This window comes from Corynebacterium sp. KPL1814, assembly GCF_000478175.1.
GTDB lineage: Bacteria > Actinomycetota > Actinomycetes > Mycobacteriales > Mycobacteriaceae > Corynebacterium.
Map to the genome: position 1 here is coordinate 143,451 of NZ_KI515776.1, position 113,415 is coordinate 256,865.

General features: G+C 57.9%; 103 protein-coding genes, 3 tRNA genes and 7 pseudogenes (1 of these 113 cut by a window edge). 71 read left to right on the forward strand and 42 right to left on the reverse strand.

Annotated elements, in window-relative coordinates; all coding sequences use genetic code 11:
* Positions 1-192: pseudogene (locus HMPREF1257_RS06795) on the forward strand (IS256 family transposase); the annotation flags it as partial.
* A gap of 99 nt (positions 193-291) precedes the next feature.
* Here the strand turns inward: HMPREF1257_RS06795 and HMPREF1257_RS12635 are convergent.
* From HMPREF1257_RS12635 to HMPREF1257_RS06825, 7 genes and pseudogenes are all read right to left on the reverse strand, one after another.
* Positions 292-414 carry a VOC family protein gene (locus HMPREF1257_RS12635; RefSeq protein ID WP_367317637.1) on the reverse strand — a complete coding sequence of 41 codons (123 nt, stop codon included), beginning with the start codon at positions 412-414 and terminating at the stop codon, positions 292-294.
* A gap of 65 nt (positions 415-479) precedes the next feature.
* Positions 480-1,191, reverse strand: a pseudogene (locus tag HMPREF1257_RS06800) (IS6 family transposase).
* Positions 1,192-1,458: 267 nt separating this feature from the next.
* The gene (locus HMPREF1257_RS06805) at positions 1,459-2,073 is read right to left on the reverse strand and encodes a YdhK family protein (protein ID WP_005276111.1); all 615 of its coding nucleotides are present in this window, start codon (positions 2,071-2,073) and stop codon (positions 1,459-1,461) included.
* A 47-nt stretch (positions 2,074-2,120) separates the two neighbouring features.
* Positions 2,121-4,355, reverse strand: coding sequence for a copper-translocating P-type ATPase (locus HMPREF1257_RS06810; protein ID WP_023024754.1), 2,235 nt, complete (start codon positions 4,353-4,355; stop codon positions 2,121-2,123).
* A gap of 51 nt (positions 4,356-4,406) precedes the next feature.
* Positions 4,407-4,733 carry a heavy-metal-associated domain-containing protein gene (locus tag HMPREF1257_RS06815; protein WP_023024756.1) on the reverse strand — a complete coding sequence of 109 codons (327 nt, stop codon included), beginning with the start codon at positions 4,731-4,733 and terminating at the stop codon, positions 4,407-4,409.
* A 113-nt stretch (positions 4,734-4,846) separates the two neighbouring features.
* The gene (locus HMPREF1257_RS06820; protein ID WP_023024757.1) at positions 4,847-5,974 is read right to left on the reverse strand and encodes a cell wall metabolism sensor histidine kinase WalK; all 1,128 of its coding nucleotides are present in this window, start codon (positions 5,972-5,974) and stop codon (positions 4,847-4,849) included.
* Positions 5,971-6,693 carry a response regulator transcription factor gene (locus tag HMPREF1257_RS06825; RefSeq protein ID WP_003859491.1) on the reverse strand — a complete coding sequence of 241 codons (723 nt, stop codon included), beginning with the start codon at positions 6,691-6,693 and terminating at the stop codon, positions 5,971-5,973. The genes HMPREF1257_RS06820 and HMPREF1257_RS06825 overlap by 4 nt, the downstream gene beginning before the upstream one ends.
* Positions 6,694-7,097: 404 nt before the next feature.
* Here HMPREF1257_RS06825 and HMPREF1257_RS06830 point away from each other — a divergent pair, with 404 nt between their 5' ends.
* The 5 genes and pseudogenes from HMPREF1257_RS06830 (at position 7,098) to HMPREF1257_RS12650 (ending at position 10,582) form a co-directional block, all read left to right on the forward strand.
* The gene (locus HMPREF1257_RS06830; protein ID WP_023024759.1) at positions 7,098-7,673 is read left to right on the forward strand and encodes a CueP family metal-binding protein; all 576 of its coding nucleotides are present in this window, start codon (positions 7,098-7,100) and stop codon (positions 7,671-7,673) included.
* A gap of 71 nt (positions 7,674-7,744) precedes the next feature.
* A complete protein-coding gene (locus HMPREF1257_RS06835) occupies positions 7,745-9,226 on the forward strand; it encodes a multicopper oxidase family protein (RefSeq protein ID WP_023024760.1) in 1,482 nt (493 codons plus the stop codon).
* A 72-nt stretch (positions 9,227-9,298) separates the two neighbouring features.
* Positions 9,299-9,497, forward strand: a pseudogene (locus HMPREF1257_RS12640) (hypothetical protein).
* Between the two features lie 178 nt (positions 9,498-9,675).
* On the forward strand, positions 9,676-10,062 hold the full coding sequence (locus tag HMPREF1257_RS12645; protein WP_369707598.1) for an IS3 family transposase: 387 nt from the start codon (positions 9,676-9,678) through the stop codon (positions 10,060-10,062).
* Positions 10,063-10,087: 25 nt separating this feature from the next.
* Positions 10,088-10,582 (forward strand): IS3 family transposase, encoded by a 495-nt coding sequence (locus tag HMPREF1257_RS12650; protein ID WP_023024762.1) that lies wholly within the window; start codon positions 10,088-10,090, stop codon positions 10,580-10,582.
* Positions 10,583-10,871: 289 nt separating this feature from the next.
* Here the strand turns inward: HMPREF1257_RS12650 and HMPREF1257_RS06845 are convergent, their stop codons facing one another.
* Both HMPREF1257_RS06845 and HMPREF1257_RS06850 read right to left on the reverse strand, forming a co-directional pair.
* On the reverse strand, positions 10,872-11,453 hold the full coding sequence (locus HMPREF1257_RS06845; protein ID WP_034659439.1) for an LURP-one-related/scramblase family protein: 582 nt from the start codon (positions 11,451-11,453) through the stop codon (positions 10,872-10,874).
* A gap of 28 nt (positions 11,454-11,481) precedes the next feature.
* The gene (locus HMPREF1257_RS06850) at positions 11,482-12,678 is read right to left on the reverse strand and encodes an HNH endonuclease signature motif containing protein (RefSeq protein WP_023024767.1); all 1,197 of its coding nucleotides are present in this window, start codon (positions 12,676-12,678) and stop codon (positions 11,482-11,484) included.
* A gap of 166 nt (positions 12,679-12,844) precedes the next feature.
* On the opposite strand from HMPREF1257_RS06850, the gene HMPREF1257_RS06855 reads away from it, so the two are divergent.
* Genes HMPREF1257_RS06855 through HMPREF1257_RS06865 form a run of 3 tightly spaced genes read left to right on the forward strand, consistent with a single transcriptional unit; the run spans position 12,845 to position 14,284 of the window.
* Positions 12,845-13,186, forward strand: coding sequence for a hypothetical protein (locus tag HMPREF1257_RS06855; RefSeq protein ID WP_023024769.1), 342 nt, complete (start codon positions 12,845-12,847; stop codon positions 13,184-13,186).
* Positions 13,186-14,001 carry a hypothetical protein gene (locus tag HMPREF1257_RS06860; protein ID WP_023024771.1) on the forward strand — a complete coding sequence of 272 codons (816 nt, stop codon included), beginning with the start codon at positions 13,186-13,188 and terminating at the stop codon, positions 13,999-14,001. Before HMPREF1257_RS06855 ends, HMPREF1257_RS06860 begins: the two co-directional genes overlap by 1 nt.
* Positions 13,979-14,284, forward strand: coding sequence for a CHY zinc finger protein (locus tag HMPREF1257_RS06865; RefSeq protein WP_023024774.1), 306 nt, complete (start codon positions 13,979-13,981; stop codon positions 14,282-14,284). Before HMPREF1257_RS06860 ends, HMPREF1257_RS06865 begins: the two co-directional genes overlap by 23 nt.
* 13 nt (positions 14,285-14,297) lie before the next feature.
* Here HMPREF1257_RS06865 and HMPREF1257_RS06870 read toward each other — a convergent pair whose 3' ends face one another.
* Positions 14,298-15,605, reverse strand: coding sequence for a M20/M25/M40 family metallo-hydrolase (locus HMPREF1257_RS06870; protein ID WP_023024776.1), 1,308 nt, complete (start codon positions 15,603-15,605; stop codon positions 14,298-14,300).
* A gap of 77 nt (positions 15,606-15,682) precedes the next feature.
* On the opposite strand from HMPREF1257_RS06870, the gene bioB reads away from it, so the two are divergent.
* The 3 genes from bioB (at position 15,683) to HMPREF1257_RS06885 (ending at position 18,033) form a co-directional block, all read left to right on the forward strand.
* On the forward strand, positions 15,683-16,663 hold the full coding sequence (gene bioB, locus HMPREF1257_RS06875) for a biotin synthase BioB (RefSeq protein ID WP_005276160.1): 981 nt from the start codon (positions 15,683-15,685) through the stop codon (positions 16,661-16,663).
* Positions 16,663-16,926, forward strand: a complete 264-nt coding sequence (locus tag HMPREF1257_RS06880) for a hypothetical protein (protein WP_023024778.1) — start codon at positions 16,663-16,665, stop codon at positions 16,924-16,926. Before bioB ends, HMPREF1257_RS06880 begins: the two co-directional genes overlap by 1 nt.
* Positions 16,927-17,109: 183 nt before the next feature.
* Positions 17,110-18,033, forward strand: coding sequence for a Sir2 family NAD-dependent protein deacetylase (locus HMPREF1257_RS06885; protein ID WP_023024780.1), 924 nt, complete (start codon positions 17,110-17,112; stop codon positions 18,031-18,033).
* Here the strand turns inward: HMPREF1257_RS06885 and HMPREF1257_RS06890 are convergent, their stop codons facing one another.
* Positions 18,034-19,047, reverse strand: coding sequence for a triacylglycerol lipase (locus HMPREF1257_RS06890; protein WP_023024782.1), 1,014 nt, complete (start codon positions 19,045-19,047; stop codon positions 18,034-18,036).
* 439 nt (positions 19,048-19,486) lie between these two features.
* On the opposite strand from HMPREF1257_RS06890, the gene amn reads away from it, so the two are divergent.
* The 6 genes from amn (at position 19,487) to HMPREF1257_RS06920 (ending at position 24,789) form a co-directional block, all read left to right on the forward strand.
* On the forward strand, positions 19,487-20,890 hold the full coding sequence (amn, locus tag HMPREF1257_RS06895) for an AMP nucleosidase (protein WP_034659483.1): 1,404 nt from the start codon (positions 19,487-19,489) through the stop codon (positions 20,888-20,890).
* 72 nt (positions 20,891-20,962) lie between these two features.
* The gene (locus tag HMPREF1257_RS06900; RefSeq protein WP_023024789.1) at positions 20,963-21,475 is read left to right on the forward strand and encodes a phosphoribosyltransferase; all 513 of its coding nucleotides are present in this window, start codon (positions 20,963-20,965) and stop codon (positions 21,473-21,475) included.
* A 21-nt stretch (positions 21,476-21,496) separates the two neighbouring features.
* Positions 21,497-22,978 (forward strand): SulP family inorganic anion transporter, encoded by a 1,482-nt coding sequence (locus tag HMPREF1257_RS06905; protein ID WP_023024791.1) that lies wholly within the window; start codon positions 21,497-21,499, stop codon positions 22,976-22,978.
* 285 nt (positions 22,979-23,263) lie between these two features.
* A complete protein-coding gene (locus tag HMPREF1257_RS06910) occupies positions 23,264-23,752 on the forward strand; it encodes a ferritin (RefSeq protein ID WP_023016464.1) in 489 nt (162 codons plus the stop codon).
* 74 nt (positions 23,753-23,826) lie between these two features.
* Positions 23,827-24,180 carry a hypothetical protein gene (locus tag HMPREF1257_RS06915; protein ID WP_023024794.1) on the forward strand — a complete coding sequence of 118 codons (354 nt, stop codon included), beginning with the start codon at positions 23,827-23,829 and terminating at the stop codon, positions 24,178-24,180.
* 12 nt (positions 24,181-24,192) lie between these two features.
* Positions 24,193-24,789 (forward strand): HAD-IA family hydrolase, encoded by a 597-nt coding sequence (locus HMPREF1257_RS06920; RefSeq protein ID WP_023024796.1) that lies wholly within the window; start codon positions 24,193-24,195, stop codon positions 24,787-24,789.
* Here HMPREF1257_RS06920 and HMPREF1257_RS06925 read toward each other — a convergent pair.
* Positions 24,772-25,905 carry an ROK family transcriptional regulator gene (locus HMPREF1257_RS06925; RefSeq protein ID WP_023024799.1) on the reverse strand — a complete coding sequence of 378 codons (1,134 nt, stop codon included), beginning with the start codon at positions 25,903-25,905 and terminating at the stop codon, positions 24,772-24,774. The genes HMPREF1257_RS06920 and HMPREF1257_RS06925 overlap by 18 nt on opposite strands.
* Positions 25,906-26,013: 108 nt before the next feature.
* Between HMPREF1257_RS06925 and HMPREF1257_RS06930 the strand changes: the two genes are divergently transcribed.
* On the forward strand, positions 26,014-26,583 hold the full coding sequence (locus HMPREF1257_RS06930) for a TIGR00730 family Rossman fold protein (RefSeq protein ID WP_034659484.1): 570 nt from the start codon (positions 26,014-26,016) through the stop codon (positions 26,581-26,583).
* A gap of 71 nt (positions 26,584-26,654) precedes the next feature.
* Positions 26,655-28,325 (forward strand): DUF885 domain-containing protein, encoded by a 1,671-nt coding sequence (locus tag HMPREF1257_RS06935; protein WP_023024803.1) that lies wholly within the window; start codon positions 26,655-26,657, stop codon positions 28,323-28,325.
* 22 nt (positions 28,326-28,347) lie between these two features.
* Here the strand turns inward: HMPREF1257_RS06935 and HMPREF1257_RS06940 are convergent, their stop codons facing one another.
* Positions 28,348-29,454 (reverse strand): AbrB family transcriptional regulator, encoded by a 1,107-nt coding sequence (locus tag HMPREF1257_RS06940; protein WP_023024805.1) that lies wholly within the window; start codon positions 29,452-29,454, stop codon positions 28,348-28,350.
* 58 nt (positions 29,455-29,512) lie between these two features.
* On the opposite strand from HMPREF1257_RS06940, the gene HMPREF1257_RS06945 reads away from it, so the two are divergent.
* Positions 29,513-30,283, forward strand: a complete 771-nt coding sequence (locus HMPREF1257_RS06945; protein ID WP_023024807.1) for a TSUP family transporter — start codon at positions 29,513-29,515, stop codon at positions 30,281-30,283.
* A gap of 1 nt (position 30,284) precedes the next feature.
* Here HMPREF1257_RS06945 and hrpB read toward each other — a convergent pair whose 3' ends face one another.
* The gene (gene hrpB, locus HMPREF1257_RS06950; RefSeq protein ID WP_023024809.1) at positions 30,285-32,555 is read right to left on the reverse strand and encodes an ATP-dependent helicase HrpB; all 2,271 of its coding nucleotides are present in this window, start codon (positions 32,553-32,555) and stop codon (positions 30,285-30,287) included.
* On the reverse strand, positions 32,556-33,221 hold the full coding sequence (locus HMPREF1257_RS06955; protein WP_023024811.1) for a sugar O-acetyltransferase: 666 nt from the start codon (positions 33,219-33,221) through the stop codon (positions 32,556-32,558).
* A 597-nt stretch (positions 33,222-33,818) separates the two neighbouring features.
* Between HMPREF1257_RS06955 and HMPREF1257_RS06960 the strand changes: the two genes are divergently transcribed.
* From HMPREF1257_RS06960 to HMPREF1257_RS06965, 3 genes are all read left to right on the forward strand, one after another.
* Positions 33,819-35,360 carry a VaFE repeat-containing surface-anchored protein gene (locus tag HMPREF1257_RS06960; protein WP_023024813.1) on the forward strand — a complete coding sequence of 514 codons (1,542 nt, stop codon included), beginning with the start codon at positions 33,819-33,821 and terminating at the stop codon, positions 35,358-35,360.
* Between the two features lie 46 nt (positions 35,361-35,406).
* Complete coding sequence (locus HMPREF1257_RS12505; protein ID WP_232211479.1) at positions 35,407-35,655, forward strand: hypothetical protein; 249 nt, start codon at positions 35,407-35,409, stop codon at positions 35,653-35,655.
* A gap of 220 nt (positions 35,656-35,875) precedes the next feature.
* A complete protein-coding gene (locus HMPREF1257_RS06965; protein ID WP_023024817.1) occupies positions 35,876-38,323 on the forward strand; it encodes an AAA family ATPase in 2,448 nt (815 codons plus the stop codon).
* Positions 38,324-38,326: 3 nt separating this feature from the next.
* Here the strand turns inward: HMPREF1257_RS06965 and HMPREF1257_RS06970 are convergent.
* Positions 38,327-39,543, reverse strand: a protein-coding gene (locus tag HMPREF1257_RS06970) for an IS3 family transposase (RefSeq protein WP_156904648.1) whose coding sequence is annotated in 2 segments (ribosomal slippage) — positions 38,327-39,282 and positions 39,282-39,543 — 1,218 coding nt in all. Because the reading frame shifts where the segments join, the coding sequence is not laid out codon by codon here.
* Between the two features lie 466 nt (positions 39,544-40,009).
* Here HMPREF1257_RS06970 and HMPREF1257_RS06980 point away from each other — a divergent pair.
* The 5 genes from HMPREF1257_RS06980 to HMPREF1257_RS12655 all read left to right on the forward strand — a co-directional run bounded on the left by HMPREF1257_RS06980 (position 40,010) and on the right by HMPREF1257_RS12655 (position 48,674).
* The gene (locus tag HMPREF1257_RS06980) at positions 40,010-42,907 is read left to right on the forward strand and encodes an SNF2-related protein (RefSeq protein ID WP_034659485.1); all 2,898 of its coding nucleotides are present in this window, start codon (positions 40,010-40,012) and stop codon (positions 42,905-42,907) included.
* 24 nt (positions 42,908-42,931) lie between these two features.
* A complete protein-coding gene (locus tag HMPREF1257_RS06985) occupies positions 42,932-44,845 on the forward strand; it encodes a site-specific DNA-methyltransferase (RefSeq protein ID WP_023024825.1) in 1,914 nt (637 codons plus the stop codon).
* Positions 44,846-44,853: 8 nt separating this feature from the next.
* A complete protein-coding gene (locus tag HMPREF1257_RS06990) occupies positions 44,854-47,790 on the forward strand; it encodes a DEAD/DEAH box helicase family protein (RefSeq protein ID WP_023024827.1) in 2,937 nt (978 codons plus the stop codon).
* A 269-nt stretch (positions 47,791-48,059) separates the two neighbouring features.
* Positions 48,060-48,374 carry a transposase gene (locus HMPREF1257_RS06995; protein WP_034659452.1) on the forward strand — a complete coding sequence of 105 codons (315 nt, stop codon included), beginning with the start codon at positions 48,060-48,062 and terminating at the stop codon, positions 48,372-48,374.
* Between the two features lie 51 nt (positions 48,375-48,425).
* Positions 48,426-48,674, forward strand: a complete 249-nt coding sequence (locus tag HMPREF1257_RS12655) for an IS3 family transposase (RefSeq protein WP_051139585.1) — start codon at positions 48,426-48,428, stop codon at positions 48,672-48,674.
* A gap of 256 nt (positions 48,675-48,930) precedes the next feature.
* On the opposite strand, the gene HMPREF1257_RS07005 is transcribed toward HMPREF1257_RS12655, so the two are convergent.
* Together HMPREF1257_RS07005 and HMPREF1257_RS12235 are read right to left on the reverse strand one after the other, a co-directional pair.
* Positions 48,931-49,698: an ATP-binding protein gene (locus tag HMPREF1257_RS07005; RefSeq protein WP_023024831.1), complete on the reverse strand. Its 768-nt coding sequence runs from the start codon at positions 49,696-49,698 to the stop codon at positions 48,931-48,933.
* On the reverse strand, positions 49,699-49,986 hold the full coding sequence (locus HMPREF1257_RS12235) for a hypothetical protein (protein ID WP_156904649.1): 288 nt from the start codon (positions 49,984-49,986) through the stop codon (positions 49,699-49,701). It abuts the gene before it with no gap.
* 315 nt (positions 49,987-50,301) lie between these two features.
* Here HMPREF1257_RS12235 and HMPREF1257_RS07020 point away from each other — a divergent pair.
* Positions 50,302-51,518 (forward strand): IS3 family transposase gene (locus HMPREF1257_RS07020; protein WP_156904624.1). Its coding sequence is split into 2 segments (ribosomal slippage): positions 50,302-50,563 and positions 50,563-51,518, totalling 1,218 coding nucleotides; the frame shifts between segments, so codons are not numbered across the junction.
* Here the strand turns inward: HMPREF1257_RS07020 and istA are convergent.
* The gene (gene istA, locus HMPREF1257_RS07025; protein ID WP_023024836.1) at positions 51,515-52,600 is read right to left on the reverse strand and encodes an IS21 family transposase; all 1,086 of its coding nucleotides are present in this window, start codon (positions 52,598-52,600) and stop codon (positions 51,515-51,517) included. The genes HMPREF1257_RS07020 and istA overlap by 4 nt on opposite strands.
* A gap of 161 nt (positions 52,601-52,761) precedes the next feature.
* Here istA and HMPREF1257_RS11880 point away from each other — a divergent pair.
* From HMPREF1257_RS11880 to HMPREF1257_RS07050, 6 genes and pseudogenes are all read left to right on the forward strand, one after another.
* Positions 52,762-53,082 (forward strand): annotated as a pseudogene (locus HMPREF1257_RS11880) (transposase); the annotation flags it as partial.
* Positions 53,083-53,086: 4 nt separating this feature from the next.
* Positions 53,087-53,300: pseudogene (locus HMPREF1257_RS12395) on the forward strand (hypothetical protein).
* Between the two features lie 570 nt (positions 53,301-53,870).
* Entirely contained in the window at positions 53,871-54,131 is a 261-nt protein-coding gene (locus HMPREF1257_RS11890; RefSeq protein WP_023024840.1) for an integrase core domain-containing protein, read from the forward strand.
* Positions 54,132-54,593: 462 nt separating this feature from the next.
* Positions 54,594-55,283, forward strand: a complete 690-nt coding sequence (locus HMPREF1257_RS07040; RefSeq protein ID WP_023027947.1) for an alpha-ketoglutarate-dependent dioxygenase AlkB — start codon at positions 54,594-54,596, stop codon at positions 55,281-55,283.
* Positions 55,284-55,322: 39 nt separating this feature from the next.
* Complete coding sequence (locus HMPREF1257_RS07045; protein WP_023024844.1) at positions 55,323-55,862, forward strand: NADPH-dependent FMN reductase; 540 nt, start codon at positions 55,323-55,325, stop codon at positions 55,860-55,862.
* Positions 55,863-55,898: 36 nt separating this feature from the next.
* On the forward strand, positions 55,899-56,618 hold the full coding sequence (locus tag HMPREF1257_RS07050; protein ID WP_023024846.1) for an SDR family oxidoreductase: 720 nt from the start codon (positions 55,899-55,901) through the stop codon (positions 56,616-56,618).
* A 60-nt stretch (positions 56,619-56,678) separates the two neighbouring features.
* On the opposite strand, the gene HMPREF1257_RS07055 is transcribed toward HMPREF1257_RS07050, so the two are convergent.
* Together HMPREF1257_RS07055 and betT are read right to left on the reverse strand one after the other, a co-directional pair.
* Positions 56,679-58,256, reverse strand: a complete 1,578-nt coding sequence (locus HMPREF1257_RS07055) for an aldehyde dehydrogenase family protein (protein ID WP_023024848.1) — start codon at positions 58,254-58,256, stop codon at positions 56,679-56,681.
* 45 nt (positions 58,257-58,301) lie between these two features.
* The gene (betT, locus tag HMPREF1257_RS07060) at positions 58,302-60,542 is read right to left on the reverse strand and encodes a choline BCCT transporter BetT (protein WP_023024850.1); all 2,241 of its coding nucleotides are present in this window, start codon (positions 60,540-60,542) and stop codon (positions 58,302-58,304) included.
* Positions 60,543-60,875: 333 nt separating this feature from the next.
* Here betT and betA point away from each other — a divergent pair, with 333 nt between their 5' ends.
* The 8 genes from betA to HMPREF1257_RS07100 all read left to right on the forward strand — a co-directional run bounded on the left by betA (position 60,876) and on the right by HMPREF1257_RS07100 (position 66,873).
* Complete coding sequence (gene betA, locus HMPREF1257_RS07065) at positions 60,876-62,648, forward strand: choline dehydrogenase (RefSeq protein ID WP_023024852.1); 1,773 nt, start codon at positions 60,876-60,878, stop codon at positions 62,646-62,648.
* 28 nt (positions 62,649-62,676) lie between these two features.
* Positions 62,677-63,360, forward strand: coding sequence for a LysE family translocator (locus tag HMPREF1257_RS07070; RefSeq protein WP_023024855.1), 684 nt, complete (start codon positions 62,677-62,679; stop codon positions 63,358-63,360).
* Between the two features lie 106 nt (positions 63,361-63,466).
* Positions 63,467-64,114 (forward strand): LysE family translocator, encoded by a 648-nt coding sequence (locus HMPREF1257_RS07075; RefSeq protein ID WP_232208541.1) that lies wholly within the window; start codon positions 63,467-63,469, stop codon positions 64,112-64,114.
* A gap of 9 nt (positions 64,115-64,123) precedes the next feature.
* The gene (locus tag HMPREF1257_RS07080) at positions 64,124-64,453 is read left to right on the forward strand and encodes a YbjQ family protein (protein WP_023024859.1); all 330 of its coding nucleotides are present in this window, start codon (positions 64,124-64,126) and stop codon (positions 64,451-64,453) included.
* 57 nt (positions 64,454-64,510) lie between these two features.
* A complete protein-coding gene (locus HMPREF1257_RS07085) occupies positions 64,511-64,795 on the forward strand; it encodes an RNA-binding S4 domain-containing protein (protein WP_005276256.1) in 285 nt (94 codons plus the stop codon).
* The gene (locus tag HMPREF1257_RS07090; protein WP_023024861.1) at positions 64,796-65,623 is read left to right on the forward strand and encodes a VOC family protein; all 828 of its coding nucleotides are present in this window, start codon (positions 64,796-64,798) and stop codon (positions 65,621-65,623) included.
* A 20-nt stretch (positions 65,624-65,643) separates the two neighbouring features.
* Positions 65,644-65,952, forward strand: a complete 309-nt coding sequence (locus HMPREF1257_RS07095) for an MGMT family protein (RefSeq protein ID WP_023024863.1) — start codon at positions 65,644-65,646, stop codon at positions 65,950-65,952.
* Between the two features lie 72 nt (positions 65,953-66,024).
* Positions 66,025-66,873 carry a hypothetical protein gene (locus tag HMPREF1257_RS07100; RefSeq protein ID WP_023024865.1) on the forward strand — a complete coding sequence of 283 codons (849 nt, stop codon included), beginning with the start codon at positions 66,025-66,027 and terminating at the stop codon, positions 66,871-66,873.
* Positions 66,874-66,891: 18 nt separating this feature from the next.
* On the opposite strand, the gene HMPREF1257_RS07105 is transcribed toward HMPREF1257_RS07100, so the two are convergent.
* The 3 genes from HMPREF1257_RS07105 to HMPREF1257_RS07115 all read right to left on the reverse strand — a co-directional run bounded on the left by HMPREF1257_RS07105 (position 66,892) and on the right by HMPREF1257_RS07115 (position 69,809).
* Positions 66,892-68,223: a hypothetical protein gene (locus HMPREF1257_RS07105; RefSeq protein ID WP_023024868.1), complete on the reverse strand. Its 1,332-nt coding sequence runs from the start codon at positions 68,221-68,223 to the stop codon at positions 66,892-66,894.
* Between the two features lie 152 nt (positions 68,224-68,375).
* A complete protein-coding gene (locus HMPREF1257_RS07110) occupies positions 68,376-69,227 on the reverse strand; it encodes a PrsW family intramembrane metalloprotease (RefSeq protein ID WP_023024870.1) in 852 nt (283 codons plus the stop codon).
* The gene (locus HMPREF1257_RS07115) at positions 69,228-69,809 is read right to left on the reverse strand and encodes a hypothetical protein (protein WP_023024872.1); all 582 of its coding nucleotides are present in this window, start codon (positions 69,807-69,809) and stop codon (positions 69,228-69,230) included. It abuts the gene before it with no gap.
* A gap of 42 nt (positions 69,810-69,851) precedes the next feature.
* Here HMPREF1257_RS07115 and HMPREF1257_RS07120 point away from each other — a divergent pair, with 42 nt between their 5' ends.
* Positions 69,852-71,786, forward strand: coding sequence for a M13 family metallopeptidase (locus HMPREF1257_RS07120; RefSeq protein WP_023024874.1), 1,935 nt, complete (start codon positions 69,852-69,854; stop codon positions 71,784-71,786).
* 58 nt (positions 71,787-71,844) lie between these two features.
* The gene (locus HMPREF1257_RS07125; protein ID WP_023024876.1) at positions 71,845-72,723 is read left to right on the forward strand and encodes an alpha/beta hydrolase; all 879 of its coding nucleotides are present in this window, start codon (positions 71,845-71,847) and stop codon (positions 72,721-72,723) included.
* Between the two features lie 39 nt (positions 72,724-72,762).
* Here the strand turns inward: HMPREF1257_RS07125 and HMPREF1257_RS07130 are convergent, their stop codons facing one another.
* From HMPREF1257_RS07130 to HMPREF1257_RS07150, 5 genes are all read right to left on the reverse strand, one after another.
* Entirely contained in the window at positions 72,763-76,209 is a 3,447-nt protein-coding gene (locus HMPREF1257_RS07130; RefSeq protein ID WP_023024878.1) for an arabinosyltransferase domain-containing protein, read from the reverse strand.
* Positions 76,210-76,284: 75 nt separating this feature from the next.
* Positions 76,285-78,261 (reverse strand): galactan 5-O-arabinofuranosyltransferase, encoded by a 1,977-nt coding sequence (locus HMPREF1257_RS07135; RefSeq protein ID WP_034659457.1) that lies wholly within the window; start codon positions 78,259-78,261, stop codon positions 76,285-76,287.
* Between the two features lie 132 nt (positions 78,262-78,393).
* A complete protein-coding gene (locus HMPREF1257_RS07140) occupies positions 78,394-79,152 on the reverse strand; it encodes a decaprenylphospho-beta-D-erythro-pentofuranosid-2-ulose 2-reductase (protein ID WP_023024882.1) in 759 nt (252 codons plus the stop codon).
* Between the two features lie 43 nt (positions 79,153-79,195).
* Positions 79,196-80,611, reverse strand: a complete 1,416-nt coding sequence (locus HMPREF1257_RS07145; RefSeq protein WP_023024884.1) for an FAD-binding oxidoreductase — start codon at positions 80,609-80,611, stop codon at positions 79,196-79,198.
* A gap of 126 nt (positions 80,612-80,737) precedes the next feature.
* Entirely contained in the window at positions 80,738-81,013 is a 276-nt protein-coding gene (locus HMPREF1257_RS07150) for a hypothetical protein (RefSeq protein ID WP_023024886.1), read from the reverse strand.
* A gap of 34 nt (positions 81,014-81,047) precedes the next feature.
* Between HMPREF1257_RS07150 and HMPREF1257_RS07155 the strand changes: the two genes are divergently transcribed.
* The 3 genes from HMPREF1257_RS07155 to HMPREF1257_RS07165 are packed head-to-tail and all read left to right on the forward strand — an operon-like array spanning position 81,048 to position 82,882.
* Positions 81,048-81,512 carry a hypothetical protein gene (locus HMPREF1257_RS07155; RefSeq protein WP_023024888.1) on the forward strand — a complete coding sequence of 155 codons (465 nt, stop codon included), beginning with the start codon at positions 81,048-81,050 and terminating at the stop codon, positions 81,510-81,512.
* Between the two features lie 9 nt (positions 81,513-81,521).
* Complete coding sequence (locus HMPREF1257_RS07160; RefSeq protein WP_084529651.1) at positions 81,522-82,430, forward strand: hypothetical protein; 909 nt, start codon at positions 81,522-81,524, stop codon at positions 82,428-82,430.
* A gap of 11 nt (positions 82,431-82,441) precedes the next feature.
* Positions 82,442-82,882, forward strand: a complete 441-nt coding sequence (locus HMPREF1257_RS07165) for a GtrA family protein (protein ID WP_005280656.1) — start codon at positions 82,442-82,444, stop codon at positions 82,880-82,882.
* A 12-nt stretch (positions 82,883-82,894) separates the two neighbouring features.
* Here the strand turns inward: HMPREF1257_RS07165 and HMPREF1257_RS07170 are convergent, their stop codons facing one another.
* On the reverse strand, positions 82,895-83,821 hold the full coding sequence (locus HMPREF1257_RS07170) for a glycosyltransferase (protein WP_198010505.1): 927 nt from the start codon (positions 83,819-83,821) through the stop codon (positions 82,895-82,897).
* Between the two features lie 62 nt (positions 83,822-83,883).
* Here HMPREF1257_RS07170 and HMPREF1257_RS07175 point away from each other — a divergent pair, with 62 nt between their 5' ends.
* Positions 83,884-84,549, forward strand: a complete 666-nt coding sequence (locus tag HMPREF1257_RS07175; protein WP_023024895.1) for a GNAT family N-acetyltransferase — start codon at positions 83,884-83,886, stop codon at positions 84,547-84,549.
* 3 nt (positions 84,550-84,552) lie between these two features.
* Here HMPREF1257_RS07175 and HMPREF1257_RS07180 read toward each other — a convergent pair whose 3' ends face one another.
* Entirely contained in the window at positions 84,553-85,353 is an 801-nt protein-coding gene (locus HMPREF1257_RS07180; RefSeq protein WP_023024897.1) for an ABC transporter ATP-binding protein, read from the reverse strand.
* Between the two features lie 55 nt (positions 85,354-85,408).
* Complete coding sequence (locus HMPREF1257_RS07185; RefSeq protein WP_051138399.1) at positions 85,409-86,260, reverse strand: ABC transporter permease; 852 nt, start codon at positions 86,258-86,260, stop codon at positions 85,409-85,411.
* Between the two features lie 213 nt (positions 86,261-86,473).
* On the opposite strand from HMPREF1257_RS07185, the gene HMPREF1257_RS07190 reads away from it, so the two are divergent.
* On the forward strand, positions 86,474-87,727 hold the full coding sequence (locus tag HMPREF1257_RS07190) for an aminotransferase class V-fold PLP-dependent enzyme (protein WP_023024901.1): 1,254 nt from the start codon (positions 86,474-86,476) through the stop codon (positions 87,725-87,727).
* A gap of 18 nt (positions 87,728-87,745) precedes the next feature.
* On the opposite strand, the gene HMPREF1257_RS07195 is transcribed toward HMPREF1257_RS07190, so the two are convergent.
* On the reverse strand, positions 87,746-88,702 hold the full coding sequence (locus tag HMPREF1257_RS07195) for an NAD(P)H-quinone oxidoreductase (protein WP_023024903.1): 957 nt from the start codon (positions 88,700-88,702) through the stop codon (positions 87,746-87,748).
* Positions 88,703-88,830: 128 nt separating this feature from the next.
* Between HMPREF1257_RS07195 and HMPREF1257_RS07200 the strand changes: the two genes are divergently transcribed.
* The 4 genes from HMPREF1257_RS07200 (at position 88,831) to HMPREF1257_RS07210 (ending at position 90,824) form a co-directional block, all read left to right on the forward strand.
* Positions 88,831-88,915, forward strand: a tRNA-Ser gene (locus HMPREF1257_RS07200).
* A gap of 317 nt (positions 88,916-89,232) precedes the next feature.
* Positions 89,233-89,391 (forward strand): hypothetical protein, encoded by a 159-nt coding sequence (locus HMPREF1257_RS12240; protein WP_023024906.1) that lies wholly within the window; start codon positions 89,233-89,235, stop codon positions 89,389-89,391.
* A 270-nt stretch (positions 89,392-89,661) separates the two neighbouring features.
* Complete coding sequence (locus tag HMPREF1257_RS07205; RefSeq protein ID WP_023024908.1) at positions 89,662-90,420, forward strand: hypothetical protein; 759 nt, start codon at positions 89,662-89,664, stop codon at positions 90,418-90,420.
* A gap of 149 nt (positions 90,421-90,569) precedes the next feature.
* The gene (locus HMPREF1257_RS07210) at positions 90,570-90,824 is read left to right on the forward strand and encodes a hypothetical protein (RefSeq protein WP_023024910.1); all 255 of its coding nucleotides are present in this window, start codon (positions 90,570-90,572) and stop codon (positions 90,822-90,824) included.
* A 23-nt stretch (positions 90,825-90,847) separates the two neighbouring features.
* On the opposite strand, the gene HMPREF1257_RS07215 is transcribed toward HMPREF1257_RS07210, so the two are convergent.
* Genes HMPREF1257_RS07215 through HMPREF1257_RS07230 form a run of 4 tightly spaced genes read right to left on the reverse strand, consistent with a single transcriptional unit; the run spans position 90,848 to position 93,915 of the window.
* Complete coding sequence (locus tag HMPREF1257_RS07215; protein ID WP_023024912.1) at positions 90,848-91,855, reverse strand: ThiF family adenylyltransferase; 1,008 nt, start codon at positions 91,853-91,855, stop codon at positions 90,848-90,850.
* Positions 91,852-92,313 carry a molybdenum cofactor biosynthesis protein MoaE gene (locus HMPREF1257_RS07220; RefSeq protein WP_023024915.1) on the reverse strand — a complete coding sequence of 154 codons (462 nt, stop codon included), beginning with the start codon at positions 92,311-92,313 and terminating at the stop codon, positions 91,852-91,854. Before HMPREF1257_RS07220 ends, HMPREF1257_RS07215 begins: the two co-directional genes overlap by 4 nt.
* Positions 92,303-92,782, reverse strand: coding sequence for a MogA/MoaB family molybdenum cofactor biosynthesis protein (locus HMPREF1257_RS07225; protein WP_023024918.1), 480 nt, complete (start codon positions 92,780-92,782; stop codon positions 92,303-92,305). The genes HMPREF1257_RS07220 and HMPREF1257_RS07225 overlap by 11 nt, the downstream gene beginning before the upstream one ends.
* Positions 92,779-93,915, reverse strand: a complete 1,137-nt coding sequence (locus HMPREF1257_RS07230) for a molybdopterin molybdotransferase MoeA (protein WP_023024920.1) — start codon at positions 93,913-93,915, stop codon at positions 92,779-92,781. Before HMPREF1257_RS07230 ends, HMPREF1257_RS07225 begins: the two co-directional genes overlap by 4 nt.
* A 58-nt stretch (positions 93,916-93,973) precedes the next feature.
* Here HMPREF1257_RS07230 and HMPREF1257_RS07235 point away from each other — a divergent pair, with 58 nt between their 5' ends.
* Positions 93,974-94,234 (forward strand): MoaD/ThiS family protein, encoded by a 261-nt coding sequence (locus HMPREF1257_RS07235; RefSeq protein WP_023016533.1) that lies wholly within the window; start codon positions 93,974-93,976, stop codon positions 94,232-94,234.
* Between the two features lie 9 nt (positions 94,235-94,243).
* On the opposite strand, the gene HMPREF1257_RS07240 is transcribed toward HMPREF1257_RS07235, so the two are convergent.
* Complete coding sequence (locus HMPREF1257_RS07240; RefSeq protein ID WP_023024924.1) at positions 94,244-94,636, reverse strand: phage holin family protein; 393 nt, start codon at positions 94,634-94,636, stop codon at positions 94,244-94,246.
* Positions 94,637-95,689 (reverse strand): histidinol-phosphate transaminase, encoded by a 1,053-nt coding sequence (gene hisC, locus HMPREF1257_RS07245; RefSeq protein WP_034659490.1) that lies wholly within the window; start codon positions 95,687-95,689, stop codon positions 94,637-94,639.
* Between the two features lie 120 nt (positions 95,690-95,809).
* Between hisC and HMPREF1257_RS07250 the strand changes: the two genes are divergently transcribed.
* The 3 genes from HMPREF1257_RS07250 to HMPREF1257_RS12510 all read left to right on the forward strand — a co-directional run bounded on the left by HMPREF1257_RS07250 (position 95,810) and on the right by HMPREF1257_RS12510 (position 96,647).
* Positions 95,810-95,898: transfer RNA gene (locus tag HMPREF1257_RS07250), tRNA-Ser, on the forward strand.
* 165 nt (positions 95,899-96,063) lie between these two features.
* Positions 96,064-96,378, forward strand: a complete 315-nt coding sequence (locus HMPREF1257_RS11895; protein WP_255342564.1) for an ATP-binding cassette domain-containing protein — start codon at positions 96,064-96,066, stop codon at positions 96,376-96,378.
* Positions 96,379-96,398: 20 nt separating this feature from the next.
* Entirely contained in the window at positions 96,399-96,647 is a 249-nt protein-coding gene (locus HMPREF1257_RS12510) for an AAA family ATPase (protein ID WP_255342565.1), read from the forward strand.
* Positions 96,648-97,930: 1,283 nt separating this feature from the next.
* On the opposite strand, the gene HMPREF1257_RS07255 is transcribed toward HMPREF1257_RS12510, so the two are convergent.
* The gene (locus HMPREF1257_RS07255; protein ID WP_034659491.1) at positions 97,931-98,308 is read right to left on the reverse strand and encodes an NUDIX domain-containing protein; all 378 of its coding nucleotides are present in this window, start codon (positions 98,306-98,308) and stop codon (positions 97,931-97,933) included.
* A gap of 91 nt (positions 98,309-98,399) precedes the next feature.
* On the opposite strand from HMPREF1257_RS07255, the gene HMPREF1257_RS07260 reads away from it, so the two are divergent.
* From HMPREF1257_RS07260 to HMPREF1257_RS07285, 6 genes are all read left to right on the forward strand, one after another.
* Positions 98,400-98,762, forward strand: a complete 363-nt coding sequence (locus tag HMPREF1257_RS07260) for a YidH family protein (protein WP_005276372.1) — start codon at positions 98,400-98,402, stop codon at positions 98,760-98,762.
* Entirely contained in the window at positions 98,755-99,078 is a 324-nt protein-coding gene (locus tag HMPREF1257_RS07265; RefSeq protein WP_023024933.1) for a DUF202 domain-containing protein, read from the forward strand. The genes HMPREF1257_RS07260 and HMPREF1257_RS07265 overlap by 8 nt, the downstream gene beginning before the upstream one ends.
* 125 nt (positions 99,079-99,203) lie before the next feature.
* On the forward strand, positions 99,204-100,568 hold the full coding sequence (gene mgtE / locus HMPREF1257_RS07270) for a magnesium transporter (protein ID WP_034659458.1): 1,365 nt from the start codon (positions 99,204-99,206) through the stop codon (positions 100,566-100,568).
* Between the two features lie 282 nt (positions 100,569-100,850).
* A complete protein-coding gene (locus HMPREF1257_RS07275; RefSeq protein WP_023024937.1) occupies positions 100,851-102,425 on the forward strand; it encodes a DASS family sodium-coupled anion symporter in 1,575 nt (524 codons plus the stop codon).
* A 53-nt stretch (positions 102,426-102,478) separates the two neighbouring features.
* Positions 102,479-103,546 (forward strand): GTP-binding protein, encoded by a 1,068-nt coding sequence (locus tag HMPREF1257_RS07280; RefSeq protein ID WP_005276381.1) that lies wholly within the window; start codon positions 102,479-102,481, stop codon positions 103,544-103,546.
* A gap of 158 nt (positions 103,547-103,704) precedes the next feature.
* Positions 103,705-103,777, forward strand: a tRNA-Arg gene (locus tag HMPREF1257_RS07285).
* A 98-nt stretch (positions 103,778-103,875) separates the two neighbouring features.
* Here HMPREF1257_RS07285 and HMPREF1257_RS07290 read toward each other — a convergent pair.
* Positions 103,876-105,039 (reverse strand): annotated as a pseudogene (locus HMPREF1257_RS07290) (IS481 family transposase); the annotation flags it as partial.
* Positions 105,040-105,140: 101 nt separating this feature from the next.
* On the opposite strand from HMPREF1257_RS07290, the gene HMPREF1257_RS07295 reads away from it, so the two are divergent.
* From HMPREF1257_RS07295 to HMPREF1257_RS07305, 3 genes are all read left to right on the forward strand, one after another.
* Positions 105,141-106,442, forward strand: a complete 1,302-nt coding sequence (locus HMPREF1257_RS07295) for an IS256 family transposase (RefSeq protein WP_051141820.1) — start codon at positions 105,141-105,143, stop codon at positions 106,440-106,442.
* 621 nt (positions 106,443-107,063) lie between these two features.
* Positions 107,064-107,873 carry a class I SAM-dependent methyltransferase gene (locus HMPREF1257_RS07300; protein ID WP_005280722.1) on the forward strand — a complete coding sequence of 270 codons (810 nt, stop codon included), beginning with the start codon at positions 107,064-107,066 and terminating at the stop codon, positions 107,871-107,873.
* A 132-nt stretch (positions 107,874-108,005) separates the two neighbouring features.
* Positions 108,006-108,299 (forward strand): antibiotic biosynthesis monooxygenase, encoded by a 294-nt coding sequence (locus tag HMPREF1257_RS07305; protein ID WP_005276388.1) that lies wholly within the window; start codon positions 108,006-108,008, stop codon positions 108,297-108,299.
* A 352-nt stretch (positions 108,300-108,651) separates the two neighbouring features.
* On the opposite strand, the pseudogene HMPREF1257_RS07310 reads toward HMPREF1257_RS07305, so the two are convergent.
* A pseudogene (locus tag HMPREF1257_RS07310) lies at positions 108,652-108,968 on the reverse strand (transposase); the annotation flags it as partial.
* Positions 108,969-109,087: 119 nt separating this feature from the next.
* Here HMPREF1257_RS07310 and HMPREF1257_RS07315 point away from each other — a divergent pair.
* The 3 genes from HMPREF1257_RS07315 to HMPREF1257_RS07325 form a co-directional block, all read left to right on the forward strand.
* The gene (locus HMPREF1257_RS07315; protein ID WP_369707604.1) at positions 109,088-110,374 is read left to right on the forward strand and encodes an IS256 family transposase; all 1,287 of its coding nucleotides are present in this window, start codon (positions 109,088-109,090) and stop codon (positions 110,372-110,374) included.
* Positions 110,375-111,451: 1,077 nt separating this feature from the next.
* Complete coding sequence (locus HMPREF1257_RS07320; RefSeq protein ID WP_023027952.1) at positions 111,452-112,726, forward strand: MFS transporter; 1,275 nt, start codon at positions 111,452-111,454, stop codon at positions 112,724-112,726.
* Positions 112,727-113,153: 427 nt separating this feature from the next.
* A protein-coding gene (locus HMPREF1257_RS07325) for a DUF418 domain-containing protein (protein WP_023024952.1) crosses the window boundary here: on the forward strand, positions 113,154-113,415 show its beginning. Its footprint extends 668 nt past the window's final position; 262 of the gene's 930 nt are visible here — the first part of the coding sequence; the start codon lies at positions 113,154-113,156; the stop codon falls past the right edge of the window.

A 113,415-nucleotide genomic window follows, 5' to 3' on the forward strand; every position in this document is an offset into this window, starting at 1 on the left:
TCCGCGCTCAAGACGCTGTGGTTGATGATCTGCAACATTGAAGACAAACGAGCCGCAAAGAGAGCGAAACAAGGCAAACGAGCCTCGGCTACCGCCAGCAGGCTCGTGGAAGGAGCCCGAGTTTCCGGCTGGAAACAAGCCATCAACCAAATGGCCGTAGCCTTTCCCGCCCGCTTCGACAAATACCTATAAACCTAGCCCCACACACAAACAACTTGACACGCTCTCCAACTGAGATGTTTTCCTTGGGCTGTTGGAGGATTTCCTAGTTGTTGAATCCCAATTTAAGAATTAAACGACTGGGCTGACGCGGAACAGGTTTCCATCAGGGTCGGCAACTACGAAGGTGCGGCCGAAGACGTCATCGTAGGGTGGCTGCACAATTTGGACTCCTTTTGATTGGTGCTGTTGCAAAGTTGGGCGGAGAGCAGCGAAGACTCAGTTTCTCATTCCCTGATGGCCGCTGCGTGTGGGCGTTGTTAGGCCGTCTCGAAGACCCGGTTGACGATCACCGCGTCCGGGTTCGGTTGCCCGTAGGTAAACATCGTGCCTTGCCCTTTCCGCAATGAGTGCATCGCCTCCATCCCTTTCAACGTCCGATATGCAGATGTCCGGTTCTTAAACGCGCCTTTCGGCCCGAGGATCCGCTTCAGCCGACCATGGTCGCCTTCCAGGATGTTGTTGAGGTATTTCACCTGCCGGTGTTCCACTGTTGGCGGGCAGATTCCCTCTGACTTCAACTCGGCGATTGCCCTGGCTAGGGAGGGTGATTTATCGGTGTTGATCACTCTGGGATACCCGGCTGACGCATTGGATCTGAGGGCCTTGGCCAGGAAACGCTTCGCTGCGGCCACGTTCCGATTCGAAGAGAGGTAAAACTCCAAGGTCTGGTCACCGGCGGTGATCGCCCGATAGAGGTAGCACCACCTGCCGCCGACCCGGATATAGGTCTCATCCACCCGCCAGGAACTAGCTTGCCAGTCAGGTACCTGTCGGTACCACCGTGTTTGCTTGTCCAGCTCAGGCGCGTATTTCTAGACCCAGCGGTAGATCCTGGTGTGATCAACCGGCACACCCCGCTGAAGTCATCATTTCCTCCAGATCGCGGTAGCTCACCCCGTAGCGGCAGTACCACCGCACTGCCCACAGAGTAATGTCACGGGGGAAATGACGACCCGAGAAAATACCCATGGCTGTGATTAGTTCACGTCGCTCTTCCTACTGCCCCAACTTTGCAACAGCACCCAAAGCCCTGGAATGAACTCCTGTCACCAGGGTAATTCCAGGGCATATTTCCCTGACTAAGAGAAGCAGTGACACAGAAGGTCTACCTCAGCGTGGGCCCTGTGGGCGTGCAGGTTCCGTGTGTGGCTGGTGTGCTGCGGCATGGTCGGCAGCGATTGATGACCGACTCTGGAGCGGGTGCCTTGTCTGGTCTCGCGGTTCAGGGTGGGTGGACTATTCGGCGGGTTGGATCTCGCTCTCGGTGACCCACTTGTGGTTGGTCATCGTCATCCCGTCGACGGTGAGATCAACCATGTAGACCGTCTCCTCGGTGGAGTAATCGATGGTGGCTTCAGCACCCTTCATGCCGGACATGTGCTCGGCATCCAGGACAACGCTCGCCCCGTCGGGCAGGGGGGCCTGACCCGGATCGACGAGCTCCTCATGGACGACCCAGCGGTGGTCGGTAACCGGGGCTCCACCCTCGGCGGGGGTGTAGCTGACCGAATAGGTCGTGGTGTCAAACGCCCCGGAAATGGTGGCGGTGGCCCCGTCCATGCCGGGCATGTGGTCAGCGGTGAGGATGACCTCGGTGCCCACAGGGTACGTGGGATCCTCGGCCTCTTCAATGCCTGCCGGCGGTGCCCCGCCGTCGGCAGGGTGGTCGTGCCCGCCGTGCTCTTCGTCGGCAGTGGTGGTGTCTTCCTGGTGGGTCTCGTTGGTCTCTGCGGTTGCCGTCGTGGTGCTGGTGGTGTCGGCATCGTCGGAGTTGTCGGTGGCGTCGCTGCAGGCGGTCAGCGCCAGGGTGGAGGTCAGTACCAAGGCGGCGAGGGTAATGCTGCGTTTCATGAGCGTTCCTTTCAAAGGTGGTGTGAGTTAGGGGTCGAGAGACAAGGTCAGTCAGTAACGGTTACGGGGGATATCGACCCACTGTGTTCCTCCTTCCCGTCGGTCGGAGCCAGGTGAGCCGGCTCCAGATCAATGCGGCGCAACAGCTGGGCGTTCAGGGCCACCACGATGGTCGAGGCAGACATCAAGATCGCGCCCACGGCCGGGGACAGCACGAACCCGATCGAGGCGAGCACTCCGGCGGCCAGCGGCACGGCGAGGATGTTGTAGCCAGAGGCCCAGATCAGGTTCTGGATCATCTTGCGGTAGCTGGTCTGGGACAGCTCAATCATCGACAGCACTGCCCGCGGGTCATCACTGGCTAGAACCACCCCGGCAGATTCCATGGCCACATCCGTGCCGGCACCGATGGCGATACCGACGTCCGCGCGGGTCAGAGCGGGGGCGTCATTGACACCGTCACCGACCATGGCCACGCTCAAACCCCGGTCCTGCAGCTGCGTGACCTTGGTGTCTTTGTCCTGGGGCAGGACCTCGGCGAAGACCTCATCAATGCCTAGGTCCTGACCAACCGCCTGGGCCACCTGTTGCGCGTCGCCGGTGATCATCGCGACCTTCACCCCGCGTTCCTGCAGGGCTTTCACAGCGGCGCGGGATTCGGGGCGGATCTTGTCCTCGACGGCCACCGCACCGATGATCTGACCGTCGCGGACAATATGGAGCACACCGGCCCCACGCCCGGTCCAGGCACTGGTGGTGTCGGTGAGCTCGGCCGGGGTGGTGAGGTTGAACTCGCGCAGCATGTTCGGCCCGCCCACGAGGATCTCAGCGCCATCGACAGTGGCCCGGACTCCCCGGCCGGAGGCGGCGTTGAAACCAGTTGCACGGATTTGCCGACGGGAGGCCTCGGGATGGGCGGCTGCGGCCGCCACGATGGCGCGGGCCACGGGGTGCTCGCTGTCGGCCTCCGCAGCGGCGGCCAGGGCCAGTAGCTCGTCCTCGGTGACGCCGACAGCTGCCGCGACACCGGTGACCGCGTGCGCACCCTCGGTCAGGGTGCCGGTTTTGTCGAAGAGCACCACGTCGATGGTGCGCATCCGCTCGAGCGCCATCCGGTCCTTGATGAGCACCCCGGATTTCGCGGCCCGCTCGCTGGAGATCGCAATGACCAGCGGAATCGCCAGGCCCAGGGCGTGCGGACAGGCGATGACCAGCACCGTAACCGTGCGCACCACGGCATCGTCCGGGCTGCCGATGATGGTCCACACCACCGCGGTGATCAGAGCGGAGATCAGCGCGAACCAGAACAACAACGCCGCCGCCCGATCCGCCAGGGCCTGGGCCCGGGAGGAGGACTCCTGGGCGTCGGCAACCATGCGTTGGATCCCGGCCAGGGCGGTGTCCCCGCCGGTAGCCTCCACCCGGATGCGGACGGTGTTGTCGGTGGCCACGGTACCGGCGACCACCTTGTCACCGGTGTCGCGGAAGACGGGACGGGATTCGCCGGTGATCATCGCCTCATCGAATTCGGCGGCTCCGTCGAGGATGGTTCCGTCGGCCGGCACCCGGGCACCGGCCCTCACCAGCACGACGTCGTCGACGACCAGCTCGGAGATGGCCACGGTGTGGGTGGTCCCGTCGATGACTTTCTCGGCCTCATCCGGCAACAGGGCGGCCAGTGCGTCAAGTGCGGAGGACGCGGCCCCGAGAGCGGACATCTCCAGCCAGTGGCCCAGCAGCATGATGGTCACCAGCAGGGCCAGCTCCCACCAGAAGTCCAGGTCGAAACCGCCCAGCCCCAGAGTGGTGACCCAGGAGGCGACAAACGCCACGGTGATGGCCATGGCGATCAGGAGCATCATCCCGGGTTGGCGGGATTTCAGTTCTTTCCATCCGCCCTTGAGGAAAGGCGTTCCGCCGTAGACGAAGATGATCGTGCCCAGCACCGGGGGGATCCAGGTGGATCCGGGGAATGCCGGGAGGTGGTAGCTGAGCAGGTGGGCGACCATGGGGCTGAAAATAACGACGGGAATGGACAGAATCAGCGACCACCAGAAGCGGTCCCGAAACATTGCGGTGCTGTGTCCGGCGTGTTCGCCGTGACCATGAACGTGGTGGTCTTCGTCCGGGGCGGAATGCGGGTGATCGTGGGGCATTGCCTGGCCGTGGGTGTCGGCATCTGCGTGGTGTTCGTGGCTGGCATGATCCGGGTGGTGGGTGTGGTCTGTTTCCGGAGCGGGGTGATCACCATGGTGATCACCCGAATGGTGGGGAGTGCTCATGACGTTCCTTTCGCTCAACCCGGTCGGGGTCGAGATGATGGGTAAAACTGATCAGGATAAGACGGTGTAGCCAGCCTCCTCGATGGTCCGGCGAACCATCTCCGGAGGTACGACACCGGTGACCGTGACGGTGGAAACTCCACCAGCAGCGAGATCAATCTGGACGTCGTCGACCTGGGGGAGGGCCTGAAGGGCCTGGGTCACGCTTTTCGCGCAGTGCCCGCAGGTCAGGCCGGTGACCTGGTAGCTAGGGGAGGACCCTCCTGCTGCCGAGTCGCTGGCGGCAGGGATGGAGGCGGTGTCGGCACGTGAGGCAGGTCCGCAACAGCTGCAGCCGTGGGAGGCCATCGGCAAGAGGCGGGGCGGGGAGGGGATCATGGGAAAGCTCCTACGAGTCGGTGGGATGCGGCGATGCCACTCTCTAGCATATACCCCCCAGGGGTATATTTTCAATGGGTGGAGGGCGGGCTCTCACGCGGGGCAGGGTGTGGTCACCGAGCAGCCTCCTCACTGTCGGGAGGGGACAGCGGGAGGCGGAGGGCAAACACCGCTCCGCGACCGGGTCCGGGGGAGGTGGCGGTGAGAGTGCCGCCGTGGGCCTCGATCAATGCCTTGGAGATGGTCAGACCGATACCGGCCCCGCCGTCGTCCCGGCTGCGGGCGGCATCCCCCCGGTAGAAGCGTTCGAAGATGTATCTGAGCTGGTCAGGCGGGATGCCCTCGCCGTCATCGGCGACGTGGATGAGTGCGGTGGACGCCCCCTGCCGGTGGACGCTGATCCGGACCTGCCCGCCGGCCGGGGTGTGTCGTAGCGCGTTCGAAAGGAGATTGCTCATCACCTGGCCGAAGCGTTGCCGGTCCACGAGCACCCGGGCGGTGTCCGTAATGGTCTCGACCTGTAAATCGACGCCTTTGTCAGCATAAGCTTCCCCCGCGGCAGCAGCGGCGGTATGGAGCAGATCCCCGAGCCCTTCCTCCACCAGGTCCAAATCGATCCGGTGTTCCTGGGCCCGGGAGACATCGTCGATGTCTTCCATCAACCGGGTCAGGCGGGTGAGTTGGTCAGCCATGATCGTGTGGGTGGCATTATTCCAGTCCACGACCCCGTCCTGGAGACCATCGAGGTAGACCGTGAGCACCGATAAGGGGGTGCCCATTTCGTGGGCCAGATCAGAGAGCATCTGGCGGCGGACCTGTTCGGTGTGTTCCAGCCGATCGGCCATGGTGTTGAAGGCATGCGCCAGGGTGGTGACCTCGGGGCCTGCTTTTCCGGCGGGCACGCGGATACGGGAGTTGCCGGCCGTCAGGCTGGTAGCGGCGCGGGTGAGATCCTGCAGGGGGGTGCGCAGACGACGCGATAACCACAGGCTGGCCAGCAGGGCGCTGATCAAGGCGGTGGGCAGGGCGACGGCCAGGGTGATCAGGTTGGCGCCCCGGTAGGCCTGCTCGGCATGGAACAGCTCCAGCGAGGGGTCCTCCCGGCCGGTCATCAACATATGATCATGGAACAGGGTCGGACCCACCATCGTGGCCACGGCCGCGGCCACCAGCAGGCTAATCACCACGACCAACACCTGGGCGGCCAGGAAGCGGAAGGTCAGGCCGGGTCCGTGATTCATGGCTGCCCCACCCGGTAGCCCACGCCACGCACGGTGTCGATAAACCCCCGGCCCCGGGTGTCGGTGCCGAGCTTGCGACGCAAGTTGCCGATGTGGACATCGACGATGCGTTCATCACCGACCCAGGTGGTGTCCCAGACCTCGGTGACCAGGTCGTGGCGGGTCAGCACCTGGCCGGGCCGCAGGGCCAGGGCAACCAGCAGCTCGAACTCCGTGCGGGTGAGCTCCACGGTCGTCTCCCCCACCCGCACCTGATGGGCGACGGGGTCAAGGATGAGGTCACCAACGATCAAGGGGGTGGTCACCTGCGGTGGGGTGGTGCTGGTGCGCGGGCGGCGCAGCACCGCATGCACCCGGGTCACCAGTTCCCGGATGCTAAAAGGTTTGGTGATGTAGTCATCCGCCCCCAAGGTCAAACCGCTGATCTTGTCGTCCTCGCTGCCACGCGCGGTGAGCATGAGGATGTAGCAGTCCGAGAAGGTGCGGATCCGTCGGCACACCTCCAGGCCGTCGAGTTCGGGCAGCCCCAGATCCAGCACCACAACATCAGGGGAAAAGCGACGAGCCTCGTCCACGGCCTGGGTGCCGGTGTGAGCCTGGCGGGTATCGAAGCCGGCCCTGATGAGGTAGGAGGCCACCATCTGAGCCAGGGGTTGTTCATCATCGACGACCAGCACCCGCCCCGGGGGCGTGGCGGTGGTCGGTGTGCGGTCAGCCATAGGCCCCAGTATTGCTCCGGTCAGGGGGGAATACCACCCTCGCTCAGTGCCCGGCGGGGCAATCTTCATCAAATCTTCAAACATCACCCTTCGACTGCCGTCACCCTTGTGCCCCACCCCGGGCCGGCGGCATCGCCTCCCCTGGTCGGTTCAGCAGGCGCCACCAGGGATTTCACTGCCTGCACCGCATACCCGGGGCGGGTAGAAGGACATCGCCCACGGCTGTGGGGTGGTGTCCCGGTGGTGACCCAGCCCACCGAATCCACCCCCTTTTCGCCCTGTTATAAGGCTGTGAGCAGGGCTTTTGATTTCTAGTCCGTCAGGCACCCGTGCTAGATAAAGGTATGACATCGACCTTGAGGCGGTGTCTTCTCACGGTCTTACCACGATCCAAGGAGATTGACGTGAAACGAGCAGCGATCGCAGCCGCCGCCCTTGCCCTCGCCCTCACGGGGTGTTCGGCCGCCGACCCGGAACCCACCGCCGACGGGACGGTGTCCCGGGATACATTCCTGACTACCCATGGCCTGGCCGCCATGGACGCGGTGGAGATCATTGATCACCTCGACCGGCAGAAGGTCACTGAGCGTCCCACGGATCTGATCGCTTCAGTGCGTGCCGATGAACTGCTGCTCTCGAGCGATGACCAGGAAGTCGTGGTCGATCTTCCCGACAATCAGACGTATGTCTCGATCGCGCCCTATCTCACCTCCACCCACGACTGCTTCTACCACAGCCTCACGACCTGCCTGGGGGAACTCGACAATGAGGATATCCAGGTCACGATCACCGATGAGGCGACCGGTGAGGTGCTGGTGGACGAGGCGACAACCACCTTCGACAACGGGTTTATTGGCTTCTGGCTTCCCGATGATGCCACCGGCCTGATTGAGGTCAGCTACCAGGGGCGTACCGGCACCGCGGAGTTTTCCACCGCCGACGATGGTGCCACCTGTGTCACAGACCTGCACCTGACGTGATGGCTCAGCAGGGTCCTCACCTGCGCCTGTCTCCCGTGTCACTGAAATCTAACACCAAGGAAGGTTAAATCATGATGAACGGATTTTCCCGACGACAGTTTCTGCTCGGCGGGCTCGTCCTTGCCGGCACCGGGGCCGTGGCCGCCTGCACCAGCGACCCTGGACCCGCTGCCTCGGCACCAGGTTCCTCTCTTCGCCCCACTCCCACCCCCACTGCGCTCGGTGAGCCGACGGTGCGCCGGACACTGACCGCCCGGCCCCTCTCTCTGGATATCGGCGGCATCGAAGCCAAGACGTGGGGATACGTCTCTGACACCGGGGATGCGGCCATTGAGGCCACCGCCGGCGACGTCCTCCAGGTCGATATCACCAATGAACTGCCTGAGAGCACCTCCATCCACTGGCATGGTATCGCACTCCACAACGCAGCCGACGGTGTGCCCGGCATGACCCAGGACCCCATTGAACCTGGCGAGTCTTTCTCCTATGTTTTTGAAGTCCCCCACAGTGGCACCTACTTCTACCATTCCCACTCCGGCCTGCAGCTTGATCGCGGCCTCCACGCCCCACTGATCGTCCGTGACCCGCAAGACGCTGAGGACCAGGACGTCGAGTGGACCATCGTGCTCGACGACTGGGTCGATGGCATTCAGGGCACTCCCGACGATGAGCTCGACAAGCTCACCGGAATGGGTTCAGGCGACCATAACGGGAAGAAGGGAATGGGAGGTCACGGCCAGATGATGCACGGCACCCCGGACCGGGTACTGGGCGGGGATGCCGGCGATGTGATGTATCCGCACTACCTCATCAACGGACGTATCCCCCGTGCTCACCGGACCTTCGAGGCTCGCCCGGGCGACAAGGCCCGCCTGCGGTTTATCAACTCCGGCGGTGACACCATCTTCAAGGTGGCCCTCGGTGGTCACCGCATGACCGTCACCCACACCGACGGCTTCCCCGTCCAGCCTCGGGAGACCGAATCGATCTACCTGTCGATGGGCGAGCGTGTCGACGTCGAGGTCATCCTCGGCGACGGCATCTTCCCGCTCACGGCTTTGGCGGTGGGTAAGGACGACCGCGCCTTCGCCGTCATCCGCACCGCCGGCGGCCAGGCCCCCCACCCCGATGTCGACTTCCCCGAGTTGTCGTCCACCGGACTGCTTCTGTCCTCCCTGAAGCCAGCAGACCGTGCACTCCTGCCCGAGGACACACCAGACCGAGAAGTCAGTATCGACCTGGGCGGGCAGATGATGCCGTATGAATGGAGCATTCTCACCGACGGCCAATCCTCCTCCGCGACCGTGCAGGAGGGCCAGCGCCTGCGGATGATCATGCGCAACAGAACCATGATGCCCCATCCCATGCACATCCACGGCCACACGTGGGCGCTGCCCGGCAGCGGCGGGCTACGCAAGGACACCGTCCTTCTCCGCCACGGTGAAACCATGATCGCCGACCTGATCGCTGACAACCCCGGTGAGTGGGCATTTCACTGCCATAACGCCTATCACCTGGAAACCGGGATGTTCAGCTCGCTTCGCTACGAGTAACCCCCACAGCAGGGTTGAGTGCCGAGGTGGGCGGGGGTGTCCCCCGAGTAGTGGACACGGCGTTGGTGTGAAGTGTCCCAGGTTTTGTTCCGTTTGAGTAGATGGGAAAATCTGGAACATGCCGAGAAAATTTGACCAGGATGCAAAGGACCGTGTGGTCCGTCTTGTAGAGGACCGCATCTTGGCAGAAAATATGTCGATGCAAGCTGCGTGCCAGGCAGTAGCTCCAAAGCTGGGGGTTTCATGGCACACGGCTCGTCAATGGACTTAAGCCTGCCCGGCGTGCGGGGAGCATCCCAGAACCTGTGCCTGAAGATTTGGCTGCCGAAAACGCGAGGCTACGTCGTGAAAATCAAGAGCTACGCGATACTAATGAGTTGTTGAAGGCTGCCTTGGCTTTTTCGCCTCATGACTCGACCCGAAACGTTAAGAAATGATCCGGTTCATCGATGAAAACCGGAATTATTTCTCTGTCGAGTTCATCTGCACTGGCGTTGAAAAATAACCGGGCTGGTGGGTTTATCACCTCGCGTGGGTATCGCCAGTCCAAGGCCCGTGGGTTAAGTGCTCGTCGACTTCGCGATGCTGCGTTGGTTGAACGCATTAGTGCTGTTCATAGAGATAATTACGGTGTTTACGGCGTGCGGAAAATGTGGCATGCGCTTCACCGTGACGGAATCGATATCGGTCGTGAACAAACCGCTCGGCTGATGCGCCTGGCTGGTGTTTCTGGCAAAGGCAAAGGTGGATCACCGATTACAACCCGAAAAGCTAACGTGCCTGATCTGCGCCCGGACTTGGTCGAGCGTGAATTCAAAGCTCAAGGCCTAAAATAAATTGTGGGTGGCTGACACTACATATGTGCGCACGAAGAAAGGCTTTGTGTATGCCGCGTTTGTCACCGACGTTTACTCCCGACGGATCGTCGGGTGGGCGCTGTCAGATTCGATGCGGACCGAAGCTTTGCCGCTGCAAGCTCTCAACCAAGCGATTGTGAGCGCGAGGGAAACAACAGGTCTCATTCATCATTCGGATCACGGATCGCAGTACGTCAGCGTTGTCTACAACGAGCGACTTACCCAGCACGGCATTACAGCTTCCACCGGCACTGTTGGTGACTCCTATGATAATGCTCTGGCTGAAAACGTTAACGGCTCCTACAAGAACGAGTTGATTCATACCCGCAGGTGGAATGACGTTGTCGAGGTAGAAATCGCGACGTTCGAGTGGGTGTCATGGTGGAACGAAGATAGACTCCACCAAAGCTTGGGATACCGAACCCCGGTCGAGGTGGAAACCGAATTTTGGAAGAAGACCCCGCCACAGGGAATAATGGAAATCAAGGCAAATGCCTAGGAAGAAAACTCGGGGCACTTCATTCCTTGGCGGAGTATGCAATGCCGTTCAGGTGGCTGCACTGCGAATCATCGTTGTTGGAACCGTACCTGATGGGGTTAAGCCCAAAGCCCTTTCTACGATGGGATCGATAAATAGCTCTGCAATGCTTATCGGGTACATCATCGGGGCGCCTGTCGTGAGCGCCATAGGCCCAGCAGCGGCACTTGTCGTATCCGGAATTGGAACCTCCGTGCTCACAGTAGGACCGGTCCTGAAACACCGTTTGCAATGATGCCCATGTGCGCACCTATTTGCTGTTTTTCTTTTTCTTCGTGCGCAGCATATCCATGCTCATTACGGCGCCGATGACAGCGGCGTGCTGTTGCTCGTTGAGGTGTGGCGCGATCCGTAGAAGATACGTGTTTTTGCCCATGAAGTAGTTGCCTATGCCGGTCCATTTATTGGAGACATCGGCAAGCTGGCGATCCTGGGAGGTGATGGTGAGGTTCCAATCCCAGAAATCGCCGTGCACTTCGACGTCGGCAAAGCCCTCCATTGTTAATTCCATCTTCGTTTTGAACATGGAGAAGCGCTTGGTGATAACGGCCATGGGCTGTTCAATTCCCGGTAGGTGTACTTCGTAGGTATCCCGCAAAAAATTCGCCGGATCCGAGATTGTCATGACTGTTTGTTGGGGGTTGCCTTCGGCATCCGTGAGCGCGACCTCCAAGCTGCGGGAGGGTTTAAACACCATCTCCTTAAGGCTGGTGGATTGCACAATGGTGCCCACTGGGGTCCCGTTGACATCAGAAATCATGAATCGATCTTTGAGGAGGGACTTGGTTTGGGAAATAACCAGCTCGTCGAGCGTAAATAAGTTTTGCATCATGCCTGCCAATGTATGGCAGCCGGCGTTTTTAATCCTCCTCCCTAGGGGTGGTTTTTGCTTCTTCTTGTGCTTCGTGGGCCTCTTCGTAGGCCCGTGCGCGGTGGGCGGTCATGGTCTGTGCAAAAGTCTGCACCCAATTCTTATTCTTTTCCGCCAGCGGGCCGGAGGGTTCGGTGACGGTCCAGGTACCGTCTTCGAAGAGCCAAATTATGTCCCGGGTGTGCGGATCCATGACGTAGAAGGCCCGGCCATCGGTCTTTATGTTGTGGTGGTGCTGGCACAGGCAGGCAAGGTTTGCGGGAGTCGTCGGCCCGCCATCCGCGTGGTTGATGCGGTGATCCTTCTGGCACACCGTGGCAGGGCGGTTGCAGCCAGGGTAGCGGCAGGTGCCGTCGAAGCCTTCGAGGTAGGCTGCCATATCTGGCGGGGTTACGTATCCCTTAACCTCCTTATCCGGGTTCATTTCCCGGATCTTGGAGTAGGGCATCGCGTTGGAGCGCGCTGGGTCGAGCCACCCAACGGATTCAATGAACGCAGGGGAGTTGGGAACATCGGTTGCCTTGTAGGCATTCAGGATGACCTGGGGTGCTTCGGTATTGCCGGTGAGGAGGGAAATGGCGGCATCGGCAAGCGAGCAATCCAGCTTGAGCGCAGTCTCCTTGATGCACTTATCGACGCACGCCATCACCGACGGATCCGCGCTCAGCGTCATCGCCGCGGTATTGTTTCCCCAATTCTCCATGGTGTAGCGCGGCTGCGTTGGCCCTTTCTTGACCGCGAGGGTGTCATCTTCGAGGTTGATGAGCTCGTTAATCTTCCTTTTAATCTGCGCTTGCGTCCGCATGGCCTGGTTGGCGCGGGTGGGGGTGAGGTAGGCGGTGAGCTGCTCATCGATGCGCGCGACTACCTCCGGGGTCGGGTTGCCCAGGCGGTTAAGGGATTTATTGATGGCAATGAGGCGGTCTAAATCTAAGTGATAGAGCTCGTGTTGCAACTCTTTCAGCTGCGGGAGCTCTTCCAGGCGATACAAGGCCATCAGGATATGGCCGATTCGCCCTTCATTAACTCCGGTGGTGCGGTAGAGGGATTGGGTGACTAATTCGAAATCAGAATCGAGATCGGGGATCTGTTCGGTCCAGAACTCATATTCAGCCTTCCGCATTTCAAAAGCTAAGCGTGTAGTGGGGTCTTTGGTATTGGTCGTGGAAAAGTAGGGATCTTCCATGTCGCCTAAAACCTAAATTTGTCTTGTGAACGTGTGTACGAAAAATACTATAGAACACCCGCCGGACATTCGCCTGTTTTAACGCGTTTTTGCAGGTAGGAATGTATATTTTTCCGTCAGGATAACCAGCTTTAAAAGCAAAATTATGTGCTAGCCTGAGGAAGGTATGAGTCAGGAGCAGGAAACGCAGGAAGAACCCGGGCGTGCGTGGTGGCAGTGGTGGGCGCCCTTGGCGATGATCGCTGTCTTCTTGGTGCTCCCGCCGGCGATTTACCAGGCGGTTTCCGGCACGGTATTGCTCGGCATCATGGGTGGGCTTACCGTGCTTATTGCTCTTATCGATGCCACCACATTCCGCTATTCATGGACCATCTTTTGGGTTGCGGGCATCGCCTATTTCGCGGCGATGGAGATGTACTTCAACGAGGGGACATGGATTTACCTGCCGGTAATGGTCCTTTTGGCGTGGGGTGCTAGCAAATTGGGCGCCAAGGTGAGGAAGCGCTGATGGAAATCTGGCGGTTGGGCCACCCTGAGGCCGGCTTGCTCGAGGTTGAGCGCGGCTACGATGCCGAGTTCGCCGAGCGGGGCGAATGGCCCAAGGAGCCGAAGGAATTTACGCCGGTGCTTGGCGATGCCCCCTTTATCCGCCGCATTCAGCTCTGGCGCAAGAATCCTGCACCCCGCATGCAGATCGTGGTCAACGGCGAGGTTCGCAGCCGGCACGACAAGCCGCGTGGCGGCCGTTATTCATTGCAGAAGAAGCTGGAAAGCGATCTCTCATTCAGTGAGAATAGTGCGCCGCCGACTAAGCCCTATGTAGATATCCAAGCCACGCCCTTTGGGGAGATACAGGATGTCTACTACCGCGATGGGGAGGAGGCCGTGGCCTTTGATCCGCCGGCGGGTTCCTTGGGTGAAAAGCGGCGCAAAGCAATGGAAGAAAGCCCCTTCAAGCGCGTACTGTATCCGCTGCTCGGCGGGCTGGGGAAGTCCGGGTGGGCCATTGCGATGATTGTTTTGGCTCCTATTATTAGCCGCATCCTCTCGCGCTTGCTGCCGGACGTAGATTTTCCGGAGATTTACCTTCCGCTGCCGAATCTGCCTAACCTGCCGGAGCCGCCGCAGATTACCTTGCCCGCGCCGCAGTTTGCGGTGCACTTTGAAGCGCCGGAGTGGGTGGTTTTCCTAATGGATTACAGCAGGGTGTGGATGCCTATAGTTATTGCCATTGCCTTTGGGGTGATGGCGGTGCGCAATGCAAAGAAGTCGGAGGCGAAGAAGAAGGAGTGGCAGAACCATGAAGATTCGCGGCGCGATTGATGCGGAGGGCCGGTGCAAGCATTGGCATTCGCCGCTCGACGTGGTGGCCAATAAGTGCGCGACCTGCGGCGAGTACTTTGCGTGCGCGCTGTGCCATGCGGAGCTGACGGATCATGAGTTTGGGCCCATGCTTGTCGATGCCCCCGCTGCCCTCTGCGGTTCCTGTGGCCTCGAGATGGATTACCAGCTGTATTCTGCTGTCGAGGCATGCCCGAAGTGTGGGCATATGTTTAATCCCGGCTGCAGTGCGCATGCCGGGATCTATTTTCAGGTCACCGCGTAAAAGCGAGGGAGTGCTACTGGTTCAGACCCAAAAAGCGGTTGACCAGGCTGTGGTAGGCGCGCACGGTGAGATCCAGGTCCTCGAGGTAGAGGTGCTCATCGTGGCTGTGTAATTGCGAGTTGGCGCTGGCCATATCGCGGCCCTCGGCATGCATCGCGAAACCGTAGGCGTTGCCGCCCTTGCGGCGAGCGAAGCGGAGGTCGGAGCCACCGGTGGCGTGGACGGGCACGACGTCTTTATCGGGGAAGAACTCTTTGGCGGTGGCCTCAATGGTGCGCCAGAGCTCGGTATCGGTGGAGGACTGGGTGGCGTCTTCGGTGATGAGGTGTTCGATTTCTACCTCATCGGCAAGATCGCCCAGTGCGCTGCGGAGGAAATCGTCCAAGTCTTCCTGGGTTTGCCCAGGGAAGGGGCGGATATCCATCTCAAGGTAGGCGTGGGAAGGCAGCACATTGATGGCTCCGCCGGCGCGCAGGACGGTCTCGGCGATGGTGGTGTGGCTAAAGGCGTGGGCGTAGGCATCGAGGTTGCCGAACTTGGTGTAGTCACCGGTGCCATCGATAAGCTCTTTTTCGGTCTCAGGATCGAACTTGAAGGTGCGGACGAAGCCCTCCCAGATCTCGTTGGAGGCTGTGGGTGGCTCGGCCTCGGCGATGCGGCGGGCGACCTCGCCGATCTTTACGATGGCAAAGTCTTTGCCGTAGGGAGTCGAGCCGTGCCCGGCATCGCCGGTGACGTGGAGGCGGCGCTGGCCAGCACCCTTTTCGCCCACGTTGAAGCCCACCGCGCCGGGCAGGTGGCTACCGCCGGTCTCGGAGAGGCAGTTCTTCCAAGAGAAGGCATCGGGGTGGTTTTCTGCCATCCACCGCACGCCCAGGCCACCGCGGGCCTCTTCATCGGCCATGCCCACGAAGGCGAGCGTTCCGCCGGGGTTGCCGGCGCGCGCTACCTCGCGGGTGACGGCGGCCATGGTGGCGGTAATAAAGAGCATGTCTACGGAACCGCGGCCGTAGAGCTTGCCGTCTTCAATGAGTGTCTCGAAGGGCGGCTTAGTCCACTTGGGTTCGTCGACGGGGACGACATCGGTATGCCCCATAAGGGTGAGGGGCTCCTTGGCGGGATCGCCGGGGACGGTCACCACGATGGACACGCGTCCCGGGTGGGATTCAAAGCGCTCGATGGAGACGTCTTCACCGGCAAAAAAGTTCTCTAGCGTATCGGCATTGCGCACCTCAAAGCCGGAATCCGGGGTGAGGTCGTTTACACAAGCATTGCGGATGAGTTCTTGGAGGAGTTCGAGGGTGTCATCGTAAAGCGTCATGCCCCTTAGGGTAATCCCGCGAAAAAAATTTTGTGATTTTGGCCAAAGTTGAACGGCGTTCAAGTATGGTTCACTGCATGAGCATCATCGACATCGCCCGTGAGAAAGCTCTGGAGCAAGGCAAAGGCCTTAACCAGGAAGAACTACTACAAGTACTGCAGGTTCCAGATTCCCAGCTGGAAGAAATTGCTGATATCGCCCACCAGACCCGCCTGAAGTGGTGCGGCCCGGACGTATCGGTGGAAGGCATTATCTCCATCAAGACCGGTGGTTGCCCAGAGGATTGCCACTTCTGTTCCCAGTCCGGCCTCTTCGAGTCCCCAGTGCGCGCAGTGCGCCTGAACATCCCTGAGCTGGTGGAAGCGGCACAGAAGACCGCCAAGACCGGCGCTACCGAATTCTGCATCGTCGCTGCGGTGAAGTCCCCGGATGACCGCCTGCTGGACCAGGTGGGCGAGGCCATCGCCGCCATCAACGATGCCGTTGATATCGAGATTTCCTGCTCCCTGGGCACCCTGACCCGCGAGCAGGCACAGCGCCTGAAGGACATGGGCGCACAGCGCTACAACCACAACCTGGAGACCTCCCGCTCCTACTTCCCCAACGTGGTCACCACCCACACCTGGGAAGAGCGCAAGAAGACCCTGGACTACGTGCGCGAGGTAGGCATGGAAGTCTGCTGTGGCGGCATCATCGGCATGGGTGAGTCCCTGGAGCAGCGCGCCGAGTTCGCAGCCCAGCTGGCAGAGATCGATCCGTGCGAGGTTCCGATGAACTTCCTTGACCCGCGCCCGGGCACCCCATTCGCTGACCGTCCGCTGGTTCCGCTGGGTGAGGGCCTGCGCGCCGTTGCTGCATTCCGCTTGGCGATGCCCTCCACCACCCTCCGCTTCGCCGGCGGCCGCGAGCTTTCGCTTGGCGATGACGGCACCGAGCGCGGTTTGCTCGGCGGCATCAACGCCATCATTGCTGGCAACTACTTGACCACCCTGGGTCAGGAAATCGAAAAGGATGTGGACATGCTGGGCCGCATCGATCTCCCGATCAAGGCCCTGTAGTGTCCGAGCCGAACTCTGAGTTGGCAACCGCCGTCCTGGCCGGGGACGAGCCAATTTTCCACCCTAATACCGGCAAGCCGATCGAAGAGGTCTTCACGCTGCACCCTGCTGCAGCCGCCGGCCTCGACGTACCGCGCTACTGCCAGATCTGTGGCCGCCGCATGGTAGCCCAGGTGCGCCCCGATGGCTGGCACACCAAGTGCTCGCGCCACGGGGAGCTAGATTCTGAGTGGTTATACGTAGAGCAGCTACCAGAGAGCTAGCACTACCAAGATAGGGAGCCGCTGCCGCAAGGCAGGCGGCTCCTTTTTCTATTGAAAAATGGCTCTGACCTGGGTATAGGTAAATCTACTTGCGAAATTTGGTGCGCTCTACTTTAGAGATTTGGTACGTCCTACTTGCGAAATTTGGTAAAAACTTGCAATCGCTTGATTAGATTAGTGGGTATGGATCCCGCTGTAGCCCATGCTCATCAGTCCGCGCTGAGATCGATTGCGCGCGTCGTGGAGGAGACGGCGCCGCACACGGAGGCGGGGAAGGCTTTAGGGGACATCGGCAAGCAGCTGCGTGACGGGCCGGTCATGGTGCTCACTGGAGCGGGGGTATCGACGGAATCGGGGGTTCCGGATTATCGCGGGCCGCGGGGCTCGCTGAGCAGGCACCGGCCGATGACGTATCAGGAATTTCGCCATGATCCGGCTGCTAGCCATAGGTATTGGGCGCGTAGCTTCGTGGGCTGGCGCGTGATGGATTCCGCGGCGCCGAATCGCACGCATTATGCGCTCGTGGAGTTGGAGCGCGCCGGGCTGGTTAATGGCGTGGTCACCCAAAACGTGGATGGCCTGCATAAACGAGCCGGTACGGAGCGGTTGGTGACGCTGCACGGTGATATGGAAACCGTGGTGTGCCTGTTGTGTGGGCACCATGAGGATCGCGGGCACTTTGATGCGCGCCTAGCGGCCGCGAACCCGGGGTACCTGGAGCGCCTAGTCGTGGAAAGGGACCAAGTAAACCCGGATGGTGACGTGACGCTGGATGAGAAAGACGTTGCGGCATTCCGGATGGCTGGCTGCGAGCGCTGCGGATCGGAGCTGCTCAAGCCGGACGTGGTGTATTTTGGCGAGCCCGTGCCAGCCACGCGGCGGGATGCCGCCTTTGCGCTATTGAATGAGGCTAATTCGCTGCTGGTGGCCGGTTCTTCGCTGGCGGTGATGAGCGGCTACCGGTTTGTGCTTGAAGCAAAGAAGCAGGGCAAGCGCGTGGCCGTCATCAACGGCGGGCCGGGCCGCGGGGATAAGAAGGTGGATACGCTGTGGCGCACGCAGGTGGGCCCGGCTTTTGATGCCCTGCTCGATGAGCTGGAGATTTAATTACCGCGGCGTGTGCTCCACCATCCTGAGCAGCGTGCGCACGATGGCGTGCACGCGCCTATCCATGGGCATATCTTCGTGCATGACCACCGCGTGGCGGTCGAAATCTTGGATATAGATATTGCGCACCGCACCTTCAGGCGCGCCCTCTGGGTCGAGGAAGCAGGTCTCGGGTGGGACGACGACGGCATCGGAACGCGTGGCGATGCAGGTATAGCTCACGCCGGATTCGAGGTCGCCATCGCGGTTGACATCGCGAAGCACCTCGCTGCCCACCACCTGGTCCATGCCGGCGGGGCCAAACCAGCCATCGATGATGGAGCGGATCACTGCCTCTTGGCGTTGGGTGCGAATGAGGCGACTGGCGATGCCCCCGTGGGTCGTCCCGTGATTAGGCGCGCTGATGCTCATGAGGTGGACGACCTTTTCGGCGCCGCCGTCCATGCGCATCCAGTACCGCGCGAGTAGGCCACCCTGGGAGTGGCCTACCAAGATGACCTTGTTTGCCCCGGTGACGGCGAGCACGGAATCGATATACGCGCCGAGCTGCTGCGATGATTCCGGGATGGTCTGCGTGGCGCGGTGGCCGTAGTCAGGGGCAAAGACTGCCCAGCCGTCTTGGCGCAAGATATTGCCCATGATTTGCCAGACACCCTTGGTATCGCAGGTGCCGTGCACCAGGATGACCGGCCAGGGGCGTTTGTCGCTCGGGCGGGCGCCCCAATCGTCTTCGAAAACGCCGCGCGGCTTCGTGCGTGCGCCGAGGGGCAGGGTCCTGGCGGCATCGGCATCGAGGGCGGAATCGCCGGGACTGGACTTGTCCTTTTCGGCCTTGAGTCGGTCAACGATCTCATCGGCGACGTCATCCTGCAAAGAACTGGCCGCGGCCGGGGAGGCGATACCAAGGCGAGGCGAATCTTTTTCTTCGGGTGCATCTTCCTCGTTCACGCGCCCGAATTTGAGGAGTTGTTCAGAAATAATACTTTTCAACTCTGCAAGAGATTCGACAGCCATGCCTTCCAATCATACGCGTTAATGCAGGTAAATGGCCTCTTTGGAAAAGTTGAAGAAATTTATGGAGAAAGCGCTTGACCTCGCGCCACAATCTTTGTAAACTTAGGCTTGCCTAATCACGGGCGGTGCTTACGGCGTAGGGCGCTCCACTCCTTGCCGCTAAGTGCCAGAGATTAGTCATGGGGAGAGGGCCCGCCGATGCGCAGTCGGCGGGCCTTCGTTTATGCCTCGGGAGGATTAGTCGTCGAAGCAGGCAGCGGGCGCTTCATCCTCGCGCGGGGGAATAGGGAGATCAACGGGAAATTCACGGGTGGCGGCAAAAAGCTCCACCCCAATATTAGTGGCAGGCATGGAGCTAACGATACCAAGTGGGTGTTCCGGATCCAGGGCAGAAAAGACTCCGCTGCCGTGCTCCGTGGTCCCCGCTAAACTCGCCGTTATGACCGATCTGCAGCATGTCCACTCCGTAGATGAAGCGGTGACTCGCTTAATTGAGCATTATGAAACCTCATGTGAGTTGGGGCGTGAGGCCCTTGCCTCGGGCACCCTCGATGATTATCGCCACGTGGTCTATCCCAAGGTGACCGTGGAGATCCGTAAATGGCAGCCGATTGACCGCTCCGAGCCCTTTGGCTATGTGAATGAGGCGGGGAAATACTCCGCGGTCATCACTAAGCCGCACATCATCCGCGAGTACTTGCACGAGCAGCTGACTCGGCTGACTAACAATTATCCGTGCGATATCTTCGTGGGCCAATCGGATGAGCGCATTCCGCCGGAATACATCAAAGATGCCCCGGCGGCGCCGCAGGAACGCGGCCCTATCCCGCGCCCGACCTTGGATGAAGTCAACGATGCGATTATTGATGGTGAGTGGGATGCCTTTCACGGCGAAGAAAAGCCGCTATTTCACTTCGGAGCGCAGCGCTTCGATATTGCCTGTGCGCGCATCGAGCACTACACCGGCGTCGAGGTCGATACGGTGCAGAAATACATTCTGTTTACCAATTACGCGATGCATACCACGGAATTCGTGAAATTCGGCCTGCGCGAGCTGACCAAGGAGGATTCGCGGTATACGGCGCTCGTATTGCCCAATGGGGAGACCATTCATCCCAATGATGCGGTGGACCTCGACCTGGATGGACTGACGCTGACCTCGCGCTTTCAGATGCCCCGGTTCGATCTCATTACCGCGGGTGGCGATGGCATCACGATGATCAACATTGGTGTGGGGCCATCAAATGCTAAGACCATTACGGATTGCTTGGCCGTGCTGCGGCCGGAGGCCTGGATCATGATTGGCCACTGCGCCGGCATGGATGGGCGCATGCGCATCGGTGACCTGATCTTGGGCAATGCCTACGAGCGCCACGACCACATCTTGGACCGGCAGGTAGTTTCTTCTACGCCGATTCCGGCCATTCCGGAGGTCCAACGCATGCTGGAGGCTGCCGTGGATGAGGTCTACGGCAGTGATAATTCGCTCATGCGCACCGGTACGGTGCTTTCTACCGATGACCGCGATTGGGAGTGGCGCACCAGCCGGGATCTGTGGGAGTGGTTGCGCACTTCTACCGCGGTGGCGGTGGACATGGAATCGTGCGCCTTGGCGGCGAATGGGTACCGCTACCGCGTACCCTATGGCACGCTTCTGTCCGTGTCGGACTTACCGCTGCACGCCGTGCCGAAGTTGCCGGCGCAGGCCCAAGCGTTTTATTCCAATTCCAAGGAAGCCCACGTCATGTGCGCGGTGCGCGCGGTGGAACAGCTGGCAGAAAACCCGGAGCGCCTGCGCACGCGCAAGCTGCGGCGCACGTTGGGTGAGGTTCCTTTCCGGTAGCTGCTTTCCCTTGGTAGTTCTCGCTAGTTAAACTACAAAGAAAGCCCATGACGCAAAAGGAGCCGCGCAATCGTGACTGAGAATTGGATTCACCCGGATCGAGAGAACCTCACCTGGGAAGTCTTCGGCGAAGCGAGCCGGAATCTTTCGGAGCAAATCGTGGAATCCGGTTGGTTTCCTGACTTGATCGTGGGTGTTGCCCGCGGCGGACTGATCCCAGCCGGTGCCATTGGTTATGCCATCGGGGTCAAGGCCATGGGCGCTATCAACGTGGAGTTCTACACCGATATTGGCCAGACCTTGGACGAGCCGATCATCTTGTCCCCGCAATTGGATACGGATTCCCTTAAGGGTAAGAAGGTGCTCGTCGTTGATGACGTGGGCGATTCCGGCAAGACCCTGGATCTGGTGGTGAACTTCTTGGAAGAAACCGCCGATGAAGTGCGTTCCGCTGTGGTCTATACCAAGCCGAAGACCATCTTTGAGCCGGATTATTCGTGGAAGAAGACGGATAAGTGGATCAACTTTGCCTGGTCGGTGCTGCCGGTGATCACGGCGGATGGCTCCTTTCAGGAAGGCTCGTAGTAGCTACTAGTATGTGCAGGCGTGATTAACGAGCAGCCTGCACCCACCGGCGTCATCGCCAGTTTCCGCTTTGCATTTTCCTCACCGGCGCGTTTGCGCAAGGAGGTCCTGGGCGGACTGGCGGTGGCGCTTGCTTTGATCCCGGAAGTTTTGAGCTTTTCTATTCTCGCCGGCCTCGACCCGCGGGTGGGGCTGTATTCCTCGGTGATTATGGCGATGGCCATCGCCTTTACCGGCGGGCGGCCTGCCATGATTTCCGCGGCTGCGGGCGCGGTAGCCCTGGTGGTGGCCCCGCTCGCGCACGAGTATGGGCATGATTATGTGGTGGCGGCGGTGCTTGCGGCCGGTATTATCCAGGTGCTGTTGGCGTGGGTGGGCATCGCCAAGCTCATGCGCTTTATCCCGCGTTCGGTGATGACGGGATTCGTCAATGCGCTGGGCATTATGATGTTTACGGCGCAGCTGCCGCACCTTATTGATGTCCCTTGGATGGTCTATGTGCTGGTGGCTATAGGCCTAGCCATCATGATTGTTTTGCCGCGGTTTACCCAGGTAATTCCGGCGCCGTTGGTAACCATCGTGGTGGTAAGCCTCATCGCCGTCGCGGCAGGGTGGAAGGTGCCGGATGTGGCGGACCAGGGCGAGCTGCCCACGACGCTGCCGGGCCTTTTCATTCCGGATATCCCGTGGAACCTGGAGACCCTGCAGGTAATTGCGCCCTACGCCTTTGGGATGGCACTGGTGGGCCTGATGGAATCGCTGCTGACGGCAAAGCTTGTCGATGACATCACGGATACCCACTCCGATAAGACCCGCGAGTCCTTTGGCCAGGGCATTGGCAATATATTGGCCGCGGCGATCGGCGGCATGGGTGTGTGCGCGATGATTGGCCAGACGATGATCGGCGTCAAGGTCTCCCAGGCGCGCACGCGCTTGTCGACGTTCCTCGCGGGCGCCTTCCTCCTTGTGCTGTGCCTGCTTTTCGGCGAGGCGGTAGGCCGCATTCCGATGGCCGCGCTGGTTGCGGTGATGATCCTCGTCGCGGCGACGACGGTGAATTGGCATTCCATCCGCCCGCGCACGCTCAAGCTGATGCCACTATCTGAAATCCTCGTCATGCTGCTGACGGTCGCGGGCACGCTGGCCACGCATAACCTGGCGGTAGGAGTGGTCTTAGGCGTGGTGGCGGCATCGATTGGCTTTGCCCGCCGGGTGGCACACCTCGTGGAGGTCGAGCTGGTTGATGGGCATACCTACGTGGTGCATGGCCAGCTCTTCTTCGCTTCCTCGAATGACTTGGTCTACGCCTTTGATTACACGCTTGATACGGACTTCGTGGTGGTGGATCTTACCGATGCCGAGGTCTGGGATGCCTCGACGGTGGCGACGCTGGATGCGGTGCAGAAAAAGTACGCGGATCGTGGCATTGAGGTGGAGTTTCGGGGCCTCGATGGGGCGAGCGCGCAGCGGCTGGAGCGCCTGAGCGGCCAATTGGGTGATTAATATCACATTGCGATCCTGAGGTGCGTAGGCGTAGCGACTGCAGGGTGAAGAATAAAGTGGGCTAGCGCGGCAAGATCGTCTATTTAGGTCGATAACCTCGAACTATTAGGCGATAGTAACTTTGCGCATTGGAGCAGCTTTGTCTTAACTAACTTAGGTGATCCAATCTGAAAAATGCCCCTGAGGTGCGGGTTTGTTTAAGCATACCTTGCTAGACGGGAGATTTTATTTCGGTATTGTAGTGCCTACAACCAATTAATTGATTCCTACAGAAAGGATTTAGCAATGGATGAGAAGCTGCAAACCCTGCTAAACAATCAGGTCATTAACGAGCACGGCGCCGCTATGGTCTACACCCAGCTGGCCTACGAGATGGACAACCTGTCCTTCCCGGGCATGCGCGATTGGTTCATGGCACAGGCTGGCGAAGAGCGCGTCCACGCACAGAAGCTTGCGGATCACCTCTTGGCACGCGGCTACCGCGTAGAGCTTAACGATATCCCGGTTGGCTCCATCAAGGCCGCCACCCCGCTGGATGCGTTCGAGGCTTCCTTGGCTCACGAGCAGAAGGTCTCCGAGCAGATTCGCGAGATCGCCCGCGTTGCCCTTGACATTCAGGATCTGGACTCCCGCCAGCTTATTGACTGGTTCTTGGCTGAGCAGATCGAGGAAGAGGACACCGTTTCTGAGATTATTGACCAGATCAAGCTGGTGGGCAACGATGGCGCTGGTCTGCTGCGCATCGATTCCCGTTTGGCCAACCGCAACTCCTAAGTTGTGAATAACAAACCCATCAAGATTTAAATCAATCCTCCCATGGCACTGCGCTGCTGTGGGAGGATTGACGTATGTCTGCACACCTGAAAGCAATCCTCTCTGCCGCTCTGGCGGTCTTGGCATTAAGCCTCATTATCGGTGCTGCGGTCATCTCAAGCCACGTGACCCTCGGCATCTTTTTGACCACCGCAGCGCTTATGCTGAGCCCGTTTGCGGGGGTGGTGATGCTGGCGTGTGGGGTCATCGGCAAGCGCGGGCTGGTCAACCGGTCCTTATATTCCTTGAGTGGAATGCTGATTCTGGCCTCGCTGGCCGTGCTCATCGTTTTGCCGATGGCGCAGGCGACGCTGGCGCTGGTGATTTTTATCGCCGGCACCGCGGTAGGGATTGTGGCCGTGCAGACCCAAGCTACTAGGCGCGCATAAACTGGACGCATTATGCCGAAGTTGCTGTTTGATCTATACGGCGTGCTGCTGCGCCCCGCCACGCCGGAAGCGCACGCTGAACTAGAGCGTTTCCTCGAGCCTGCGAACCCGGAGGCCTTCTGGGAGGCCTATAACTATTTCCGGCCGGATTACGATGCCGGAATTTTTAGCGATAGTCACTACTGGAATGAGATAGCCGCCCGCGCGGGAATGGGGACCATTGACTGCGCTGGGGCCGTGGCCTGCGAGAACCAGTACCTGCTTGAGGCGGACCCAGAGATGGTAGCGCTGGTCAGAGGGCTCATCGGGGAGGGCTTTAGCGTGGGGATTTTATCCAATATCCCCACGACCTTGGCGAAACAGGTGCGCGCGCAGCACCCGTGGTTGGCAGAGTGCGCGGCGGTAACGTTGAGCTGCGATATCGGGGTGGCCAAGCCGCACCCAGAGGCCTACCGAGTGGCGGTAGACGCGCTAGCGGCGCAGCCCAAGGACACGCATTTTTTCGATGACCGCATCGACTACATCGAGGGCGCCACTTATTGCGGGTTGCAAGCCCACCTGTTTACCGGGATCGACTCCGCGCGCGAGGTTTTACGCGGTCTGGAGTGAGCGGCCCAGCTCCAATGGTTCGCGCAATAGCTGATCGGTAGCCACGGTACGGGCGACGGCGCGCACGATTTCTTTGTGGCTTGGGATCATGCGCAGTTCCAGATCTTCCGAGGTGGAATCGCGGACGGTGGAGGCAAAAAGCTGGGGCGCGCGGGAATCGCCGGTAAAGGCCCCGCCGGCAATGACCACGGTCTTCGGCGAGCATTCGCGGACCATCTCCGCCGTAATGTGGCCCAGCTGGCGGGCGCGCTCATCCAAAATGGCGCGCACGGCTGAATTGGATTCGGCGATGGTCGCGACCTCGGGCAGGGTGTTGACTTCGATGCCGTGCCGGCGCACGGCCTCCAGGATGGACTGGGTGGCCAAGAGGTGTTCGGAAGCGCCGTGCCCCAGTAGGTCAGAGCGGGTTTGTGGCAGTGGGATGATGGAATTTACCTCGTCATCGGCGGATAGCGCCGATCCTAAAGAATCATCCGCGAAGAGCAGGAGCACGCGCTCGTTCGTACCAATCTCGGCGGCCTGCGTCTCCGAGCCCAAAATGGCGGAAATGGCGGAGGTAACCACCACGGGGACGCTAAATTGGAAGCGCAGGCGCGCCGCGATATCCACGCCGTGCCAGCCCAGGTTGTCCGCGGTGACTAGGCCCTGTTCATCCACGGTGCCCGAGGTGGTAATTCCTAAGGCCACGAGGCGGCGATCCAGGCCCGTCATCATGCGGTTGATGCCGGCCATGATGTGTTCAAGAAAGTCTTCCTCCGTCAGGCGGGCGACAGGAGTGGCGATTTCTTCTTCCGAAACGGTGCGGCCCTTGATGTCATAGAGGCCGATATAGGTCTCGGAGGTGCCGACGGCGATGCCGCCGAGTACCCAGTTATTATCCGCGGCCTCGAGAGGAACGGTAGGGCGGCCCCGGCCCTGGGATTGGGTGAGGTCGGTGCGCTCTTGGATGAGTCCTGCGTTGAGGAGCGCGGTGGTAGCGCGGGTAATGGTGGGCTGGGAGAGTCCGGTGGCTTCTACCAGCTCACTACGGGTAATGATCGGGTTCAGGCGCACCAGGTGAAGGCACTTAGCAGCCGGTGTACGGGGGCGCGTGAACACGGGGCCAGGTTTGATCATGAAAGAAAGTATATGTGTCACAGACTGCTTTGTCTAATCTATTCATAGGTGTATGTACCGAATGGTCTAAAGGTGGAGGTAGGCCAAAAATTCCCTATGCTGGGGCGCATGAAATCAGTAGCGGTTTATTGCGGCTCCGCCGTGGGCAATTCGCCCGCCTATAGCGCAGCGGCACAACACTTGGGCGGCGAGCTTGCCCGTCGCGGGCTGAACTTGGTCTATGGCGGCGGAAATATCGGCCTCATGCGTGAGGTTGCCAACTCCTGCTTGAAGGCCGGCGGCACCGTCACTGGCGTCATGCCGCAATCCCTGGTGGATTTAGAGATCTCCCACCCAGGCTTGACCCGCCTCGAGGTCGTGGATTCTATGGCCGAGCGGAAAACCCGGATGGAGCAGCTGGCGGATGCCTTTATCTGTTTGCCCGGCGGCGTGGGCACGTTGGAGGAAGTGACAGAGGTACTGACCCAACAACAGCTGGGCAGCATTCGTGGGCCCGTTGGCTTGGTTGACGTGGAAGGTTTTTGGCAGCCCTTTTATGACATGTATGCCGCCATGGCTGAGGCGGGCTTCATCCTGCCCCGCTTTGTAAAATCGCTGGTCATAGAAGAAAATCCCGCGGCCGTGCTGGATGGTTTTGCCCAGTGGCACTACCCGGGCACGAAGTGGAACAACGATTAGCTAACAAGTTTGCAACATTTGGGTGAGCCTGGGTGGCTTATCAACAAGATAAAGGGTTAGACTTCCCTCTTATGAGTTCTGAGCAGACCGCTAAGCGCCAGCCCTCTCTACTGGACGCTTCGTGCGATAACTTCGTTCACGACCTAGCCGAGCTATCCCCAACAGATGCAACCGCGTGGGGAATTGACGGTTTTGAAGGCGAATTGCAGGATTTTTCCCCTGACTATTTTGAGGCGGTCGCTGATCGCACCCGCGACATGGTTGCGGATCTAGATGCCTTGGATGACACCACCGATGAATCCGATGATGAGGATGACTTCGATGACGTGGATTACGTCACCGCAGCCGTCTTGCGGGATCGGCTCTGTTTAGATCTGGATTTGCACCATCACGGCGAGGATATTCGCAGCCTTAATAATATTGCCTCGCCCGTCCAGACCATCCGGGATTCGCTGTTGCTTATGCCGCAGGATACCGAGGAGGATCGCGAGGCCATTCGCTCCCGCCTGTCCAAGGTCAAAAGCTCCCTTGATGGCTACCGCGATTCCCTGAAGGAAGCGGCCTCCCACGGCATGGTGGCACCGCACCGCCAGATCTCTGAGGTCATTGTGCAGTGCGAGCGGCTTGCCGATGCCGACTCTATGCTCGAGGGCCTCGGCCTCGACCCCGACTCCGCCGAGGTGAAGAAGGCCAAGGAGGCCTTTGGCGAGTTCTCGGATTGGTTGTCTAATGACCTGCAGCCGCAGTCCTCCAATAAGGACGCGGTGGGCCGCGAACGCTACGAGCGTTTTTCCAAGCTTTTCGTCGGCGATTCCGTGGACTTGGATGAGGCCTATGAATGGGGCCTTGACCAGGTGCGCTACCTGCGCGGGGAGCAGGAAAAGATTGCGCACGATCTTTATGGCTCGGAATGCTCGGTGCGCTCTGCCATGCGCAAGCTGAACCACGAGGAGCGTTATACCCTGCGCGGTACCGATGCCTTGGTGGAGTGGATGCAGAGCAAGGCCGATGCGGTCATCGCCGAGCTCAATGGCAAGGAATTCGACATTCCGGAAGAAGTCGAAGAGATCGAGTGCCGCATCGACCCAGCGGGCACCGGTGGCATCTTCTACACCCCTCCCAGCGATGACTTTTCGCGTCCCGGACGCATGTGGTGGTCGGTGCCGGAGGGACAAGATACCTTCCACACCTGGCAGGAGCTGACCACCGTGCACCATGAGGGTGTACCGGGCCACCATCTGCAGCTAGGCTCTGCCCTGGTGCAAGAGGATTTGAACCTGTGGCGCCGCGCGGTGACCTGGAACTCTGGCCACGGCGAGGGCTGGGCCTTGTACGCTGAGCAGCTCATGGCCGAGCTGGGCTACATGGACGATCCTGGCGTGCGGATGGGGCTGCTCGATGCCCAGCGCCTGCGCGCGGCCCGCGTCGTGGTGGATATCGGATTGCACCTGGGCAAGAAGCTGCCGGACTGCACCGTATCCGGCGTATGGGATAAGGCCCACGTGAAGACCTACATGCGCGAAAACACCGCCATGGATGATGCGAACCTCAACTTTGAGGTCAACCGCTACCTGGGTTGGCCGGGTCAGGCGCCGTCCTATGCCCTGGGTCAGCGCCTGTGGCAAGAAACCCGCGCCGCCGCCGAGGAGCAGGGTATGAGCGCCCGCGAATTCCACTCCGAGGCCCTTGCTCTTGGCTCGGTGCCGATGTCGGTGCTGCGCGAGGCCGTGCTCAATAACTAAGCGCGCAGGCTAGCCGCGCACGCTAGCGCCGTGTGGAAAACTTGCTGACGGCCCTGATGAGCTGCGGCAGGTACCCCGCAATGACCAGCACGGCGATGAGGCGGGTAAGCTGCACCGCGATAACCACGGGGCCAGCCCCACCTTCCGCAGAGAGCGCGAGCACCGTCTCTAGCGCGCCGGGGCTGGTGGCTAGGTAGGCCTCGAAGTAGCTGATATTCAGCCAATGCATCAATGGCCACGCGGTGGCCGCGCACAGGCCGAGGACCGCCGCGATGGAAAGAATCGTCGCGGGAAGTTGCTTGGCAAAGGCCTTGAGCGAGGGGAGAGAAAGCCCGCCGCCGCAGACCCACCCGATGGCCAAAAAGGCAATAACCTTAAAGGCATAGATCGGCTCCAGCGTATGCCCCTCCGGCAGGAAGAATGAGGCCAGCACGGTCAAGATCAGCGGGCCGAGCACCGCTGCGGCGGGCAGGTGCAGGAATTTGCCAAGGCTTTCACCGACCAGCGCGATAACGAGCACCAACGCGATGATCCACCAGGTGGTTTCCGCCTCGAGCCTTAAGTCACCGCCCCTTCCGGCAGGCGTATCGAGGAAGGTCACGACGGCGGGAAGGGATACGGAGACGATCAATAACCGCAGGTATTGGGTGAGCGCGACGTAGCGGTAGTCGGCACCGAGTTCATCGGCAAGCGCGGGCATGAGCGAGGCACCCCCGGGAAGCATGGACAGGATGCCGGTTTCGGAGGAGACGTCCCGTGGCTGCTGGCGGTGCAGCATGACGCCGCAGAAGATGCCCAGCGCGATGGTGACAAAGGACATGGTTATGGCCGCCGGCAGGTATCCCACCAATTGGCCAAAGGGGACCACCGTTAGCGGCAGCGCGGCCATGATGCCGATGAATCCGCGCGATAGCCCATAAAATTTGCGGTTGACCTTGAGGTCTTCGCCGGTGATAAGCGCCATGGCGCCGGAGGCAATGATCGCGGCCAAAATCCACGCGGCCGGCACGTGCCACATGCTAAAAAGCCAGCCCAAGAGGATGGAGACGGGGACCACGATGCCCCACCGCAGGATGGTGTGGGTGTCTACGCTTATTCCCCAGTGCCGTTTAGCCACGCGTTCTCCCATCTTCTGCTCGTCCTCGATCGAGTCTAGACCTCCCCGCCGCGGGGTTTATGATCTCCTCATGGATATCGACGTGGCGCAGTGGGCGGTGCTCCTTATGGGAGCGGCGGGGGCAGGCTGGATCGACGCGGTCATTGGCGGGGGAGGCCTCGTGCTTATTCCGCTATTGCTTGCCGTCGTGCCGGGGCTGGCACCGGCAACGGCGCTGGCCACCAACAAGCTCGCGGCGGTATCCGGCACGGCATCGGCGGCCGTGACCTTGGTGCGCAGGGTGGGCCCGCCGGCAGGAGAGCTCGTTCGCTACGCCCTCATCGCCCTCGTGTGCGCCGGGCTGGGCGCGAGTGTGGCGGCGAATCTAAATAGCGACATCATGCGCCCGCTCATTATCGTGCTGTTAGTGGTGGTGGGCGTCTTCGTGACCTTTAAGCCGAGCTTCGGCACCACCGAGTCGCCCGGGATCCGCGGCGGATGGCGCACCTGGGCGGGGCTTGCGGCGGTAGCGGCCATCTCCTTTTATGACGGCATCTTTGGCCCGGGCACCGGCATGTTCCTGATCATGGCCTTTACCTTTATCTTCTCCCAGAACTTCTTGAAATCCGCGGCGATGGCCAAGGTGGTCAATACCGCCACGAACCTTGGCGCGCTGGTGACCTTTATCCTTGGCGGCCACGTGTGGTGGACCCTTGGCATCGCGTTGGCCGCCGCCAACATCCTCGGCGCGCAGGTGGGCGCGCGGACTGTGCTCAGCGGCGGGACGAAGTTTATCCGCTACGCCCTGCTTACCTTGGTCGTGGTCATGAGCTGCTATTTATCCTGGCAGCAGTGGGGTTAGGCTACATCCGGTTCTTGGTCCGCGCGGTGGCGATAGCATTCCACGGATCCTCGGGCCACGGGTGCTTGGGGTAGCGCCCGCGCATATCGGCGCGCACCCCGGTGTAGGGGCCGGACCAGAAGCTCGCGAGGTCATCGGTGACCGCCAGCGGGTGGCCGGCGGGGGAGAGCAAGTGAAATTGCACGCGGTTGCCGCAGTACTCCGGAGATTCGGCCAGGCCGAAGCACTCCTGCAACTTGATGTGGACCACGGGGCGCTCGCCCGACCAATCGATTTTGGCATTGCGGCCGGAGGGCACTGGGAGGCGCTGAGGTGCGAGCTCATCCAGGCGGGTGGCTTCCGGCCAGGGGAGCAGGCGCTGCAAGGCGGGGTACATGTCTATCTTGGCGGTGGGGGTTCCCTCGGCAATCTGGTGCAGCTCGGGCCCGAGCCACTCGGCGGGATCGGCGGCATCGACATCCGGCCACGGATCACCGTAGTGCGCGCGCAGGTGGCGGAGCCTATCTTTCAAGCTCTGGGCCTTCTCGCTGAAGGTAAATAGGCCGAGTCCCTCTTCGCGGATTCCGGCGGCTAGGGCCTGCGCGGCGGCATCGCCGGTGATCCTAACCGGGGTCTCGGACAGCACAATCGCTCCGGCCGCCCGGACCTTGACCCCGCGCACGCGGCCCCCACGCAGGAAGGCGCGGTTTTCTTCGGTCACGCCGATGGCATCTAACGCGGCGGATTCTGCGATGCGCGCGGCGGTGCGGATGATGGGGTTTCCGGCATTGGAGAGGGTGACCTCCGCGATGGCGAGCCACGGCGAGCCGGCCAGCCCGGAGTTATCCAGCAGCCGTGCGCGGGTGCCGCTGGCCAGCAGGTAGTCTTCACCCACGCGCTTGGCCACCTGCTCGGGATAGGCGGTGGCGACGACCTCGCCGGGGTCTGCGGGGCCGAGATCCTCCACCAGGCGGGACAGGCGCTTGACTTCCTTCTGCGGTGCGGGGCGACGGGTGAGATCGGTGGTGTTGGTGGGGGCATCGGCAAGCGCGGCGATGGTCGGTGCCGCCTGCCTGCCGTGCCGGAGCAGGGAAGCGCCGAGGCGGGGATCGGTGGGCAGCAGGGCAAGCTCCTGTGTCGCGCCGATGCGCTTGAGCGTTGAATGCGCCGCGGCAAGGGCCGGTTCGGGAGGCAAGTCAAGCAGCGGGAAATCTGGGCCCGCGCCCCAACAGTCCAGGAACAAAGCGGCCTGGGTGAGATCTGCAGACAGGATCTCCGGGGTGGTATGCGGGGAAAAGTGCTGGTAATCGTCCTGGGAATAGCAACGAATGACCGTACCGGGACCCTCACGTCCAGCACGGCCCGCACGCTGGTCTGCACTCGACTTCGAGGTGGACACCGTCACCAAACCCGACATGCCGCGCTGCGCATCGCGCCGGGGAATGCGGGCCAGGCCCGCATCCACCACCACGCGCACGCCAGGCACCGTCAGCGAGGACTCCGCGATGGATGTGGCCACCACAATGCGCTGCTCATCGGTATAGAGCGCGGCATCTTGCTCCGCGGTGGTCTGCTTGCCGTGCAGCGGGAAAACATTATGGCCCCGCAGCTCCTCGCACACCAGATTCACCTCCCGCACGCCGGGCACGAAAACCAGCGTGGATTCGTGTTGGCGGGCCGCCTGCTTGGCGATGCCCCCATAAAACTCCCGCGACCCCGCCGCGCGCCCCGGCTGCGGCGCGTACTGGATATCCAGGGGATAGGTCACCGCCTCGGTGGTGTGAACGGGCGCGCCCATGAGCTGGGAAAAGCGCTGCGCGTCTACCGTGGCGGACATGGCGATGACGCGGAAGTCCTCGCGCAGCTCGGCCAGTTCCAGGCACATGCCGAGCACCAGATCCGTATCCAGCTGGCGCTCATGGACCTCATCGATGGCCACGGCGGCCACGCCCTCGAGCTCCGGATCCTTTAACAGGCGGCGCAGCAGCACTCCCGGAGTGACGAATTCGACCTCGCTGCCCGTGCGGGATTCACCGCGGATGGCGAAACCGACCTTCTCCGGGGTGCCGCTGAGGGTGCTCAAGCGCTGGGCGGCCGCGCGCACGGCCACGCGGCGCGGGGCGGTGACGATGACCTTGCCGCGCCCCGCAGCGTGATTGGCCAGTGCCGGTGGCACGAGCGTGGTTTTACCCGTGCCGGGCGGTGCCTGAATGACGACGTTTCCGGTGCTAGGCAGCGAATCGATGGTCTCGGCTACGGGCAGGCCCGCGCCGATGCTGGCGAGATCGAACATTTAGTTGGCGGCCCCAAAACCTTCCACGGGGCCGTCCAAATCCTTGCGCTCCCACGAATCCTCATCGCCGTCCAGCGTGCGTACCACGCGGCCGGGCGTGCCCAGGACCAGCGAATTATCCGGGATATCGGTGGTAATAAGCGTGCCTGCGCCTAAGACGCAGTTTTTTCCAATGGTGATGCCCGGCAGCACAGTGACATTGGCACCGAGCCAGGTGTTGTCACCGATGGTGATGGGCTTGGCTATCTCCCACCCACCAGCGCGCATTTCATGATCGTTTACCGGATGCCCCACCGTAATCAGGGAGCAATTGGGGCCCACCATGACGCCATCACCGAGCATCACCTGGGCCTGGGCCAAAATGGTAGCGCCAAAGTTAATGAAGACGCGCTCGCCACATACTAGATTGCAGCCATACTCCAGGTTCAACGGCACATGCAGGCCCGGCACCGCGGAATCTTCCGGCAGTATCTCGCGCAAGATGCCTTCGGCACGCTCTTGGTGCGTATTGTGCAGCTCGTTGAGCTGCTTTACCAAGTGAAAAGTGCGCTGGTGCTCCTTCTTCGCCTCCGGCATGCTCGGCAAGAACCACTTCTCACCGGTCATCCGCTCCCATGAGCCGTAGCGTTCCAAGTCCTGCCGCCCCTGTGTATCCATGGGTGTCATTGTAGAGGGTGAGGTGCCCCTAGTTTTTCTAAGTGGTTGGGCCATTGGGAGTATGCCCATCAAGCGTGATCAGGATGAAAGGAACCGTATCCGCCTGGTGGCGTCGCGGGCAGGCAAGCATTCAATGCTGCCCACATGCCACGGCGCAGAACCGAAACCGGGAAACCTCCTAATCCGTACCCTGGCACTAGCCACAGAAAGCCTGCTGCAAAGGAAAAATTCCTTAAATACTTTCGCGGGGATAGTTTCCGCGCTCTTGGTAGGAGGAAACCCCCTGGAACATAGTCGCCTGGTCAACTACGCAGATTCCGGTGTTTATGGTGTGCGGTCGATACGGCATCTCCTTAGCCAGTAAAAAGTATTGGTATCGGCTCATAAACACTCTGTTATTTCGCTGTGTGTGACCGGTGTCTGGCCGCCGCAGGCAGAGGGCGGTCCATCGAGCACCACACACTAAATAAAGAGGAAACGGAGATATGACTCGGCCTTGCCAATGATGAATTCACAGCACCGGGGTCCGGGCAACCTGTGGGAAGTGGACAATACATATGACAGATTAGATATGTTGACGCTCAAAAACTTGTGAGAGACCCATCGGTGTCGATCCCAAAGCAGCCACAAGACGCGTTCATCACCGTCGTCCATCCCAGTGGTAGCGACTATAAAGACGCTCAGAGTGTGATGCCAGTGGATCAGCCGGGTCTACCTGATGACAATGGCGGAAACGGCTCTAACCCGTCCACTTTTAATCCGTCGATTAAGACTGAGGCTAAGTTTGCTGAGGGTTCGTCTCGTGTTGTCAATGGTGCGGTTGTTACCGACACTGTGAAATATGAGGGTCTGGTTGATGGTAAGAAGTACCACTTGGATGCGAAGTTGATGTCTAAGGGCGGTAATACTGAGCTGGGTACCGGTTCTGCTGATTTTGAGGCGGATTCTTCTAAGGGTGAGACCACGGTTGATATCACGGTTGAACATGCTGCGCAGCCGGTTGCTGCTGCGGTTGCCTTTGAGGAGTTGACTTCTGTTGAGGTCAATGCTGATGGTGCTGAGACTCCGGGTACTACTCCGGAGAAGCCGAACCACATTGCGGATCACAAGGATCCCAATGATGCCGCGCAGATTGTGACTTCGAAAGAAGAGCCTGGTGAGACCCCGGGTAATCCTGACGGTGGCAAGAGCACTACCGCGCAGTCTTCTACCACGAAGACCAGCGAAGTTTGTGAGTCTGAGGAGCCGGGCGACTCTGAGAGCGTAGAGCCTTCTGAGTCGGTTGAACCGTCTGAGTCTGAGTCTGAGCCTGTAGAGACCACATCTTCCGAGGCTTCTGAGACAGATGAGCCGACTACTTCTGCTAAGCCGTCGGATTGCGTGACAACTACCCTGAAGGACGAGACTAGTAGCAGCGAGGAGAGGGGCACTCCGAATATCTCTACCAACGCTGACTTCAAAGAGGGGTCTCATGAGGTTGTTGCTGGTGCCAAGATTGTCGATGAGGTCACCTATGAGGGTCTGATTCCGGGTAAGGAATACACCCTGAAGGCTGAGCTGATTAGCAAGAAGGACGGTAAAACCGTTCTGGGTACCGGTGAAGCTACCTTCGCCCCTAAGAAGTCCAATGGCATGAAGCCTGTCATCATCACCGTGAACAATGATGTGAAGGAGCCTGTCCAGGCTGCGGTTGCCTTCGAAGAGCTGACTTCTGTTGAGGTCAACGACAAGGGTGAGGACACTCCGGATGTCACGTCGGAGAATCCGAACCACATCGCTGACCACAAGGACATCAATGATAAGGATCAGACTGTCACCTCTAAGAAGGATGGCGGCAAGACCTCATGGTGGCTCATCCTGATTCCGGGCATTGGCCTGGGCAAGATCATCAAGGACCACTTCGATGAGGTCGGCCACCAAGAGGAAAATCCGAATGGTAGCCATGGTGGCAAGGGCCACCAGCCTAATAACCAGGATGCTCCTGAGGATGAAAACTCCGGCCATAACAACGGCAGCGGCGATGCTGCGGGTCAAGAACCTGGAGAGGTCGGCAGTGCACTGCCTGCCGACGCTCAGCGTGCTGAGATTAAGTCCGTACCTTCCGGCGCAACTGAGCTTGAGCCGGGTATGCAGAGCTACATTAAGTAGCCTGTATCGCTAACGCGACTTAACTACTGCGAATCCCCTCCAGCGTGTGAACGAACATGCTGGAGGGGATTTCTATATAGCCTGCCGCACTTATGAAAGAGAAGCAGCTGTCTCACAGGGAAGAAGTGTCGCTACGTATCCACGATGTGTGGGTAACCTCACGTTTTTCCTGTTCCTGGAGTTCTTTGAGGAATTCGGGGTTGAGTTCGTTCTTGGGGTCGTCTTCGAGCTTGAAGGTGTCGTTGACGGCGTTGACGAAGTGGTTGGCCCTTGGGGCGGAAAGTGGCATAGGTAAGCGTGCCGGCGACGACGCCGCCGAGGACGGGGACGATTTTGGTGGCGGCGGAGCCTACGGCTTGCTTGGTGATTTTCTGGCCGAGTCTTCTTTAGGACGAGGTACCAGACGGTTTTGGTGAGCGCCTTGTTGGCGACCTTCATACGAAAATGTGAGACATCGACTCGCCAATTAACTATATTCAATGAGTAGTGTTTGTAGCGTAGGACGGAGTACTGCCATGGCCGAGGTAAACCAAACAATAATCGACTGTACAAAATTGTCGTCTTTGACGTTGTCGTTTGATTATGCTCCAGAAAAACGAGTCCTTCTTCCACTATTCACACGAGAAGATAAGAACAAGAAGAAAACAACGTTCAAATCTGGGGCTGCGATTGTTTATGCAGAAAACGGGAGCGGAAAGTCAACAATCGCTAGAAAATTAACAACTCCAGGAGCAGACGTTACGTTTAGCGATCTAAACGGAAGTCAATTGGCCATTGAATCACCAGAGAACGTTTACGTATTCGATGACGCTTTCATTCAGAGAAATTTCCGGTTTAGAGACACTGAACAGCTTGAGCCGATCATCCTCCTAGGTCCGCAGGCAAACCTGCAAGATGAAATCGATGAAGCGGAAGCAGCTTTGGCTCGTGCGCGGCAAGCGGAAGTGATTGCCGAAGAGAGCTTGAATTCGAAGGAAAAGGAATGCGATGCGGCGTATAAAGCACTGAAGAAAGTACTTCAAGCAAGCCAAGGCGAGGAACCAAAGAAGTCCTGGCAAGGGCGAACATCACTAATCGCACTGGACAATAAATCGACGCAGCTGCGTTCGAAAGTTATTAAAAAAATAATTGGGAAAGATAAAGCTGAAGGTAAAACTCAAGGGGAGTTGGAGGTTGAATTTTCCGACCTCGTAGAGCAGCTAGACAGACTGTATTCCTCTGAGCGAATTTCATGGGTAGTGCCTCAGGCACCTCCGCAGATCAACATAAAACAGATCGAAAATATAGCATCAGAAATCACGGCTCCTGAGCTTGATTCCGATGCAGGAGCACTTGACGCCAAGGTTTTTGAAGCAAGTTTGGGAAAGCAAACCCTAATTGCGCGCTTTGAAGAATTGGTTGAGGCTAGCGCAGAATATTGCCCACACTGCTTCCAAGATATTTCCTCCGACTTTCGCCAACATTTAGCGACCTCATTGATGGCCCAAGTCGAGCGAATCGATCAACAAAAGTCGATTGAGAAGCTGAAGAGTCTCAAAGTTGAGGAAAAGCTTGAAAGTCTAGTGCTTCCCGAAATCGCCTCTGCGGGTGTCGAACAGCTGGAGTCCGCGACTGCTGCTCACGAACAGTACCAGGACCAGTTACGGCTCATAAATGAAGCGATTGATGCGAAAATCGACAACCCTGCCTCCGTGTTTTCGATCAGTGAGTTGGAATACACCGATGCATGGAAAAAGAGAAATGAAGCTCTGGAAACTGTGGGGCTGCTTGTGGAACGACATAATAAGCAGTTCAACAACATTGCTAAGCTTCATGCAGAAGCTGCCGAGCTTAATACGCAGATTGCGCGAGCTGAGGCTGCTGCTGAAATTATTGCCTATGAGAAAGCTGTTAAAGACCGAGAAGCTGCATATAAGACTTACACTTCGGAAAAATGTAAGACGAATGAGCTGGCTGAAAGTCTAGTTGCGCTTCGTCATAAGCTGAGCAATACGGAAGACGCAGCAACAGAGATCAATACGCTTCTGCAGCTGGCTTTTGGAAAGGACACCATTAAACTGGAGTCTGCTATTGGTGGAGGGTATGTGGTGTCAAATCGCGCACGAGAACTCCAACCCGGAAATCTCTCTACTGGTGAGCAAAATCTGCTCGCGTTATGTTACTTCTTCGTCGGCACTGCGCGGCATAAGCGATTTGGCGATAATCTGAAACAAAACTCCTTATATGTGCTCGATGATCCTATTTCGAGCTTCGATTCCAAGAATAAGTATGGCGCGTTGTCATTGATTCGTCAGATTGGTTCTAAGATGTTCGAGAAGATGAGTGAAGCCAAACTATTGGTTCTTACGCATGACATCGCGGTTGCTAATGATCTGTCACAATGCTTCGCAGATATTGTGAACGATCGAGTATTGAGCTGGAATCTAGAAGAAGGAACATTAAAGCGCGTTTCTTTTGACAGAATAGATCAGTATAAGAAGTCGTTGCGAGGAATGTTTGATGCAACAATCGGTGGCGAAAACTCCATTGTGCTGCCCACTTCCAACGAAGTCCGCCGAGTCTGGGAAGCTTTTACTACTTTTCATTTGGGCGAGCGGTTGACCACGGCGGCAGCATCACCGGCAGTGCGTAGTTATTTCGCTTCATGTGGCGAACAATATGTTCAGTTCTTAGATCATTATGCTGGAAGAAATTTTCTAAATCCGGATTCTCATTCGGAATTTCAGCTTCGCAACTTTGATTTTATGCTGCTTCCGACTCTTTCAGAGCCAGATTTTCGACGATATGTAAGGGAAATGCTGTATTTGATTCATATCATTTCGCCTGCGCATATTCCTGGGCGTCTGAGCAACGGCGCAGCCGATTTTGTCAAGATTAAGAAGTTGCTTGATGACAAAGTCATCGCAGAAATTGGAGCGCCTGGGGTTGCCCGCAAATCGTGGACACGTAGTGGAGCTACCTAGTGGTTAGGCAACTATTTCTTTTCTGCTGGTGGTTAGACCAATGCGGTTCTCAAAGTCGACGGGGCTGACCATCCCGAGTGCGGAGTGCCGGCGCCGACGGTTGTAGACCACTTCAATCCAGTAGGCAACGGCCTTGCGGGCGGCATTCCGGGTCGCCCAGCGCTTACGGTCGTAGAATTCGGTTTTAAGCGTCGACCAGAACGACTCGGCCATCGCGTTATCGAAGCACACGCCAGTACGCCCTACGGACTGAGCAATGCCCAGGTTGCGGCAAACTTCCCAGAGTTTTTCGCTGGTGAATTGGGTTCCGCGGTCAGCGTGAAACACCAGCCCATCAGGAACGCCACCGCGTAGTGCATGCGCCATCCGCAGGGCCCGTTGGACCAGGTATGTATCTTGAACGCTATCCATAGCCCATCCCAGTACTCTGCGGGAATGGCCATCGCGGACCGCGCACAAGTACAACCATCCTTCAGCAGTGCGCAGGTAGGTAATATCTGACATCCATACTCGGTTGAGCTCACCAGTATCAAACATGCGCTTGACTAGGTCAGGAAGACTCGACTTACGCTTAGTTTGGACCGTTGTCACTGGAACAAAGGCCCGCGGTGAAATCCCTTCAATGCCCACCATACGCATCCGTTTAGCCACAGTCTTACGGTTAAGCGCAATGTGGTAGCGCTCGGCAAGTTCTGCGGTGATCCGCGGAGCACCATAAACCTCATCGGAGTTTTTCCAAATCTGGTGAATCTTGCGGTCAACATCATTGTAAAATGCTGCACGATTATCTTCGCCGGATAGTCGTTTCTGCTGTGTATGGGCCCATTTGTAGTATCCAGACCGAGACACCTTCAACAAGCGTGCCATGCGCTTGATACTGAAATTCGCCTTCTCCTGCTGCATTAATTCGAACTTTTCTGATCGCGTTGCTTTGCGGCGAAGAAGGCTGTCGCTTTTGACAAAAACTCGTTATCCATCTTGGCTTCTGCCAGCTCACGACGCAGACGAGCGTTCTCAGCACGAAGATCAGCCTCACTCATCCCATCTGATGCTCCTCGGCGTTCACGCTCAAGTTTGACCCACCGGCCTAAAAGGCCTGGTGCGACGCCAATCTCCTTAGCCACATGAGCGATCGGGCGCTGCGACTCGATTACCAGGTTCGCGGCTTCACGCCGGTACTCCGGCGTGTACTTCTTGCGCTGTTGACTCACAATGAACATCCTCTCCTACGGACACAAAATCCGCACAAATAGGGTGTCCACTAAACGAGGGTAACCTCACGGTTGATACCGAGCTGTGCTGATGCTGCGTTCAGCGAGAGGTCCTCATTGTTCTCATGGACAGCCACAGCATCGCGTCTGAACTGTTCGCAGTACCTGGACATGATGGTAGATTACCAATCTTGCCAGCCCGACTGGGCTGGATATCAGGTGTCCACCAAAAAGGGGTCAGGTCCAGAAGCTTCGTTCCAGACCGTCCCCATGTCTCCGTTCGACTCATTCAGGCCCGTAGTTGGTGTCGCGAGCCAGCTGTGTTCTTGTTTACGAGTGCAAAATGCACTCATTTAGGGTTTCCCGGCGTCTTCCTCTCGATATAATCACCACGTTGAAATTTAGCGCCATCTGGTTTTGAGAGGATTCAATGGAGGGCTCTGCACAGCGAGGAGCGACCGCGAACTTACATGACATGTCGAGAGTGGAATTTGGTTCCCATCTCAGTAGCTATCAGGCGAAGTATTTTGCGCACGAGCTTGAACGTAGCTATGCCAATGACCATGTCGGTAAACTCGCTGGACTGTTGTTTGACGCGCAAGTTGAGTCGAAGCCGCACCAAATTGATGCCGCGCTGTTCGCGCTAAAAGGCAATGCGACGAGAGGGGTCATCCTCGCTGACGAAGTTGGCCTGGGTAAGACTATCGAGGCGGGCATTGTCATTACTCAGTACTGGGCTGAACGTAAACGCCGTATCTTAATTATTGCGCCAGCTAGTCTTAGACAGCAGTGGAAACAGGAGCTGTACGAGAAGTTCTGCATCGCCTCCGAGTTGCTGCACTCGAAAAATAGAAAGCAATTGCTAGCTGGTCATGGAGGTCAACAGGTCCTTATCGCGTCATATGAATTTGTGCGCCAACATGAGGCTGATTTGTTGCGCCCTTGGGATTTGGTGGTTGCCGACGAAGCCCACCGTCTGCGGAATTTCTACAAGGGACCAGCCAAATCCAAGGTGGCTTCGTCGGTCGGCAAAGTTATGGATGGTGCTAGCAAAATAGTCATGTTGACCGCGACGCCTCTCCAGAACCGACTGGAGGAAGTCTATGGTCTGGTCTCGCTGTTCGACCCAGAGTATTTCCGATCCTTGGATGTTTTCCGGGAGCGCTACGTCAAGACTAATGGCGAACAGTTCATGGCTGACGACCTGGCTGAGCGCATGAGTCATCTAACAAAGCGCACCCTGCGTCGCGAAGCAGAGAAGTATATCCGTTTCACCAATCGAGATCCTTTGACCGTGGAGTTCTTGCCTTCTGACGACGAAATCGAGCTATATGACTTAGTTAACGACTATCTGCAGCGCGGGACACTGTATGCCTTTAACAATTCTCAACGGGCGTTATCGTCGCTGGTGATGCGTAAGCGTCTAGGTTCTTCGACCTTCGCGGTGGGTATTACGCTGCGGAACACTGCCAAGCGTCTGGCAGAAGAGCTTGCCGCCAATGGGCACTCAGATCAAAACCAGCAATTGTTTGAGTTTGAAGATGAGTTGCTTGATGAAGAACAAGCAGCCTTGGAGTCCTTCGGTCATCTGGCGGAGCCGGGGGAGGATTGGTCGGATCCGGAGATTCGGCGGCAGATCCAGCAGGAGATCGATGAGCTTAATGACTATGCCGAACTGGCGGAATCCATTGAGGTTAACCAAAAGGCGCTTAAGCTTACTGAAGCAATTGAGCGTGGCTTTGAACGACTGAGAGAAATTGGTGCGCCCGAGAAGGCGATTATCTTCACCGAGTACACGGATACGCAAAACTTTTTGGCACGGATGCTGCGGGATTCGGGGTACGGAGATGGGTTGGTGCTGTTTAATGGCAACAACAGCTCACCGGAGCAGACCGAGATATACCGGGCATGGCTGGAGAAGAATGCTGGCAGCGATATTGTGACCTGTAATCTTTCGGCTGACCGGCGTAAGGCGTTGGTGGATTATTTCCGTGATGAAGGCAAGATCATGATTGCTACCGAGGCAGCGGCTGAAGGTATTAACCTGCAATTCTGCTCGATGTTGATTAATTACGACTTGCCCTGGAACCCGCAGCGGGTTGAACAGCGTATTGGTCGTATTCACCGGTTTGGTCAGAAGTATGACTTTGTTATTGCTAACTTCTTCAACCAGGGCAACACTGCTGAGTCTCGCATCCTGGAACTCTTGCAGGACAAGTTTCATATCTTCGACAGCCTCTTTGGGGCCAGTGATGAGGTGCTGGGGCGAATTGAGAACGGTTTCGACTTCGCCCAAGAGATTGCCAACATCTACGACAATTATCGTACGGCTGATGAGATCAACCGGGCCTTTGAGGAGCTGGAGGCGAAGTATGCCGAGGCGGTGAGTAAGGATATGGCTGCGGCTAAGGCCAAGGTTTTCGACAACCTTGATCCGTCAGTGCGTGACCGTTTGAAGTCTTATGATGAGCAATCCGGCGCGGTGCTCAACAAGTTCGAGCAGTTGCTGTTGCTCTTGACCATTAACCGGCTGCAGGCAAGTGCGTGTTTTGAGGGTGATGGCCGAAACTTCGTTCTTCATTCTGCACCCGAGGAAAATATTCCAACCGGGCGTTACCACTTCAAGTCCTCGCCGAGTGCTAACTCGCGCCAATACCGCTATCACAGTGATCTGGCGAAATTCGTGGTCGACGGGGCAATGAATGCCGAAACTCCCTCTAGGGAACTGGTTTTTGACATTTCCCAGTCTGAGCGAGTGAGCTCGCGGATGAAGCAGCTGGTTGGCCAAGCCGGCAGTCTCACGGTTAAAGACTTGACCTTCATGATGAAGGCAGGCGAAAACGACATCTCAGAAAGCTACCTACTAGCTGCAGGTGCTTCGGATTCTGGAGACGTTCTGAGCCCCGAAGATATTGCGGAGATGATGGATCTGCGAGTAGCGGAGCAACGTGACCTAGGCGCAGATCTTGACCAGGAGCAGTTCGCGGGCGCTATCCGTGAGCAGCAGGACTCGCTGGAGAAGGAAGTCCAGCATCGTAACTCGAGCTACTACAACCAGCAGGAAGAACTGCTGGAGAGCCAGATTCTTGATCTCGATACGGAGCGGAGAAAGGCTGTGGGAGAACTGGAAACCAAGCGGAAGGAAATCCGGAAGCGAGCCAACCAAGCTGTAGATCCGATGGAGCAGCTAAGACTTAAGAAGAAGGCGCGCCGATTAGACGATGAGATTGATGAGATTGAGAGCAAGTATCGAAAGGAGAAGCGAACGCTCCGAGATAATGTCGATGAGCTGCTGATCCTGATTAGGCAGTCTTTGCAAGGCAAGCGTCACGAAGAAGAATTGTTCACCATCCGGTGGCAGGTCAAAGCGTAAGTAAAGGTAATGGAGGAGAAGATAATGAACGAACACGATGAAATGATTAACCAAGTCCCAAGCGGTAGCCCAGAGTTCCGTACCGAGCTGGCCGAGCAACTGGCTGACCTAGCTCCGGAAGTCATCGCTGACGGCAAGATTGACGTTGAGAAGCTCAAGGAACTCCTTGAGGGCGATGTTTCAGATACCAGCGAGCGCTTCGGTCTGTTCTGGCCGGGCAAGAAGCGGGCTATGCGGGCTGCACAGGCCCCAACCACGGCAACCCTGGTCCCGGAAAAGGAAAACTCTAAGGACTGGGACACCACCAAGAACGTCTTCATTGAGGGGGATAGCCTCGAGGTACTGAAGGTGCTCCAGAAGCACTACCACGGAAAGATCAAGATGATCTACATTGATCCTCCGTACAACACCGGTAAGGACTTCGTCTACCCGGACAATTTCAAGGAAGGTCTCGACACCTACCTCGAATGGTCGAAGCAAGTTAACGAGGAAGGGAAGAAGCTTTCATCCAACTCGGAGTCCGCGGGGCGTTTCCACTCCAACTGGCTCAACATGATGTATCCCAGGCTGAAGCTGGCGAGGAACTTGCTTCGAGAGGACGGTCTCATATTCATAAGTATCGACGACGAAGAGATGCACAGGCTCGTCGGTCTGTGCAATGAAGTTTTTGGTGAAAGTAGGTTTATCGGACAAATTCTATGGAAAAAGAGGAATACCCCTCCAAATGATCGGGCTGTAGGAGCGCAACATGACTACGTCCTCGTATATGGTAAAAAGGACCTCTCGGGTGTTTACTTGCGTCCCCGTGATGCCGAACAACTAGCTCGGTATAAGAACCCAGATAATCACCCAAATGGCCCTTGGGTTGCCGGAGATTTGACTGCCAACGTAAAAGGCGGACGATATGTCGATAGTCTCTATTTTCCGATTACCAATCCGACGACCGGCGAGGAATTTTGGCCCGCAAATCATGGGAACTGGAGATTTAGTCGGGATAGGATAACCGAGTTACAGCGCAACGATGAGCTTTACTTCGGAAAGAATGGACGCGGAGCGCCGAAGCTAAAGCGATTCCTTAAGAATATTAAATCGGGAACCACTTGGACTACGCTCTGGGACTTTGCGCCATTTAACACTCAAGGCACAAAAGAGGTTGCAAATCTTTTCGATGGTTCAACCTACTTCGACAGTCCGAAGCCAGTTGGTTTGCTTGAAGAAATGCTTAAAATGTCTAGCCGCGATGATGACATTGTACTTGACTTTTTTGCAGGTTCAAGCTCAACAGCACATGCTGTAATGAGTGCAAATCAGAAGGACAATGGTTCGCGCCGATTTATAATGGTGCAGCTACCTGAACCTACCCCGGAAAAATCAGAAGCAGCCAAGGCCGGATTTTCGACAATCTCTGAAATTTCCCGCGAGCGTATCCGTCGGGCTGGAGAGAAGATTAAACAAGACTTCGCTGAAGAGATCGCTGAACGTGAAATAGCTCTGGACGTTGGTTTCCGGGCTTTCAAGCTTTCAGACACCAACTTCGCTAAGTGGCACACTGAATCAGATACGGATGCGACGCAGCTGGAAGCGCACCTTGAAAGCCTGCGTGGCAGCGCTGACGATAATGCCTCGGCTGATGCGCTTTTTACTGAGATTCTTATCAAGCAGGGACACTCTTTGGTCGAACAGGTTCGTGACGTAGAGATTGACGGTTTGCGTTACCAGGCGGTTGTCCGTGTCGACGAAGGCGGAGTCGAGGACATACTGGTGTTGGCTTACCTCGACGAGCACACCAAGCCAACTTTGTCGTTGCTTCGAGCTGCTATAGATACCAAGCCGGTTCAGTTCATCATTTTGGAAGATGTCTTCCAGGGGGACGACCAGCTGAAAACTAACTTGGCGCAGATGTGTAAGACTAACGACGTCGAACTTTGGACGGCATAGGGACGGCTATGAAGTTTAAGTTTGATGCGAAACAGGGGTACCAGCTTTCAGCGATCGATTCGGTTGTGGACCTTTTTGATGGTCAGCCGAATGACGCGGGTGATTTCCTTACGACGTTCCGGTCGATGCGTGCGCTGCCGGAAGCTGATGGTGCGCAGGCGCTGGATTTGGATTTGAGCCAAGAAGTTGGTGCGGTCGGTAATAACTTCTTGCTTGATGAAGAAACAGTGCTTGAGAACCTAAAGGTCGTTCAGAATGCTCATGGATTGGAGCCTGCTTCGGTGCTCAAAGATGGTCTGCAATTCGATATTGAAATGGAGACTGGTACCGGAAAGACGTATGTTTACCTGCGCACTATTTTCGAACTGGCTCAGAAGTACAACTTCACCAAGTTCGTGGTTTTGGTTCCAAGCGTTGCTATCCGGGAGGGAGTGAAGACCAGCATCGATTTGATGCATGATCACTTCCGCCAACTTTATCCGAGCCTACCGTTTGATCTTATGGTCTATAGTGGTAAGAATGCCGAGGACGTGCAGTCTTTTGCGACTTCGACCAGTATCCAGATCATGATCATGACGATTGGTTCTGTCCGCGGCCGGGGCAATAACCTGATCATGAATCAGAACCGGGACAAGCTCAATGGGCTCAAGCCGATCGATTTCTTGAAGGCGACTCGTCCGGTCCTGATCATGGATGAGCCGCAGAATATGGAGTCAGATCTCTCGAAGTCGGCGCTGGTGGGGATGAATCCTGCTTTTATCCTGCGCTACAGTGCAACTCACCGCAAGACCCGTAACGTGACTTACCGCTTGGACCCGGTCGATGCGCATGAACTTGGACTAGTTAAACAGATTGTGGTGGCCGAGGCGACTGAGCACGGCGGGGATGCTAAGCCATATATCAAGTTGCTGGAGGTTAAGAGTAATCCTTGGCAGGCCAGCCTAGAGTTGGTGTGTCGGAAGAAGGATGGCTCATTTGATCGTCAGGTTAAGAAGGTCAAGCAAGGCCAAGACCTAGAGAAAGTAACCAACAATCCGGCTTACAATAACAACTGGCGGATCAATGAAATCAATCTTGGCGGTCCTGGCTTTGTTGAGTTGACCAATCACGGAATCCTTCATGTCGGTGAGGCAATTGGCAACAACGATGAGGCTGTTTACCGGGAGATGATCCGGGAAACCATCCGGGAGCATTTCCGCAAAGAGTCGTTGATGCGCGAGCACGGGATGAAGGTGCTGAGCTTGTTCTTCGTGGACAAGGTAGCAAGCTACCTCGGTGATGGCTCAGATAATGTGACCGCTAACGGCAAGTTCGCACAGTGGTTTGATGAACTGTTCATTGAAGAGCGCGAGCGCCGTCCGGAATACAAAGAGCTGTTGCCACAAGATCCCGTTGAGCTGCGTCGGGCGTACTTTTCGCAGATTAAAAAGGGTGTCTTTGGTGACACTTCGGGTGAGACGGCTAAGGATGATGATTCTTACGACCTGATCATGAAAGACAAGGCTCGACTAATGAGTGAAGATGAACCGGTCCGGTTTATCTTCTCACACTCGGCTTTGCGTGAGGGGTGGGATAACCCGAACGTCTTCCAGATCTGTACCTTGCGTGAAATGGGCTCAGAAACAGAGCGACGCCAGACTATTGGGCGTGGTCTACGTTTGCCGGTCAACCAGGATGGTGAGCGAGTCGCTGACCGGGCGGTGGCTCAGCTGACGGTCATTGCGAACGAGTCTTACCAGAAGTTCGCCGCTAATCTGCAGAACGAATACAAGAAGGCTGGTGTGGCCATTGGCTTTATCCGCAAAGGGGATTTCGCCAAGTTGCCAAATCCAGAGTCGGGTGGGGCGGATAACATCGGTTACTTCACTTCGGAAGTAATCTGGGAGCAGCTTAAGGACCGAGGGTTCCTTAGCAAGGATGGTTATGTCACTGAGGCGTTTACCCCGGATGCCGATGGATTCTCGCTGGGGTTGTCGGGAGAATACAGTCCAGTGGAGTCTGTGATTATTGAGATCCTGCGCCGGGCGAATATTGAACAATACGTCAAACCTAAGCGCAACCGTACGACCCGCAAGCTCAATAAACAGCTGTATTTCACCTCGCGAGAGTTTGAAGAGTTCTGGGAGAAGATTAGTCAACGCACGACCTATAGCGTGTCGGTTGACCGTGAAGAATTGATCAAGAGTTCAGTCAAGAAAATCAAAAAGGCTGAGACAATCCAGCCACTTCGAATCGAGGTCAAGAAGGCCAAGCTCAGTATCGCTCGCGGTGGTACCAAGGGCGCGGAAACCAGTAGCCGTACTTCTGATCTTCGTGGCGGCTACAAGCTGCCCGACATCGTGGCAGAGCTACAGGAAGCGACGTCGTTGACTAGGGCCACGATTATTGACATTTTGATCCAAAGTGGTCGTTTGGAAGAGTTCATCTGCAACCCGAATGACTACATCAAGATGGTTCGCAGAGTTATTGAAGCTGAACTGGCCGCGATTGTCACCGAAGGTGTGCAGTATGAGAAGATCGGCGGCAGCATCTACTCGCTGACTGAACTGCAGCGGGATGGAGTAGAAGAGAAGCAGTACTTCCTCGACAACCTCTACAAAGTCAAGAACAAGGAGAAGACCGACTACGACTTCGTGGTCTTCGATTCGGAGACCGAACGCGAATTTGCTGAACTGCTCGACAGCCGAAAGGACGTCAAGTTGTTCCTCAAGTTGCCACCGAAGTTCAAGATTGATACTCCCGTCGGACCATATAACCCAGACTGGGCGATCGTGAAGTACGAGGACGGCGGGGACAAGCTCTATATGGTCCGTGAAACGAAGAGCACGATGAACGAACATCTTCTGCGCGCGACTGAACAAGCCAAGATTGATGCAGCGAAAGTCCATTTCGAGACCATCGGTGTGGATTACGCTAAGGCTGCGCCCAGCGATTGGAATCTATAAAGGACAGGTTTGAACAAATCGGTTACTGTGACGTAAACGGGCTCTCATTACCTTAGAGCGGTTTCTGGTCGGGCTCGCCCCACCTGAGTCATAAGGGTGCGCGGGTGGGCGATTACTGTCTTTTGCCGGACAGTTCCGATGCGCACGGGGTCGTTTAAAGAAGCTTCAAATGGTTGACGACTTCGTGCAGTTGCTGGATTTTCAGCCGGATCTGACCCCCGTTAGGTAGACACCCCGGATTCCAGCCAGTATGGCTGGGAAGGAAGGTAATCTACCAGCATGCCCGCGTCAAGGTTTACACGGAACAGTTCAAGCGCGACGCCGTCGCGATGTTCGGGGCGAGCCCAGATGCTTCGATGCGCAAGGTCGCAGAAGAGCTCGGGATCAATCGCTCGGCCCTGGGATATTGGTACAAGCAGTTTGGTACCAACGTTGCCGCTAAGGATGCAGGCTCTTCACCGGCAGCTAAGCTTGCTGATGCGGAGCGAATTCGCCAGTTAAAGCGCGAAAACAAGCGGCTTCGTGAAGAGCGTGAAATTCTGCGCAAGGCCGCGAAGTATTTTGCGGAAGAGCCGACCTGGTGATACGACTTCCAGTTCGCCTGTGACCATATCTCCGACTACTCGGTTAAGCGGATGGAAGTTCTAAACCTTAACCGGTCTTCGTACTACAGGTGGAAGAATTCGGCTCCACGTCGTCGTCAGCGCCTTTTAGATGACGCTCTGGCGGCCGCTGAGATCCAGGACATTTTCGACGCTGAAAACGGCGTCTGGGGTGCTCGTCGCATCACTGCCGAACTCAACGACCCCACATGTCGCGACGGTGCTACAACCCCTGCCAAGCGGATCAATCGCAAAAAGGTGGCCCGCTTGATGCGGGCCTAGAACCTGTTCGGATTTCAGAAGAAGCGCAGGGTCAAGACCACCGTGCGCGACAAAGGCCGGCGCGTGTTCGCAGACTTGGTGAACCGTGACTTCACCGCCTGCTGTTAGCGGACATGAAAAACTGACCGGAGGCGGACATGAAAAAGTCCGCCTATGGCCATGAGAAACTGACCAGTGGCGGACACGACGGGGGTGGGGCGTGTTCGAAGGGTTGTCTTAGCCGGACGGGGTGTGTATGCGAACTATGCCCTATGGGTTAGCGCTTTGTTGTGGCGTCGATGTAGCGCTGGGATTCTCCTTCGGTTTGGATGACGATGGCGTGGTGCATTAGCCGGTCGATGGCGGCGTTGATCTGTGTGGGGCGTACCTGCGGCATGAGGTCGGCGAACCGTGACGGATGCGAGTTCGAGGTAATCGCCAGCGAGGTGTGCTGGTAGGTCGCTTCAATAAGCGCGAGGAATCCGTTGGCTTCAGCGACGGTAACGTCGAAGTATCCCACGTTGTCAAGGATGACTAAGTCCAGTTTGGCGAGTTTCGAAAAGCCTTTATGCGGGTCCAAGTCCGCAGCGTGCCGGTTAATGAGCTGGCCGAGGTTCTTCATTGTGAGCCACTTGACCTTCTTGCCGCGTTTAATCAGCTCGACTGCAAGTGCTTCGGTGAGCATGGATTTGCCAGTGCCTTGTGGCCCGCACAAAACGAGGTTGTCGTGGCGGTCCACCCAGTCTAGGGCTTTGAGGTGTTCTTGGCGTTCTACTGGGATGGTAGACCTGGCTGGGTCCCACGCGGCGAAACTTACCCCGGTAGGAAGTCCAGCATTTTTACGCCTGGTGACTAGCGCTGACTTGGCCCTGCTGAGTGCTTCTGCTTCGACAATGGTGCCTAGAAATTCTTCCAGGCGCCGGCGGTGAGCGTCATTGTCACATGATTGAAGGTAGTCAATGGCGGCACTTTTAAGCCCGGGTACTCGAAGCCTGGTTAGTTGTGCGGCAAGCCCTGCGGGAAGCTGGTAGTTGGGTGCGCTCATTTAGAACCATGCCTCCTCGTGCTCGTCGGCCTCGTGGTGTGAGGTCTCAGGTGGTGTGGGTGTGTAGAACCCGTCCCAGGAGTTCGAGGCATGTTCGATGGTTTCAGGTTCTGGGCCCTCGATATTAAAGGCCGTGCCGATTTTGGTAGCTAGGGCGTTGACTGGGTAGTTATCTGCCATGGCTTCGATATCGGTGCTGGTGATAAGGCCCGCGTCGATCGCGGCGCGAGCGATGTCATCAGCGAACCACTTCCCGCGCGTAGCGGCCAGCGTGACGAACAAACTCATGGTGTGTTTGATTTGCGGTGCGTGGTGGGCAACCCCGAAGCGCAGCCACGCTTCGGCACCGGGTCCGATGGCAAGGAAGTCTTTTTCTAGTTTCGAGCGAGGATTGACCTTGTAGTGGCCAGGCTCAGGCCGCTGGAAGGAGAAATGGTTCGGGTCAATCCGGCTGTCGCCGCGGACTCCTTTGACATGGCGTGCGACTTCTTCCACCCCGTCGATGTCGTGGAAGTAGATTACGACCTCATTGACGTCTGGGCTTGAGGTTACCCTCGTTTAGTGGACACCCGATTAGTGCGGATCTTGTGTCCGTAAGAGAGGATGTTCATTGTGAGTCAACAACGCCAGAAATACACGCCGGAGTACCGGCGTGAAGCCGCAAACCTAGTAATCGAGTCAGAACGCCCGATTGCTCATGTAGCGAAAGAAATTGGTGTCGCACCTGGCCTTTTAGGTCGGTGGGTGAAAAATGAGCGTCAACGCCGAGGATCCTCTGATGGGCTAAGCGAGGCTGATCTTCGTGCTGAGAACGCTCGTCTGCGTCGTGAGCTGGCAGAAGCCAAGATGGATAACGAGTTTTTGTCAAAAGCGACAGCCTTCTTCGCCGCAAAGCAACGCGATCAGAAAAGTTCGAATTAATGCAGCAGGAGAAGGCGAATTTCAGTATCAAGCGCATGGCACGCCTTTTGAAGGTATCTCGGTCTGGATACTACAAATGGGCCCATATGCAGCAGCAACGCTTATCCGGTAAGGATGATCGTGCAGCATTTTACGATGATGTTGATCGCAAGATTCATCAGATCTGGAAAGACTCCAACGAGGTCTACGGTGCCCCGCGAATCACCGCAGAACTAGGTGAGCGCTACCAGATTGTTCTTAACCGCAAGACTGTGGCTAAGCGGATGCGCCTGATGGGAATTGAAGGAATTTCACCGCGTGCCTTCGTCCCAGCGACAACGATTCAATCTAAACGTAAGTCGAGTCTTCCTGACCTGGTAAAGCGCATGTTTGATACCGGCGAGCTCAATCGAGTATGGATGTCAGACATTACCTACCTGCGAACCGGCGAGGGTTGGTTGTACTTATGCGCAGTTCGCGATGGTCATTCCCGCAGGGTGCTGGGCTGGGCTATGGATAGCGTGCAAGATACATTCCTGGTCGAACGAGCACTGCGGATGGCACATACACTGCGTGGTGACGTTCCTGACGGGCTGGTGTTTCACGCCGACCGGGGAACACAATTTACCAGCGAGCAGCTCTGGGAGGTGTGCCGCAACCTAGGTGTTGCTCAGTCTGTGGGGCGTACTGGGGTGTGTTTCGATAATGCGATGGCTGAGTCGTTCTGGTCGACGCTTAAGACCGAGTTCTACGACCGGAAGCGCTGGCCAACCCGCGATGCTGCGCGTCAGGCCGTTGCCTACTGGATTGAAGCCGTCTACAACCGTCGGCGCCGGCACTCCGCACTCGGGATGGTCAGCCCCGTCGATTTCGAGAACCACACCAGCCTAACCACCAGCAGAAAAGAAATAGCTGCCTAACCACTAGGTAGCTCCACTACGTGTCCACGATTTGCGGGCAACCCCAGGCTGGATTGTTCTGTGATGTAGACTTGCCGGCCCATGAGTTCTTCAGGCACTGAGTACACCGCGTGCTGGTAGGTGATCATGGGCGTATTCGCCGGCACTTTCCGCAGTTCACCGAAGACACTAGGATGCGTGTCCACAGGCAGTGGGCCGAGGTGTTTAGCTTCGACTTCACGCAGTACTTCTGCAGGAACAAGCCCGGTTGTACGGTGTGGTCGGGCGTTGATCTTGTCCATAAATGCCTGGCATGCTGCTTCGAGCTGGCCGAAGGTCTCGTAGGCGTCCACGAGATTCGTATCGCGGGGAAGGATGTCGTCTTTGGCTAGGCGTACGGCGTATTCGACTCCGCCTTTCGTGGCAGGGTCTGCCGGTGCACAGACTTGGATACTAACGCGGTAGTGCGACATGAACGATTCCATTGTCGGATTGAACTCCGGCAGGCTTGCGTGACGGCCTACAACTACGGTTTTCTCATTATCCGTGAGCACAAAGTCGGGTACTCCGCCGATAGCCCGAAAGCACCGGTCTAAGGCAGCGAGTACGGTAGTCATCTTTCGGTTACGCAGGGCAAAGACGACGCGGAATCGCGAGTAGGCAACCCAGGCAACAAACAGCACGGTCTTCTTGCCATCGACTACTGGGCCGTCGCCGAAGTCGTACTGGAGCCATTTGCCTGGTGCGGTTACCCAAGGCTGGTGTGCGCGCCGCGATGACGAGAGGCGGTATTCCTGTTTGAGTGTCGCGACGATGCGACGCGTGGTGCGCTGGCTTCCTTCAAAACCACGGTCCAGCAAAGCCTCGTGGACCACGTCGGCGCGGATCTTTCCGCCCGAGTTGGTGATCAGTTCCTTGATGAATCCACGGTGCGCATCCGTAATCGACGGACGTGGCCCACGCGCTGGCGGTGCGTCAGCGTGAGCGCGCACCACGCGTAGAACCGTGTTGTGCGAGACGTTGAGCTCGTCGGCGACAGCACGCGCATTTTTTAAAATGGCGTAGCGAGCCAGAATTTTCTGGCTTCTTCTGGAAGACTGCATAAAGGGTCTTCATCCTTTCGATAGATATGTCCGGCTAGACACTTCTATCGAACACTGGATGAAGACCCCCTTTGTTTTCTACCCCCGGATAAAAACTCCCCAAACCCCTAAATCCCGTTTCCGCCACTGGTCAACTTTTCATGTCCGCCAACACCTGCGCTCCGAATCGTGTGCTTGTCGGCGATATTACGTATCTGCCGATCGCGGACGGAACGAACATGTACTTGGCAAGAGCTATTGATTGTTTCTCCCGCAAACTTGTTGGGTTTGCTATCGCAGATCACATGTGTACCGAACTGGTAGAAGAAGCCCTCGAAAACGCTTCCCACCTGCGAGGAGGTCTTGATGGTTCGATTTTCCACTCAGATCACGGAAGCGTCTACACCTCATCGCAGTTCCAGGCAACATGCAGGCGCTTGGGCGTTACCCAGTCGATGGGCGCGGTGGGAACCAGCGCGGATAATTCGCTCGCTGAGTCGTTTTGAAGTGTCTCAGGTTTTGTTCTGTTTGAGTGGATGGGAAAATTTGGAACATGCCGAGAAAATTTGATCAGGATGCGAAGGACCGAATCGTCCGCTTGGTAGAAGATCGCATTCTGGCGGAGAGTATTTCGACGCAGGAAGCGTGCAAGATCGTGGCACCCAAACTGGGCGTTTCGTGGCACGCAGCGAGGCAATGGACGCAAGCCCGCTCGACGTGAGGGACGCGTTACTGAACGGTTGCCTGAGGACCTTGCTGCAGAAAAAGCACGGTTGCGTCGAGAGAATCACCAGCTGCGGGACGCCAATGAGTTGTTGAAGGCCGCTTCGGCTTTTTCGCGTCGGAACCAGGTCCGAAACGTTAAGAAATGATCCGGTTTATCGATGAGTCCCGGAGTATTTTTTCTGTCGAGTTTATCTGCCAGACGTTAAACATCCACCGTGAAGGCGGCTTTTTTACTTCGCGTGGGTACCGCCAGTCTAAAGACCGGGGCTTAAGCTCTCGCGCTCTTCGAGACGCTGCTCTCGTGGGGCATAGTCGCAATGTTCATGCTGAAAGTTACGGCGTCTTCGGTGTGTGGTAGATGTGGCGTGTGCTGCGCCGCCAGGGCAGTGACAGTGGCCGCGAGCACACAGCCTGTCTGATGCGCACCGAGGCCTTGTCGCTGCAGGCGCTCGACCAGGCGATCGTGTGCGCCAAAGGAAACAACGGGCTTGATTTATCATTTAGAACACGGCTGACAATATGTGAGCATCATCTACAACGAGCGCCTGGCTGAGCATGAAATTTCGTGTCTACCGGCACTGTTGGTGATTCCTATGACAATGCTTTGGCTGAGAATGTCTACGGCTCCTACAAGAACGAACTAATTCATACCTGCTCGTGGGCCGACGTGGTCGACGTGGAAATCGCGACGTTCGAGTGGGTCAACTGGTGGACTGAGTCAAGGCTCCACCAGAGCTTGGGCTACCGCACGCTGACTGAAATAGAAGCCGAATTTTGGGAACACCACCCCGGTCAAGAAATAATGGAAATCAAGACACATGCCTAGGAACAAAACCCAGGGCACTTCAAAGCCATAGAGTATTTAGACCGTGAGTTGGAAGAGGCTATCCCGGATGATTCCTGGGAAAGCACCAACTAAGGACTAGTCCTGTTCCGGCTCCGGTGTGATTAGAGTTCGGCGTCCTAGTCGTCTTCATGCTGTGCTTTCCGCTCTGGTGCCTTGTTCTCACTCTGCGTGTCGTGTGCGTTATCCACGGTCTGGTAGCCGGTAGGAGCCTCCTCTCCCAGTTCGAGGCTGGCGCGAGGAAGTCGAGGTCGTTGTGTTTCTACGGGCCATGTGGAGTGGTGGCCTGGGGCACTTCAATAAGCCATTTTGGAACCAGGTAAACCAGGCGGTGAAACTCCGCGTGAGGCGCCCTAGGCCTATCGGTCTTGAACGGATTCTGATCCTTGGCGAAAATGATAGGTCTTGGTCGATTTATCGGGTCGTTGGGTTTAGGGTGAGGTCATGCTTTTTGATTCGCTGCCGCGGCCGAATGCGTACGTCGCGCCGGGCGTGGGGCACGTGCCGGGATGGGTGGGCATCGGCAAGCAAAAGGCCTTGGTGGAAGAGACGCGGGAGATTGCTCGCGCGTATGCGCATACACCGATGGCGATGGTGCAGCCGCGGCTGAAATCGGGTGGGCAGATGAGCGTATTTCAGCTGCATCTTGGCAGGTATTGGCATTATCCCAGCTACCGGTACGTGGACAATATGGAAGGCACGCGGGTGCCGCCGGTACCGGATAGCCTGCGGGAATTGGCCCCGGCGGCGCTGCGGCAGGCGGCCCAGGTCGCCCCGGAGCTTGAACCATGGGTGGATAACTTCGTGCCGGAGATGGCGCTGGTGAATTATTATCCGCCCGGCTCGGCGATGGGGATGCACGTGGATGATTCGGAGGAATCGTCCGCGCCCGTGATTTCGCTTTCGATTGGGGATGAGGCCCTCTTCCGCATAGGCCATACCGAAAATCGCACCAAGCCCTGGGACGATGTGACCCTGTGCTCGGGTGATCTGGTGGTCTTTGGCGGCCCAAAGCGCTTTGCCTATCACGGGGTGGTGCGGGTAAATGATGGCACGCTGCCGGAGGGTTGCGGGCTGCAGGAAGGAAGAATCAATATCACCATCAGACAAGTTTCGGCGAGCGCGGTAGGCTAGGTCGGGTTACATAAAGGTTGAAGAAAAGAGGTTTTTCTTATGTCCCGAATTGGCATCATCATCGGCTCTACCCGCGATAAGGCGGCGGGCCAGGCAGTAGGCGAGTGGGTCAATGACCTCGCCCAAGGCCGCGAGAACGGCGTGGAGTACCAGCTGTTGGAGCTCAAGAAGTTCAATGTCCCCATCCTTACCAGCGAGGTTGTTCCGGGAGCGGCGAATAAGCAGTACGATGACGCCAACGTGCAGGAGTGGTCCAAGGCCGTCGATGCCTGCGATGGCTTTGTCTTCGTGACCCCGGAGTACAACCACTCCGTGCCTGGTGCGTTCAAGAACGCCTATGATTCGCTCGGCGCGGAATGGGCGGGCAAGCCGGTAGCCTTCGTGGGCTATGGTTCCGTCGGCGGCGTGCGCGCGGTCGAGGCATGGCGCAATGTCGTGGCTAACTTCTCCATGCCGCAGCTGCGCAACCAGCTGGACTTTAATATCTTCACCGATTGGAACGATGGCGAATTCCGCCCCAGCGATGACTCCTACGAGCGCGCTAACTCCCTGCTTGCTGAGCTCGAGGACGCACTTTAAGTAAAAGGCCCTGCACCGCGCAGCGCGCTGCGTAGCATGGGGTGCATGAGTGAAAAGAAAGTAGCAGTAGTAACCGGCGCCTCCTCTGGTATTGGGGAGGCCACCGCGCGCTCTTTGGCCAAGGATGGCTGGCACGTCGTGGTGGGAGCTCGCCGCACAGACCGCCTGCAGCAGCTTGCCAATGAAATCGGTGGCGAGGCCTATGAACTGGACGTTACCTCCGATGTCTCCGTCTCCAAGTTCGTCTCCCACCTTGACCGCGTAGATCTTTTGGTCAATAACGCCGGCGGTGCCAAGGGCCTGGAGCCGCTGGTCGATACCTCAATTGAGGACTGGCAGTGGATGTACGAGACCAATGTGCTCGGCACCGTGCGCATGATTCAGGCTCTTATGCCCAAGTTAGAGCGGGTGCCGGATCTTTCCGGGCTAATTATTAATGTCGGTTCCATTGCCGGCTGGACCGTATATGAAGGCGGTTCCGGCTATAACACCGCTAAGCACGGCGTGCGCGTAATTTCCCGCGCGCTGCGGCTAGAAAATCACGATGTGCGCGTTACCGAGATTGACCCAGGCCGCGTGGCCACGGACTTTTCCTTGGTGCGCTTCAAGGGCGATGAAAAGCGCGCTGCCGCGGTCTACGATGGCCAGCTCAACCTCGTGGCAGAGGATATTGCCGAGGCCATCCGCTGGGTTGCCGCCCAACCGGCCCACGTCAACGTGGATACGATGACGATCAAGCCGCGCACGCAAAGCTAAGGCCCCGCGGGGCTCTTAAAAAGAGCGGCGAGGCCTAGGCTTTATCTTCCTGCTTGAGCCTTATTGCAGGCCAAACTGATCCCATGCGGCAGGGGCCAGGTTCTGGTACACGTGCTTGTGCTCTTGGTATTCGGCAAGGCCGGTCGGACCCAGCTCGCGTCCATTGCCGGACTGCTTGTAGCCGCCCCATTCCGCCTGCGGCAGGTACGGGTGGAAATCATTGATCCAAATGGTGCCGTGGCGCAGGGCACGGGCAACGCGCTCGGCACGGCCCGCATCGGAGGTATACACCGCGCCAGCCAGGCCATACTCGGTATCGTTTGCGATCTCGATGGCCTCTTCTTCGGAGGTGAAGGTCTCGATGGTCACGGTCGGGCCGAAGGCCTCGTCGTGGACGCAGTCCATCTCGCGGGTAGCGCCATCGATAATCGTGGGCAGGTAGTACACGCCCTGGCCCAAATCTGTGGTGCCGGTGCCGTGCTGGCCGGTGGTGTCCTCGCTGGTGGCGGCGCGGCCGCCGGTGAGGATTTTGGCTCCTTGCTCGCGGGCCTTGTCCACGTAGGCTGCGACCTTCTCGCGGTGATCGGCCGAGATGAGCGGGCCGGCCTCGGCCTTTTCATCGGTGGGTCCACCGATCTTGATCTTCTCGGCGCGCTCGACCAGTGCGTCAACGAACTTATCGTGCAGGGACTCTTCCACCACGATGCGCGAGCCGGCAGAGCAGACCTGGCCGGAGTGGAAGAAGGCGCCGTTGAGCGCGTTATCCACGGCGACGTCGAAGTTGGCATCAGCGAATATAACGTTCGGGTTCTTGCCGCCGAGCTCCAGCGCGGTGCGCTTGACGGTCTCGGCCGCGTTCTTTGCAATCAGCTTGCCGGTAACGAGGCCGCCGGTGAAGGAGACCATGTCCACGTCGGGGTGCTGGGAGAGCGGATTGCCGCAGTTAGCGCCGGCGCCGGTGATGAGGTTGCCCACGCCATCCGGCAGGCCGCATTCCTTGAGCGCCGCCATGAGCAGCATGGCGGTGTGCGGGGTCAACTCTGCCTGCTTGAGCACGAAGGTATTGCCGGCAGCAAGGGCCGGGCCAACCTTCCAGGACACCTGCAGCAGCGGGTAGTTCCAGGGGGTAATCAGGCCGCAGACGCCCACCGGTTCGGCGTCGATGCGCGAGCGCAGGTTGGGATCTTGCGGGTCGACCACGCGGCCGGCTTGGTGCTGGGCCAAGGTGCCGAAGTACTCGAAAGCATTGGCAATATCGTCCATATCGCCCAGGGATTCCTCGTAGCGCTTGCCGGTATCCGCGGATTCGGCTTGAGCGAAAAGCTCCTTGTGCTCCCGGATGAAATCCGCCAGGCGGATGACGATCTTGCCGCGCTCTGCGGAAGGCGTTGCGGCCCACTCGCCTTTATCGAATGTTTCCCGTGCAGCCTGGATGGCACGCAGGGTATCTGCTTCGGAGGCCTCGGAGACGACGCCGACGGTGGAGCCATCGGCAGGGCAGATAATGGTGCGGGTCTCGCCATCTTGGGCGGCCTCCCACTGGCCGTTGATGAAGAGCGACTTCGGGGCATCACCGGAGTGCACGCCTTGGAGCAGTTCGGTGGTCGCGGGATCGAACAAGGTGTTTTGGGTGCTCAAAGTGCAAGCAACCTTTCTCTAATTGAGGCGGTATCGCCCGCCAGTTTAACTATCTTCGCGCCAGGTGCGTTCGGGCTCGGCACCATCGGAGACATCGGAATCGCCCGGCTGGTTTTGCTGCATGTAGAGGAATGCCAGGTGGCGCTCGTACAGGTCCAGCACGTTGTTGATGATCTGGTTTTCGGAGTAGCCGTAGACGTCATAGCCCAGCGAACCGGTCATGTCGTAGACCTCAAGGCGGTAGTACTCGCCGTCGCCCTCGCAGAAGTCTGGGCGCTCCGCAGAAACCGGGAAGAGTTGGTAGCGGAATTTCCGCTCGTTATGCAGCCGGACTTCGAGGTCGAGCTGCGGCAGTTCGGCATCGGGAAGCTCGCTGGTGAGCAAGATGGCGTCGTAGCCGCGGGTGCGCATCTGTGTGGCCACCTGTTCGAGGGCGTAGGTGGCGGTTCCTCGCAGGTAGTCATCCATGTCCTGTTTGGTGGGGAAGGAGTTGGCGCGGTCCAAGCGGTTCTTCCACAGGTTGGCATCGCTGGGCTCGCGCTCGGTGCGGCTGCTGATGGCGCCGTGCAAGGCGGTTTTCCGGGCCTCGCGCTGGACGATTTCTAGGCGCAGCGACTTCCAGAGCGAGAACATGATGAGGTAGACCACGAATGCGAAGGGCAGGCCCATGACCACGGTCGCGGATTGCACGGTGGCAATGCCATCGAGCTGTAGCAATGCCAAGGTCAACGCGCCGACGGTAATGGACCAGAAAATGCGCAGCCACCGGGCGCCATCTTGCCGGTTATCCGTGATGCGGGAGGTGAAATTGGACATGACCAGCGCACCGGAGTCGGCCGAGGTGATATACAGCAGCAGGCCGATGAAGGTGGTCAGGAAGATGACGATGCCGGAGCCAGGGAATTCTTGGAGCATGTCGTAGAAACCCTGTTCCGGAACGTTGATGGCGTTTTCCGCAAATTCCGGATAGTCACCGGAGCGCACCATGTCCAGGGCGGTATTGCCAAAGAAGGACATCCACATCAGGATGAACAGGAAGGGGAAGGTCAGCGTGCCCAGGATGAACTGGCGCAGCGTGCGGCCGCGGGAAATGCGGGCGAGGAACAGGCCGACGAAGGTTGCCCAGGCAATCCACCAGGCCCAGAAGAAGAGGGTCCAGGATTGCATCCAGGTATCCACGCTGGCTTGGTCCTCAGCAAAGGCGAAGGTCTCTAGCGTCCAGGAGGGGAACTTGGAGACGTAGTCACCGATATTGGTGACGATGGCGTCGAAGAGGTAGGCGGTCTTGCCAAAGACCACGACGTAAATCATCAGCGCGATGGCGAGGTACACGTTGAGCTCAGAGAGGAAGCGGATGCCCTTATCCACGCCGGATACGGCAGACAACGTTGCAATGGCGACGGCGATAATGATGAGGGCCGATTGCAGCCCCAGCCCCTGTTCGATGCCAAAGATGAGGTGGAAGCCGTAGGACAGCTGCACCACGCCGATGCCCAGGGATGCGGTAACGCCGAAAACGGTGCCCAGCATGGCGGCAATGTCCACGGCCGCCCCAATGGGTCCGTGCACGCGCTTGCCGATGAGCGGGTACAGCGCCGAGCGAATAGCCAACGGCATATTCAGACGGTAGGCGAAGTAACCAAAGGCCATGCCCATCAGCGCATAGAGCGCCCAGCCGGTAAGCCCGTAGTGGAACATGGCGTAGACCACGGCCTCTTTGGCGGCCTCCATGGTCTCGCCATCGCCCACCGGCGGATCCATGTACATCGTGACCGGCTCGGCCACGGCGAAGAACATGAGGTCCACGCCGATGCCGGCGGCAAAGAGCATGGATACCCATGAAAAGGTATTGAATTTGGGCCGGGAGTGGTCCGGGCCCATGCGGATGCTGCCGGTATTGGAAAAGGCGATGTAGAGGACAAAGACCACGGCGATGGTGGCGGTCAGGACGTAGAACCATCCCAGGTTTGTGCCGATCCATCCGGTGACGCTGGCGAGGGTATTCGCCGCGGATTCTTTGCCAAAGCCCGCATACAGGGCCATGGCGATAATCAGCACACCGGAAATGATAAAGACCGGCCAATTGGGTTTGGGTGCGGCCACCTCATCGGCACCGACATCATCGCCGGTTTCGGCCTTGTAGCTGCCGACGATGGCGCGTACTTGGTTGCGCGGTTTATGACCCTTGTCCTCAGTTGGGTGAGTTTCCCCAGGGGAGTGAGCGAGAGAGGTGTCGGAATCCCCTGTACGGGACTCTTCATGGTCGTGCGGACCACGGTTAGCCATCTACTTCTCCTAGTCTTGATCGATTAAGTGCCGAATCTTTCGCAAGAGTGCCCTTCAATCCCCCGAAAAGAGGGGTAAGAGATAGGTTGGTGTCATAAATCATATGCGAGCAATCTATGCGTAAAGACCCCGGATTTCATCTACTCAGATGCATACCCGAACACCGTAAATATACATTAATCTGCGAAAACGTCCACCAGATGTGTATTCTGGGGTCGCCATTGTGCATAAATGAAAGCGGTTAAGCACAGATTTTTTGCGCACAATACAATGGATTCGCCAGAAATTCGGCGAGAACTACGCGTGAGATGGCTCACAGAAGGAAGGGGATTTATGGGTATTGTGGACAAATTGACTAAGAAGAACTCGACAAAGAGGGCCACGGATGAAGTAAGCGATGTGGTCGTCGTCGGCGGTGGCTCTGCCGGCTCCGTCATCGCGGCTCGCTTGACCGAGGACAAAGACACCCGCGTGCTCGTTCTTGAGGCCGGCCGTCCGGATTCCCTGTGGGACCTATTCATCCACATGCCTTCTGGATTCTCTTTCCCCATCGGGGCTAAGAACTATGACTGGATGTATGAATCCGATCCGGAACCGGAGATGAATGGGCGCCGCATTTACCACGCCCGCGGCAAGGTGCTCGGCGGTTCTTCTTCCATCAACGGCATGATCTATCAGCGCGGCAACCCCATGGACTACGAAAAGTGGGGCCAGAACCCAGGCATGGATAACTGGGACTTTGCCCACTGCTTGCCGTACTTCAACCGCATGGAAACCACCGCTGCCGCAGAAGACGATGATCCGCGCCGCGGCCACGATGGCCCGCTCTACCTGTCCCGCGGTCCAGCTACCTCGCCGCTTTTCCAGGCGCTATTCAAATCGGTACAAGAAGCGGGCTATAACCTGACCAATGACGTCAACGGCTACCGCCAGGAAGGCTTTGCACCCTTCGATCGCAATATCAAGCACGGCAAGCGTTGGTCCGCTGCCCGCGCCTACCTGTACCCCAACCAGGACCGTGACAACCTTGAGGTACGTACCCGCGCATTTACCACCAAGATCCTCTTTGAAGGCACCAAGGCAGTAGGCGTGGAATACGAGTGGCAGGGTGGCACCCACCGCGTCTACGCGGACAAGATCGTCTTGTCCGCCGGTGCCATCAATACCCCGCAGCTGCTAGAGGTCTCTGGCGTGGGCGACCGCGAGATCTTGGAAAAGCACGGCATCGATGTGGTCAAGCACCTGCCAGGCGTGGGTGAGAACCTGCAGGACCACCTCGAGGTCTACATCCAGTACGAGACTACCAAGTCCACCGCTTCCTCCCAGCCCTACCTGGATAAGTGGCGTTGGCCATTCATGGGCTTGCAGTGGCTGCTGACGAAGAAGGGCCCGGTGGCCACCTCGCACTTTGAGGGCGGCGGTTTCGTGCGCTCCAACGAGGATGAGGCCTACCCGAACTTGATGTTCCACTTCCTGCCCATGGCGGTGCGCTATGACGGCCAAAAGGCCGATGTAAAGCACGGCTTCCAGTGGCACGTTGGCCCGATGTTCTCTGATACCAAGGGTCACGTGCACATCAAGAGCTCCGATATCCGCCAAAAGCCCTCCATCCTCTTTAATTACCTGCGCACCGAGCAGGACCGCCGCGAATGGGTAGAAGCCGTCCGCGTCGCCCGCTCCCTGCTGGATACTCAGGCAATGGAGGAAGTAGGCGCCCGCGAGTTCAGCCCGGGCCCAGAGGTGCAAAGCGATGAGGAAATCTTGGAGTGGGTCCGCAATGACGGCGAGACCGCACTGCACCCATCCTGCACCGCCAAGATGGGCGATGAGTCCGATCCCATGGCCGTGGTGAACCCAGAGACCATGGGCGTATGGGGCATCGATGGCCTGTATATCGCCGATGCTTCCGTATTCCCCTCGGTTCCCAACGGCAATATCTACTCCCCAACTATGATGGTGGGAGAGAAGGCTGCGGACCTCATTGCCGGCCGCACGCCGCTCGAGCCTAACTACACTCCGTGGTACAAGGCTCACGAGGATATGCCGCTCTACGCCGAAGGCGAGGCGATCCGTGACCACAAGGAGGCACCGAAGGGTGCTTACTAACGCCCGCTTATATTAAGGAGACAAAGCCGTGACCATTTCCTCACTTCTTACCCTGATGGGGATTTGGCTCGCGGCTTTGGTGTCTCCGGGGCCGGATATTGTGCAGGTCATCCGCGTGGCCCCGCGTTCCACGCGCGCCGGGCTAATGTGCGCGGTAGGGGTATTTAGCGGGACGGTCTTTTGGATCGTTGCCTCCCTGGCCGGTTTATCTGCGCTGATTGCGGCGCGCCCGAGCGTGCTGAGCATCTTGCAATTGCTCGGTGGCCTGTTCCTGCTCTACATGGGGGTATCCTCCCTGCGCAGCGGCGTAGCCGCACGTCGCGCTCCCGCCCGCGAGGTGGACGCGGAAGACTACGCGGAGCAGGCGCGGGCCGCTGGCGATGCCGATGTCGAAGACATGACCAACTGGCGGGCCTTCAAGCTGGGGCTGGTGACAAACCTGTCGAATCCCAAGGCATTGGTATTTTTCGGGGCGGTATTCGCCCAATTCATCCGCCCGGAAATGTCTGTGGGGTGGACCATCGCGGTGGCGTTGATCCTTGCCGCCATGTCCTTCGTGTGGTTTTCTTCCTTCGCGCTGCTCGTGCGCGCGGCCGCGCGGTGGACGGCGCGGTATTCCGCCGGCATCGATATGGTCTCAGGCCTCGTCTTTGGCCTGTTTGGTGTGGTGATGGCCGGGGAAGGCGCCACCGCGCTGCTGAAATCACAGTAGTTACCTGTTTCGCTGCAGGTGAGACACTTCCTACAGTTGGTTGCGCTAGTAAAAATGCATACGAATGTGGAGGTGTTAGGTGGCTATAGGTGCCCTTGTGACCCTGATGGGCATATGGTTCGCGGCCATGGCTTCGCCGGGGCCAGATGTGGTTCAGATTATCCGCCTAGGTGCGCGGTCCACCCGCGCGGCAGTGTGGGTGGCTATTGGTAGTACGACGGGCCTCGCCCTGTGGACCATAGCTTCGCTCGCCGGGCTTTCGGCATTGATCTCTACACATGAGGGCATCTTGGTGCTCCTGCAGGTCCTAGGCGGCAGCTATCTGCTGTGGATGGCCTATAGCGCGATTTCCTCAGGCCTGCGGGAGCGGCGGGCACCCGCCACCGTCGTGGGTACGGAGAAGCAGGCACCACAACCGCGCGGATTCACCCCGGACGGCATCATCAAGGCGAAGACCGCCTACCGCATGGGATTAATCTGTGACCTTTCGAACCCCAAGGTGGTCATCTTTTTCGGCGCCATCTTTGCCAATTTCATCGACCCCGGCATGGGGGTGGGCGGAAACGTCGTCGTCGCCGCGGTATTGGTACTAGAAAGCTTGGTTCTCTTCGTCGGCGTCGGCTTGAGCACGCGCGCGGTATCGAAGTGGATGGCCAAGAACTCGGCGTGGGTGGACATCGTCAGTGGCATCGTCTTCCTGCTCCTCGGCGTGGTTATCCTCTTTGAAGGCATCCGCGGGCTCATTGCGATGTAGCCTGAAGTTATGATTTTTACTACCACGAATACCGTCGACGGGTATGAAATCACCAAATACCTGCGCATCATCGCTGGTGAGACCGTTATCGGTATCAATATGCTCAAAGATTTCGGGGCATCGATACGCAATATCACCGGCGGTCGCGCCTCCGGCTATGAAAGCGAAGCCATCAAGGCCCGCGAGGCGGCGCTGGATGAATTGTGGCGCCGCGGCCAGGAATTAGGCGCCGATGGCGTGGTGGGCATCGCCTTCGACTATTCCCCAATGGGCACCAATAATGACATGCTCTTGGTCACCGCAACGGGCACGGCGGTTTCGCTGCGCGCGCGTGACTAAGTTTGTCCACCCCCACCCATAGCCGCGCGGGAACGGGCTCTGGGTAAGCTGGGCGGCATGCTTGAGGTTGCAATTTCTGGCGAGTCCATCAAATTGGGCCAGTTTATTAAGCTGGCCAGCTTGGTCGGCACCGGTGGTGAAGCCAAGGAACTTATCGCAGAAGGCGCCGTCACGGTCAATGGTGAAACCGAAACCCGCCGCGGCGCCACGCTGCAGATTGGCGATGAGGTGTGCATCGAAGGCACCTGCGCGCGCGTGGGCGAGCCCGACGATGATGATGACTATTTTGATGAAGCCACCGCAGACGATGACTTTGATCCGGAAAAGTGGAGGAATCTATAAATGCCCGCATTTGAAGCCGAAGTAGGCATGCCCTACTGGATCGATCTGACAACCTCGGATCCGCGCAAGTCCGCCCACTTTTATGAGCAGGTCTTGGGCTGGGAAATCTCGGCTGAGACCGAGGAGGAAAACCCCTACCAGATGGCACGCCTGCAGGGCCTGCCCATCGCTGGGCTCATCCCGCAGCCGGACGAGGCGCCGATGCCGGATACCTGGGTGACCTACTTCCTCTCCAAGGACATCGACGGCGATTGCCAGCGCACGGAGAACCTCGGCGGGCGCATCTTGGCCGCGCCCCAGCCCGTGGAACTGGGCCACATGGCCTTGCTTGCCGATGCCGCCGGTGGCATGTTCGGCCTCATCCAGCCCTCAGGCCCCGAGCACTTCGTCGCCGGTGGCGAACCCGGCACCCCGGTATGGCACGAACTGACCGCCACGACGCGATTCCAGCAGGCCATGGACTTTTATGGCGAGCTATTTAATTGGGAGATTCGCGCCATGGAATCCGAGGACGAGAATTTCATTTACGCCACCGCAGAAGAAGACGGCGCCCCGTTTGCCGGCCTGTGGAATGCCGAAGGCCAGTTTCCGCCTCAGGTGCCGAGCTTCTGGCAGACCTACCTAGGGGTGCGCGATATCGATGCCGCCGCCAAGAAAGCGGTAGAGCTCGGCGGTGAAATCATCCGTGAACCATGGGATTCCCCCTTCGGCCGCATGTGCTTGCTCGCGGATTCCACCGGGGCGACCATCACCCTGACCGAGGTGGAAGACGCACCCGAGGATGAGCCCACCGAATCCGATGACGTGCTCAACCCCACCAGGGACTAAGCACGGGGAAAGAGGCGTTTATGTCAGACTCCTCTGATTTGGCACAGCGCGTGCTAACCATCGTGGCCGTTATCCCGCCCGGCAATGTGTCCTCCTATGGGGAGGTGGCAAAACTCGCTGGGTGCGGGGCCCGCTACGTCGGCACCGTGATGAATAGGCACGGTGGTAACGCCGCCTGGTGGCGGGTGGTCCGCGCCAATGGCGCCTCCCACGATCCTGCTCGCGCGGAAGAATACTGGGACCGCGAGGGCATCGAGCATTCCCACGGGCGCGTCGCCATGCATAAGCACGGCATGGATGCGCGGGACCTAGCGGTATTGATGCGATAGATAGTGCAGTAGGAAAACTTTTTGCAGTTATAGAGTGCGGTGCGGCACCTCTCCAGCTACGCTATATGCGTTATGAAAAAATTAGCTATTGGTTCTCTCGTTACCGCACTTTCATTCGTGACCATTCCCGCTGCCCAGGCGGTCAGCCTCGATCCCCAATCCGTGCCTGATCGTACGCAAATCACCGTTAGGCACGATTCCGGCGCCACGGTCTCGACCGCCAATAGCCACGAGTCCCGCCCGGCGCTGTCCTTGAGCAAGCTCTACCTGGGATATTGGGTGCTCAAGTATGGTTCTGCCGCCGATAAGGACCAAGTGGAAAATATGATTCGCTACAGCGACGATAACGTGGCCAGCGACCTGGACCGCCGCTACCCGCAGGCCATTCCCAGCATCATCCAGGAATTCGGGCTGAGCGAGACTCACTACACCGGCTACTGGGGAACCACGAAGACCTCGAGCGAAGATGTCGCGCGGTTTACTGCCGAGATCCAGAACGATCCCATCGCGGCGCCCATTTTCGCGGGAATGGCTACCGCCGCTCCCGTGGCTGCGGATGGATACCGCCAGGATTTCGGCACCGATCACATTCCCGGAGTATGGGGTACTAAATTCGGTTGGTCCGATGACCGCACCATCCACGCCTCCGTATCTACTGGGCATGGGTTTACCGTAGCCGCCAATACCTACGGCGATGCGCAGACCCATACCGCGGATGTCACGCGCGGCGTCAACAATTCGCCAGCCGGCGGATCCAGCGAGGCCATCGGCGCACGCATTGAAAACGACCTCAACCTGCAAGGACCTGCGCAGCAGGCGGTCCGCGATGCCACCCAGACCGCGGCCGAGCTTGAGCGCCAAGCGTGCGCGAGCGCTAATCAAGCCCTAGCGCAGGTGAGCCAAGTGCGGGTGTGCCAATAAGCGGCGAGGGACTGATCTTTAGATCAGGTTCCAGACGGTCACGGCCATGATGACTAGGCCCATGCCAAAGACGAAGTAATTCCAGATGTCGTTTTTGAACTGGGAATAGTCATCAACCTTTTTAAACATGTAGACCGGCACCAGATAGACCAAGAATGCCACGAAGATGCCGCCAACCACCGAAATCATGTCCATGATGGAGGGGTTGAAGACGGCGACGAGCGTCGTTGCCACGAATACGATGACATAGATGGTGTTGAGCAGCGCGCGGCGCGAGAGCTTATTGGCCATGCGGGGCACGGCAATGCGCAGTAGATATTCTGTACCTTCCTCGGAACCAAGCATGTGTCCAAAGTAGGAAGAGATGATCGCGCACATGGTAATAAGTGGTGCCATATAACCAATAAATGGCGTGCCCGTGACGTTGGCGAAATAAGACAGCACCGGGATGTTTTGATCGGCTGCCTCCTTCAACCCGTCGGCGCCGAGCGCGAGGACGCAGGACCAGACAAAGAACATGGTAAACACCACGAGCATTGCGGCGGTGTAGAGCTCCACGCGGGAGACGAACTTCTCTGTCTTCTTGCCGTAGGCCGGCTGCACGTCCACGGAGAACTGCGATAGCGCGGCCATGTGAGAAAAGGAAAAGACCAGCACCGGCAGAATGAGCAGGATGCCCTTCAGAATTCCCCAGAGGCCGCCTTCGTATTCAACGTTGAGGAAGCTTTCGAAATCCCACTTGGGGATCAAATAAATAGAGGTTGCCGCTAGGGCGACGATGAGCGGGTAGACCAGCATTTGCGCCAGCCACAGCATGGGGCGGCGGCCGATGGCAAAAAGGCCCGTCATAACGCCCACGCAGGCAATGGACAATATCCACCGATTGATGCTTGGCCCGCCGAGTTGGTTGACGATGAAGCTATCGACCACATTGGTAATGCTGATGCCGTAAATGAGGACAGTTGGCACGATGGCCAGCCAATACAAAACGGCGATGAAAAGGCCGCTATTGCGGCCTAGGTAGTAGCGCACCAGTTCCAAGACGTCTTTGCCGTGTTGTTCTTGTGGCGCGCCGCTGACTATGCGGGCGTAGGTCCGGTGGGAAAAATACACCAGCGGAAAGATAAAAACGGTGGCGAAGACGAGCGGCCAAAATCCGAAGGCGCCGGCATTGAGCGGCAAGAAGAGGATGCCGGCACCAACACCGGTGCCAAAAAGCGCGATGACCCAAGACAGGGTGGAGCCCACTGCCTTTTGCCGGTTGGCTTCCTCTGCGGAATTTGTCGGAGCTGCCCCCTTAGTACTTTCCGTGCTGTCATCCGTGCGGGACTCGTGGGTTGGGGCATTCATGAAGGTCCTCAGTCCTTAAAATGGAGGATAGGTGGCAAAAGTGCCTTGTAGTGAGTGTAGCGAAGCCCACTACCAACATGTGCCTTAAACCACAGATTTTTGCGGAATGCGGTTGTTTTGGACAATTTTGGGGGAACAAGCGCGCTGGGTGATTAGCGCGTGAAGACGAGCGCGTCCTCTGCGCTGCTGTGGCTGTAGCTGGCATCGTTGTTGGCGTATTTATTGCCGCGCAGGATGATCCAGATGCTCAGCGGGTACAAGATGATTGCCACGGAAAGGGCTTGGATGACGGCCGCGGTATCGGAAGCATGCAGGTAATTCCAGCCAAAGTGCAGGAGGAAGGATACCGCGAGGCAGCCGAGCGCCACACCAATGCGCCACCAGAGCGGCTTAGCCGCCGCGTAGAGCGCCCAGCCGATGCCCCAACCGGCGAGCGCCGTGAGTAAGACGTGCAGGCCAGGGCCAGCGATAAGGCGCAGGCCCCACATCTGTAAGAGCCCCGCAAAATCGCTATCCGGGTGAGTGGTAGCGCCCATGGAGCCGTAGAGGATGTTTTCGTTGGCCTCAAAGCCTAGGCCAACGACGGCGCCGACCATCCACCCGTGCCAGGGGCGGTTGAGTTGGCGGAAGGACATCAGGACAAATAAAACGCCTGTGGCCTTCGAAATCTCCTCGGGATAGGCACCGCTCCATGACATGAAGGAATCGACCCACCCGGAATTGATGGCGAGCTGCATGACCGGCGTGGAGCTTATAGACGCCAAGCTAATGGCCATGCCGGAACCCCATAAAAAGGCAAGCGGTGCCCATACGCGCGCCGGGCGCGCCCACATGGGGCTCAGCTGCAATACCGCGATGACTATCGCGACAAGGATCGCTGCGATGAGGATGCTGATAATACCCATCAGCGGTGAGATCAATAGGGTGATGACCGTCTGGGAGACAAAACCGATAAGGCCCAGGCCGGAGAAAATCCACAGCGCGGTGCGAAAAAGTTTAGACATTTATACCAAGGCCTTTCCAGAAAACTCCGCGATATCAGCAGTGACTTCTTCCGGTAGTTCGTCTTGCCCAAAGGCTTTCCAGAGGCGTTCAGTGGTCGTGCGCGTAGCCGCGGAATCCCCGGTGACGGTGACCACCCAGTCCTTATTCTCGTCCGCACCGGTGCCGTCGATGGAAATGGCGGCGGTGGAGGAGGGGGCATCGGCAAGCGCGAGGGCACCATCTTTTCCTTCATGGACCTCGCCCTCTGGAAGGCCAGGGGCCATGCCATAGGCCCGGACCATGCGGCGCAGGGTGTGCTCATCGTCGTCGGTATCTTCCACGATGACCGCCTGCACGGAGGTGTCACCGCAGGTCCAGCCAACGCTAGCCAGCGAAGTATAGTCGCGCTCGCAGTACAGATCAGGCACGGTAATATCCCAGTCCTGGCTGGGATCAGACAGGGTTACCTGCTCCACATCGGCGGGGTGTGGCGGTAGCACCGCGTGGACGATGGCGGGCAAGGCGAGGACCACCGTCACGAAGGCAAGGACGGCGATAAAGAGGACGCGCGGCCGGGCTGGTGGAAAGCGGAATTTTTCCATAGTCCATACCTTAACTGGAAGGTTTGGCCTACAGTGGCAACCATGAAAGATCTTTATCAATTAGTCAACGGACCTTGGGTAGAAAATCACGTTGTCCCAGATGATCGCGGTGTGGATGGCACCTTCCACGCGCTGCGCGATGAAGCAGAAGAACTGGTTCATGACATCGTCAAAGACAACGATGCTCGCCCCGGCAAGCTGTATGCATCCTTCATGGATACCGAGGGCGTCAACAACGCCGGCATGGCTCCATTGGATGCGGACCTTGACCGCTTGAGCGCCGCCGATCCCACGGAATTGGCGCACCGCTTGGGTGAGCTCGAGCGCGAGGGCGTGGGGGCGCCGGCGACGTTCTGGGTGGAAAAGGACTCCGGCTCGGAAGAGGCCGTTGCCTATATCGTGCAATCCGGGCTAGGCCTGCCGGATGAGGCCTACTACCGCGAGGAAGCGCACGCGGAAACGCTGGCCGCCTACGAGAAGCACGTGGCGGAGATGCTGGGCTTTATCGAGCCCACCCGCCTGTTTGGCCTCGGCACCGAAGTTGCCGCCGAGCGCATCGTCGGTTTGGAAAAAGAACTGGCGGCGGGCCACTGGGACGTGGTTTCTACCCGCGATGCGGTAAAGACCAATAACCCGTGCGAGTTTTCTGAGCTGCCCTCCATCACCCAAGCCTTGCTCGCCGGCGGAAAGCTACCGGAGCACCGCGTGGTCAATATGATGCCGTCCTACCTGGAGCACCTGGAAAAGCTCTTTACCGCTGACCGCATGGCTGATTGGCAGCTGTGGGCCACCTGGCACATCCTGCGCTCCCGCGCGGCCCTCTTGCCGGAAGAAGTAGGCGCCAAGAACTTCGAGTTCTACGGCACCCGCCTTTCTGGTGCGACCCAACAGCGCGACCGCTGGAAGCGCGCGGTGGGCCTGGCAGAAAGCCTGGTAGGAGAGGAAATTGGCAAGGAGTTCGTGGACGCGCACTTCCCAGAATCCTCCAAGCGCGAGATGGATGAGCTGGTGGATTATCTCATCGCCGCCTACCGCGAGCGCATTTCCCAGCTGGAGTGGATGACCCCGCAGACCCGCGAGCGCGCCCTAGAAAAGCTTTCCCAGTTCAAGGCCAAGATTGGTTTCCCCGATACCTGGCGCGATTACTCCGGGCTGGAGATTTCTGACCAAGGCGCGGATCTGATTGCTAATGCCCGCGCCGGGTCCGCCTTTTCCCACGACTATGAGCTGGCAAAGATTGGCAAACCCGCCAACCGCGATGAGTGGGTCACCACCCCGCAGACCGTCAATGCTTTCTATAACCCGGTGGTCAATGACATTACCTTCCCGGCCGCCATCCTGCGCCCGCCGTTCTATAACCCGGATGCGGATGCCGCAGAGAACTTCGGCGCCATTGGTTCTGTCATCGGACACGAAATCGGCCATGGCTTTGATGATCAGGGCTCGCAATTCGATGGCCAGGGCAACCTGAACTCCTGGTGGTCAGATGAGGACCGCGCGGACTTTGAAGCGCTTACGGCAAAGCTGGTGGAGCAATTCGATGGCCAGGTCCCCACGGTGCTGAAGGAGGCTGGCACCGAATCTTCCGGCGTCAACGGCAAGTTCACCTTGGGTGAAAATATCGGTGACCTGGGCGGACTGGGCATTTCCGTGGTGGCTTACAAGAATTACTGCGCCGATAAGGGCATTGACCTGCTGGGCCAAGAAGAGGAATTTGTGGTCGACGGCGCCGAGCCGGAATTGGCCGAGCACACCTATAACGGCCTGCAGCGCTTCTTCTTGTCTTGGGCCCGCGTCTGGCGCACGGCCATCCGCCCAGAGATGGCGACCCAGTACTTGGCCATTGATCCGCACTCGCCCGCGGAGTTCCGCTGTAACCTCATCGCCGCGAATATCGCGGAGTTCTACGAGGCCTTCGACGTAGACAAAGACTCCGCGATGTACCTGGCCCCAGAGGACCGGGTGACCATCTGGTAAATCGGTTCTTCCCCGCGCCCGCCTTGTGTGCATCACGGGCACGCGTAGGCTCGGGGATATGACTGATGCACACGATAAAGATCCGCACCGGCCGCTAGAGCCCGGCCAAGAATGGCGCATCGGCGGGCAAGACCGCCAGATGAGCGAGGAAGAACAGCTAGAGCAGCTGGTTTCTTATATCGACGCCCATTATGAGACGCCGGATTTCCGCCCGCCCTGGGCCGGCGGCGGTTCGCCGGAGGCGGACCAGTATTGCGCGCTGCTGCCAGACCGCATCACCCACGCCGCCATGATGGTTTTGGGCACCGGCGTTAACCACGCGCTTCCAGGCACGGCGTTTACAGACGGCATTACCGTAGAGCCTGCCGAGGTTGGCGCCATTTTCAGGCCCTCCGAGCCCACCGGCCGGTGGGCGGTATCGCTGCACTCCGGCGGCTGGTGGCGCGGCGATGGCAAGGCGCTGGAGATGCAGTGGCGCCCCGAGGTCGCCGCCGCCGCGCAGCTTTCCGGCACCACGATCATTGACGTTGATTATCCGCTCGCGCCGGAGCATACGGTCAAAGACATGGTTGCGGCGGTCAACCGTGCCATTGATTACGCCCGCGAACAGGGCGCCTCCCACGTCACCACGTGGGGATATTCTTCCGGTGGTGCGTTGGCAGCACTCGCGCCTGCCGATACCCTCTTGCTCACCTTCCCCGACTTCGGCGCCCTGGCCAACCTGCCGGAGGAGTACCGCGTGGGCTATGAACTGCCCACGCAATTCCCCGAAACCTTCGTGCAGACCGCGACCGAGGATGAGATAGCCGATCGCGTCCACATCCCCCAAGCTAAAGAACGCGATTACGTCTCGACACACCGCGTGTCCACCCCAGCCGTGGCGCGCCAGCGGGTACAGGATGCAGCCGAATTTTTGCGCGGTGAGCTGACGCAATAAAACCGGCTGCGGCTGGCTGCACAGCCAGGGGGATGGTCGCTATTGCTCGCCCTCTGGTCGGATCTTCATCTCGGACTCTTTCCACAGTCCAGAACGTGTAACGTCCTCATAATCGATCTCTGCCTTGGCCGGGGTATTGCCCTGTGAATCGGTACGCAATTCGTACTTTTCAATGGCGCCCCAGTCGCGCGCCCAATCGTTATTGAGGTAGCTCGGGATTTCGTAGGCGTAGTTCACCGCTTCCGCAGTGGACATGGCACCGCCGCCAGAGAAGGATTGGAAATCCGTCAGGGAGGTTTGCGCCGCCGCATCTGGGAGGATGCGATACTCCGGAATCTCGGTTACGCCGGCGTAGTGGTCAAAGGTGCGCTGGCAGGGGAACTGCAGAGCCACTGCCCAGTCCAAGAGTGCGGGCTTTTCCGCAGGGAACTGGTTATTGATGCTGTCTAGTTCCGGCACGCGCGGCGGGGTGAATGCTAGCCAGTCGTCTTCATCGGTGGAATCATCCTCGGCCACTAGGCGTACGACATTGGCTTCTTCCGGCAATTTATCCATGGGCAGGCGCAGGTTGCGCCACTTGGGGGTGGCGCCGACATCGGAAAGCTCTTCTTCGCCCTTATTGGTGACCTTGCCATCCTCATCGATGGTGCCGTATTCCAAGGTGAGCTCCATGCCCTCTTGTTTCACATCATTGACATCGTGGTGATAAATCTTGCCTGCGGCACTGACAGCCAGAACCGGGGTATTTTCCGTGGTCTCCGGCAGGTGATACCACTTCGTGGTTACCTGGGACAGCGACTCTTGGCTTTCGGTGTAGGAGCCCAAGACTGGCACGGTGGTGTAGTCCAAGTTGAAGGGCAGGTGCATGGTCGAGCCATTGACGCCCTTCGTGCCGCGGACACCGCCTTCAGAAGTATCGGTGCTTTCTGAAGCCTTCTTCCCAGCGCGGCGGGACTCCTGCGAATCATCAGAAGAATCCCCGCCGGATTCCTTATCCGTACCAGCGGTGGCATCGTCTTGGCTGGTGGAGTCGGAATCTTGGGAGTCATCTCCAATAGCGCCCACAGAAGCAGAATCCTGATCCTCAGGCTCGATGGATTCGGGGATATTATTCGGCCCGAATCCGTTGCTGGTTTCATCCTTGTCCACCAAGGAATCGCCCAAGTCACCATCTACCGGGGTGAGGAAGGAGTCATTGGTATTGGTTTCTACCAGAGTTTCATTGGCCAGCGAGCAGGTATCACCACGCAAGGACGCCAGGTTGCCCTTGCCCACTGAGTAGGAATCCGCCTGGGTGACGGTGGCCTTGGCAAAAGAGGCCATCGAAAAAGCCACCACAATGGCGCAGGCTACCGCGATGGGAGCGGACATGATGCCCGCCGAGCGCGATACCTTCGCGGCGGCTTCTTGCTTGAATTCTTTTTCCGTGCCGTCCTCTTGGGCCTGCAATTTGCGATGGCTGTGGCGCAAGGATTGCACCACGCCGACCGCGAGGACGACCAAGGAGATGGCGAGCAGGATCGAGTTGGCCTCAATGCCCTTGAACTGCACCGTGCGATCCCACCACGGGATGCCGAAGGAAGATACATACCACCAAGCATTCCAACCCGCGAAAGAGATGGCGAGCAAGAAGAGCACCGCAGCGATGCTAAAGGTGCGGGCGCGCGGCGAGCGCAACGCAAACCGGGATAGAACCACGGCAGCCAGCGCGGCGATCACCCCGGCGACACCGGCATAGATACCAAAGTGGTGCGTCCACTTGGTCGGGGTGAACATGAGGAAGAACATCGACAGTGCCACGATGATGAGTAGGCGCTGGGTGGGGCCGACTGCGGCACCAATAACGCGGCGATCCTTGATAAACGCAGCCAGGATGAGCACCAAGCAAGACAGCATGGTGAGTACGGCGAAGCGGCGGGTCAGCGAGCCATCCACGGATTCTTGGAAGAGCGTGGAATAACGGACGTATTCGGAATACCACGGCAGCGACGGGCCGACCTCCGAGCGCACCCGGGTGGATTCGGCAACGCTGGCCAAGGTTTGATCCCCAAAGGCGGCGGCGATGATGGCAGTGCCGGAGGCCAAAAATGGGGCAACCAGGCTAAGCCAACCGGTAGCGCCGCCGCCCATAGCAGGCACGCGCGCGGCCATGGCACGGAATAGGTGTGGCAGGCTCACGAGGAATACGCCGACCGCAAAAAGGCCAGTGGGGCCGGCGGCGAGCGTAATCGTGGCAGCGATGGTGCCCACGGCGGCCGGCAGTAAACGGTGGGTGGCAATGGCGCGCTCAAAGGATGCCCACGTCACCATCACGCCTAGAGCCACGATTGGCTCTGGGCGGGTGCCGTTGTTATACGGCAACCAGAAGGCCAGGAACATCAGTGCGGCGGTCCAGTGGCTGACGCGGCGGGCATCGACGATGTCCCCAAAGCGCGGCAGCATTTCCCGCGAGAGGATGAACCAGATAATGAGCCCCGAAATCAGTCCGGGCAGGCGGACGAAGACCGACGCGGTGGAAATCTGCGAAAGTAGGGCGACGAGGTCATAGTACGGTGAGCCGAATGGCGCCTCTGGCACGCCGTACCACCGGTAGTAGTTGGCCATGTAGGTGGCATTATCGAAGACGCGGCTCATGGAGAAGATGAAGCCATCGTCAGAGGTATTGGCGCCGAAGATATACCAGAAGCCCAAGACTGCAGCGACGACGCCATCGAGGGGGCGAATCTTCTTCCACGTCTCTGGCATGAAGCGCAGCTTTTGCCCGTCGAGGCGGTCAATGCGCCATAGGCAGAATAGCGAGACAATCAACATGGCGACGCCGAGCCACATCGCGATGGACTTAATCAGCGAGGGAGAAGAGGTAAACCGCGAGTTGATATCGACGTGGATATTCAGCCCGTCCTCGACCAAGCTCTGCACATTGGCATCATCTTTGAGCTCGGTATACACACCGGTGACCTGCGGACGCAGGTCATCCTCGGTGGTCTTTTTGTGCTTGCCGACGCTGACGGTGGTGCCGTCACCGGTAGCGGAGATGTGCAGCTGGGCGTCATCGGAAAGCTGCGCTACTTCTTTAGCGCTTAAGGTCAGCAGCACCTCATCGAGCGAGACCACCGACAGGCCGTCATCACCGGAGCGGACAAAAAGACCGCGGTTTGAGGCCTTCTTAGACTCGGGCGGGACGGTGCTGTAGACCATGTTTTGGCCATCGCGGAGCTCATCCACCGCAGACATGGGGATGGTGGCCTCCAGGTTTTCTGGCGCCACGGAGATAAGCGGTGCATTGATAGATTGCAGCGAATCATTCTGCGGCCAATCAAAGGAAGACTGGGTTTGGTTCACTGGCAATAGCGGGGTGGCTATAAAACACAGGAAACCAATTAACCCGGCGATGATCGCGGTCCAGCGCAGCCCAGCAGGGGCTGTGGCGATACTTAGCCCGGAGGGGCGCGCTTCTTTCGATTTCGTTTTAAGGCTATCTGACACGGCGATTAGTGTACGTCAGTCTGGCCCAAGTTCCCGTGTGCACGCCCCGATAACCCCGGGGAAGTGTGGGTGAACTTACTTGGTTCGCACCGCCGTTACGAATGGACCCGTTTGCTCCAGCTCCCAGCCTTCCGCAAAGACCTCAGGGTTGAAGAAGACTGCTCGGTAGCGAATATTCGGCTGGTTAGGATAGATATCCTCAGCCAAGTGCACCTTGAACCCATCATCCTTATTGTCGAGGTCGCCGCGGAAGATGATGGCATCCGGCCCGCGCCACGGTGCGGAATCCAGGGATTTTTGGAACTCTTCAGGAGTAGAGTCCCACGATTCATCCGCCCAGGCTTCAATCTGGTCATTGCGGTGTTTGAATTCCCCGAGGGGATTGGCATAGTGGCTGGTAAAGGCGTTAAAGCCCCAGTATGGGTAGTAGGCCATGAAGGTTTTTTCATCCGTGAGAACCACCGTCTCATTGGCCGTATATCCCTGATCCTGGATGAAGTTATGGATATCCAGATAATAATGGGCGGAATCGCTGGTAAAGCGATCCGCGCGCTCGCCATAACCATCGGTATCGCTATAGGCGTGGTCGATGGCGTCCTCGTTTGCTTCGGGAATCTGCTGAGCATAATGGATACCAGCCAAGGCGAGGAAAATGCCAAAGACTGCCGTAATCCGCTTATTAGCTGCGTGGGAGAAACTAGCAGGATACAGGCGGTGAATACCGGCTGCGCGGACTTCTGCAAGGGCAAGGATGCCCGCCGTGGCGAAGAGCAATACTACGATGACCTCGAGGCGGAAGCTCAGCAGGGTTGTGCCGACTAAGGTCATCACCATGGACAGCATCGTCCACAGGTAAATGCCAATGATGGACAACCCCAGCGCGCGGACTTCCGCATCCCGCAACCGGGTGACGATAAAGATCAGGCCGGCCAGGCAGAGGAATCCAACGATGCTCATGGAAAGGAAGGGCACCGGAATTTGCGTACCCTCTTCAGGGAGGTAGTGCTGCGCGGTGGCTTGCAGGGGTGCGGTCGAGTGCAGCACTTGCCAGAGGTACGGCGCCCAGGCGATGGCCGCGATGGCAAGCGATCCCACCGCGATGATGACTAGGCGCACGATGGGGCGCCACGTGCGCTCGTACAGCGCGGTGAAAATGGCGATCAGGCTGACCACAGTCAGCGCTGCCGCGCCGGTAAATAGGGTATAGAAAGTGGCGGAAATCCCGAGGTAGATAGCCACTGCGGCGGTAGATAGCCACGATCCCTTGAATGCGCGCGGGCTCAAAAACGCGATGGCGGGCATGCCCATGGCGATGACGGCAGAGTACGGCTCTTCTGCCGCGATGGTCAGCGTGATGGCGGTGGTGGTAAGCGCAATAGCGGTTCCCACCGGCAGGGATTTAGTGAGGTGCTGCCAGATGGGAACGAGGATGCAGCCTGCTACCGCGATGGAGATCAGGCCCCAAGGCTGGTAAACCTCCCAGCCGGGAATGCCCAATATGGAGCCGAGGCGCCCGCCCAACCAGAACCAGCCCAGCGGGTAGAACGTGGGCATGTCTAGGTAGTTCATATCCGCATAGCCCATTTGATCCACCGAACGGGTAAGGAACTGGGTGCGGAATGCCTGGTCCACCTGCACGCCATCGAGCCAGAGGCGTGAGGCCGAAAGCGGAAGGCCGATAGACGCGAGGGTTAAAAGGGCCGGTGATAGGTAGGTCACCGCATACGTGACCCACGTGCGCCACCGCGGCCGAGAGAAAGTCTCCTTGTAATGGTCATAAATCCACCACGCGCTAAATCCACCCGCTAGCGCCAAGGTGATGACAACGCCGACGGTAGATAGCGCGCGGGTGACCATGGAGGTACTAAAGGACGGCAGGGATACCGCCTTGAAGGCATACCAACCAAGGAGGGTGACGGCGCCGCCGCCCAAGGCGGCAAAGAGGATACCCAGCAGGGTAGAGCGGTGGGGTAGCGCATCTGCGTGATACGCGGTGGTGCGTTTCTTCTCGCTCACTGGAGCTGCTTGGGAAGGCATAGCTGGGCTTGTCATGCCCTTTAGTTTCGCATACCTTAATCACTCTTCTGGGATTGGGCGCGGTGTGAGCTGTGGCCTATTAGCTAATAAAGCGCAGGGCGAAGGGCCTTTTAGGGCCCTGCGTACCGCAGGGCACAGGGGCAACGGTTAGAACGGCAGCTTGCGGAAGATGGGCTGCGGAATGAACTTGAATGCCAGCGAGACGTACTTGAACAGCGGGTGGACGTAGATGGACTGCTTGCCATCCAGTACCGCTTGCACGGTGGCCTTGGCCACGTCAGAGACATTAACGGTCAGCGGGGCATCGCCGGCCTCGGCCGACATCTTGGTGCGAACCTGTCCCGGGCGGACGACGAGCACGTTGGCACCGGAGCCGCGCAGTGCTTCATCCAAGTTGATGTAGAAACCGTCCACGCCGGCCTTGGAGGCGCCGTAGACAAAGTTGGAGCGGCGCACGCGCATGCCGGCCACCGAGGACATCGCCACGATGGTGCCGTGGCCTTGATTCCTGAACTTTTCACCCAACAGCACGCCGACGGAGACCGGTGCGGTGTAGTTGGTCTGGGCAGAAGCCACGGCCTTGTCGTGGTTTTGCCACAGCTCTTCCTGGTCCCCCAGGGTGCCAAAGGCCACGATGGCGATATCGACATCGCCGCGCTCCCAGGCCTTCTCGATGACCGCCGGGTGCGAGTCAAAGTCGGTGGCATCAAAGTCCACCACCTCGACATCCGCGCCGCGGGCCTTTAGGTCAGCCTGCGCCTTTTCGATGCGCGGGGACTGGGCGCGGGCAGCCAAGGTGACCTTGGCGGGACCGCGCTCAAGGAATTCGGCTACGACGCCGAGGCCGATTTCAGAGGTACCGCCCAAAAGCAGGATGTGCTGGGCTTGGCCTACTGCATTAAGCATGGTTGAAAAATCTCCTTCATGAGGGTGGTTATGAGTCCAGTGATTAGTGCAGCTCGAGGCGGCGGGACATATCGGAGGCAAAGACCCCGGTGGGGTCGATGTCATTGCGGGTCTTGAGCCAGCCTTCCAGGCCCGGGTACATCTGGTGGAAGTTCTCGGCAGAGGTGCGCGATTCCTTTGCCAAGTACAGGCGGCCGCCAAACTCCATGACGCGGCGGTCCAGGTCATCGAGAAGCTCGCCCAAGCCCGGGCGGATGGGGAAGTCCACGCAGACGTTCCAGCCCGGCATCGGGTACGACAGCGGCGCGCGGTTGCCTTCGCCGAAGAGCTTGAATACGTTCAGCGCGGAGTAGTGGCCGGAGCGCTGGATATCGCGAATGATCTCCTTGAACGGCTCCACGGCCTCCGTGGGAACGACGAACTGGTACTGCAGGAAGCCCTTGGAACCGTAGCCGCGGTTCCACTCGCCAATGAGATCGAGCGGTTGGTAGAACTGCGTCAAGTTCTTTACCTGGTTCTTCGCCGGCGCGCCCATGGTGTAGTAGGCCAAGCCCACGGCAGAGAGGCTGAGCTTGTTCAGCGTCCAGGATGGGAAGATATCCGGCACGGTCATCAGCTGCGGCGCGTTGAACTTCAGCGGATCCTTCGCCAGCTTGGGGGCCAATTCCTCGAGCTGCGCCAAGGTGGCCAGGGAGCCGCGGGAAATGGTGGAGCGACCCAGCTTCGGCTCCGGGGAGATGACATCGAACCAGGCAGAGGAGTAGGTGTAATTGTGCTCCGACCCATCCGAGTGGAAGGCAATGGTTTCTTCCAGGTTATCGGTGCGATCCGTATCCGCGATGAAGTAGGCGGTCTCCGTCTTAGTCATGCGGATGGTGGCGCGCAGGACGATGCCGGTAAGGCCCATGCCGCCGATGGTGGCCCAGAAGAGGTCACCGCTCGGGTCATCGTCGCTGCCTTCTGGGGTGAGGTGGAGAACGCGGCCATCAGCAACGAGCAGCTCGATGGAGACCACGTGGTTGCCAAAGGATCCGGCGGAGTGGTGGTTCTTGCCGTGGATATCGGGGCCGATGGCGCCGCCGATGGTGACCTGGCGGGTGCCCGGCAGGACTGGAACCCACAGGCCATAGGGCAGCGCAGCCTTCATGAGTTGGTCAAGGGTGACGCCACCATCGACATCGACAAGCGCGGACTCCGGGTCAATGGAGTGGATCTTATTGAGCTTTTGCATGTCGATGACCAAGCCGCCGCCATTTTGGGCGGGGTCACCATAGGAGCGTCCCATGCCGCGCGCGATGACGCCGCGGCGCAGGTGGGCGGGCTTGTCCGAGTTATCGTCCGCGACCTGTGCCACTGCATTCTTGATGACGTCCACGTCTTCCGTGGACAGCACATGGGCGGTCGTAGGGGCGGTGCGGCCCCAGCCGTGCAGGGACTTTTCGGTGGTATGTAGTTCCATCTCTTACTCTTTGCTCGACGGATTGTATCGATGTACCAGCCTACCTAGCTCATAGTGCAGTGGTTGGAGTGACGTTCGTGATATTTAAAACATCGTGGGCACACGGACTGCCTCGAATGCGGCGCTTTAGAGGTCCATGATCTCGCGGATTTCTTCCGGCAGCTCTGCTTGGGACTCAATCGTGGGCCCTTCGTAAGTGCCTAAAATCTCGTACACGCGGCGCCGCGAAGTGGAATCCAAAATCGGCATTTCCTCTGCCATGAGGCGCGTCATAAAGGGGCTGAGCGGCAGATTGGTGTGCTCTGTTGCTTCAAAGTGCCCGTTGCGCTTATCGTCCTCGGCCCGCTCATCCTGAGCGGCTTGCTGGGCGGGGGTCATATGCTCTGTCTTTTCCGAGTACATGCGCAATAGCTTACCGCCGCTTAGAGTGGTCGCTATGACAAATAACCGCGAAGCAGCAGAAGAATCCCGCGATAATTACGCCCTCGATGACACCTTGGCAGGCCGCATCACCCAAGCGGCCGCACAGGGCATCGTCACCTCTTACCCGGACTGGATTAAATCCAAAAAGGGCCTTATCACCACCTACGTTTTGTCCACGATTGGTTTTGGCGCATTGGTGGCCTATACCAACGCCCAGGCCGAAGAGGACGGCGATGAACCGCGTTCCCCACAGGATTTTGCGGATAAGGGCCTCAAACTCTGGGCCATTTTGGCAGCGCTGCTTATCCTGGTGGGGCTTGCTCTATGGGCCAATGTCGCCGTGTCCCGCAAGGCGGTGTCTTTCCTGCGCAAGCGCGGTGCCAAGCGCCCGTGGACACTGTTGGGAGCAATCGGAGCGGCGGCTACGTTTATTATCAGCGAGCTAGAAGCACGCGATATAGAAAAACTGGCTTCTTAAAATTTGCGTATGGTGGGGCCCATGAACGCAGGGGTCACCGATATTGCACAGGCACGGGCTCGCCGTGCCGACCCGCTGCTGTCGCTCAAGCGGGAACCGCTCACCGTCATCTGCCAAGCCGCCAATATCCGTGCGGATGGGGAAGTCCACCGTCAAATCGGTTTTAGCGATGCACTTACCTTGCACGAGCTGCAGAAAGTACTGCACATCTGTTTTGGTCTGCCGGATGAAAACTCCCCGTGGCACTTTTACGAGCACAGCGATGCCCGCGGCCCACGCCTTGACCCAGAGCGCCAGGCATCCGAATTTCTCTGGCGCGAAGGTGACCAGATCGATTTTGTGTGGGGCCTCTGGGACTTTGAGCTGGTGGTCGCGGAAATCTATCCACGCGATAATGGCACCCCCAACGCACTGTGCGTAGGAGGCTCGGGCAATCTCTTTGCGCCCTTTGAGCTTACCGCCGTGAACCGGGAATTGACCGGTGAAAAGATCACCGATGAAGTCTTGGCAAAGGTTAATCCGCAGGTAAGGGCGTTAATCGAACGCACTAAGCTTTATGACTTTGTTCCCCTCTTACAAGCCATGGACCTAAACCGCGGAAGTGACCTGGCGGCGGCCACCGCCGAGGCACTGGCCAGCCTGCCGCGCGAGGTCACCAATGAGGGCAAAGATGCCTTTTGGTCCATGGCCTTGGCTCTATCCTGCATGGGCGGTGACGAGCTAACCGATTCCGTGGTGGAAACCACCATGGATGCCTTGGGCTGGGTCAACGATGATGGCAATACCTTGAAAGGCGCGGAGATTCGCGCGCTGTGCGATGCCTCCTTGGACCAGCTATCCCAGATTGGTGCCTACGGCAAGGACGCCGCCGCGCCGGTGTACCGCCTAGACATGTACCGCGCGCTGCTGCGCGGGTAAGCTAACTGCCTGTGACTAATCCACTTGAAGATGCTGCAGAAGTAAAGCGCCCCTCCAGCTCTTTGAAGCAGCAGCTGGTGCGATTTATTGCGGTAGGCGTCTTTGCCGCCGTCATTGACTATGGGTTGACGCTGTTATTGACCCATTTAGGTCTGCACCGCTCTGGGGCGAAGGCGATTGGTTGGGTCTTTGGCACCATCGCTGCCTACCTGGCCAATGCGCGCTGGACCTTTGGCACAAAGGTTTCCGGCCGCACGGCCGCGACCGTGGGCGTGTTATACGTATCCACCTTTGCCGTGCAGAATTTCTTGTACTGGGTGCTCAATGAGCCGCTCATTTCCTTAGGCTTTGAGGGCGCGGTTAAGGACACCATTGCCTTTGTCATTGCCCAGGGCGTGGCGACGGTGACCAACTTTGCCATCCAGCGGGTCTTTATCTTTAAAGAAAAGTAGGCACGCGGCGCCTTAGGAGCGATTTCCGGGGCGGCGGAAATCCTCGCGGCGCCCGCGGTTGTGCAGCTTCAACCACTCCAAGAAGCCGGCCGGATCGTGGCGTTGGACCAGGAAGAACCAGCCAAAGCGGGCAAATTCCTGGGGCAAGAGCTTCCGCATGCCGCGCTGCCACAGCAGGTAGCCGCGGTTGCGGTAGGTGAAAAAGCGCTTGAACTCGCCTTCTGGGTACTGGGTATGCATCTTGCCGCCCAAGATGGGCTTGAACTCATCCGAGCCATCTGGGTGGAGGTAGCTGGTGGTCAAGGCGGTGCCGAAGGACAGCCCGGAGTTGACCAAGCGGCGGTGGTAATCCACCTCATCGCCGCGGATGAAGAGGCGATAATCCGGCACGCCGATGGTCTGCATTGCCGCGGCGGAAATCAGGGCGCCATTAAACAGGGAAGCGATCCCGGGCAGGAAGTCTCCTTCCAGCTCCTCCATGCGGCGGCGCCACACGAGCCCTTGGCGCAGCGGGAAGGCAAGGCGACCGGGATCGTTGATATTGCACACGGCAGGTGAGACTTCGTGCAGGTTATTATTTCCTGCCACGCGGTAGAGCTCTTCTAATACGCCGTAATCGGCAGGGCGGCCATCATCATCGGCGCACCATACGGCATCGGCACCCAGTGATAGCGCGGTGAGAAAACCTAGAGCGAAACCGCCCGCACCACCTAGGTTGGTCTTGGACGGCACGTAGACCGCGCGGTCGCCTGCCAGGGATTCCACCACGTCACGGACCGCATCCTCAGCGCCATTATCCACCACGATGACCCATTGCACGGGGTGGGTTTGGTTGACTACCTTTTCGAGCGAGGCGCGCAGCAATTCCGCACGCTGGTGGGTGACAATGACGGCAGCGGTGGTACCGGTGGAATCAAGGGTGGCAGTCATGCGTTCCATCTTGCCACCGGGGGATGGATCTGCTGCGGATAAACACTCCGCGTGGGCTAAGCTGACTTCCTATGGACAGCATGTGGCCACCGTTTGGGCTGACGATTCGCGCGAGCGATACTACCCACCCTGGCGTGGAACTGCGCGTGATGCGCGATGAGGATATTGCGGCAATCGCCGGTGTGGCGCCAGAGGATATCTACGGCGCAGACATTCCGGATTACGCCTTTCCGTGGCTGTTTAATCCCGGGATGAATACGCCTGCAGCGGCGGCCCAGTTCCGGTGGACTAACCGCGCGCAGCTGCGCCCAGAAAAGTGGTCCTTGGACTTCATCGTGCGCGACGCTCACTCGGGAGAAATCCTGGGCACCATCGATGCGCGGGCGGAGGACTTCGCTACGACGCGAGAAATCGCGACCGGTTCCTGGGTCTTTCACCGGTTCCAAGGCCAGGGAGTGGGCACGCTCATCCGGCACGCGGTGGTGTCCTTTGGCCTCGATTACCTGGGCGCGCAGGTGATGAGCACGAGTTGGGTGGCGCACAATGAGGCCTCGGCGCGGGTGAGCCAGAAGCTGGGCTACCAGGTGGTTTCTGAAGGAGAAGAGAAGGCGGGGCCGCAGAATAGTTCGCAACGGCATGTGACTGCGCGCGTGGCAGCCCCCAATTACAAGCGCCCGGATGACCTGCACGTGGAGGTCTCCGGGCTGAGCCAGCAGCTGCTGGGGATGCTGCGCTAGCTCCTACTCGGCAGCGTCTTCGCCCTCAAAGCGCTGGCGCAGATCGCGCACGTATTCGCCTACTTCTGGGCCCTCGTACTGGCCCACGACGTCCGATACCTCGCCCACTGAGCGGATTTCGCCGTGATCGATCCACAGCGCGGTATTGCACAGCTGCGCCAAAAAGTCATTGGAGTGGGAGGCAAAGACCAAGATGCCGGAGCGCTTGACCAGCTCTTGCAGGCGCACGCGGGCCTTGGCCATAAAGGCTGCGTCGACGGCGCCGATGCCCTCATCCAGCAGCAGGATTTCCGGCTCAATGGAGGTCACCACGCCGAGTGCTAGGCGCACGCGCATACCGGTCGAGTAGGTGCGCAGGGGCATCGACAAGTAATCGCCCAGCTCGGAGAACTCCGCGATTTCATCCATCTTTTTCTTCATCTGCTTGATGGATTGGCCCAAAAACAGCCCGCGGATGATGATGTTGTCGTAGCCGGATACCTCCGGGTCCATGCCCACGCCCAAGTCAAAGACGGGGGCGACGCGCCCGCGGACATCGGCGGTACCGCGCGTGGGCTCGTAGATACCGGAGAGCAGGCGCAACAGCGTGGACTTGCCGGCGCCATTGTGGCCAACGAGCCCGACGCGATCGCCTTCCCGCAGGTGCAGGTTAATATCCCGCAGCGCCTCAACCACCACGGTGTTGTGGTCATTTTTCCCGATGGCACCGCCCGCGGTAGAAAGCATGGCCTTTTTTAGGGAGCGGGATTTGGCATCAAAGATGGGAAAATCCACGCACGCGTTATACGTATCAATTGAGACCATCAGTTTTTATCCTTTCAACGAGCCTCATGGTGGGGTGGGAGTAAAGGAAGGGAGGCTATACCCAGTAGCTCACGCGGAAACGCCACTTGCGCATGACGAGCCCGGCGATGAACAAGCCGATTGCGGTGCAGCCGATGACGATCCACCAGTGGTAGGCGGCAACGGGTTCACCAATCATTGGGGCGCGCACGATTTCCAGATAGTGATACAGCGGGTTGATTTCCGCGATGCGGGCGCGGTCCGCCACCGCACCGCCTTGGTCCTTGAGGGTATTGGTCATCCAAACAATCGGGGTGACGTAGAACAATAGCTGCGTCAAGGCATCGAGCAGTGGGGCGACATCGCGAAAGCGCGTGGCGATGATGCCAAAGAACATGGTGACCCACACGCCGTTAATGAGCAGGAGCAGTAGCCCGGGGATAAAGAGGAAAAATTCCCAGCCCAAGTTGCGCGGGAAGATCATGATTAGCAAGAGCCAGATGATGAGGTTATGGCCCAAAAACAGGGTTTGGCGCCACACCAGCCGGTACACGTGCACCGAAAGCGGGGCGGGAAGCTGCTTAATCAGTCCCTCATTATCAATAAAGACCGTGGACCCTTCCTTAATGCAGCCCGAAATAAAGGTCCACATAATAAGGCCCACGGTGACGTGGGGAAGGAATTCCGCGACGGGAATCTGAAAAAGCATGGAATACAAGAGGCCCAAGGCAAGCGCCATCACACCGGTGGCGATGGTGATCCAGAATGGGCCGAGGACGGAGCGGCGGTAGCGCTGCTTGATATCTTGCAGGCCCAGCTTGAACCACAGCTCACGCTGCTGTGCACCCCGCATAAGGTCTGCGAAAGCAGCTTTGAGGGTCATGGACTGGGACGCTGGGATAGCCTCGCCTTCTGGCTGGGAGGTCATGCGGGCGATATCAGCGCGCAGTTGATTGTTATCTTGCACGCCCAACACCCTAGCGCGCGTGCTGGGCAAACGGGAACTACACGCCGCTAGCCTGGGAAAACAGTGATGCCCAGGGAAAATTCAGATTTGGGAAACTGAAGCCAAACGCGTATACAGTAGGGAATCGACCGCCACGTGGTGGCAGTTGTTCAGTGCGATGAAGAAGGGGACCTAATGCCAGCAGCTTCGGCACACTATGACGTCTTTAGTGCGCGAGGTTTGTACACCGGACTATCTGATGGCTGGACATACCTCAATGCGCACGCGGTGCCCCAAATTTCGGAGCGCGTGACCTCCGGCGTTGCCCGGTCTTTCCGGATGGCGACGGCGGTAGCGACGCAAGAGGGACCAGGCGGCGCCCACTCGGCCGCGCCCGAGCCGGGCCGGTTGGCAGGCGATGGCAACTATGCAGCAGCGCGCATGGCCATTGCGGATCTCACCGCTTCCAAGGCAGACCGTGTGGTCCTTGGCCCATCCCTGCCCGTGCTGTACCAATCCCTGTCGCGTGCGGCACGCCCACTATTGGGCAGCAATTCCTCGGTGGTGCTGTCCAAGCTGGATCCGCCCACGCTGTATTCGGCTTTTTCTGAAGTGCGCGCCGATATCCGCTGGGCGCAGCCAGATCTTGGCACCGGCGAATTGCCGGGGTTCCAGTTCGCGGAGCTTGTCGATGGTTCCACCAGGATCGTCGCTTTCTCCGCAGCGCATGAGCTATTGGGTACGGTATCCCCAGCCGAAGAGATCATTGACACGGTGCGGGGGCGCTCGCGTGCATGGACGCTTCTCGATGTCTCCGCAATCGCGCCCTACCGCCCCATCCGCTTCGATGAGCTGGGCGCGGATATTGTAGGCATCGACATCGGGCTGCTTGGCGGGCCGCAGATGGCCGCCTTGGTCTTCCGCGATACGCGCATGCTCCGCCGGCTGGATGCCCTAAATCCCATCTATTCCAAGGAAGACGGCCGCAAGCTAGAGACCCCGGTTTCTTCCGGTTTGGCCGGCGGCGTGGGGCCACTGGTGGATCACCTTGCCGCCCTGGCCGGTGGGGATAAGGGATCGCGCCGGGTGCGCCTTAATAAGTCCATGACCGCCTTGAGTGCTTACCTCGAGGACTTGCGCGCGGATCTTTATGCTTTCTTAAGCACCCTGCCTGCCGTACATATTTTGGGCGTGACCGGGGAAGCCGCCGCCGGAGCCTCCGATGATCGCTTGCCCCGCTTGACCTTTGCGGTCAACGGCGTTCCCGCAGAGACGGTGTACAAGCGCCTCTTTGATAATGGGCTTGTCACCACGTTGGCCCCGCAAACACCGCTGCTGACGGAAATGGGCGTGGAAGAGATCGGTGGTGCCGTCACCGTGGCACTGGGGCCGTTTAATACGTACCACGATATCGAGCACCTCGTTCGCGTCGTTGCCTCGCTCGCCTAAATAGGGTGCGCTGGGAAACTACACCGTGAGAACCAGCGTGCCCGTGACCTCGCCGCTGTCGAGGGCTTCGTGGGCTTGGGCGGCATCGGCAAGCGGGTACGTGCCATGCAGCGCGTGCTTCACGCGGCCATCTTCCAGCATGGGCCACACATTTTTGATGGTGCCGGCGACGATCTCCGCCTTATCGTCCAAGTCACGCGCGCGCAGCGTCGTGCCCTGAATGGTCAGGCGCTTCGGCAGCATGGGGGCCAAATTGATATCCGCCTTGGTGCCGCCCTGCATGCCGATGATGATGAGCTTGCCGTCCTTGGCCAGGCACTTCATGTTCTTTTCCAGGTACTTTGCGCCGATGATATCCAGGATGACATCGCAGCTGCCCTTGAGCTTATCGACGAAGTCCTGCTCCTTGTAGTTGATGAGAATATCCGCGCCAAGCTCGCGGCAGCGCTCTAGCTTTTCCTGCGATCCGGCGGTAACAGCCACCTCAGCGCCCAGCGCCTTTGCTACCTGGATGGCAAAGGTGCCGATGCCGCCGCCACCGCCGTGGATGAGCAGGCGCTGGCCCTCGTGCAGGCCCGCCTCGATGCCCAGGTTGGACCACACGGTGCAGCCGACCTCAACCACGGCCGCGGTTTCTTCCAGGCTAAATCCCTTGGGCAGCGGAAGCAGCTGACCCTGCGGGACCGCGACATATTCCGCATAGCCGCCGCCTGCAAGCAAACAGCCGACCTCGGTGCCGGCTTCCCAATCCGTATCGCCGGCATCCTCAATCACGCCGGCGGCCTCCAGCCCAATTATTTCCGATGCCCCTGGTGGCGGCGGGTACGCGCCCATCGTCTGCAGAATATCGCCGCGGTTGGCGCCCGCCGCCTTTACCTTCACCAAGACCTCCCCGGATCGCAGCTCAGGAACGTCTACGTCCTGCAGCTCTAGCGACCGTGGGGTATCAGGATCGGTCTGGACGATTGCCTTCATCTGTGTAGCACTCATACCGCCAATCTAATGGAGGAGGTGTGGTGTGCGCCACGTCCATTTTCTCGTGGGGCAATGTGATTCGCGCGGGACCGTTTAGTAAGCTAACCAAGTTGCCTCTTCGGCACGATGGAGACGTGGCAGAGCGGCCGAATGCACCGGTCTTGAAAACCGGCGAGGTTTATTCCTCCGCGGGTTCAAATCCCGCCGTCTCCGCAGAGAGCATTTCCCCTAGTCCCAGCTGACTAGGGGTTTGTCTTGTCTGTACGGCTCATCCTTTTCTAGGACGGGAAAATTGAAGAACCCTTTTCCTGCTACCCCACAATCATCTTTGAATCTAAAATTTATTGCGCGAAAGTTTTAATAAGAAAGAAAATGTAACGCAGGTTGTTTATGCCCTAGGACGATTGTTTTCTAACAAATCTATAAACTGTCTACTCGAAAGTTGCACATCACCGCACCTAACCACATACAATGATCAGTGCGCGCGGAAACGCGTATAGGAATTTTCCAACCTCGAAAGGAATTCTGAAATGATTCTTGATCTTGTATCCAACGTACAGGAAGCAGCACACTCCGCAGTCTCCACCGGCTGGGACGCTCTTGAGCAGGCAAGCCTGTTCTTCCGTCAGGTGCCTTACCTGGTTCCGGACGCTGTTAACGAGTTTAACCGCTCCATCCTCGGCTTCTAAGATTTAAGAAGCGAGAAAATAAATCCCCGAGGCCATTTGGTCTCGGGGTTTATTCATGCGCTGACCCATCCTGATTTCTAGCGATGATGGAAAACCTGATATGCATTAGAAATTTGTCTGGAATCAGAACGGAGCCCCCTACTTCCTTTCCAAAAGTGACCCACAACAAGATGATAGTTGGCTAGCTTCTGGTTCCCGCCAGGTTGCCGAATTCTCATTTTTACCTCCATTGGCGCGAATCCAGCCGCCCTAGCACTGTATGCTGCGCTTATGCCTAATTCTCTCACCTCTCCTTGCGCGATCCTGGCCGTGACTGCTGTCGCTTTTGTTTCCGGTTGCTCTAATTCCGATGAACCTAATAAGGCCGATAGCGAGCCGAATTTCACCGGATCTAGCGCGACCTCCGAGGTCAGCGAAGAATCCTCCAGTTCAAACACGGATGATGAAGGTGCTGGAGCCTCAGATTCCGCGAAGGAGCCGAGCACTGCGACAGTGACGGAAAAGGCCCAGAAATCTGCGGCTTCAGGGGAAAATAAGATCATCCCAGTGGAAGACTTGTACTCCTTGTGGGTACCAGCGTTGTGTGAGCATGACGCCGGCACGTTGGTGGATGGGACTTTGCCCGAGCACTTAAAGACTGGATATCCCAATGCTGCCGCCGGGCTAAAGCTCAACAAGGATGGAACCCCTAAGGGTGCTTACGCCGATATCAACGGTGATGGCAAAGATGAAGCCGTTATTACCTATGTCTGCGATCAAGGCGGCGTGGCCTGGCCGGATAACTTGCTCATTTATGACAATGACCTGAATTACATTACCCAGGTAGAAGACTGGACCCGTAATGGCATGGAGCCAGCACGCAGGCATATTAATCAGCTGGAGTGGACCGACGATACCGTGACAGTAACGTGGCGTGCCTATGGGGAAGGCGAATCGGGTGCTGTGGCCACGCAGGAACTGACGGGAAACCTCACCTTAGATGGCGACAAAGCGAACCTAGAGATGACAGGGCACCGGAAGACCTCTTAGATCAGTGGGATTCTGCTGTGGCATTTCATACCGGGGGATGACGCGCCTAGTGCGGCGCAGACTTAGTCTTGGAAATGTACAGGGCAAGTCAGGTATCGATGCGGTGCTGGCTTTGTCCCAGAGATAAAAATGCTCGACGAAAGGACGTCATGAATACCTCGGAACTTTATGTAGCAGCAGCGGAATCTACTAACTCTAATGACACGTGGTGGTTCCTTGGGTTCCTTCCCATTATTTTGCTCGTCGCGTTCTGGATTGCGGCGGTTATTTCTATTATCGCTTCTGGGTACACGATTGCGGCCAAGATACTCTTTATCGCCGCTACCTTCGCCCTTCCTTTCTTGGGGCCGCTGATCTGGTTCGTCTTTGTTCGCGGCAAGGAAGACAAATACGGAAGGCCATAGGCACCCCACACTGTTTGGCGAGGCTAGGACAAATCGTGCTGTTCCAACCACGCGTTAATGCCGCCGCGCAGTGAAACAACGTGCTCGTAGCCGCGGCCGCGCAATGCGTGGACGGCTTGCGCGGAGCGGATGCCGCTAGCGCAGTAGATAACAGCGGCATCGCCCTGGCCGATGTCCGGGTTTTCGCCGGCGAGGATGCGGTCGAGGGGCAGATGCGTTGAATCGGGGATGGTGGCGCGGGCGCGCTCGGCGTCGGTACGGACATCGATAAGCGGGGCGTGCGCGGGGATCTCGCGGACCTCGGGGGCATCGGCTGGCTGAGTGGGCTGCGCGCCGGTAGGGCGGATGGGGATATACTCCCAGGTCCCAGATAGCGCCTCAAAGTAACCGAGCATGCCAATGAGCGGGGTGCCGACGCCGGTAATGATCTTCAAAGCCTCCAAGGCCATCGCAGAACCCACCGTGCCGACGATGGGGCCCAGAACGCCGGCTTGGGAGCACGAGGGAACCTCGCCTGGGGCAGGGGCGGTGGGGAAGACATCCTCGTACACAGGGCCCTTGCCGGACCAAAAGACGCTCATCTGCGCATCAAAGCCCAGGATAGAAGCCCAAATGTGGGGAATGCCCAGGCTGTGGGCGGCCCATGAGCACAGGTAGCGGGCGTCGAAATTATCCGTCCCATCGAGGATCACGTCGCAGCCGCGCAGCTGCTCGAGGGCGGTGGCGGATTCTAGGCGGCCGTGGCAGATGAGCTCCACCTCAGGGTTGAGGGCCCGCACCGCCGTTGCGGCCGATTCGGTCTTTACGGTGCCAATGGAGGCGGTGGTGTGAATGACCTGCCGGTGGAGGTTGGAGGGGGAGACGAGGTCGTCATCGAAAAGCGAGATGCGGCCCACCCCGGCTCCTGCCAGGTAGAGCAGCGCCGGTGAGCCAAGCCCGCCCGCGCCGATGACCGCGACGTGGGAGTCAGCCAATTTCTGCTGGCCCTTATCACCCCACAGGGCCTCCTGGCGGGCATAGCGTGTGCTCATTCGAGGCCCACCCAGTTGATGGAGCCATCGCCGTGGCTTTGTTCCTTCCAAATGGGCACCTCGGCCTTGACTCGATCGGCACAGGACTCCGCGGCGCGGAAGGCATCGCCGCGGTGGGCAGAGGCGGCGACGACGGTAAAGGCCAAATCGCCCACCTGTAGATCGCCGGTGCGGTGGGCCGACCACAAGCGCACGGGGTGCTGGCCTGCTACTTCATCGACAATCTCGCGCAGCTTTTCTGGGGCGCTAGGGTGTGCGGAGTAAGACAGCTGAGTGACATCGGGCCGGCCGCCATCGTGATCGCGCACGATGCCCTCGAACGTGACCACCGCGCCCATGGCTGAGGTGGTGACCTCTGCTTTGGCGGCGGCAAGGAGGGGCTCGAGGGGCTGCTCGGTCAGTATGGCGCCGACAGTGAGCCCAGTCTGCGCGGCGACATAAGAAGGATCAGTGCTCATGTTTTCCTTCTAACATATCGACGATGTGGACGATTAAATCCTCTAGCACGGCGCAACCATCTTTGACTCCGCCGGTAGAACCGGGCAGGGTCATGGCAAAGGTGGTGTCATTGACGCCTGCGACCGCGCGCGAGGCCACTGCGGTGGGGATAGTCTCCAAGCCTTTATTCCAAAAGGCCATGGCGATGCCGGGAAGCTCCCGCGTGAGATGGGGCTGTACGGCATCGACGGTGAGATCGTCCGGGGTCAGGCCCGTTCCGCCGGAGGTAAGGATAACCGCGGGCTTTTCGGCGAAGGCCTGGTCCACCGCTGCGGCGATATCGGCATCAGGTACCACGCGGGCAGCGGGGCAGTCGAAGCCCTTGCGGCGCAAGAAATCTACTGCGATGGGGCCCGAGCGATCCTCGTAGACCCCGGCGGCGGCGCGGGTGGAGGCGACCAAAACAATGGCGGTGCGAGCAGAACTCATAGGGGATAGACCTTTACTTCTTCTCCTGCGCTGAGGCTCTTACCGGCAGGAATGCGGATGAGGTGGGTGGCATCGGCGGCCTGGGCAAGCAGGTGGGAGCTTGCACCGCCGGTGATGTGGGCCTGCGCATCGACGTAGCCGCGGCGGAACTGATCCTTGTGCGGCAGGCCCTCGATTCCCTGCGCAAGCGGGACGCTATATGGTGCAGGCGCCCAACCCAAGGTAGGGGCCACGAAGAGGCGGAAGCTCACCATGGTAGAAATCGGATTGCCGGGCAAGCAGATGACTGGGGTGCCATGGAAACTGGCGATGCCCTGCGGCCCGCCGGGCTGCTGATCCACGTGGCCAAACCAGCCGGTGAGCACCTGCCGGATGACCTCGTATTTACCTGCGGAAATCCCGCCGGAGGTGACGATGGCATCGGGGCGATAGTCCTGCGTGGCCTCCGCAAGCGCGCGGGTGAGCACCTCTGGATCATCATCGGTGGTGACAAAACCGGCGATCTCGATGCCGGCGCGGTGGGCCATAGCGGAGATGAGCGGCGCATTGGCATCGGGAATAGCAGCAACACCCGTACCAATTTCCGCGCCACCGGTGCACACGAGGATGCGGGCGGGGCGATAAACGCTGACCTCCTCGATGCCCTGGGAGGCCAGCGCGGCCAGGCGCACCGGAGTGAGCTTCTCGCCCTTGGCGGCCAGGAGAACGCCCTGCTGGAGGTCCGTGCCCGTACCGCGGATGAATTGGCCCTCCTCGGTGGCCGGAACTGTAATGGTCTCGCCTGGCTGGAGGAATTCCTGCGGCTGGCATTTTTCAATCGGCACGATGGATGCCGTGCCCTCTGGAACCTTGGCTCCGGTCATGATGGGGCAGGCGGTGTGCAAGGGACCATCCAGCAGCTCGGTGGGATTCGCGCCGGCGGCGATGGTGGGGCCCACCTCGTACGATCCGGCTGCGGTGGCGGGCAGCGCGTAGCCGTCCATCTGGGAATTGCTAAAGCGCGGCGAGGGGAAGGCGGCATAGACATCGGCGGCAAGGACCATCTCCTGTGCCTGCCCTAAGGGCCGGGAGATGACTTCGCGCGGGCCGAGGGCTGCCGCGACCTCGTGTGCGTGGGTTTCGGGAGTGCGCATAGAGCCAAGTTTACCCGCGAGTTCGACACGTTCGAAGCCTGCGGGCATAGTAGGAAGCATGTTGACCGTTCACTATTTCGCCGCCGCTCGTGCCGCGGCCGGCGTTGCTTCGGAGCAGGTAAAAGCGCCCACCACCTTAGGCCAGCTCATAGAGCAGCTGGGCAAGGACCACACCGGCACCACCGAGGCCGGCATGAGCATGAAAGAGGTGCTGGGGCGCTGTAATTTTCTTATCGATGGCGCCGGGAACACCCAAGCGGATTCACCGCTCATGGGCGTGACCCGCGTTGACGTGCTTCCGCCCTTCGCCGGGGGATAACTCGTTCCTCTAGACCGGCTGGCGTAGCGGGCTGGTAAAGAAGTTGACCAAGCTGCTGACCAGGGACAAGATGATGGAGCCGAAGATTGCAGAGCCCCAGGAATTGACCACGAGGTGTCCAATTCCTAGGTCAAAAGTATTGAGCGTCCACTCCACGATCAGCAGGGCGGCGCCGTTGATGACGAGCGCGAATAGTCCGAGGGTGAGGCAGGTCAGTGGGGCGCCGATAAAACGCAGCACGGGCATGACCACCGCGTTAATGATGATGAAAACAATGGCGACGGCAATGAAATTGCCCAGCTTATCCGGGATGATATAAATCCCGGGAATAATGCCGACTACGACCCAGAACGCAATCGCGATGGCGACCACGTTGAGGGAAAAATTGGTCAACGAACGCATTTAGCCTCCTACGGTATCGTTCCACGCCCGAAGCAGGGCGTTGGTTTCTTCCTTAGTTGTAATGGTAATGCGGATGCCTTCGCTAAAGGCGCGAACGAGCACGCCGCGTGTGGCTAGGCGCGCGGCTAATTCCTGCGGCGTTCCTAGCCTTTCAATATTCGCCGCCGGCAGCCATACGTGGTTGGCTTCCGAGTGGGGAACGCCCCACTCTGCCAACTCCTTTTCCACCCGTTGGCGCTGCCCACAGGTCTCTTCGGTGCGCTCGCGTAGCGAATCCTGCGCTGCTAGCGCGGCACGGGCGCCGGCCTGGGCCACGGCGTTGATGGAAAACGGAATCGCTACCTTATTCAGTGCCGCGATGACGTCTTCTGGGCCATAGGCATAGCCCACGCGCACGCCGGCCAAACCATACGCCTTGGAGAAGGTCCGCAGGAAGACCACGTTGGGATAGGTGCCAAAAAGCTCGGTGCCCAGCGGGGTATCGGCATTCCGGTTGTATTCGATGTAGGCCTCATCGAGGGCAACGAGGACATCGCTTGGCACCGCGTCCATAAATTCGGAGAACTCCGCCTTAGTCACGGTAGTGCCGGAGGGATTATTCGGATTGCAGACGAAAATCAGGCGCGTATCCGCGGTAATTTTCTCCGCCATTGCGGGCAAATCCACCCGCTGGTCCGCATCGAGCGGAACCGGAACAGGGCGCGCGCCTACCACCTGGGCAAAGATGGGATAAGCCTCGAAGGAACGCCACGGAAAAATCACTTCCTCACCGGGCGTGGTGGTGATCTGTACCAATTGTTGACACAGCGCGGAAGAACCCGTGCCCACCGCAACCTGGTCAAAGCTCACGCCTAAGTGCTCGGCCAGATCCTCACGCAACTCGGTGGCCGCGATATCCGGATAACGATTGGCCTCGGCAGCGGCGCGGGCCATAGCCTCAGCGGCCTCAGGCAGCGGCCGCTGCGTGGCTTCATTAGAAGACAGCTTGAGGGCATCATCGTGGCGCGCGCCGGGCACGTAGCCGGGGATGGCGCGTAAGTCGGAGCGAATCATGGCTACCACTCTAGGTCGTCTCTCCTGCGCGCGTGGAAGAAAACCGGGGACAAAACCAGGGGGTTAGTTTGGCTGTGGCGCATGCGGCAGGTATTGTCTTTTACGGTTCTTTCTGAACCTGGAGATGTGCCAGAGCGGCCGAATGGGGCTCCCTGCTAAGGAGTTGACCCTTCTGGGGTCCGGAGGTTCGAATCCTCTCATCTCCGCCACACAAATCCCGGGCGAATGCGCTCGGGATTTCGTCGTTTTTCTCTTTGGAGGACTGTTCACCTGGCAGGTTCTAGGTTTAATCGACAGAAGCAAGTGTTCAGCAAACAATGGTTACTCCATACGGCACGCGAGCGAACACGTTAAGCTGATAAAATCTAAGCACCATGCTTTCAATTGACGCTTCTATTGGTTACGCTACGCCTGTACTTAAGGTTACAAACGACTTTTCAGGTGGAAGTGTATACGGGATCGTCGGACCGAATGGGTGTGGTAAAACGACCCTCCTTCGTAGCTTAGCCGGCGAAATATTGCCCTTAGAGGGGACTGCGACAATTGACGGCGTGAAAGTGTATTCACTTGAAGCATTAGGGAAGATTTCCTATATTTCTTCTCCAACTTTTTATGCAGACATGTCTACGGGGGGGAACACCTTAAACTGCTCGAGAAAACGGGTGGTTTACCATATCTTGAGGTTATAGACGAATGGCAATTAGGGGAAATGATCGACTATTCGCCATTACAGCTTTCTAGTGGCCAGCGACAGCGCTTTTATCTTGCAGCTCAATTGATGAGCGGAAATCCACGGGCGTTATTGCTAGATGAACCTGAACGTCATTTAGACGGGTATTGGATCAACAAATTATGTGATGTGCTAAAACAGAAAGCGAAAGAAGGCGCAATAATTATTTTAGCTAGTCATTCGCAGACAGTGCTTGAATTGTGTGATCGAAGAATACAGTTGCCGTAGATGGAACGGATAGCAGCTTGTCGAAACTCAAACGGGGTGGTCCGATACTTTTATGCGCGGTAATTTTCTATTCCATCGTGATTGAAATCCGGCATGAGTATTATGTTTATACTTCTGGTTCAGCTAGCGCCTTCGACTTATTTCTTAATATATTAACTTTATTTCTTCTCAGTGTAGTATTAGAAAGATTTTTACCCCTTAAAGCTATACCCCCTGATGATTGGGAATATAGGGTACGGCCTTCAAGCTGCTTTCATCTAAATTCACGAAGCGTCCTCGGGCAGCTTGTAGCTTGTGCTGCAATTGGGTTAGTTATTGGTGCTTCTAATGGAAATATTATTCTTTACCCGTTTTTGGCAATATTATTGAGGGCTACCCCATTAATGGTTGGAAATAAGAGTATCCCTAAACTGCTTACTTCGGGTAAAACTAAATTAATTACACATGTAAGCGGGTGGATCTTAGACTCCGAGCTAATAAATTCCGCTATAGTTGATTCGCAGATGCGGTGGGTCGCTTTTCACCCAACTTCAAGTTATTTTAAATTAGTGTTTAGGCGGCTTTTAAGGCAGTCGCATTTAATCTTGTTGGGCAGTTCCATCATCTTATTGAGCTGGAGCTTGATGGGGACCTTGTCGGCTTATTCGTTAATTTTCTTTATGCTTTCGTGGTCAGTACTAGGCGGCCTGGTTGCTCGGTGTGGAGATTTTTCCAAGCTTGGCGGAAGTCGCAGACCCAAATATGTTCTTTTAATATTGCATTCAGCCATAGCGTCGGTCTTTATTATTTCCGTAGCTCCGTTGTCTAAAATGCTGCTGCCTTTTGCTCTAACTGGTCTATCCGTCTTTATTGCAGGACTGCTGCGGAGCGGGAATAGGAGTGTGGAGCAATTAACATTTATAGAAACTGGACTTGTGGGAGCGATATCTCCAGAACTCATAGGCTATTACTGTAAGGGAATATTCGCCCCGTTTTTATCTTCTCTTATTTTGTCATTCCATGCTTTTTGAGTAAAATAAGTGGTATTTAATTCAAGTATATATAATACCCGATCCGTTTAGTGACCATTACTCAGTAGGCTCAGAAAGGTAATGTAAGTCTTTTAAGATGAAGGCTCTGGGTGGAGACAGATGGAGGGACCGTCTTATTTAGGCTGGACTTCCGGTACTGGCAATTCTTGTTGGCAAATCGGTTGGTCAAGTGTGTACTTTTTAGGCGGGTCTCGGGGTAATAGTAAGACATCGAGGCCTGTCTTTCGTCGTTATATCAACTGAAGAGGAGGCCTAAAGCGCCGGAAAAACCTCGTTGCGCAGGAGATCGGCGAGCTCGCACTGCGGGTCGGCGGGATCGATCCAGGCGGTTTCGGCGATTTCGGCTGCGGCGTGGGCGATGACGGGGCGCGGGTAGGTAAAGATATGCCCGCGGACGGTCTGGCCCGGTTCGTTGGCGGCGGGTGCAGTGAAGGTGCCGAGCTCGGTAAGTTCAGGTAGGCGTACCTGCACGCCGATTTCTTCTTCCACCTCGCGCGCAGCGGCCTGGACAGGGCTTTCGCCTTCTTCTAGTTTGCCGCCAGGCAGCTGGAACTTTGTGGATGAGGCCTTGCGTACGCCAAGCACGTGGCCAAAGGAATTGCGGAAAACGATGGCTGCGACTTCAATCATGGCCCCGATCATAACGAGGCGGCCGGGGCCGGCGGGTAGGGGCGCGGGCTTATCGCGCCAAGAATGTGCATTGAATATAAGGTAGGAAGACATGAGCGATTCGAGGTTTCCCCGCTCGGTATTTGGGGTAGGAAGCGATCCTGATCCGCGCTTTACGCTGGCGAATGAGCGCACCTTCCTCGCTTGGATTCGCACCTCGCTCGCGCTGATTGCCGGGGGAGTGGCCTTGGAAGCTTTCGATGTGCCGCTGCCGGCGACGCTGCGCGCGGTGGTCTCCGCATTCATGCTGGTGGTGGCGATTGTGCTGCCGGTAGTCGCGTGGGTGCAATGGAAGCGGGCCGAGCGCGCCTTGCGGCAACAGCGCCCGTTGCCCTTTAGCATCGCCATCCCGGTGCTGGTAGGCACCATCGTCGTTATCGCGGCTGTGTTGCTGGTAGGCGAGTTGCTTGCCTAGCCCGCAGCCACCTGGGGAGCTCTTTGACCCCGGCTTGCAGCCCGAGCGCACCCGCCTATCGTGGCAGCGCACTATCCTCGCGCTGGCGGTGATACTCCTAGGCGTTATGCGGGTGGTCAGCGTCAGCGTGTTTCTCCCGTTGCTGGCGCTCGCGGCTGGCGTGCTGGTGCTGATAGTGGCGGTGAGGAAGCGGGCATCGCTTGTCGATGCCTCCCTGCGAACCCACCGCCACCTCCCCGGCGCCGCCGTCTTGGCCAGTAGCGCGGGGCTGGTCTCCCTGCTTGCGGCCTTTGCCTTGTGGGGTGTTTTTGCCTAAAGGCAAAGTTTTCTACCGCAGCGCTGTGTACTGGTGGGGGATACGCGTAATCTATGTGAGGCTATATCAATTACGGTGGCCACCGGTGCCGCGGTATGAGGGGCGAGAAGGGCAAGGTGATGGCAATGGCGGATATTACTGAGCAGGCCAGCGATACGGTCGAGGCATGGTTGAAGCAGGATTCTGCCATTGACCCACAAAAGGCACCCCGCTTGCAGGCGCTGCTTGATGAGGTGCCGCTGCAGGAGCTCATCGCCATCGTCGAGCGGCAAAATGCCATCCGCGCCGCGCTGGCCCTGCGCTTGTTGCCGCGGCGTAAATCCATCGTGGTATTTGATGCCCTGGATGCCAAGCACCAGGCCGATATTATCGATGAGCTGGGCAATGCTGATGTCTATGAGTTCTTCGATGAACTTGAGCCGGAAGACCGCGTGGCCCTTTTGGATGAGCTGCCGGCGGAAATAGCGGACCGGCTGCTGCGCTCGCTTACCAAATCGAAGCGGGATGTCACCGGGGTTGTCCTGGGCTATACCAAGGGCTCGGTGGGCCGCCGCATGTCGCCCGAGGTCCCCGGCATCCATCCAGAAATGAGCGTGGAGGAAGCGCTGCGGACCCTGCGCGCGAAAGCCGATGAGCTGGAAACCATCTATGCGGTGCCCATCACCCGCGCGGATCGCCGCCTAGTGGGCGTGGTGACGCTGCGGGAGATTTTTACCGCGAAGGAGGGCACCACGATTGGGGACATCATGCAAAGCCCCATCTACGCCAATGCCAATGATGATGCGGAAGAAACCGCCAGGTGGTTCCTGCCGCTCGATATTTTGGCATTGCCCATCGTGGATGATTCGGACCGCCTGGTAGGGCTTTTGACCTGGGATGATGCCATTGACATCGTCGAGGCCGAGGATAGCGAGGACTCCGCGCGCGCCGGTGGTACCGAGGCTCTGCAGCAGCCCTACCTGTCCACGCCGCTATTGAAATTGGTGAAGTCCCGCATCGTGTGGCTGCTGGTTCTTGCGGTATCTGCGCTGTTGACCGTGCGGGTCCTAGACGCCTTCGAGGACACCTTGGCGCAGGCCGTGGTGCTATCGCTGTTTATCCCGTTGCTGACCGGTACCGGCGGCAATACGGGAAACCAGGCGGCAACGACGGTGACCCGTGCGCTGGCGCTTGGCGATGTCCGCGGGCGCGACCTCCTCGCTGTCCTCTGGCGTGAGCTCCGCGTGGGTATGCTGCTTGGCACTGTATTGGGCTTGGCAGGACTTGGTCTGGCAACGGTGGTCTACGGCGTGGATATTGGCATAGTCATTGGCTCGACGCTGTTTTTGATTTGTTCGATGTCTGCCACCGTGGGTGGGCTTATGCCCTTGGTGGCCAAGACCATCGGAGCCGACCCCGCCGTATTTTCCAACCCATTTATTTCTACCTTCTGCGATGCCACGGGCCTGATCATTTATTTCCTCATTGCCAAGGCGGTGCTCGGCTTATAAAGATCCCCGGGCCCACGGGCCTGGGCGCTTCGTGCGGGGGTGGCGAACCGGTGGGGGAGATTTCACATTTTGCGTAGCTGCGTTGTGTGAATTTTAAAATTGGTGGGGGTAAATTTGGCAAAGTTTGTGGTTTCTGGTGCAAATGTTTTGTAGGGTCTTAGCATGCTCTGCATGGACTGAATGATGTTCGGTATGCACCAAGGATCCGGCTCGATTGCTGGTAATTGACAGAGCTATTACCCCCGCCCTGCTAAATGTCTCTCTAGCAAAGGAGTTCGCGGCATGACCACCCCGCATACTCACGAATCTACCGCCCAATCAGAGGGCGCTGAGGATCCCGGTGCCCCACGCAATGAATGGCGCCGCCAGTTCATCGGTCTTTTCATTGGCCTAGCCCTGGCTATCCTCGTATTTTTCATCTTCCCCTCGAATGCGATCGACACCGTCCAAGAGTCCAGCGGCGTGGATGCGGAAGCTGACTACACCCTCGGCGCCATTCGCACCGTGGCCGCGGTGACCATCCTCATGGGTGTGTGGTGGATGACTGAGGCCATCCCGCTAGCGGCCACCGCGTTGATTCCCCTGGTGATCTTCCCCTTGTCCGGGGTGGGAACCATTAAGGAAGTCGGTGCGCCATATGCCTCTGCCACCATTTTCTTGTTCATGGGTGGCTTCCTGATCGCGCTGTCGCTGCAGCGCTGGAACCTACACCGCCGCCTTGCTCTTTACGTGGTCAAGCTCATCGGCACCTCGCCGCGCCGCCTCATTTTGGGCTTCATGCTGGCCACCGGCTTTTTGTCCATGTGGGTATCGAATACCGCAACGGCCGTCGTCATGCTGCCGATTGGTACGTCCGTGCTGGCGCTTACCGCAGAGACCGTTGGTGGTTGGGATAAGCAGAAGAAGTTCGCTACTGCGCTCATGCTGGGTATCGCGTACTCGGCCTCCATCGGTTCGCTAGGTACCTTGATCGGTACCCCGCCGAATGCATTCTTGAATGCGTATATGGCCGATACATGGGAGGTTACCCTTGGCTTTGGCCGCTGGATGGCCGTCGGTGTGCCCCTAGCACTGACCTTCCTGCTCATCGCGTGGGCGCTGTTGATTACCGTCTTCAAGCCGGAAATGACCGAAATTCCCGGCGGCCGTGAGCTGATCAATGAAGAGATCAAAGCGCTCGGCCCGTGGACCCGCCCACAGATCATGACTGGCATCATCTTCGTGCTGGCCGCGCTGGCTTGGGTATCGCTGCCCATTATCCTTGGTGACTTTGATAACTACGATGACGCCATCGTCGGCATCGCCGCAGGTATCCTCTTGTTCATCCTGCCGGCCGATTCGGAGCGCCGCATCCGCCTGCTGGACTGGAAGACGGCCAATGAAATGCCATGGGACGTCCTCCTCCTCTTTGGCGGTGGTCTCTCCTTGTCCTCGGCCTTCAACTCCTCCGGTTTGTCCCTGTGGATTGGTGAGATGGCCAAGGGGCTCAGCTCCCTGCCCATCGTGCTCATCGTCGCAGCCGTGGCCGCCCTGGTCCTCTTCCTGACGGAGATTACCTCCAATACCGCTACTGCGGCGACCTTCATCCCCATCATGGGTGGTGTCGCCGTGGGTGTGGGTCTTACCGGCGAAGGTGATATCAACGTCCTGCTGCTCACCATCCCGGTCGCCTTGGCCGCAACGTCTGCCTTTATGCTCCCAGTGGCTACCCCGCCGAATGCCATTGCTTACGGTTCGGGCTATGTCAAGATTGGCGAGATGATCAAGGGCGGTGTTGGCCTCAACATCATTGGTATCTTCCTCATCACCCTTACCGTCTTCCTGCTGGCGGTACCGATCTTCGGACTGACGGTCTAGACACTAAGCTCCCTCAATAGCCATCCTTTAATGAAAAACGTTACCATTAAAGGATGGCTACACCTGTTACCGTGCTGTCCGGATTTCTAGGCAGCGGAAAGACCACGCTCCTCAACCACCTGCTCGCAAACCGTGAGGGCCGCAAACTCGCGGTCATCGTCAATGACTTTTCCGAGGTCAACATTGACGCCGCCCTCGTCGCTGGCGAGGGGCACCTCGAGCGCGGTGAGGATCGCTTTGTGGAACTATCGAATGGCTGCATTTGCTGCACCCTGCGCGAAGACCTCATTGAATCTGTGGGCAAGCTAGCTCGCTCCGGCCGCTTCGATCAGATCGTCATCGAATCCACCGGCATTTCCGAGCCCATGCCGGTGGCAGCCACCTTCGAGTGGGAATTTTCCGATGGCACCACGCTTGCCGATGCCGCCCCCATCGACACCATGGTCTCCCTCGTCGATGCCTCAACCTTCCTAACCCAATTGCGTCGTGGTCGCAGCCTCGTCTCCGAAAGCATCGAAGCCACGCCCCAAGACGATCGCACCATTTCCGATCTCTTAGTGGATCAGGTCGAGTTCGCCGACCTTATCCTCATTACCAAGACCGACCTGGTCGATGCCGCTGAGACCGAGCGCGTGGTCGCCACCGTTCGCGCCATGAACCCGCGGGCTCGCGTAGTGCCGGTAACCCACGGTGTCATCGAGCCTGGGCTTGTCCTGGATGCACATTTGTTCAATGCTGCCACCGCCGCGTCCTACCACGGCTATGCCGAAGAGCTGGCTAACCCACACACGCCAGAAACCGAGGAATATGGCATTTCTTCCGTCGTATTCCGTGCCGATCGCCCCTTTAATCGTGAGCGTCTCATCGCCGCCTTGCGGGCCAGTACGGGCCTCGTGCGTTCTAAGGGTTATTGCTGGATCGACACCGACCTGCGCGTAGCCCACGCCTGGCAGCAAGCCGGCCCTAACCTGCAAATCATGCCAGCGTCACTGTGGGCCGCCAACGGCGTAACTCCTGGCACGGAGCTCGTGCTCATTGGTATCGATTTCGACCACGAATCCACCCTGCAGGCTTTCCAGGACGCCCTGCTTTCCGATGCCGAAGCCTCCGTCCTCGTATAACCCCGCGCCGAGTCGCAGCATGAACGGCGGGTGAACTACACGCCTTTGACTATCCCGCCGATCATGGTTGTGTACTGGTGATTTGTTACTTTGCATGTCCGTGGGTATAGTAAATTCTCGTTGCACAGCAGAGCATCCGCGCTGCTACACAACGGACTGCGCCCGTAGCTCAACGGATAGAGCATCTGACTACGGATCAGAAGGTTGGGGGTTCGAATCCCTCCGGGCGCACAAATGTCATGAGTCGCGACATGCTTGACAGGTGAGTCGCGACATCGTTGACAAACCGGCATCTCAGTTTCTTTTTGTTCTGGGATGCCGGTTTCTTCTTATTCTGGGCCTAGGGGTGGGTCTCCTTGTTTCCAGTAGGGCTTTTGGTAGTTGCGGCTGGTGTCGATGTAGTGCTCGGTGATGACTTCTCCGGTTTCGGCTAGTGATGTGATGACGTGGTTGTCGGCGATGACCATGAGGATTTTCTGTCTTTTCCATTTGCGGCCTATGCCTAGGTGGAAGATTTTGCCGGCGTAGCGCACGGTGGTTTTGCCGTTGTCCCAGACGACGTCGTTTCTTGTGCGCCATTCTTGTGTCGGGTTGTGGGCTGGGTTGGCTTTGGTGCCGGTGGTGTAGGCCTGGTGTGGGGTGCGTCGGCCTAGTGCTTTGTGGGGGCGTGTGGTGTTGTAGTAGTCGCGGAATTCATTGAGGAGTGTCTGCAGGTCAGCTACGGTTTTAGCGGGTGGTCGGGCATTGATCCATTTTTTGAGGGTTTGGTGGAATCGCTCGATTTTTCCTTGGGTTTGGGGATGGCCTGGTCGGCCGTTTTTCTGTTGGATTTTGTTGGCGTTGAGGACTTTTTCAAAGGCGTTTCGTCCGCCTTTGCGTCCTGCTAGGCGGGCGGTGAAGACGAGGCCGTTGTCGGTGAGTGTGGATGCTGGTGGTCCGTATTCTGCTATCAGGCGTGATAGTTCCTCGGCGACTTGTGTGCCGCTAAAGGCTGCGGCTGCGGTGATTGATAGCAGGTAGCGGGAGTGATCGTCGAGGAAGTCAAGGACTTCGATGCGGGTGGTGTCCGCTAGGTACAGGTGGGTGATGTCAGCCTGCCAGCATTCGTTGGGCATGGCTGCTTCGAAGCGGATGAAGGAGCTTTTGGGCTTCTTTTTTGGTGCTGGGGTGATGAGTCCTTCTTTTCTTAGGATGCGGCGGATTGTCGAGGTTGAAGGGACGCGTTTGCCGTCTTGTTGTAGGTGGTAGGCAATGGTTTCTGGACCTGCGTCGAGTCCGTGACGGGTGAGCTGTTTACGGATTGTGATGATGTCTTTGCACACGGTGTCTGGCACGGCTTGGGGGTGAGTGCGTGGGGCGCGGGATTTCGGCGCGATGGCGTCTGTGCCACCGGCATCGAAGGCATGAAGGATTTGGTAAACGCGTTGGCGAGAGATACCGAATTGCTTGGCTACTTGTGATGGGCTGCGCTTTTGCCCGCGGACTGCTTTGACGGAGAGTGTCTAATGGTTTGTGTGTAGGTTCCCAACCTGCATAAGGAGATAAGCCAGAATGACTAGTGTGGCACGACGAGATCTAAGCTGATAAGGCCAAGATTGATGCGATTGAAAAGAAGCTGCTTGCTAACCCTGACATCGCGAAACTGATTGATGACCTAGGCACGTCCACCACGGATGCCAACGACCTGGTTCGCGGTATGTTGCAAGCTTCAATTACCCGCGGGTTAAATGCGGAAATGGATACTCACCTGGGCTATGCATCCGGTGATAGAGCAGCTAAAGCTAGTGCTGGAACGGATAATTATCGCAATGGGGCGTATCCGAAAACCGTAGATTCTAATTACGGGCCAGTAAGCATTGATGTTCCACGAGACAGAAACGGCACGTTTGTTCCTACGATGGTGCCCAAAGGCTCGAGGAGATTGACCGACGTTGATGACATGATCGTCAGCTTATATGCCGGTGGGATGACCATTCGGGATATCCAGCATCATATGGCAACTGCGATGCGTGTCGATATTTCCCATGAGACGATCTCCGCAGTCACCGACGCCGTCCTCGATGAGGTCATGGTCTGGCAAAACCGCCAGTTAGACGAATTCTACCCCGTAGTGTTTCTCGATGCGCTGCGCATTAAAGTCCGCGACGGTGGCCGAGTGGTCAACAAATCCGCGTACATGGCAATTGGTGTGGATCTTGACGGTATTAAGCACATTTTGGGCCTATGGATCGCCAAAGAAGAAGGCGCTTCATTTTGGGCGCAGGTATGTGCCAATCTTTCTAACCGTGGGGTCAAAGACGTCTTTATCGTCTGCTGTGACGGGCTGAAAGGCTTGCCAGAAGCAGTAGAGGCAACGTGGCCGAACTCTATGGTGCAAACCTGTATCGTGCACCTGATTCGCGCAGCTAACCGATGGGTAGCCTACGGGGATCGCCGGGGCGTATCGGCCGCGTTGAAAAAGATTTACACCGCTGCAGACGAATCCACAGCTCAGGCTGCTTTAGACGAATTTGAAGCCTCTGAATTAGGAGAAAAGTATCCCCGCTCAGTCAAGGTCTGGCGGGATGCTTGGGCGCGTTTCGTACCGTTTCTGCAGTTCCCGCCAGCAGCCAGGAAGGTAATCTATACGACGAATTCGATTGAATCATTCAACAATGAACTGCGTAAAGCTACCCGCAACAGGGTGCAGTTCACCAACGATGAATCAGCGCTGAAAACGCTGTGGTTGATGATCTGCAATATTGAAGACAGACGAGCTGCCAAGAGGGCGAAGCAGGGCAAACGCGTCTCAGCGACAGCCGGAAGACTCATGGAAGGAGCACGAGTTTCCGGCTGGAAACAAGCCATCAACCAAATGGCCGTGGCCTTTCCCGACCGCTTCGACAAGTACCTATAAACCTAACCCCACACACAAACAACTTGACACGCTCCTTTGACGATGGCGAGGTTACGGTTGGGACTGTTCATAGTGTCAAACATGTCCCGACTCACCTGTAAAACATCACCTGACACGGTAAGGGTGGGCTAAGTGTCAAGTTTGTCCCGACTCACCTGTCAAGCATCAGGACTGCCTTCGCAGGAACAGGGTGTCAAATATGTCGTGAACTCAGACACCTCCGGGCGCACAAATGTGAAGTCTCGAGACATTGTTTCTATTTCGATGTCTCGGGGCTCTCTTCGTGTTGGGGGTTCGTTTTTAGATTTCGCCTGTGTGGGGGTTAATGGCGGCGATGTCGTTGTTGATGCAGATGAGCATGATTTCTTTGGTGCGGTGTTTTCTTCCGACGTAGAGTTTGCGCATGTTGCCGGCCCAGCGGAGGGGGCCTGACCCCCGATGCGTTTACTTTCCGGGGGTCAGGCCCTATGTCCAAGAAAAGTCACACTATTTTGGCAAGCCTATCCTTTACAGTCGCCAGGAATTAGACTCAGAAATGGATGCACATTAGGCCTGCCTTAAAGTACCTGCAAGCATCTGCCTTAGTCCGTTGTAGGTGGGCCTTCGAGAAAGGAATCCACCATGACTCACTCCTCCCACCAGGACAATCCACTTCCCTATGCGCAGCGTCGTGCAGAAGATGTACCCGGACACTGGCTGCTCGCGCGGCTGGGCAAACGAGTGCTGCGGCCAGGCGGTTTGGAACTCACCCGCAAGTTGCTCAAGCATGCCGGTCTTAGTGGTGCTGATGTCGTCGAGTTGGCACCGGGCTTGGGGCGCACCGCCACCGAACTATTAAGTTTCCAACCTGCCAGCTATGTCGGTGTGGAAAAAGACGAAGATGCCGCACGCATTACCGGTGAGATCGTCAAAGACACCGGACGCATGGTGCATGCTGATGCCGCGGATACCGGTTTGCCCGATGCTCACGCTGACGTCGTGCTGGGTGAGGCAATGCTAACGATGCAATCGCCGAACGGAAAACAAAAGATCGTCGACGAGGCCGTGCGGGTGTTGCGACCAGGTGGACGCTATGCGATTCATGAGCTCGGCTTGCAACCCGACGATCTTGATGATGAATTCAAAACAGAGCTGCGCAAAAACCTCGCGCGGGTGATTAAGGTCAATGCCCGCCCGCTCACCGTGGTTGAGTGGACCGAGCTTCTCGAAAACGCTGGCTTAGTCGTCGAATGGACAGATACCGCGCCAATGGCGCTGCTAAAGATGCGCCGCAATCTTGCCGACGAAGGACTGCTGGGTACGTTGCGCATCATCAAAAATGCCTTACGCGATAAGGAGGCCAGGCGCCGCATGTTGGCAATGCGCAAGCTTTTCAACGAACACAGCGATGTCTTGCGCGGTGTGGCTTTGGTGGCCCGGAAACCGAGCTAGAACCAACCAAACGACGAGGTTAAGGCGCGCAACTCGCAGAAAATACCACGGTAATTCTGCTGAACTTCACATCCCCACCAGATTAACTATCGCTAAAATGAAGGATGAATCCAATCACAGAAAGGATGATCTATGAGCTACGTTAACATCACTGCCCTTTCCTTCCCTGAAGGTGCTGGCCCGGAAATCGAGCAGCGCTTTGCGCAACGCGCAAAAGGTGTCGACAAGGCCGAAGGCTTTGAAAGCTTTGAGTTGCTGCGCCCCGTCGCCGGTGAGGATCGCTACTTCGTCGTCACCCGGTGGGACAGCCAGGAAAACTACCAAAAGTGGGCTGATGCACGGCCAGCAGGCAACCATGTCGAAGACGAAAAGCGTGGCATGTCCGTCGACGTGCTGGGCTTTGAATCCATTCAGCTCGAAAGCTAACTCATCAAAAATCTTCACAGGCACGACAAGCGAAACCGCGGGCCCGGAAATCCGGAACCCGCGGTTTTCATTATCCCCCGGTTGCACGCGCTAACTGGCGAACCAGCCAGCGCGGCCTGTACTAGTTTTAAAGCTCGCTAATTGGGGTACGGTGTGGCAACACGCGCGGGCGCTTACCCGCGATGTCGGTTGCGTCCTTTAGTGTGGTGTATCTGTAACTGACGGTGAGGGTCTGATGGATGCATGAGGCGACCACCGTAGTACCTTTCGAATGAGAGTGGGTGTGGGAACCTAACCCGCATGAGGAGGGGCCCGACCCCCGACGTGTCCACTTTCCGGGGGTCGGGCCCTAGACAAACTGGAAGCGGATCACCAGTGAGTCTCTTCGGCAAAATATTTAGCGGCCTTGCGCAGGATGTCACGTTCTTCGCGCAGTTTTGCGTTTTCTTTTTCTAACTGGCGGATCCGTTCGGAATCATTCGCCGCTTGGGCTTTATCCTGCATGGCTTTTATACGCGCACGTTTGCCTGTGCCGTACTTCTTGACCCATGAATGCAGCGAGGCACGGTTGATACCGAGCTCGGCTGATGCTGAGTTCAGCGAGAGGTCCTCATTGTTCTCATAGAGGGCCACGGCATCGCGTTTGAACTGTTCGGAGTACCTGGACATGGTGGTAGATTACCTTTCTTTCCAGCCCGACTGGGCTGGATATCAGGTGTCCACCAAACAGGGGTCAGGTCCATGGTCGCCTTATTGTGCACCGGCACGAGGCTTACCACGGGTTACAGATACACCACACTAGTGGACGCAACCTCGCGAAACTGATTGATGACCTAGGCACGTCCACAACGGATGCCAACGACCTAGTTCGCGGCATGTTACAAGCCTCGATTACCAGGGGACTCAACGCTGAAATGGATGCCCACCTGGGCTACGAGTCTGGCGACAGGAGCGCTAAAGCTGCAGCTAGAACAGACAATTACCGCAACGGGTCGTATCCAAAGACCGTGGATTCTAACTGCGGGCCAGTCACCGTTGATGTCCCTCGGGATCGGGCTGGAACATTCTTTCCGACTATGGTCCCTAAAGGTTCTAGGCGCTTGACTGATGTTGATGACATGATCGTCAGCTTGTATGCCGGTGGGATGACAATTAGGGATATCCAGCATCATATGGCAACGGCGATGCGTGTCGATATTTCCCATGAGACGATTTCTGCGGTTACTGACGCCGTGCTCGATGAGGTTATGGTCTGGCAAAACCGCCAGCTAGACGAGTTCTACCCCGTGGTTTTCCTGGACGCGTTGCGCATTAAAGTCCGCGACGACGGCCGAGTAGTCAACAAATCTGCGTACATGGCAATCGGCGTGGATCTCGACGGTATTAAGCACATTTTAGGATTGTGGATTGCCAAGGAAGAAGGCGCTTCATTCTGGGCGCAGGTATGCGCCAACTTTTCTAACCGTGGGGTCAAGGACGTCTTTATCGTCTGCTGTGACGGGCTGAAAGGCCTGCCAGAGGCAGTTGAGGCAACCTGGCCGAACTCTATGGTGCAAACCTGTATCGTGCACCTGATTCGCGCCGCTAACCGGTGGGTAGCCTACGGGGATCGCCGGGGCGTATCAGCCGCGTTGAAAAAGATTTACACTGCCACGGACGAGCCCACAGCACAGGTTGCTTTAGACGAATTTGAAGCCTCCGAGCTGGGTGAGAAATATCCCCGCTCAGTCAAGGTCTGGCAGGATGCATGGGATAGATTCGTGCCATTTTTGCAGTTCCCGCCAGCAGCAAGGAAGGTCATCTATACGACGAATTCCATTGAGTCGTTTAACAACCAGCTGCGTAAAGCTACCCGCAACAGGGTGCAGTTCACCAACGATGAATCAGCGATAAAGACGCTGTGGTTGATGATCTGCAACATCGAAGACAAACGAGCCGCAAAGAGGGCAAAGCAAGGCAAACGAGTCTCAGCGACAGCCGGCAGACTCATGGAAGGAGCCCGAGTTTCCGGCTGGAAACAAGCCATTAACCAAATGGCCGTGGCCTACCCCGACAGCTTCGACAAATACCTATAAACCCAGCCCCACACACAAACAACTTGACACGCTCTGAGCTGACTTACTGGGCAGCTAAGCACGATACTGTCGAGGCGTTCATCCCACCGGGAATGCCCTGGCATAACGGGTTTGTGGAGTTCTTCCACAACCGGCTACGTGACGAGCTGTGAGAGGACGAGATATTCGACTACCCCCGCCCATGCGTCGCGTTGCCTGCGACTGTGGTCACAGCGCTATAATACCTATTATCCTCATTCGAGCCTAGGGTTTATCCCGTCGACTGAGTACGCTAACCAATGGTACCAAACCCAGGAAGGCACTCAAACCGCCCGGTCCTAAAACCGGCCCGGACCATATAGTCACTGAGCCGAGATTAATGGCATAGTACCTGGAGCACATCATGTTCACATTACTGCATCAATAAATCCTGTTTGACACTCCGCGAGTTGCGGGGCCTAAACGACAGGATGTGTTGGTGAAGTTATATGTTTAGCCAGTCTGGCCTGCTGGTATTAGGATTATTTCACTTATCCGGAGGGATAACGCAGTCTCGGGCCTGAAATACCACCGGGGGCGTGCTGATGTGCTAGGCGCCGAGGTTCACGATGAATGGATGAGTAAGAATCATCCTCGATGCCCCGTCTGTAGCAGGGCGTGCACCAAAATACGGGACTACAAGCATCAATCCGCCAGCGATGGCGATGGAACGCCTGTAAAGCCACTGTCACTCGCGCTAGAGGCTGAGCCAGGAAAGTGGACGCATCAGAGGCCAGGCCTTAGCCAAAGCACACACCCTAGCCAGCCAAGAAACGCAAGCCACCAGCGGCCGTGAATACGGCCGACCAGCAACTTTCGACAGTGCCTATAACCACTCTATGGGAATACGCAAAGGCCACATGCCCTAAACCACGCAGTCCACCAACACAAAATGTCGTTTAACCCGACACGCCGGAAAACAACACATTTTGTCGTTTAACCCAGTTGCGGCGGGTCAAGAGGTTGACCCGTGAGAATTACCCATTCCGGAAATCCGGCGCTGGGTTCATGCTGCGCGCATGAGCTTTCAGTCGCGGGTGCCAAACATTGAGAGACACGATGCAGGATTATAATACTTCTGATCAAAAATTTTGGACCATCGTACGCAAGAACCATCCTGACTATCTACGGTGGTTCTTCGCTGATACAGCAAGCGCCTTGGGGGCATCCCTCGTGGCTATCCCTATTTCGCTTGTGAGCTACTACCTCACTGGAAGCTTAAGTCAAGCGGGAGTGATTGGAGCCGCAAGCTCGGCGGGATCGATGATCATGACGATCCCAGCCGGGATGATCATCGATCGTTTTAACAAGAAGAAGTTACTTTTCTTCTATGGGCTGAGCCAAATTGGTATCTGGTCAACCTTCTCGTTACTGCTTTACTTGGGCAAATTCAATTTCATGCTTTTGTTCTTCTTTAGCCTGTTTGCAGGAATGATTACAGGTACCTTCGGAGGCCTAACCAACGCCATTTTGAGATTCATCATTCCTGAGAATTTGCTTGTTCAAGCGCAAGGTCGTAACCAAACTCGAGACAACATTATCTGGATGGTCGGACTACCTTTAGGTGGCTTTCTCTACGGTCTAGCCCCGGTTATTCCCTTTATCGTACAAACGTTGTGTGGGTTGGGTCCGCTTTATGCTTCAAAAACCATCAGTATGGACCTGGGGAGGTCAAGTAGTGAACAACAGTATTCGTTTCGAGAGTTCTGGTCCGATAGCAAATATTCTTTGACTTGGATTTGGAAATATCCGATGCTTCGAACAATCTTCAGCATCGATATTTTCTCCAACTTCGCCAATTTTTTCCTCATCGCGTCCGTTGACCTATGGCTGGCATACCTCAAAGTTGATGGTTGGATAATCGGCCTCACCTCAGCTATGTTTACCCTTGGAATGATTGTTGGAGGACTTCTTCAAGACCGCCTCATCAAGCGATTTCCAGGAAGAAACATCATCCGAGTAACGATGTTTTGGGAGCTACTGTGGTATCTGTTCCTTCTTATATTTTCTCAGTATTGGCCACTTATTGCAGTTGCAGCATTTTTCATCGTAGTTCCCTCCATTGCCTGCAACTCATACTGCGGGGGAGTGCTTGCGTTATCAGCGCCTCCCGAAAAAATAGGAAAATGCTCGGCAGGAGCGCGTTTGATGATGGGATTGCTACCAATCATTGCCTCCGCCAGCGCGGGTGCAATTCTTGCCGCAATGGGTTTTCAGGCAGGCATGGTGCTATGTGCTCTGTGCTCGGTTATCTCCTGTTTGATAGCGGCAATTTCAGTCCTGCGTACACTACCTAAGGCATCCGAGTTCAATTTGCTCCCCGTATGCGAGTAAGTCTCAAGGTCATCTACCAAGAGGGTCTCTGATGGTTTGTGTGTGGGTTCCCAACCTGCCTGAGGGGATGGACCAGGATGACTACTGTGGCAGGACGAGATCTAAGCTGATAAGGCCAAGATTGATGCGGTTGAAAAGAAGCTGCTCGCTAACCCTGAAGTCGCGAAACTGGTTGATCACCTAGGCACGGTTGCATCTCCCTCCGTCGCACGGTGAGGCCGGGAAAGTGGGTGCACTCTTCTGTGGTCGGCGGGAGAGTGGGGCGGCAGGATTAGCCGGGGTAATAACGGCATTTATAAGACACAGGGCATGCAAACTGTTGATACAGCAACCTCCCAGACTCGCGTTGTAGAAAAAGAGAGTCGTTAAAAACATGGGCCGTGGTGGAGACCGCTGCGTCCCATCACATCGTGAAGGAGAGTGCTAGGTGAGTACATCATCGCGCATCGTCGGGCTGGATTTGGCTCGTTCACTTGCCATTATTGGCATGATTATTTTGCACATGGCCTCGTTGGTATGGAGTACCAAGGTCATATTGTCGGGCCTTCCGGCCGCCCTATTTGCCATTGTCGCCGGCGTGACGATGATGCTCATTGGCAAGAACTATTCCGTACAGACACTGCTGCGCCTGATTGCCCGCGGCGCCATCATTACGCTTATCGGACTGGCACTGCTTCCGGTCGGCGGGC

Excerpts from the sequence above, each read along its gene's own strand:
- HMPREF1257_RS06805 (WP_005276111.1), bottom strand. The coding sequence starts at position 2,073 with ATGAAACGCAGCATTACCCTCGCCGCCTTGGTACTGACCTCCACCCTG.
- HMPREF1257_RS06810 (WP_023024754.1), bottom strand. The coding sequence starts at position 4,355 with ATGAGCACTCCCCACCATTCGGGTGATCACCATGGTGATCACCCCGCT.
- HMPREF1257_RS06815 (WP_023024756.1), bottom strand. The coding sequence starts at position 4,733 with ATGATCCCCTCCCCGCCCCGCCTCTTGCCGATGGCCTCCCACGGCTGC.
- HMPREF1257_RS06820 (WP_023024757.1), bottom strand. The coding sequence starts at position 5,974 with ATGAATCACGGACCCGGCCTGACCTTCCGCTTCCTGGCCGCCCAGGTG.
- HMPREF1257_RS06825 (WP_003859491.1), bottom strand. The coding sequence starts at position 6,693 with ATGGCTGACCGCACACCGACCACCGCCACGCCCCCGGGGCGGGTGCTG.
- HMPREF1257_RS06835 (WP_023024760.1), top strand. The coding sequence starts at position 7,745 with ATGATGAACGGATTTTCCCGACGACAGTTTCTGCTCGGCGGGCTCGTC.
- HMPREF1257_RS12645 (WP_369707598.1), top strand. The coding sequence starts at position 9,676 with ATGAAAACCGGAATTATTTCTCTGTCGAGTTCATCTGCACTGGCGTTG.
- HMPREF1257_RS06845 (WP_034659439.1), bottom strand. The coding sequence starts at position 11,453 with ATGATGCAAAACTTATTTACGCTCGACGAGCTGGTTATTTCCCAAACC.
- HMPREF1257_RS06850 (WP_023024767.1), bottom strand. The coding sequence starts at position 12,678 with ATGGAAGATCCCTACTTTTCCACGACCAATACCAAAGACCCCACTACA.
- HMPREF1257_RS06855 (WP_023024769.1), top strand. The coding sequence starts at position 12,845 with ATGAGTCAGGAGCAGGAAACGCAGGAAGAACCCGGGCGTGCGTGGTGG.
- HMPREF1257_RS06860 (WP_023024771.1), top strand. The coding sequence starts at position 13,186 with ATGGAAATCTGGCGGTTGGGCCACCCTGAGGCCGGCTTGCTCGAGGTT.
- HMPREF1257_RS06865 (WP_023024774.1), top strand. The coding sequence starts at position 13,979 with ATGAAGATTCGCGGCGCGATTGATGCGGAGGGCCGGTGCAAGCATTGG.
- HMPREF1257_RS06870 (WP_023024776.1), bottom strand. The coding sequence starts at position 15,605 with ATGACGCTTTACGATGACACCCTCGAACTCCTCCAAGAACTCATCCGC.
- bioB (WP_005276160.1), top strand. The coding sequence starts at position 15,683 with ATGAGCATCATCGACATCGCCCGTGAGAAAGCTCTGGAGCAAGGCAAA.
- HMPREF1257_RS06885 (WP_023024780.1), top strand. The coding sequence starts at position 17,110 with ATGGATCCCGCTGTAGCCCATGCTCATCAGTCCGCGCTGAGATCGATT.
- HMPREF1257_RS06890 (WP_023024782.1), bottom strand. The coding sequence starts at position 19,047 with ATGGCTGTCGAATCTCTTGCAGAGTTGAAAAGTATTATTTCTGAACAA.
- amn (WP_034659483.1), top strand. The coding sequence starts at position 19,487 with ATGACCGATCTGCAGCATGTCCACTCCGTAGATGAAGCGGTGACTCGC.
- HMPREF1257_RS06910 (WP_023016464.1), top strand. The coding sequence starts at position 23,264 with ATGGATGAGAAGCTGCAAACCCTGCTAAACAATCAGGTCATTAACGAG.
- HMPREF1257_RS06915 (WP_023024794.1), top strand. The coding sequence starts at position 23,827 with ATGTCTGCACACCTGAAAGCAATCCTCTCTGCCGCTCTGGCGGTCTTG.
- HMPREF1257_RS06920 (WP_023024796.1), top strand. The coding sequence starts at position 24,193 with ATGCCGAAGTTGCTGTTTGATCTATACGGCGTGCTGCTGCGCCCCGCC.
- HMPREF1257_RS06925 (WP_023024799.1), bottom strand. The coding sequence starts at position 25,905 with ATGATCAAACCTGGCCCCGTGTTCACGCGCCCCCGTACACCGGCTGCT.
- HMPREF1257_RS06930 (WP_034659484.1), top strand. The coding sequence starts at position 26,014 with ATGAAATCAGTAGCGGTTTATTGCGGCTCCGCCGTGGGCAATTCGCCC.
- HMPREF1257_RS06935 (WP_023024803.1), top strand. The coding sequence starts at position 26,655 with ATGAGTTCTGAGCAGACCGCTAAGCGCCAGCCCTCTCTACTGGACGCT.
- HMPREF1257_RS06940 (WP_023024805.1), bottom strand. The coding sequence starts at position 29,454 with ATGGGAGAACGCGTGGCTAAACGGCACTGGGGAATAAGCGTAGACACC.
- HMPREF1257_RS06945 (WP_023024807.1), top strand. The coding sequence starts at position 29,513 with ATGGATATCGACGTGGCGCAGTGGGCGGTGCTCCTTATGGGAGCGGCG.
- hrpB (WP_023024809.1), bottom strand. The coding sequence starts at position 32,555 with ATGTTCGATCTCGCCAGCATCGGCGCGGGCCTGCCCGTAGCCGAGACC.
- HMPREF1257_RS06955 (WP_023024811.1), bottom strand. The coding sequence starts at position 33,221 with ATGACACCCATGGATACACAGGGGCGGCAGGACTTGGAACGCTACGGC.
- HMPREF1257_RS06965 (WP_023024817.1), top strand. The coding sequence starts at position 35,876 with ATGGCCGAGGTAAACCAAACAATAATCGACTGTACAAAATTGTCGTCT.
- HMPREF1257_RS06980 (WP_034659485.1), top strand. The coding sequence starts at position 40,010 with ATGTCGAGAGTGGAATTTGGTTCCCATCTCAGTAGCTATCAGGCGAAG.
- HMPREF1257_RS06985 (WP_023024825.1), top strand. The coding sequence starts at position 42,932 with ATGAACGAACACGATGAAATGATTAACCAAGTCCCAAGCGGTAGCCCA.
- HMPREF1257_RS06990 (WP_023024827.1), top strand. The coding sequence starts at position 44,854 with ATGAAGTTTAAGTTTGATGCGAAACAGGGGTACCAGCTTTCAGCGATC.
- HMPREF1257_RS12655 (WP_051139585.1), top strand. The coding sequence starts at position 48,426 with ATGGAAGTTCTAAACCTTAACCGGTCTTCGTACTACAGGTGGAAGAAT.
- HMPREF1257_RS07005 (WP_023024831.1), bottom strand. The coding sequence starts at position 49,698 with ATGAGCGCACCCAACTACCAGCTTCCCGCAGGGCTTGCCGCACAACTA.
- HMPREF1257_RS12235 (WP_156904649.1), bottom strand. The coding sequence starts at position 49,986 with ATGAGTTTGTTCGTCACGCTGGCCGCTACGCGCGGGAAGTGGTTCGCT.
- istA (WP_023024836.1), bottom strand. The coding sequence starts at position 52,600 with ATGCAGTCTTCCAGAAGAAGCCAGAAAATTCTGGCTCGCTACGCCATT.
- HMPREF1257_RS07040 (WP_023027947.1), top strand. The coding sequence starts at position 54,594 with ATGCTTTTTGATTCGCTGCCGCGGCCGAATGCGTACGTCGCGCCGGGC.
- HMPREF1257_RS07045 (WP_023024844.1), top strand. The coding sequence starts at position 55,323 with ATGTCCCGAATTGGCATCATCATCGGCTCTACCCGCGATAAGGCGGCG.
- HMPREF1257_RS07050 (WP_023024846.1), top strand. The coding sequence starts at position 55,899 with ATGGGGTGCATGAGTGAAAAGAAAGTAGCAGTAGTAACCGGCGCCTCC.
- betT (WP_023024850.1), bottom strand. The coding sequence starts at position 60,542 with ATGGCTAACCGTGGTCCGCACGACCATGAAGAGTCCCGTACAGGGGAT.
- betA (WP_023024852.1), top strand. The coding sequence starts at position 60,876 with ATGGGTATTGTGGACAAATTGACTAAGAAGAACTCGACAAAGAGGGCC.
- HMPREF1257_RS07075 (WP_232208541.1), top strand. The coding sequence starts at position 63,467 with ATGGGCATATGGTTCGCGGCCATGGCTTCGCCGGGGCCAGATGTGGTT.
- HMPREF1257_RS07080 (WP_023024859.1), top strand. The coding sequence starts at position 64,124 with ATGATTTTTACTACCACGAATACCGTCGACGGGTATGAAATCACCAAA.
- HMPREF1257_RS07085 (WP_005276256.1), top strand. The coding sequence starts at position 64,511 with ATGCTTGAGGTTGCAATTTCTGGCGAGTCCATCAAATTGGGCCAGTTT.
- HMPREF1257_RS07090 (WP_023024861.1), top strand. The coding sequence starts at position 64,796 with ATGCCCGCATTTGAAGCCGAAGTAGGCATGCCCTACTGGATCGATCTG.
- HMPREF1257_RS07095 (WP_023024863.1), top strand. The coding sequence starts at position 65,644 with ATGTCAGACTCCTCTGATTTGGCACAGCGCGTGCTAACCATCGTGGCC.
- HMPREF1257_RS07100 (WP_023024865.1), top strand. The coding sequence starts at position 66,025 with ATGAAAAAATTAGCTATTGGTTCTCTCGTTACCGCACTTTCATTCGTG.
- HMPREF1257_RS07105 (WP_023024868.1), bottom strand. The coding sequence starts at position 68,223 with ATGAATGCCCCAACCCACGAGTCCCGCACGGATGACAGCACGGAAAGT.
- HMPREF1257_RS07110 (WP_023024870.1), bottom strand. The coding sequence starts at position 69,227 with ATGTCTAAACTTTTTCGCACCGCGCTGTGGATTTTCTCCGGCCTGGGC.
- HMPREF1257_RS07115 (WP_023024872.1), bottom strand. The coding sequence starts at position 69,809 with ATGGAAAAATTCCGCTTTCCACCAGCCCGGCCGCGCGTCCTCTTTATC.
- HMPREF1257_RS07120 (WP_023024874.1), top strand. The coding sequence starts at position 69,852 with ATGAAAGATCTTTATCAATTAGTCAACGGACCTTGGGTAGAAAATCAC.
- HMPREF1257_RS07125 (WP_023024876.1), top strand. The coding sequence starts at position 71,845 with ATGACTGATGCACACGATAAAGATCCGCACCGGCCGCTAGAGCCCGGC.
- HMPREF1257_RS07135 (WP_034659457.1), bottom strand. The coding sequence starts at position 78,261 with ATGACAAGCCCAGCTATGCCTTCCCAAGCAGCTCCAGTGAGCGAGAAG.
- HMPREF1257_RS07140 (WP_023024882.1), bottom strand. The coding sequence starts at position 79,152 with ATGCTTAATGCAGTAGGCCAAGCCCAGCACATCCTGCTTTTGGGCGGT.
- HMPREF1257_RS07145 (WP_023024884.1), bottom strand. The coding sequence starts at position 80,611 with ATGGAACTACATACCACCGAAAAGTCCCTGCACGGCTGGGGCCGCACC.
- HMPREF1257_RS07150 (WP_023024886.1), bottom strand. The coding sequence starts at position 81,013 with ATGTACTCGGAAAAGACAGAGCATATGACCCCCGCCCAGCAAGCCGCT.
- HMPREF1257_RS07155 (WP_023024888.1), top strand. The coding sequence starts at position 81,048 with ATGACAAATAACCGCGAAGCAGCAGAAGAATCCCGCGATAATTACGCC.
- HMPREF1257_RS07160 (WP_084529651.1), top strand. The coding sequence starts at position 81,522 with ATGGTGGGGCCCATGAACGCAGGGGTCACCGATATTGCACAGGCACGG.
- HMPREF1257_RS07170 (WP_198010505.1), bottom strand. The coding sequence starts at position 83,821 with ATGGAACGCATGACTGCCACCCTTGATTCCACCGGTACCACCGCTGCC.
- HMPREF1257_RS07175 (WP_023024895.1), top strand. The coding sequence starts at position 83,884 with ATGGACAGCATGTGGCCACCGTTTGGGCTGACGATTCGCGCGAGCGAT.
- HMPREF1257_RS07180 (WP_023024897.1), bottom strand. The coding sequence starts at position 85,353 with ATGGTCTCAATTGATACGTATAACGCGTGCGTGGATTTTCCCATCTTT.
- HMPREF1257_RS07185 (WP_051138399.1), bottom strand. The coding sequence starts at position 86,260 with ATGACCTCCCAGCCAGAAGGCGAGGCTATCCCAGCGTCCCAGTCCATG.
- HMPREF1257_RS07190 (WP_023024901.1), top strand. The coding sequence starts at position 86,474 with ATGCCAGCAGCTTCGGCACACTATGACGTCTTTAGTGCGCGAGGTTTG.
- HMPREF1257_RS07195 (WP_023024903.1), bottom strand. The coding sequence starts at position 88,702 with ATGAAGGCAATCGTCCAGACCGATCCTGATACCCCACGGTCGCTAGAG.
- HMPREF1257_RS12240 (WP_023024906.1), top strand. The coding sequence starts at position 89,233 with ATGATTCTTGATCTTGTATCCAACGTACAGGAAGCAGCACACTCCGCA.
- HMPREF1257_RS07205 (WP_023024908.1), top strand. The coding sequence starts at position 89,662 with ATGCCTAATTCTCTCACCTCTCCTTGCGCGATCCTGGCCGTGACTGCT.
- HMPREF1257_RS07210 (WP_023024910.1), top strand. The coding sequence starts at position 90,570 with ATGAATACCTCGGAACTTTATGTAGCAGCAGCGGAATCTACTAACTCT.
- HMPREF1257_RS07215 (WP_023024912.1), bottom strand. The coding sequence starts at position 91,855 with ATGAGCACACGCTATGCCCGCCAGGAGGCCCTGTGGGGTGATAAGGGC.
- HMPREF1257_RS07220 (WP_023024915.1), bottom strand. The coding sequence starts at position 92,313 with ATGAGCACTGATCCTTCTTATGTCGCCGCGCAGACTGGGCTCACTGTC.
- HMPREF1257_RS07225 (WP_023024918.1), bottom strand. The coding sequence starts at position 92,782 with ATGAGTTCTGCTCGCACCGCCATTGTTTTGGTCGCCTCCACCCGCGCC.
- HMPREF1257_RS07230 (WP_023024920.1), bottom strand. The coding sequence starts at position 93,915 with ATGCGCACTCCCGAAACCCACGCACACGAGGTCGCGGCAGCCCTCGGC.
- HMPREF1257_RS07235 (WP_023016533.1), top strand. The coding sequence starts at position 93,974 with ATGTTGACCGTTCACTATTTCGCCGCCGCTCGTGCCGCGGCCGGCGTT.
- HMPREF1257_RS07240 (WP_023024924.1), bottom strand. The coding sequence starts at position 94,636 with ATGCGTTCGTTGACCAATTTTTCCCTCAACGTGGTCGCCATCGCGATT.
- hisC (WP_034659490.1), bottom strand. The coding sequence starts at position 95,689 with ATGATTCGCTCCGACTTACGCGCCATCCCCGGCTACGTGCCCGGCGCG.
- HMPREF1257_RS11895 (WP_255342564.1), top strand. The coding sequence starts at position 96,064 with ATGCTTTCAATTGACGCTTCTATTGGTTACGCTACGCCTGTACTTAAG.
- HMPREF1257_RS12510 (WP_255342565.1), top strand. The coding sequence starts at position 96,399 with ATGATCGACTATTCGCCATTACAGCTTTCTAGTGGCCAGCGACAGCGC.
- HMPREF1257_RS07255 (WP_034659491.1), bottom strand. The coding sequence starts at position 98,308 with ATGATTGAAGTCGCAGCCATCGTTTTCCGCAATTCCTTTGGCCACGTG.
- HMPREF1257_RS07260 (WP_005276372.1), top strand. The coding sequence starts at position 98,400 with ATGAGCGATTCGAGGTTTCCCCGCTCGGTATTTGGGGTAGGAAGCGAT.
- mgtE (WP_034659458.1), top strand. The coding sequence starts at position 99,204 with ATGGCGGATATTACTGAGCAGGCCAGCGATACGGTCGAGGCATGGTTG.
- HMPREF1257_RS07275 (WP_023024937.1), top strand. The coding sequence starts at position 100,851 with ATGACCACCCCGCATACTCACGAATCTACCGCCCAATCAGAGGGCGCT.
- HMPREF1257_RS07280 (WP_005276381.1), top strand. The coding sequence starts at position 102,479 with ATGGCTACACCTGTTACCGTGCTGTCCGGATTTCTAGGCAGCGGAAAG.
- HMPREF1257_RS07300 (WP_005280722.1), top strand. The coding sequence starts at position 107,064 with ATGACTCACTCCTCCCACCAGGACAATCCACTTCCCTATGCGCAGCGT.
- HMPREF1257_RS07305 (WP_005276388.1), top strand. The coding sequence starts at position 108,006 with ATGAGCTACGTTAACATCACTGCCCTTTCCTTCCCTGAAGGTGCTGGC.
- HMPREF1257_RS07320 (WP_023027952.1), top strand. The coding sequence starts at position 111,452 with ATGCAGGATTATAATACTTCTGATCAAAAATTTTGGACCATCGTACGC.